The following is a 115343-nucleotide window of genomic DNA, read 5'->3' as shown; positions in this document are numbered from 1 at the left end:
ATAGAAAAAGAAGTCTCATTTTGATTTTGAGTTGTTTGAAAACTATACAATATCAAATTTGAGGCTTTTTTATATACTTTTTTAGTTACTTATTGGGTCAAGTTAAGAATACAATTTTTTAATCATATAATAAATTCGTACAGAATTATTGAAATATTCTCAAAAGTATTAAAAAATATGATATAATTTGAATTAAACACATTAAAATTTACATTAAGTAATAATAAGACATAAACTAATGAAAAAAACCAAAATATTAACAAAAACAAATTTATATCAAATAAATACATAAATTGGGATGGTGAAAGCTTTGGAAAATACATTTAGAAAAGTAATAGAAGTAGATAGAGAAAAGTGCTTGAATTGTCATACTTGTATAACCACTTGTCCTGTAAAGTATTGCAATGATGCAAGTAAAGATTATGTTCAGATAAATTCAGATATGTGTATAGGGTGTGGCAAATGTATCACAGCGTGTACCCATGGTGCAAGAAAATATATAGATGATTTTGATGGCTTTATGAGAGATATAAAGAATGGAGTAAAAGTGGTTGCTATAGCAGCACCAGCAGTAGCAGCTAATTTTCCAGAGAAGTATTTAAACTTAAATGGTTGGTTGAAGAATATGGGAGTGGAAGCTGTATTTGATGTAAGCTTTGGAGCAGAACTTACGGTAAATTCCTACTTGAATTATATAAATAAGAATAATCCTAAAATGGTAATAGCTCAGCCGTGCCCTTCAATAGTGAATTATATAGAAGTATATAAACCTGAGCTTTTAGAATATTTAGCACCTTGTGATAGTCCTATGCTGCACACAATAAAAATGATAAAAGAATATTATTCTACTTATAGAAATCATAAAGTAGCTGTAATTTCCCCTTGTTTAGCAAAGAAAAGAGAATTTGACGAAACAGGGGTAGACTGCTATAACATAACATATAAATCAATTGATAAATATCTAAAAGAAAATAATATAGAATTAAGTAAATATCCTGAAGTTGATTATGATAATCCACCTGCTGAAAGAGCTGTTTTATTTTCTACACCAGGAGGATTAATGAGAACGGTAGAAAGAGAAAATCCTGAAATAGTAAAGCTAACAAGAAAAATAGAAGGTACTCATACTATTTATGAGTATTTAGAAAAGTTACCTGAGATGATAAAACAAGGACATGCTCCTGTACTGCTAGATTGTTTAAATTGTGAAATGGGATGTAATGGAGGGCCGGGAACGCTGAATCACGACAAGTCGCCTGATGAAATAGAAAATAGAATAGAAAAAAGAAATAAACAAATGATTGAGAGATATAAGAAAAAAGGATTATTTTCTAAGTATAGAACAAAGAAAACTCTTGAAAAAGTACTGAATGAATACTGGCGAGAAGGTATTTATGGAAGAGAATATAAGAATTTATCACATAACAATAAAATAAGAAAACCGAGCGATAGAGAGTTAAAAGAAATATATGAATCAATGGGTAAGTATTCTTATAGTGATTTGTATAACTGTTCAGCTTGTGGTTATGGTAATTGCGAACATATGGCTGTAGCTATATTTAATGGATTGAACAAAGCGGAGAATTGTCATTTTTATAAAGAAATATTAGTTACAGAAGAGCATAAGAGAGCAGGAGAAGAGGCTGAAAAAGCTAAAGAAGCATTAGAAGAAGTAAATGTAATTAAGGAAAGAATAGAAGAAAAACATAAGAAAAATTCAGAAGCGGCAATCAATATATCAGCAACAATAAATGAAATGGAGGTAACAAATGAAGAGGTTGCTAAAATGGCAGGTAATTTACTTGAATTATTCCAAGTGCAGAATGAAGAGTTTAAGAAATTAATCGAAGAAATAAAGCAGTCCTCAAAAATAGCAGATAATTTCCAAGAGGTAGCAGCATCAATAGATTCAATAGCAGAACAAACTAATTTACTTGCATTAAATGCAGAAATAGAAGCAGCAAGGGCAGGAGAAGCAGGAAGAGGCTTTGCAGTTGTTGCAAATGAAGTAAAGAAACTTGCTGATAATTCAAAGAAAGAAGTTGAAAAAATAAAACCATATACAGAAGACATAAAAAGAATTTTAACAAAAATAGTAAATGAGGTATTAGAAGCGGATAAGAAATTTGAAGAAACAGCTAAGCTTACTTCACAGGTTACAGTAGCTGCTGAGGAAATATCTGTGGCTACATCAGATTTAAGTATGGAAGTAACTAAATTAGTTTCACAAGAGTAGATTTTAACTGTAGTAACAATAAATCCAAGGTTACCTAGGTAATTTTGGATTTATTGTTATTATAAAGGGAGATAAAAATGAATTATGTTTATATTTTAGAATGTAGTGATAAAACTTATTATACAGGATGGACAAAGGATTTGGAAAAAAGGATAAATGCTCATAATACTGGGAAAGGTGCAAAGTATACTAGAGGAAGACTTCCTGTTAAAGTAATATATTTTGAACAATATATTACTAAAAGTCAAGCTATGAAAAGAGAGTACCAGATAAAAAAGATGAGCAGAAAAGAGAAAGAAAAATTGATAATAAGTAAAACATGAGCAAAAACAATCTTTTGTTCATGTTTTTTTACAAAATAATGTTGAAATGTATAACACAAATTTGATAAAATACTAATCAATATTACTTTTTTCGCGGATATTGTAAGAAAAATGTGTTTTTATAAAATATAAGATACATTTAAATAATTCATGAAAATAACTTAATCAACATAGAGTAAATATAACAGAATATAATTTGGGGCTTAAAGGGGGTAATTAAAATGGTTCAGAGCAGTGTTAAAGTAAATAATAAAACAGGTATTCATGCAATACCAGCCACAATAATTGCAAAAGAAGCTAGAAAATATGAAGCAGATATAAGCATATTTAAAAATACAGATTACTGTAATGCAGTCAGCCCAACTGCTATATTAAGTATGGATTTAATATATGGAGATGAATTGTTAGTAGTTGTGGAAGGTGATGATGAATTACACACAATCAAAGAGATTAAGAGTCTTATTGAGAGTGATTTTGGAGTATAGCAGGAAGTTATTTGTATGAATTTAGGATATTTAATCATAGTTATATCAATGCTTATATGGGGAAGTATGGGTGTATTTGTTAGACATATTGATCAAATGCCTCAGGTAATAGTGTTTTTTAGGGTTTTTATATCTTTTATAGTAATGGGAATAGTAGGACTTATAAAAAAAGAGAAGAAAAGTAATAAAGAATATAAAATGAATAAAAGAGAATATTTATTACTATTATTAAGTGGAGTATTTATTTCACTAAATTGGATGTTCTTTTTTAAAGCTATTAAGATTACAACTATAGCATCAGCTACTTTGAGCTATTATGCTGCACCTATTATTGTCACCGTATTATCTGTTTTCATAATAAAAGAAAAAATAAATTTAAGAACATTAATAGCAGTAGGATTAAGTTTTTCTGGAATTGTCTTTATGACCATTAATGGAGAAGGGACAAGTAATAACTTCAATATACAAGGTGTAATATATGGGTTAATAGCAGCTTTTTTTTATGCCTTAGTTACTATCAGTGTAAAGAAGCTGGAAAAAGTATCATCATATAAAATTATGATGTTTCAAATGGGCGTTTCATCTTTAATATTTTTACCATCACTTAAACAAATGAACAAGTTTGATATTATTTCATTGATATCTATAATTATAATTGGAGTAGTACATACGTGTATGGCATTACGGCTTTATTTTGAAGGAATAAAGAGAGTTAAAGTTCAGTATGTAGGAGTGTTATCATATATTGATCCTTTAAGTGCTGTTGTACTGGCAGTTATATTTTTTAGCGAAGTACCAGGATATACAACAATAATTGGAGGAGCATTAATTTTAATAGCCACATATATAATTTTAAATAATGAGAAAGCATAAATTTTTCCAAGAAAAATTTATGCTTTTGTTTTTTGGGGGTAAGTATGAAAAGTTCACAGAACTGCCACAATAGACTATTATAATTAACTATATATTTTATAAAGATTTTATATTAAATATATAGCTAATTATGAAGTGGAGTATAAATATCATAATAATTATGAAAAAATCTTCAGAGTATATAATGGATAATTTAAATAAAGTAGCGGGAAGAGGTTCTTTAATATTAAGGGAGGTAGTTTTGTATTATGAATACAAAAACCATATTATTTGCAGATGATGAAGCTTTGATGATAAAGCTTGTAGGAGATTTCCTTAAAAGAGAAGGGTATGATATGATTGAGGCACAGGATGGAAAGGAGGCGCTTGAGTTGTTTCATGAAAACAAGGAAAATATCAATTTAGCCATCTTGGATGTTATGATGCCGTTTTGTGATGGGTGGTCAGTTTGTAGAGAAATGAGAAAAACCTCCAATATCCCGATAATTATGCTTACAGCACGAGATGAAGAATCAGACGAATTATTTGGATTTGATTTAGGAGCAGATGAATATATAACAAAACCTTTTAGTCCCAATATATTAGTCGCAAGAGTTAATGCATTACTTAGAAGAGTTGAACAACCTAAAAATTCTGTGCATAGTTTTGAGGATTTGGTTATTGATGAGAGTGCTCATAACGTATCCGTTCAGGGCAAGAGTTTAGAGTTAAGTCCAAAGGAGTATGAACTTTTAATTTATATGGTGGAAAATAACGGTATTGCGTTGAGTAGAGAACAAATTTTAAATGGAGTCTGGGGATATGATTATTTTGGAGATTTAAGAACTGTAGATACTCATATAAAAAGACTTAGAAGCAAATTGGATAATAAAGGGGAATTTATACAAACTGTTCGAGGATTTGGGTATAAATTTGAGGTGTAAATATGAAAAATTCTATAAGAATAAGACTTTTAGCTGCAATGAGCGGTCTCATAATATTTTTTATTTGCTTTTCATGGTTTTTAAATAGTAACTTTCTTCAATCATATTATATACAACAGAAAAAAAATAGCTTAATAGAGAGCAGTAAAATGATTGCTGATCAATATCATGGAAATCCATTAAATATTTCTTTAGAATTGGAGCGATTAGAACGAAATAATGGAATTCATATTGTTATTATTACCAAGGATAAAAATATTAAATATGATTCATTTATATTTAATAATAGATTTGAAAAATGGAATGAGGAACAAAGGAAGATTAAAGGCAGCAAGAATACTATAGAAAAAAGGAATATACCACGTGAAAGTATGCTTTTAGATAATATAATGGGGGATAAGTTTGATAAAGAATTTAGAATAAGTATAGGAAAAGATCCAAGGTTAAGAACGAAATTTTTAAATTTAACAAATGTACTGAGTAATGGAGATATCTTAAAACTTAGTACACCTATAGAAGAAATTTCTCACAGTGTTTTTATTGCTAATAAATTTTTCCTCATCACAGGAATTATAACAATTTTTATAGGTATTATTGTTACAATTCTATTTTCAAAGAAATTTACTAATCCTATTTTAGAATTGAATAAAATTGCTCAAAGTATGTCTAAATTAGATTTTAGTCAAAAATATATAATAAGAACTCAGGATGAAATAGGAGAATTAGGTAAAAGTATTAACTCTCTTTCAGAACAGTTAGATAAATCTATAACTGAACTGCAAGATGCAAATGAAAAATTAAAAGAGGATATACAACGTGAACGAAAGCTGGATGAAATGAGAAAAGAATTTGTTTCTAGTGTTTCTCATGAACTGAAAACGCCAATAGCTTTAATTCAAGGATATGCTGAAGGGTTAAAAGTAAATGTTAATGAAGATGAGGAAAGTAAAAATTTTTATTGTGATGTAATTGTGGAAGAATCTAATAAAATGAATAAGCTAGTTAAAAATTTGCTGAATCTATCTATGATTGAGTCTGGATATTTTAAGTTAGAAAGAAGTGATTTTGATATTTCACTGCTTATTAATCAGATTTTAAATAAATTTACACCAATATTTGAGGAAAAAAAGATTAACCTTCAGGTAGGAAAAGATAAAGAGATGTTTGTAAACGCAGATATACTCATGACTGAGCAGATATTAGTAAATTACATTAATAATGCAATTAATCATGTAAATGATAAAAGAAGTATTAAGGTTAGTGTAAAAGAGGCAGAGGATAAAATTCGTGTATCAGTTTTTAACTCAGGAAAACATATTTCAGAAGAATTCATAGATAAGATTTGGTTAAGTTTTTACAAGATTGATAAAGCAAGGACTAGAGCTTATGGAGGAACTGGTTTAGGACTATCTATAGTTAGAGCCATTCAGCAAGCGCACCATAACAAGTTTGGTGCAGAGAATAAAGCTGATGGAGTAGAATTCTGGTTTGAGTTAGATAAAGCAACAGTCTTATAGTTTCCAGTCGCCAATCCCCACTCGCCAGAGAAGAAAGTTTTACTATGCAAAACTAAAATTAAAAAAAAGCAAAATATAGTTAAATGATATGATCTATATTTTGCTTTTTTCTTTCTGTTGGTGATTAGGTACTGGTGACTAAGATAATTGTATAGGTTACAAAAAAAATGACTAATAATGTAAAAAAAAAGTTACATTGAATTTTTCAGAATGGTGTGATATCGTTATATATGAGAGCGGTCACACAAATTTAAAAAAGAGAGTTAGTCAATATACATAATTATAGTATAAAATTCAACTCACAATAATGTATACGTATTCTATATGTAATAAGTTTTGTATTTACATATAGAATAATAATTATGTAAAATTAGTATAAGAGGTTTTGGCAAAATAATATTAGGGGGATTAAAATGGCTGTAACTATATATGATATAGCAAAGCAATCAGGAGTATCTAGGGCTACAGTATCAAGAGTTATAAATAATTCAGGCTATGTAAAAGAGGAAACTAGAGAAAACGTTTTAAAAGCCATAAAAGAATTAAATTATACTCCTAGTGCTATAGCAAGGAGTTTATCAACAAATAAAACAAATACTATAGGCGTTGTAGTACCAGAGATAAATGACCCTTTTTTTGGAGAAATAATAAAAGGAATAAGTCAAGCGGCAGAAAAATATGATTTGAATATAATACTTTTTGATACGGCAGATAGTCCTGAGAAGGAAATGAAAGCTCTTAAACTGCTTAGACAGCAAAGAATAGAGGGAATAATGATAACACCAACTTCTACTGAACATAAGCTTAATAGTGAATATTTAAACACTCTTCAAAATTTAGGACTTCCTATTGTCTTAATGGATGGACATGTTAAATATGAAAATTTTAGTGGTGTTTTTATTGATCATGTAAAAGGAGCTTATGATGGAACAGAAGCTTTGATAAAATCAGGGCATAGAAAAATTGCCATCATTAATGGAAATATGAATTCCAGACCTGCAAAAGAGAGATTTATGGGGTATAAAGAAGCTTTGAATGACAATAATATTCCTTTGGATGATAGATATATTTTTTATGGAAACTATAATTATGAAACTGCATATGAGATTACAAAAAAAATATTAAAAATGCAGGATAGACCTACTGCTATTTTTGTATGCAGCAACAGGATGAGTTTAGGGTGTATTAAAGCATTTAATGAGGAAAACATCAAAATTCCAGAAAACATGGCTATTGTAGGTTTTGATAAATTAGATGTGATTAATATTCTAGGAATGAATATTAGCTTTGTTAATGGACCTACTGGAGAATTGGGCAAGGTAGGAATGAAAATGCTTGTAGATATCATAAACAATAAAAATATGAGACAAATAAATAGAATAACTTTACTGCCTGAACTTGTTTTGAAAGGATCAGAAAGATAAATAATAAATAAAAGAATATAAAATAGTAGATATCAATTAAAATTTAAATAATTGGAGGTAATAAAGATGGACACAAAAATGTTAGTTAAAAAGGCATTAGAAGCTAAGGAGAAAGCTTATGCACCTTATTCTGGATTTAGAGTTGGAGCTGCTTTAATAGCAGGTAGTGGGAAAGTATATACTGGCTGTAATATAGAATGTTCATCATATTCACCTACTATTTGTGCTGAAAGAACAGCTATATCAAAAGCTGTTTCAGAAGGGGAAAGACAAATTGTTGCTATAGCAATAACAGGGGATTCAGAATGGACTTATCCTTGTGGTGTTTGCAGGCAAGTAATAAGAGAATTTGGTAAAGATGCAAAAGTAATTGTTGTCAAATCAGAAGATGAATTCAAAGAATATACTCTTGAAGAACTACTACCTCACAGCTTTGGACCAGACGATTTAAAATAATATATCAGGTATAAGTTGAAGTTTGGAAAACCCCACACAAATTTTGAGAAGCGTGGGGTTTTCTGTAACAACAGATCTTTAATTTTGATTGGGGAGCAGCTGATGATTTTGTTGGAAGTGTGGAAGAGATATTGAGAGAATACGTTGTAGAATAAAATTGTGTAACAATTTTATTCTAGTAACCAGTACCCAGATATCAGTAACCAGTGAAGGAAGTTTTGCTAAGGCAAAACCTAAATTTAAATAAGGAAAAGAGCAAGAACATAGATGTTTTCTATATTTTTGCTCTTTTTTATGTCTATTTTTATCAATTTAAATTCTTTAATTCTTTTTTCTTTCTGGCTACTGGTTACTGGTCACTGGCTACTGAAAAGTGCTTCGCACTTTTCCTATATTGTAAATAATTTGTTAATAACCGAACTTTTACCTTTTTGATTCGTATATATATATGACGTCAGTTGAAAAATGAAGAGTTATAAATAAATTTATGAGAAAAGTTAAAGTTAGAATTCTAATTTTGCAAATAAAAAATATTTAACAAGGAGAGGAAATATATGAGTAAAATTGCACTAATGTTATTATGTTCTATGGTGGCACCATCGGCTGGAATGGGAAATACAACTGGTAATATCACTAATACTAAGGTAGAAGCTAAAGTAGATAAAGAGGTTAATAAACCATCACATTCAGAAAAAGATAAATTAGCGCCTGTAGAAATTGAAGGCAAAATAGCTAAGGTTACAGAATCAAAAGGTGGAATTATGGCTCTTGTACAAGGTAAAGGAGTAAATAGTGAAGTTAAGCTTCTTATTGATAACAAAACAGAAATAGTAAATGAAAAAGGAGAAAAGTTATCTATAAAAGATTTAAAAGAAGGTATTAAGGTTAAAGGTTATTATGGACCAGCAGTTACATTCAGTTTACCGCCTATGAGTGTTTCTCAAAAGATAGTTGTGATGGAAGAGAAACTAGAAAATATAGAAATTCAAGGTAAAATAGCTGAAATTACAGAATCAAAAGGTGGAATTATGGCCTTTGTACAAGGTAAAGGAGTAAATAGTGAAGTTAACCTTGTTATTGATAATAAAACAGAAATAGTGAATCAAAAAGGAGAAAAGTTATCTATAAAAGATTTAAAAAAGGGTACTGCAGTTAAAGCTTTCTATGGTCCAATTGTAACAGCAAGTTTACCACCTGTAAGTACTGCTCAAAAGATAGTTGTAATGGATAAAAAAGAACTTCTCCCTATCCAAGGAAGTATTTTAGATATAAAAGTTAATGAAGAAAGTCATATGATTCATATAAAATCTAAAAAATCAGATAAAGCAGGCTTAAATGAGATTATACTTAATGTAAACAAGGATACAAAGATAGTAACTGTATCAGGTAAAGAACTATCTATAAATGATCTGAAAGAAGGTACTGAAGTAAGAGCTTATTATGGACCTAAGCTTACAAGAAGTCTACCACCAATTGGCACAGCTGAAAAAGTATTTGTATTTGAGAATAAGACTATAAAGTAAACAGAATTTAAAATTAAATATTTATTGCCATTTTCATAATTTAAAAGAGACTATTTTTATTTTAATAGTCTCTTTTTTACGCATTATTTGATTAGAAATTTTTCAGTAAAAAAGAGTATAAATAATTCTATATAGATACTTGATAAAAATAATCTAAAAAAGTTTTCGACAAATATGAGTTAAGACTAAGAAATTCATGAAGAATTATATAAAATATTTACAATTAGTATTAAAAAACTATAAGATTTTTCTAAAAAAATAGATAAAAAATTTTTTATTGTTAGTTATTTATTAAACTAACTTTGAAAATTTATCCCAATAAGTATGTTAAGGGGCATTTATTTTGTAAAAACTAGCTAAGAGGTTAAAAATACTGGATTATTATGTTAAAATTATCTCAATATACCATTTTTTATAAAAATGTATTATAATTATCTAGTAACTAAAAAATGAAAATTTTCGAAATATTCTGTTTAAAAATTAGTTTGTATTAAAACATATTAGAGTAGGAGGTCTTTAATTTGAAAGAAAATCAATGCTGTTGTGGGTGCAGCCAAAATGATGAAGGATTACAAAAAGTTCAACAGATAATTGAGAAACATATAGATGTTAAAGGTGGATTAATACCTGTATTACATGAGATACAAGAATTATATGGATATCTTCCAGAGAAAGCTCTGCAGTTAGTTTCTAAGGGGTTAAACATATCAATGTCTGAGATTTATGGTGTGGCAACTTTTTATTCATTGTTTACTTTAGAACAAAAAGGAGAGCATATCATAAGAGTTTGTATGGGTACAGCTTGTTATGTTAAGGGATCTCAAAATATTATTGATAAATTAAATTCAGAATTAGGAATTGAAGTTGGAAAGACAACTAAAGATGGTAAATTCACCTTGGAAGCTGCTAGATGTCTTGGAAGTTGTGGACTTGCTCCAGTAATGATGATTGATGATAGAGTTTATGGGAAGGTAACACCAGATGATGTAATAAAAATATTAGAGGAGTATAAATAGAAAGGGGTTGAGATAATGAAAAATCTTACAGTAGAAGATATTGAAAAAATAAGAATTAAATCTTTGGAAAAGGTAAATCAAGGAAAGAATAGAAAAAATACAAGAATTGTTGTTGGAATGGGAACATGCGGGATAGCAGCAGGGGCAGCTCCCATTTATGATGCCATTGAAGAAGAAATTAAAAATTTAGGACTAGAAAATGTTATTTTGGAAAAGACTGGGTGTGTAGGAGCGTGCAGATTGGAACCTATTGTGGAAGTTATAAAATCAGGAGAAGAAAAGGTTACTTATGTTAAAATGACGCCTAACAAATCAAGAAGGATTATGAGAGAGCATATAGTTGACGGAAAGAAGATAGAAGAATTTACAATACATCTTATAGAAAATAGAATCTTGAATGATTTTACAATTATTGATGATTGATTGGAGGGAAAGGTATGGAGTTCTATAATTCACAGGTTCTTATATGCGGAGGAGAAGGATGTAACTTATTAGATTCAAAAAAAATTATTAATTTATTCAAATTGGAATTAAAGCAGTACGGATTAGATAAAGAAGTAGAAATTATAAAAACCACCTGTCTTGGATTTTGCAATCTAGGACCTGTTATGATTGTTTATCCGGAAGGAACTATATATGCAAATATAAAACCATCAGATATTCATGAGATCGTGGAGGAACATTTCTTAAATGGTAGGATTGTAAAGAGACTTTGTTATACATTAAAACCAGGAGATGGAAGAATATCAAATTTAAATGATATAAATATGTTTAAAAAACAGGAAAGAATTGTTTTGAGAAATTGTGGAATTGTTAATCCAGAAGATATTGATGAATATATTGCTATGGATGGTTATAAAGCTCTAGGACAAGTTTTAACTGAGATGTCTTCTCAACAGGTTATTGATGTTATTACAGAATCAGGATTAAGAGGAAGAGGTGGTGGAGGATTTCCAACAGGAAAGAAATGGAATTTTGCAGCAGTACAAAAAAGTGACCAGAAATATATAATTTGTAATGCTGATGAAGGAGATCCAGGTGCATTTATGGATCGTTCCGTTTTAGAAGGAGATCCTCATTCTATTCTTGAAGCTATGACTATTGGAGGATATGCCATAGGAGCAAATAAAGGTTATATATATGTAAGAGCAGAGTATCCTTTAGCAGTTGAAAGGTTAAAAATAGCTATTGATCAAGCAAAGGAATATGGATTGCTAGGAAATAACATCTTAGGCACTGGCTTTAAATTTGATATAGAAATTAGACTTGGAGCAGGAGCTTTTGTTTGTGGAGAAGAAACTGCATTAATTCAATCTATTGAAGGTAAGAGAGGAATGCCTGTAACTAAACCTCCTTTTCCAGCAGTAAGTGGACTATGGGGTAAACCAACAGTAATAAACAACGTTGAAACCTTTGCAAATATATGTCCAATCATATTAAAGGGAGCAAAATGGTTTAGATCAATTGGAACGGAAAAGAGTCCTGGAACTAAGGTTTTTGCATTAGGTGGAAAAATTAGAAATACAGGTCTTGTTGAAATACCAATGGGGACAACACTAAGAGAAGTTATTTTTAACATAGGTGGTGGAATTCCAAACAATAAGCAGTTCAAAGCTGTTCAAACAGGAGGACCATCAGGAGGATGTATTCCTGCCAGATATATTAACATTCCAATTGAATACGATACTCTAATTGAGCTAGGTTCAATGATGGGATCAGGCGGCATGATTGTAATGGATGAGGATAATTGTATGGTTGATGTAGCAAGATTTTTCCTTGATTTTACCAAGGATGAATCCTGTGGAAAATGTACCTCTTGCAGAATAGGAACTAAGAGATTACTTGAAATTCTTGAAAAGATAACAAGAGGAGAAGGTTCTTTGGAGGATGTTGAAAAACTAGAAAAACTAGCAGTACAAGTTAAAAATACTGCTTTATGTGGACTTGGACAGACAGCACCAAATCCAATATTGTCTACCTTAAGATATTTTAAAGATGAATATATTTCTCACGTTGTAGATAATAAATGTCCTGCTAAAGCTTGTAAGCCGCTTGTTAAGTATCATATTAAATCAGAAGTTTGTAAAAGATGTGGTATGTGTGCTAAAAATTGCAGTGTAGGTGCTATATCAAGTAAGGTTGGAGAACCATATAAGATAGATCAAAGTAAATGTATAAAATGTGGTTCATGTATGCAAGTATGCTTGTTTAATGCAATTGTTAAAGAATAATTCTGTTTGAGAGGTGAGAAGTGTGGAAAAAATTAACTTAACTATAGATGGAATACAGGTAGAAGTTGAAAAAGGTAAGAGTGTCTTAGAGGCAGCAAGAAGTATAGGTATTGAAATACCTACTCTATGTTTTTTAAAAGAAATAAATGAAGTTTCAAGCTGTAGAGTTTGTTTAGTAGAAATTGGTCCTAAACTTTTACCATCATGTACAGTTGCAGCAGAAGAAGGCATGATTGTAAAGACAAATACCCCAAAAGTTAGAAGTGCCAGAAAGTCAGTTGTTCAACTGCTTTTGTCAAATCATAAAAGAGAATGTACCACTTGTTCACGAAATGGAAATTGTGAGCTTAGAAAGCTTGCAGAAGATTTAAATATAAGTGAAGTGGAATACGAAGGTGATAGGGTAGAATGTCCTATGGATATATCATCAGTTTCTCTTATAAGAGATCCAGAAAAATGTATTTTATGTGAAAGATGCATAAGTATATGTAAGAATGTGCAGTCTGTAAGTGCTATTAACTTTTCAGGAAGAGGATTTGATATGAAGGTAGCTCCAGCATATGATAAGCCTTTAGGGGAAAGTATATGTGTGAATTGCGGTCAATGTGTTGTTGGGTGTCCAACAGGAGCTTTAGCAGAACGGGAAAATACAGATGAAGTATGGGATGCAATAGCTAACCCTGATAAATATGTAGTAGTTCAAGCAGCTCCAGCTATAAGAGTTGCATTAGGTGAGGAATTTGGACTGCCTATTGGAACAAGAGTAACAGGAAAGATGACAGCAGCGTTAAAAAGGATTGGATTTGATAAAGTGTTTGATACAAACTTTGCAGCTGATCTTACAATAATGGAAGAGGGAACAGAGTTGTTAAAAAGATTAGAAAAAGGAGAAAATCTTCCGCTGATGACCTCTTGCTGTCCAGGGTGGGTTAAATTTGTTGAGCACAATTTTCATGATATGATACCTAACCTGTCAACTTGTAAATCACCACATGAGATGGAAGGTGCCATCATAAAAAGTTATCTGGCTGAAAAAGATGGTATTGATCCATCAAATATAGTTGTTGTGTCAATTATGCCTTGTATTGGAAAGAAATTTGAAGAGACAAGAGAGGAACTATCTTATAATAGAATAAAGGATGTAGATTATGTGCTTACAACAAGAGAGCTTGCAAAAATGATAAAGCAATCATCTATTGATTTTATGAATCTTAAGGATGAAGAATTTGATAATCCCTTTGGAACAGGTACAGGAGCGGGTGCTATTTTTGGAGCAACTGGTGGAGTTGCAGAAGCAGCACTAAGGACTATATTTGAAATTACATCAGGGAAAGAACTTCAAAACATTGAATTTACTACTGTTAGAGGTATTGATGGAATAAAAGAAGTAGCAATAACTATTCCTAATGGGAAGACTATAAATACAGCAGTTATAAGTGGTCTTTCAAATGCTAGAACGGTATTGGAACAACTTAGGAAAGATAATAAAAAATATGACTTTATAGAAGTTATGGCTTGCCCAGGGGGATGTGTAACTGGCGGTGGACAGCCAATAGTAAGTTCTAAGAATAGAGAAAAAATTAATGTGCGTGAAGTTAGAGCTAGAGCTATTTATGAAGAAGACAGAAACCTCCCAATGAGAAAGTCACATGAAAATCCTTATGTGGATAAACTCTATAAGGAGTTTTTAGGAGAACCTAATAGTAATAAAGCACATGAATTACTTCATACTACTTATGTAAAAAGAAAAAATTTTTAACAATCGGTAACTAGTGTATGTTTTTATGAAAAATATACCATATGAAATTACCTTCTGACTATGAATACTTAATGATATAATAAAGTAAAACTTTTACGTAAACTGATAAGGATAATGTGAAATTTTATCCATCCAGTTAATATAATGGAATATAAAATAAAACAGAAAAAATCCGAAAATAAAAATAGTTATATATTTCATAATATTTCAACAGGGGGAAAATATGAGAGCTATAAGTATTGATAATGTAAAAGAAGGTGCAGTTCTGGGGAAATCAATTTATTCTAATGCTGCTCGTTTACTTTTAAGTAAAGGTATTCAATTGGACAAGAAACTGATAGATATATTGAAAAAACATGACATTATATATATATATATCGATGACTGTATATCAGAGGGAATAGAGATGCATGATGTAATTGATGATACTGTTAGACTTAAAGCTATGAGTACAATGAAAAAGATATTTGAAATGTCCATGTATCAAAATAGAGGCAAAGAAAAAGTGGAATGGATTCCTTTTAAAGTGCAAAAAGGAGTAGAGGAAATTATAGAAAATATCTTAGTGAGTATAAATGAAAATGGTAATGTTTTATACAGCATGACTGAACTTATGGGTACAGATATGTATACTTATAAGCACTGTGTGAATGTAGCTATTCTATCAATCCTTACTGCTAAATCTTTAGGTGTCAGAGAAAGTGAAATCAAAAATATAGCTATTGGAGGATTGCTTCATGATATAGGTAAGATACAAATCGCTCCGGATATACTAAATAAAGGTGAGAAATTGACAGAAGAAGAATTAAACATTGTAAAAAAACATCCTGAGCATGGATATGAAATGGTTAAAGAAGATGTATCTTTATCTTATATTACCAAGAATATAATTTATTCTCATCATGAACTTTTAGACGGTAGTGGATATCCAAAGGGATTAAAAGAAGATGAAATATCACCTTATTCAAGAATTATAACAATATGTGATATGTTTGACTGTCTAACTGCTAATAAAGTTAATGCAGATAAAATTCCTATATATAAGGCTTTGGAAACGTTATCGGCAAAATGTTATGATAAAATAGATAGAAATATTTATGATAAATTTAGTGAGAATATAGCTATATATCCAGTAGGAACAGGAGTTTTGCTGGAGGATGGAAGAAAAGGAATAGTGATGGATATTCACAGATCATGTCCATCGAGACCTATAATAAAAATACTTAAGGATGAAAAATGTAATGAGTTTTACGAAATAGATTTAATGAAAAATCTTATTGTATTTATAAAAGATACTATAGATTTGGAAAAGATTAATATTTAAACCAATATCCATGTAAAGCGTGAAGTTAGTTAAAGCTTCACGCTTATTTAGTATTAACATCCTTTTACATATCAGTTTTGACAGTAAACAAAATTAATTCTAAGCTTTTTTATTTTTTCTATATATAGAGGTAGGGTTTAATGAAAGCTGAGAATAGAATTTTGTAGCTTGCATATTATATATTGTGATGGACAAGCAGGTGGTGTTCTAATTTTAGTAATAAAATTATAGAATAAAATAGAAGTTATTTTATCCGATAGCTAATCAGGCTGTTGGATAATTTGAATTAAACTACTATAATTATAAGTTTAAATTACAAGGAGGGTAAAAATGGCGGCTAATGGAGCAATTATACCGTTGTATTTGAATAACGATATGATAAATAATCTTCATACTATAATAATTCGGCAATTTACAGAAGTTAAAGCTACAACTACAAAGAACCAGCAGGCAGTAAAGATTACTACTCCTTTAAGTAATGTTACTTGTGGACAATATGTTCAAGGAAATTTTACAATTGAACTGCTTAATGAGTTTGCAAAACAGAGAGCGGAAATTTCAAAGAAGATAGTAGTTTTATTGGAACTGAGAGATTTATTGGTTCAGAATAATTTGCTAAAGAGTATAAACAACCAAACACAGATAAATAACAATATAAAAGAAAATGATTTTATAGAATTTACATGTAACCTAAAAAAGAATCCTGTGATTCAACATGTAGAAGATATCATAAATACTATGGAAATGGAGATAGCTTTTAATCCTCATATAGGAGATGAGAAAGAAAAAATTGAATATGAGGCTAAAAAAGAGGTTTTAAAATCTTTAAAGGAAAAGCTGGAAGAACATAAAAATTCAAATTGTTTTAGATTTGTTGCAGAAAATATTTGTGGTTCAAACACAAATATTTCAGTTCCGATACAATTACAGTTTATGGAAGATCACGTTGATTATATGAGTAATTCAAGGGTTTCTGTTTTGGGTAAAGTAGTAAATGTTGATAAAAACAATAGAAATACAAATAGAAATGCAAATAGAAATGCAAATAGAAATACAAATAGAAATACAAATAGAAATACTCAAATGTTAAGTGGAAGTTGTTTTGATTATTTAGATGAAGAAGGTCTCATGAACTTTGAAAGTAGATTTATAAAAAATAAATCTTTAGTTAGAAACTACAACAGAAAAATGACGGATGAAAACCCTTCTCTTATAGAAATAATTCCAATAGCAATGTATATTTAAAAAAACTAAGAGCACTAGCCCTTAGTTTTTTAAATAATATCTATTATTCAAAAAGATTTCCTTTATTTAATCTATTTTCAGGATCAAATAAATTCTTTAAATTCTTCATTTCGTGTATGCCATTCTCACCCATCATTTTGTTTAGCATAACTATTTTTAACTTACCAATACCGTGTTCAGCAGAAACTGTTCCACCCATTTTTACAACCTTTTCTGCCCAAGCAGTGTATAATTCTTTTCCTTTATTATATTCATCCATACTGTTTGGAAGTATGTTAACATGAACGTGATTGTTACCTATATGACCAAATATAACAAACTCAAGATTATGTTCTTTTAATGATTTATTATATAAATCCATAACTTCTTCAAGCTTTGAGTCAGGAACTGCCATATCTGTTCCAAGCTTTGTAATATTAGAATCTGTTTTTCGGCGCTGGTCAATAAGAAGATTTACTGCTTCTGGAACTGCATGTCTAAAGACATGAAGCTGTTCTTTTTCCGAGGGATTAGTAGCTACCCAGGTATCCTTTTCATCTCCACCACATTCTTCAATTATTTCTCCAGCTTTCATTATCATATCATCAACGGATTCTTCACTGTCACCATGGTATTCAACATATACTGCTGTATGAAAATGTGAAGGCAAATCTAAAAGCTTATTAAAAGCAGGATTTGTTTTCTTTTCTTCTCTCAACAGATTTAATGCTGTACAGTTAAAAAACTCAACAGCAGCTGGTGAGGAATTTTTTCTAATTTCCTGAACAAACTTTAAAGCTGTTTCTTCAGATGAGAAGAAGGCAGTTAAAGCATATATAAAAGCAGGTTTAATTAAAAGTTTTAATTCTAATTCTGTTATAACTCCAAGAGTTCCCTCTGAGCCAATAAAGAGATCTATTAAATCCATATTTTCCATTGAAAAATATCCAGAAGCATTTTTTACTTTAGGCATATTATATTTTGGTAGAGTACCTTCTAGTATTTCACCAGAACTTGTTTTTATTGAAAAGGAGTTACCAGAAGCTTTTTCCTTTTTTCTTTTTAGTGAAATGGTATCTCCATTTGCTAAAACTACGCGCAAAGCTTCTATGTGGTTTCGTGCAGCACCGTATTTAAAGGAGCAAGCTCCAGAAGCATTGCAGGCAGCTATACCCCCTATGGAAGCACTAGATTCTGTTGGGTCTGGTGAAAAAAAGTAAGAGCCTGATTTTTTTAATAATTCTAAAGCAGAGAGAGATTCTTCTGTCCAATTTTTAGTGTCAAAATCTTTTTTTTCTAAGGCATTTCTCAGTTCGGACAATAAAACTCCTGGCTGAACTTTTATAAAAAATTCTTCAGTTTCATCATCATAACGAAGACCGATTATTTTATTCATTTTATTTAAACTCAATACGTGTCCACCTTGTGGAACTGCACTAGCAGCGATACCAGTACGAGCACCTTGAGTGGTAACTAAAGTTTTATTGTGGCTTAGAACTGATAGAATATCTACAATTTCTTTTTCAGTTTTAGGGAAAGAAATTGATTCAGCATTGCCAACTTTTCGAGATTCATCTCTAAGATAGTCTTGATGTTCTTTTTCAAGTTTTCTTATAAGACTATTTTCCATTTTGTTTATCCCCCTTTTTAAAGTAGTAATTTCTAGAATTTTAAAATAACAACTAATATTTTTGCAAGAAAACAACGAAGATGAAGCAATGTTCAATGTTTTCTTTAAAATTTTAAATGTAAAAAGATGATACTGCCCCAACTTAATATAAAAAATAATATGAAAGATTTTTTATATTGAAACTAAGTATATCGTAAATTTCATGTTTTTAAAAGAGGTATTAGTTTCAAATCAGTAATTTTATTGACAAGCCTTTGTAAAAGAGTATCATATATTTATAAAATAGAAAGGACATTAATTAGTATATTAAAAGGGGAAAAAGAAAATGAAAAGATTATTGAATTTATTTTTAGCTGGAGTAACAGCTATTTTGCCTATCGGGTTGACAATATTTATATTATATTATGTATTTATGATTGTAGACTCCTTTTCAGCTGGTATTGTTGAATTATTTTATGGAAAAACAATAGTTGGAGTTGGATTTTTAACAACTATAATATTTATTTTTGCAGTAGGGTTTATTACTAAACATTATTTGGGACAGAAATTATTAGAACTTATCGAAAAAACAATTTCAAAAATACCTGTAGCCCAAAGTATTTATTCTGCTATTAAAGAAGTTAGTAAGATGATATCAAGCAATGATGGGAAAAAATTCAGTAAGGTTGTATATATAGATTTCCCAAGCAAGGGTATGAAAAGCATAGGATTTGTTACAAACAATGAACTAAAAATATCAAATAAAGAGAAAATAGCTGTTTTTATACCTACAACTCCTAACCCTACAAATGGTTTTTTAGTATATGTGAGTAGAGAAAGTGTAGAGTTTTTAGATATAACAGTAGATGAAGCAATAAAAGCTATAGTTTCTATGGGAACAATTGCACCAGACAGTTTTAAGAATAGTTAAGAAAATCCATACTTAAATGTTATAATATAGGTGTGGAATTCCAAAAATTAAAATTCTACACAGTGAAAATTTACAGCACAGAGTTGAATGTTATCAATTTAAATGTAAAGGAGAATTTTATGGATAATTTAGAAAGATATAAAGCATATAGAGAGTTTGAAAGAATACTTATAGGTACAAAAATAATGAATTATATAAATTCAAGTATAGATAAACAGGTTATCCTAAATTCTGCAAGAATACTAGGAATGCTTGATACTAATGGAAATATAGCACCAAAAGCTGACAGCGAAATGATGTTTTTACTTGATTTTGTAATTCATGAATATAAGGTTAATGGAAAAACTATGGTTCAATTATACAGGGAAAATGTAGGTTCTGAAAATGAAATAGAAGAGGATATACTTAAAGCATTAGATAATTCTTATTTATCTTTATTTAGAGTAGTTAACCTTTCACCTTCAAAGAATTTAGTTTTCTTGAAAGATGTATTCAATAGAGTAAAGAATGTTAGATTAACAGATATAAGCTTTAGTCAAACAGGGGATACAGATACACTGTTATTTACAAGAATACTTCCTTATGAAGATTTAAATATAACATCAGGAATGGCTGCAACCTTTCCAAGTATTGTAGAGGACAGAGTATTAATTGAGTATAAAAGAGTTTGTAAAGAAATGAATTTGGCAGAAGAAATTGATAGTGAATCAGTAAGAATGCTTATATCCTTTTTCCATTTTAATAGAGAAATAGGTACTCCCGTTAAGTATGACTGGTAATTTAAAAAAGAGGTTTAGGAGTTTATAAAGCTATACTCCTAAACTTTTTCTATTTTTATTCTTTTCTGTTAAAATCTTATTTAACTTATCTGGATAATTTGTTATTATGCCATCTACACCATGATCTACAAAAAATTTCATGTAGCTTTCTTCATCAACTGTATATGGATTTAACATTAGGCCAGTCTTCTTTATATTTTTTATTATTTCATCATTATTTACTGCATAAAAATAAGGATGAAGAGCTTCAGCACCTAAACGTTTTGCATATTTTTCTGGTTCGTATAATCCAGCAATATATAAAAGACCTATTTTTATTTCTGGAGAGATTTCTTTACATTTTTCAAGAGCATAATGATTAAAGCTTGATATTATAACTTTATTTTGCATATTGTATTTATAGATTTTTTGTATTACTTTTTCTTCAAGTTCTTCGTACAGAATTATATTGTTTTTTAACTCGATATTTAATTGTATATTTTTGTCCATCAGAAGATCCATTAGCTCATCAAGAGATGGTACTTTAATATTTTTAAAGTCTCCTCTAAACCATGAGCCAGCATCTAACTTTCTAATTTCTTTATAAGTATAGTTTTTAATAAAACCTCTACCAGTGGTTGTTCTATTAACAAGCTCATCATGCATTAATATTAAAACCCCATCTTTAGTCATTTGTACATCTGTTTCAATTCCAGTAGCCCCAAGTTCTAATGCCTTTTCAAAAGCTAACATGGTGTTTTCGGGATAATAGGCACTGGCACCTCTATGAGCATAGTTTACAGTCATGATAATCAACTCCTTACATTATGATATTATATGATTTTTATAAAAATTATAGTAATAATATTAGATATATGTTTTAATACAAAAAAGTAGTAATGATAATTGCTCAAACAGAAACTTAGAAAAATTATAGAAAAATAAGAAATTATTAACACAAATACCGAATAATGAACTATAATATTATTTGGTATTCTTAATATTATATTAGAGGTAAAAATATGAAAAAAATACATGGAGTTATTTATGCAATGTTATCTTCTGCTGCTTTTGGGGTGACGCCAATTTGGACTAAGGATGCTTGTAGTAGAGGAATGAATTCTATAACGGTGTTGTTTTTTAGGCTTTTGATAACAGCGAGTATGTTGTTATCATATTTTTTAATAAAAAAAGTAGATTTTAAAATCAGTAAAAAGCAATTTTTCAATTTGCTTTTTTTAGGGATAGTAGGATATGGAAGTACAACCATTACCCTTTTTTTATCATATACATATATATCTGTTGGAGTAGCTACAACTTTACATTTTGTATATCCAGCAGTGGTTACCATTTTAATGATTTTAATTTATAGGGAAAAAATACATTTGGGTAAAATTTTGTCTATTCTACTTTCGGTGGCAGGAGTATATTGTTTAATATACACTAAAAATATGTATATTAACACAACAGGAGTAATTTTTGCAGTGATTTCTGGAGTTTTTTATTCAATATATATTATTGGAGTTGATAAAGGGGAAATTAAAGAAATGGACGTTTTGGTAAGTACCTTTTATGTAACTCTAATAGCATCAGTCTATGTGTTTATCTTTGGAAAATTTACTGTAGGGATTAAAATAGCAGTTACATATCATACAATTATAGATATTTTATGCATAGCTGTTATTTCAACATTATTTGCTCTTGTAGCTTTTGTAAAAGGAATTAAAATCATAGGTTCTTCTAATGCTTCAATATTAAGTACTTTTGAGCCTATTGTCAGTGTATTGTTAGGAATAGTAATTTTAAATGAAAAAATAACATTTTCAATAGTAATAGGCACTACGTTAATAATTTTTTCTGTGTTACTTCTGACTTTAACAGAAAAATATTATGGTAAAACGCAAATGAACACCTTTTAACTATCCAATTTCAAGTTTCAACTGCTTTTAATAAGATGTTGATTTTCTGAGTTCAAATTTAGTATAGTTTCACCCATAGGTACTAATAATATTAATGAAATAAAACAAATTAAGAGGTGATAATATGAAAAAAACTAATTTGAAAACAGCAAGGTTAGAAAACGGGGCAAGAGAAGCAGACATGGCTGAGCTTTTAAATATATCAGTAAATGAATATATAGATAAGGAAAATGGAGTTATATCATTAAGTAATGGAGAAAAACAAATACTTTCAGAATACTATGGCCAAAATGTTTTTGAAAATACATTTATGTAATATGAAAAATTAACTGTCAGTTTATTATCTAACTTATAAAGATAGTAAAAATAAGCATATAAATTTCAGAAAAGATTTTTAATTGAAATTTATATGCTATTTTTTTTATTTTAAAATTCTTTAACTGCTAAATTCTCATCTTCTTTTGACAAAAGATACCCCCAGATGAAGATTTGAAAATATCCATCTATTAATGGGTATTTATTTTTGTTTTTTGGTAAAAATATTAGATAGCGACAATGGCACTAGGAGTGAATATATGAAAAATAAATGGTTAATTAGAAGAATTATAAGTATGGTATTATGTACTTTTATATTGGGAACAACAGGTTGTGGAAATAAAACTGACAAAGAGCCAATAAGTGATGAGAATGCAATTTCAACAGCTAAAACTCTACAAACTGAAAAGTGGGGTGCTAAGGCTGCTAAAGAGGATAAAAATTTAAGCGTTGAGAAAATGCTTACATATGCTATAGAAAACGAATATTTACGAAAGGCTAAGTATGAAGAAATAATTAAAAAATTTGGAGATAAGAGATCCTTTACAGATATATTAAAGGCAAAGAATGTTAATATTTCTCTTCTGAAAACTACATTTTCAAAATATAAAATACCTATTCCAAAAGATAGGTCAAGAGAATTTTTTAGAACATCGTCTAACATTGAAGAAAGTTTTGAAATATCAATAGGAGAAGAGATTGAGAATATGGCAATGTATAATAGATTCATTATGAAAAAAGGAGTACCACAAGAATTAATTATGATATTTGTAAGATTAAGAGATGCATCAAGAGCTAATCTTCAAGCTTTAGAGATTGGATTGAAGAGAGTGAGATAATAGATAAAGACAGCAATGAAGCTGCCTTTTTTTAGTTATTTATTTTTAAAATTAAATATAGCATATCATGTACTTGTTGAATATAATTTTAAAGAAAGAAAAATTATACAAAAAATAAACATATTTTTCAAAAATCATTGATTTTTAAAAAATATGCTAGTATAATAATTGAGTAAAAAGTTTAGTAATTATAAACTTTGGGTTTAGTATAATGGTATAACAAGAAAGGAGAAGTTATGATTATTGGCGAAAAGATTAAGCAATTAAGGGTGGAAAAGGGATTAACACAGATGGAATTAGCAAGCAGATGTGAATTATCTAAAGGATTTATATCACAAGTAGAAAGAGAGCTTACATCGCCTTCAATAGCGACCTTAATAGATATATTAGAATGTCTAGGTACAAATCTTAAAAATTTTTTCAATGACGTTGAAGACGAAAAAATAGTTTTTACAAAGGAAGAAATGTTTGAAACGGAAGATGAAGAACTTAAATATAAGCTGGAATGGGTAGTGCCAAATGCTCAAAAGAACATGATGGAACCTATTGTATTAACATTGGAATCGGGTGGAAGGTACAAAGAAGATGCGCCGCATGAAGGGCAAGAGTTTGGATTTATTCTATCAGGAAGCATTTATATTGTGTTAGGTAACAAAAGATATAAAGCCAAAAAAGGAGAAAGCTTTTATTATAAAGCCAGAACTAGTCATTACATTGAGAATGCTGGAAAAAATATTGCTAAAGTATTATGGGTAAGTACACCACCTTATTTCTAAAATTAAGTTTTGCGAGGTGAAGGTAAATGGAAGGAAATATTATTAATTTAAAAAATATATGTAAAGAGTATAATAGGTCAAGTGTTTTGAAAAATATAAATCTTTCCATAAGGAAGAATGAATTTTTAACTTTACTAGGTCCCAGTGGATGTGGAAAAACCACTACATTAAGAATTCTGGGAGGTTTTGAAGAACCTACTGAAGGTGATGTTATATTCGAGGATGCAGTTATTAATGAAATTCCAGCATACAAAAGACAAATAAATACTGTTTTTCAGAAGTATGCTTTATTTCCTCATATGAATATATTTGAAAATATAGCTTTTGGATTAAAGATAAAGAAAGTACATAAGAATGAAATAAAATCAAGAGTAGAGAGAATGTTAAAGCTGGTTGATTTAGAAGGTTATGAAAAAAGAACTATTGATTCATTAAGTGGAGGACAACAACAGAGAATAGCTATTGCAAGAGCACTTGTTAATGAACCTAAGGTCTTATTATTAGATGAACCATTAGGTGCATTGGATTTAAAATTAAGAAAAGAAATGCAAATAGAGTTAAAAAGCATGCAGCAGAAACTAGGAATTACATTTATATATGTTACTCATGATCAGGAAGAAGCTTTAACAATGTCAGATACAATAGTGGTTATGGATAAAGGAAAAATTCAACAAATGGGAACCCCACAGGACATATATAATGAACCTAAAAATGCTTTTGTGGCTAAGTTCATAGGAGAGAGTAACATAGTTGATGGTTTAATGAAAGATGATTTTGTTGTGGAATTTTCAAATAAGGAATTTAAGTGTGTAGATAAAGGGTTCCAAAGAAATGAAAAAATAGATGTTGTTGTTAGACCAGAAGATATAAAAATTGTAAGTGCTGAAAAGGGAATGTTACAAGGGGTAGTAGAGTCTCAAATTTTTAAGGGTGTTCATTATGAAATAATTGTAAGAGAAAAAGAAAGACAGTGGATACTTCACAATACCTTAAGTGCTAAGGTTGGAAGCCTGATTGGGATGGACATACATCAACAAGATATTCATATAATGAAAAAGGCATCAGAGGAATTATGAAGAAGTATGCAGCATACCCATATATAGTCTGGAGCATTATATTCATTGTATTTCCACTGATACTTATTGGTATATTTAGTTTAACTAAAGATACTAATGGATTAATGGTTACTCTGGAAAATTTTAAGAGACTTATGGACCCCATATATATTAAGGTATTCCTTCGTTCTATTAACCTTGCTCTAATATCAACGGTAGTATGTTTAATTGTAGGGTATCCTATGGCTATGATTTTAGCTAATATGGAACTTAAGAAAAGAAATATTATGGTATTGTTATTCGTTATACCTATGTGGATGAATTTTTTGCTTAGAACTTACGCATGGATGTCTATATTGGGTAGAAATGGATTTATAAATACAGCCTTAAAATCAATAGGTTTACCGACTCTAAATCTATTATATAATGATGGAGCTGTTATTTTAGGAATGGTTTATAATTTTTTACCATTTATGGTGCTTCCAATTTATACAGTATTAAGCAAAATGGATAAAAGCTTTATTGAAGCGGCAGGAGACTTAGGTGCTGATAGAACTACTACTTTTATAAAGGTTATTTTCCCCTTAAGCATGCCTGGTGTTATGTCTGGAATAACAATGGTTTTTATGCCTGCTGTAAGTACCTTTGTAATATCAAGACTTTTAGGAGGCGGACAATACATGCTCATAGGAAACTTGGTAGAACAGCAGTTTACTGTTGTGAATGATTGGCATTTTGGTTCTGCAGTATCAATATTGTTGATGATTTTAATACTGATTTCTATGGCAGCAATGTCAAAATATGATAAAGAAGAAAGTGGTGGTCATCTATGGTAGAAAAAATACTAAAAAGAATATATGTTTTTCTAATATATGTGTTTTTGTATGCTCCTATTGTAGTTTTGATCATATTTTCATTTAATAATTCAAAATCAAGATCTCAATGGGATGGATTCACATTAAAATGGTATGTAGAATTATTAAGAGATAAACAAATACTTACAGCATTAAATTATACTCTTGCTGTGGCGGTTCTATCCTCAATAATTGCTACTATAATAGGGACTATATCTGCCATTGGTATTTACAAAATGAAAGGATTTAGCAAGAAATTAATTTTGAACATAAATTATTTACCAGTACTGAATCCTGATATAGTGACAGGTATCGCTTTAATGAGTTTATTTATTTTTGTTAATATTCCTTTAGGATTTATAACAATGCTACTTGCACATGTAACCTTTAATATACCTTATGTTATTTTATCGGTGCTACCTAAATTGAGGCAGATGCCGAAAAATATAACTGAAGCAGCTATGGATTTAGGAGCAACACCTGGATATACACTTAGAAAGGTTATCTTACCTGTAATAAAACCTGGAATTATTTCAGGGCTGCTTATATCATTTACTTTATCAATAGATGATTTTGTAATAAGCTTTTTTACCACAGGTACAGGGGTAAGTAATTTATCCATAACAATTTATTCTATGGCTAGAAGGGGAATAAATCCTAAGATTAATGCATTATCTACGTTAATGTTTTCCGTAGTATTAATTTTACTTTTAATTATAAATATAAAAGATATAAAGGGGAGTGAGTTAAAAAATGAAGCAATTTAAAAAAGTAGTATCCTTAATTATGATTGCATCAGTACTAACTATTTTTGGTGCAGGCTGTGGAAAAAAGGAAGAGGCTAAGGTACTTAATGTTTACAACTGGGGCGATTATATAGATGAATCTGTACTAAAAGATTTTGAAAAGGAATCTGGAATTAAAGTTAACTATGAAACTTATGATACTAATGAGAACATGTATACAAAACTAAAAACTGGGGGAGCAAATTATGACATATGTATCCCTTCAGATTATATGATTACAAAAATGATAAATGAAGATATGCTTGAAAAAATAGATTTTAAAAATGTTCCAAACTATAAATATATAGATGATAAATTTAAAAATCTTGCTTTTGATCCTAAAAATGAATATTCTGTACCATATATGTGGGGTACATTTGGAATAATATATAACAGCAAAATGGTTAAAGAACCTGTAGATAGTTGGAATATCCTTTGGAATGAAAAATATAAAGGTGAAATTTTAATGTTCAACAGTTTAAGGGATACTATATCAATTTCTTTAAAACGTTTAGGATATTCTATGAATAGTACCAATCCTGATGAAATTGAAAAAGCTAAACAGGAATTGATAAAACAAAAACCGCTTGTACGTGCTTATGTTGTTGATGAAGTTAAAGATATGATGGTTCAAGAAGAAGCAGCTCTTGCAGTTGTTTGGGCTGGAGATGCAATAAATATGATAAGTCAAAATCCAGATTTAAAATATGTAATTCCTAAAGAAGGAAGCAACATGTGGTTTGATAACATAGTAATACCAAAAGGGAGCAAAAATAAAAAAGAAGCTGAATTATTCATAGATTTCTTAACAAAAGCTGATATTGCAAAGAAAAATGCTGATTACATCGGATATTCAACACCAAATACAGAAACATTTAAAATGTTGGATGAAGAAGTTAAAAATGATAAAACAGCATATCCTGATGATGAGATATTAAAGAAATGTGAAGTATTTGTTGATTTAGGAGATAATATAAAGCTGTATGATAAAGCTTGGACAGAAATAAAAGCAAAATAATTTATAAAAATAAACTAGTCATAATTTGTGGCTAGTTTATTTTTATATTTGTATTATTCTATAGAATTAAGTTTGTTTATAACTATTTCTTCTAATATTTCTAGATTCTTATTAGATTCCTCTAAAGTATTACCTTTTGTATAGATATATACTTTTATTTTAGGTTCAGTACCAGATGGACGAATTGCATACCAGCTTCCGTCTTCTAAATAGAATTTTAAAACATCAGAAGGAGGAATATCTTCATAACCTTCCAAGTAATCTATATATTTAGACATTTTTAGATTTCCTATTTCTTGTGGAAAATCTTTTCTGTAGCTTTTCATCATTCTGTCTATTCTAGCTTTCCCTTCAGCTCCTTCAAGTACTAGTGAAATCTGCTTTTCTTTGTAGTAGCCGTATTTTTCAAAAATTTCATTTAGTACATTTAAAAGAGTCTTACCCTTAGTTTTATAGTAAGCAGCAGCTTCACATAAAAGCATAGCTGAACTTACAGCATCTTTATCTCTAACAAAGGTTCCTGTGTTATAACCAATACTTTCTTCATATCCAAAAATAAATTTATACTCACCAGTTCTTTCAAATTCAGGAACTCTTCCATATATGTTTTTAAAACCAGTAAGAGCTTCAAAGGTTGTAACACCATATTCTTTGGCAATAGCTCTTCCCATATCCCCAGTTACTATTGACTTTACTATAGCTGCATTTCTAGGTAGAGTGCCAATCTCGTGCATACTCTCAACTATATATTTTATAAGAATGGCACCAGTCTGATTTCCATTAAAAGGTATGTACTCTCCATTACAATCTCTTACCTCAATTGCTAATCTGTCACAGTCAGGGTCTGTTGCAAGAAGAAGTTCCGCATTGACTTCTTTACCTAAATTTTCGGCATATTCAAAGGCTCTAGTATCTTCGGGGTTAGGGTATTCAGCAGTTGTGAAGTTAGGATCAGGATTTTCCTGTTCGGGTACAACAATTATATTGGTAAATCCTCTTTCGCTAAGGACTCTTCTTACAGGAATATTCCCAGTTCCGTTAAGAGGGGAGTATACAACTTTTATGTTTTTATCTATATCCTCTCTTATACTTAGACTTTTAACTTTATCTATGTATTCCTTATCCATATCTTTGCCAAGCATAACAAGAAGTTTTTTATCTAGAGCAGTATTTTCATCCATAGTTTTTACATCTTTGAAACTTTTTATTGAATTTATTTTTTCAGTCATAGGGTTAGCAATACTTGAAAGAACCTGAGCACCGTCTTCCCAATAAACTTTGTATCCATTATATTCCTTTGGGTTGTGACTTGCTGTAATTATAATTCCAGCAGCAGTTTTAAAGCTTCTAACTGTATAAGAAAGCTCTGGAGTTGGACGTAAATCTTCAAATAAATAAGCTTTAATTCCGTTGGCTGCAAGAACAAGAGCAGCAGTTTTAGCAAACTCAGTTGAGTAATGTCTGCAATCGTAAGCTATTGCAACACCTCTATCCATATACTCTTTGCCTTTTTCAACAATAAAGTCAGCAATACCTTGAGTAACTTTAGAAACATTGTAAACATTCATTCTGTTTGTACCAGCTCCAAGCTTACCACGAAGACCAGCTGTACCAAATTCTAAATTTTTATAAAATCTATCCTGTATCTCCTTTTCATCATCTTTAATAGTTCTTAATTCTTCTCTTGTTTTTTCATCAAAGAACTCATTATTTAACCATTCTTCGTATACTTTTTTGTAATCCTGCATTTTATTTCACTCCTTTTATAAAATTAAAAAATCCAATACTATTTACTTTAATACCTTAATAGGAACAATAGGTGAATTTATTTCACATATAACTATTATAACAAGTTATGCCAAAAAATGTAATTAAAAAAATAAAATTTTATAAAAAAAGCAGTAAATGAATTACTGCTAGATTAAGAATCTACTAATGCCTAGGATTTTTGCTAATTACCTCTATAGCCCTCATAATACTTTCAACTATGTTTATCATTTCTTGTTTATTTATTTCGTTTAAAACTCTAGTATATATCTCACCTTGTTCAGAAACAACATATTTTGGTTTTATAGAATTAAGTGCATATGCTTTTATATCTAGTGTACACTTTTTGCATTTGCATATGTTGTTATAGCTTTGGAGTGTTCTTGGTAAGAGTTGATCTACTAACTCTTCGGAGTAATTTTTTAAACTATACATATAGTACCTCCTGGTATTAATCTGAACAATATATTGCAATTATTAATATTCATTGCTTAATGATCAATTTATGAAAAAACTCCAACGAAGTTTTAATACAATGAATAGTATTTGTTGCAATGTATATATACAGTATATTATTAAAAAAAGAAAAGTATCATATATAAACAATATATTTATTTATATTAGGAATGTTAATCTATTTCTTTTAATAATCTTAATGCATTTTTATAGAAGATTTTTTCTATTTCATCTTCGGATAAACCATTTTTAGACAGAGAAGTAAATAGTTTATCTATTTCACCTATATTATCTATTTCCAGTTTAGAATTTATTCCGTCGAAATCACTTCCAAGACAGAGTACATCTATCCCTCCTGCATTTTTTATATGATTTATGTGTTTTACCATGTCATCTATTTTACTGTATTCATCCCCACCAAGAAATTCTCCGAAAAAGTTTAATCCAATAATGCCTCCTTTTTCTGATAGCAGCTTTATCATTTTATCTGTTAAATTTCGTGGATTATTTGTTAAAGCTCTAGCATTTGAATGAGATGCAACAAAAGGAGCTTTTGAGTATTTTGCGACATTATAAAAACCTCCGTCAGATAGATGAGATACATCAATAATCATTTTTAGCCTGTTCATTTCTTCTATTAACTCTAAGCCGAAAGGGGTAAGACCTTTCTCCATATGCTCTTTTATACAGTTTGGATATCCTATTTCATTTGGAAAATTCCAAGTAAGAGTTAAAAGCTTAACACCCAATCTGTGAAAAATTCTTAGATTATCCAAACTTCCTTTAAGAGCTGCTCCTTCTTCTATTGTTAAAAAGGCAGAAATTTTATTTTCTGATTTGTTTTTTATAAGTTCATTGTAGTTTCTTGCCAAAGATATATATTTTTTGTTTTTTTCTAGCTCTATATAAAATTTATCTAACATTTTCAAAGTATATTCTAGAGGATTTTGCACTTTGTCCAATTCGGTAAAAAGTGCGAAAAATTGAGCAGTGCAATTTCCTTTCTTTAACTTATTTATGTCAACACAATATTTATTTCGAAAAAGTTCACCATTATCTTGATATATTTTTGATATTGTATCGCAATGAAAATCAATTAAGTCCATAAAAAGCCTCCTATAATCCAGTATAGTTTCCGTCAATCATATTATATTCTTATTTTAAGAAAAATGCGAAGCATTTTTCTGATAGTCTCCAATCCCCAAGTACCAATCCCCAAGGTAAAGAAAAAAGCAATTAAAAACAATTAGATAAACTTAAAAAAGAGACTTAAAGATAAATCATATCTACTTTTAAATCTATTTTGATTTGTATTAATTTTAGTTTTGCATAGTAAAACGCCTTTCTCTGGGGAGTGGTGATTGGTAACTGGGGAATAGAATAAAATTGCTGTGCAATTTTATTCTTTGTTGACATATTTTTGGATTAATATTATAATCATAATAAATTGGAATAAAGATGTTTGAAAGATAGTGAAGAGGAGAGTAAATATAGAGTTGGATTTATAGCGAGCTGACGATAGTGAGAGGTTAGTATGAAGCCTATATTGAAGAACACCTTGGAATCTCTAACCGAAATCAATGTTGTTTGAGAGTAGGCTTAGACGGAACCAGACCGTTAAGAGCTGGAGAGTATTGTTTTTTAGTACTTTTAGAGTGGCCATATTAAATATGGCAAATTGGGTGGTACCACGAATATATAACCTTCGTCCTAATGTTTATTTAGGATAGAAGGTTTTTTTATTTATAATTTTGAACAAAATAAACAATAAAAGAAACAGGAGGACAAAACTTATGGAAAGTATATTAGTAAGAAAACTTTTTAGAGAATCTGATAAGTTTATTGGAAAAGAAGTTAAAATTTCAGGATGGATTAGAACTTTAAGGGCTTCAAATAAATTTGGGTTTATAGAAGTTAATGATGGTAGTTTCTTTAAAAATATTCAAGTTGTTTTTGATGAAAGCTTGGATAATTTTAAGGAAATATCTAAATTTGCTATTAGTTCTAGCATAACTGTAGAAGGTGAATTTATTTTTACTGAAGGTGCAAAACAACCTTTTGAGATTCATGCTAAAAAAATTGTATTAGAAGGAAAATCAGATGCTGACTATCCATTACAAAAGAAAAGACATACTTTTGAATACTTAAGAGAAATAGCTCACTTAAGACCAAGAAGTAATGCTTTTTCAGCAGTATTCAGAGTACGTTCTATAGCGGCATATGCTGTACATAAATTCTTCCAAGATCAAGATTTCGTTTATGCACACACTCCAATAATTACTGGAAGTGATGCTGAAGGTGCGGGAGAAATGTTTAGAGTAACTACTCTAGATATTAATGATGTTCCAAGAGATGAAGAAGGAAATGTAGATACAAAAAAAGATTTCTTTGGAAAAGAAACAAATCTTACAGTAAGTGGTCAATTAGAAGGTGAAATATTTGCTCTTGCATTTAGAAATATTTATACTTTTGGACCAACTTTCAGAGCTGAAAATTCAAATACAGCAAGACATGCATCAGAATTTTGGATGATAGAACCAGAAATGGCTTTTGCAGAATTAAAGGATTATTTAGATAACGCAGAAGCTATGGTTAAATATGTAATTAAATATGTAATGGAACATGCTCCAGAAGAAATGGCGTTCTTCAATAGCTTTATAGATAAAGATTTATTTGATAGATTAAATAATGTTGTTAATTCTGAATTTGGAAGAGTAACATATACAGAAGCTGTAGAAATTCTTCAAAAATCAGGACATAAATTTGATTATCCAGTAGAATGGGGAATAGATCTTCAAACTGAGCATGAAAGATACTTAACTGAAAAAATATTTGGAAAACCTGTATTTGTAACAGATTATCCAAAGGATATAAAAGCATTCTACATGAGAGCAAATGATGACGGAAAAACTGTTGCAGCAGCAGATTTACTTGTTCCAGGAGTAGGAGAACTTATTGGAGGAAGCCAAAGAGAAGAAAGATTGGATGTTCTTGAAAAAAGAATAGAAGAATTAGGACTTAATAAAGAAGATTACTGGTGGTACTTAGAACTTAGAAAATATGGAGAAACTAAGCACTCAGGATACGGTCTTGGATTTGAAAGATTGATCATGTACTTAACAGGAATGAGCAATATTAGAGACGTAATACCATTCCCAAGAACTCCAGGAACAGCAGAATTTTAGAAAAGTGCGAAGCACTTTTCTTTAGTAACCAGGTACCGGTAACCAGTAGCCAGTAGCCAGGCAATGTTGATTTTCTTCCTTATGTCAGAAAATCTTTGGATTTAAAAAAACTTTTCATGCTTTGCGTGGTTCGAAGAACGATAAAATTAACTAAAACTTTTGAAAAAACTTTACACCCTTTCCGGTAAAGAAAGTTCATTTAAAAATTATTTCAAAATAAAGACGTTTAGCCTTACATTAAGTAATATATCTCTTGAGCTATGGCTCTAAGCGCTTACCAGCTCTTTAGTTAGAGTAATAATAAAAGCTAGTGAAAATTTTAGATTAAAATTTTCACTAGCTTTTAAACTTTTAATTTACCAAAAGATTTTCTGACGAAAGGAAGAAAATCCTCCTCCACTGGTTACTAGTTACTGGCTACTGGTTACTAAGAAAAATGTTGTGTCGCAACATTTTTCCATTATAGCTTTTGTCCAAAGTCTTCATTTAAAGTTTTAGCATGAACTATAAAATCTTTATCCGTATTTAAGTTTTTTACTGTAACCTTATTAGTTTCATGGTTTACTGCTTTAAGATGAACAGGAGTATTTCTATAGTAAACACTTATATTGTCTTTTGAATGTATTATTTGCTCAGCTCTTTCAGAATTCATAACGAACCTCCCATAAATATTTAAAGATTTTGCACATTACATTAGTTATTTTTCCACTTAAAAATAAAAGTATGTGAACCAATATATTCAGGAAGAAAATATAATTATATAGAGTATATAAAATCTAGCTATCTTTATTAGTGGCATCTTCAGTATTGGATGGGGCGATAGAAGATGGTTTATTTTTATTATCAGCGTCTTTATTATTTTCATTATGTTCAGAAGAATTATCAGTATTAGTTTCTTTGGTTTTATCTTCAATTTTTAAAGAATTATCAGTAGTAGTTTCCGTGTTTTCAGTTTTAGTTTTTGAAGAGCTATCGATAGGAGTTTCTTTATTTTCAGTTTTATCTTTTGGATAGGTATCACTATCTTTACTATTTTTCAAAGTATTCTCAGAAGATTTTTCTTGATTCGAAGTATCCTTATTTATATTTTCATTGGATGTATTTTTAATGTCTGACTCTTTTGCATTACTATAAGAACTGTTATTATCAGTAGGTATATTATTATTAGATGTATTATTAATATCAGTATGTTTGTTTTTATTATAGGATGAAGTATTTGTTGTATTATTATTTTTATTATTAGAAGAAGAATTTGAATCTATAGTATTATGAACAGGCTCTGTGATTATATATGATTTAGCTGCTTTAGGTTTTTCAATTTTTGATAAATAGCTATCTATAGCTTTTTTACAAGAGGCATAATCTAAGTCTGATTTACTATAGGTTTTGTCATCGAAGATAAAATCATTTAGTATTTTTGCATTTTGATATTTGTCCATTAGTAAAACCCAGCCTTTGATTGATAAAAGTTGTGCATAGCTTAGTTCTGTTAAAGGAATCTGAAGCTGTTCAGGAGTAAAATTTTTAATTTGGTAAACTGTATAGGCGTAATTTAATATTTCAGAGATATCAATATTTGTTTTCACATAAGGAAGTAATTTAGAGGCTACTACAGGATATTTTATTACAGGAGTATCTGTGAGTTTATTTATAATTAGAGAAACAACATGTCTTTGTCTGTGGGTTCTATCATAGCAGCCATTTCCAACATGGCGTATTCTTGAGTAAGCAAGAACTTGTTGTCCGTTAAAATGCTGTAAGCCTGAATTTTTTATTAGATTAGATGGGTCTTCATTTAGTTCTAACATGATTTTATTGGATTCTTTAACTTCTTCTGGTTTTATATCGATATCCAATCCACCAATGGAATTAATTAAATCCTTAAATCCAAAAAAATTGACAATCACATACTTGTCTAACTTTATACTAAGATTATTTTCTATACTCTTTAGTAATAGTTCAGGTCCTCCATAATTGAAAGAATGATTTATTTTTTCTTCACCATATCCAGGGATTTTTACATATGTGTCTCTTAATATTGATGTGACTTTCAGTTTTTTATGAATAGAATCTATGGTTAGTATCATTATGGCATCAGATCTTGATTTTTCATTTAAGCTTCTTGCATCACTGCCTATTAAAAGGATATTTGTTATACCTTCTACTGTTCTTAAATCTGGCATTTCTTCATCAGTATCATTCAAATTTCCTGATTCCAAAATTGTAGATGTTTCAGAAGTTATATGACTATTTTTTTCGAAAGAATATATAAAATAAGATACTGTAGATACAATAGAAAGCAAAATAAATATAATAGTAAATTTCAGTGTTTTTTTATATTTTATCATAATTAAATTCCTCCATAGAATCTTATATAAGTTAGTTATACCTCTTATTTTATGAAAAAGGATTTCAAAATTATTACAATAAACTTATTGAATTTATTATATATTTTATAATTATATCCATATAGATCCGTTATAAACTTAATATATAACCATACAAAATATCTATATAGCTAAATTTGGAGTTGATACATAAAAATATATTTTGTTTTATTAAATTAAATATATTTAAAATATTTAAAATAAACAAAAAATATCTTGACTTTCAAAGTAATTAAGTGTAATATTAATAAAAAATTAAATAAATCGATAAAGTCTTATCAAGAGAGGTGGAGGGACTGGCCCTACGAAACCCGGCAACCTATACATGTGTATAAAGGTGCTAATTCCAGCAGGATTTTCCTGAAAGATAAGAAGAGTTTAGTATGTTAAACACTTCTTAATAGGAGTGTTTTTTATTTTATAAAAATAAGGGGGCAAATAAAATGAAAAAGCAATGGGGCAAAGGAACAATATGTGTTCAAGGAGGTTATGCACCAAATCCAGGAGAACCTAGAGTACTTCCGATAGTTCAAAGTACAACATACAAATATGCAGATCCTGATCATGTAGCAAAATTATTTGATTTGACAGAAGCGGGGCATATGTATTCAAGAATAAGCAATCCCACAATAGCTGCTTATGAAGAAAAAGTAAACACCTTAGATGGTGGAGCAGGTGCTCTTGCGGCATCATCTGGTCAATCAGCTATTACTTTAGCTTTGCTGAATATATGTAAAAGTGGAGATCATATAGTGGCGTCTTCCACAATATATGGAGGTACATTTACATTACTTTCGTCTACTTTGAAAAAATTCGGAATAGAAGTAAGTTTTGTAAATCCTAGTGCTAGTGAAGAAGAAATAATAAAAGAGTTCAAAGATAATACTAAAGTACTTTATGGAGAAACTATAGGAAATCCAGGACTTAATATTTTAGATTTTGATAAGTTCTCAAGAATTGCAAAGAAGATAGGCGTACCTTTAGTTATAGATAATACATTAGCAACACCATGTCTTTGCAGACCATTAGAATTAGGAGCTAACATAGTTGTTTATTCTTCAACCAAATATATAGAAGGTCATGCAAATAGTGTAGGTGGAATTATAGTAGATGGAGGTAATTTTGATTGGGATAATGGAAAATTTAAAGAATTAGTAGAACCAGACCCAACTTATCATGGAATCAGTTATGTTGAAACCTTTGGAAAAGCTGCTTATATAGTAAAAGCTAGAGTACAGCTTTTAAGAGATATGGGACCGTGCTTAAGTCCATTTAATGGATTTTTAACTAATTTAGGATTAGAAACTCTTCATTTAAGAATAGAAAGGCACAGCAGCAATGCTTTAGCACTAGCTAAGTTTTTAGAAAAGCATGAGAATGTTAGTTGGGTTAATTATCCTGGCCTTGAGGGTAATTCAAACTACGAACTTGTTAACAAGTATTTTTCAAAAGGTGCTAGTGGAGTATTAACCTTTGGAATAAAAGGTGGTGCAGAAGCGGGAAATGAATTTATAAGAAATTTAAATTTAGCAGCGTTAGTTGTTCATATAGGAGATGCTAGAACATCTGTGCTTCAACCAGCTACTACAACTCACAGACAGTTAAGTGAGGAAGAGCAAATAGCTTCAGGAGTTTATCCTGATTTAATAAGAGTGTCTGTAGGAATAGAAGATCCAGAAGATATAATAAGCGATTTCGAACAAGCACTTTCAACACTATAATATATAACAATTGCAATAGAAAGGAAAATTATTATGCCTATTATAATACCAAAAGATCTTCCAGCAACAGAAATTCTAGAAAATGAAAATATTTTTGTGATGAATCAGCAAAGAGCTATTCATCAAGATATAAGACCTTTAAAAATTGCTATTGTAAATTTAATGCCTAAAAAAATAGAAACTGAAACTCAACTTTTAAGATTACTTGGAAATATACCAATCCAGGTAGAGGTGGAGCTAATTCATACTAAGACATATGATTCAAAACATGTTCCACAGGATCATTTGTTAAGTTTTTACAAAACCATAGATGATATAAAAGATGAAAAATTTGATGGAATGATAATAACAGGGGCACCAGTTGAAAAAATGGATTTTGAAGAGGTAGGATATTGGGATGAATTAAAGAAAATAATGGATTTTTCACTTACCAATGTGTTTTCAACTCTTCATATATGCTGGGGAGCCCAGGCAGGACTTTACTACCATCATGGTGTGCCTAAATATCTTCTTCCAGAGAAAATGTTTGGGGTTTTTTCTCATAAAGTTATCAAAGATAAGGTTAAGCTTTTAAGAGGATTTGATGATGAGTTTTACGTTCCGCATTCAAGGCATACAGGGGTTAGAAAAGAAGATATTGAGAAGGCTACGGACATTGATATATTAGCAGAGTCTGACGAAGCAGGAGTATATATAGCAGCTTCAAAGGATGGAAGACAAATCTTTGTAACTGGTCATTCGGAATATGATGCCAATACTTTAAAAGCTGAATATGATAGAGATGCAGCCTTAGGAGAGGATATCAAGCTTCCTAAAAATTATTTTAAGGATGATAATCCTGAGAAAGAACCTGTTGTTAGATGGAGAGGACATTCAAATTTATTATTTTCTAATTGGATTAATTATTATGTATATCAAGAAACTCCATATTCTTATGTGGACATAAAATAATATATTTTTACCTTTTAGCATAACAATTGTTTATTGTCAATTGTGAATTTTGTACAATTTTAACTTTTGAAATTCTACACTATATAAGGCTGTTCAAACCTATAATAAACTATGAATTTATGATAAAATAATTCTCAACTAGAAAAGTGCTTTGCACTTTTCTTACATATTATATATTTGTTAGTCATGAGATAAATCATTTTATATTAGGGGGAAAGAACTATGTATATAGGAGTAGATTTAGGTGGAACTAATATAGCAGTTGGAATAGTAGACGAGCTTGGAAGGTTAAAATATACAGACTCAACACCAACTAAAAAAGAAAGAGGAGCAGAATCTGTAATAAATGATATTAAAGATTTAATTTTAAAAGTAATAAAGGATTATGGAATATCAAAAGATGAAATTAAAGCTGTAGGTATAGGTATCCCTGGTTTAGCTGATCAAGTTACTGGAGATGTCATATATTGTGTGAATTTAAAATGGAATAATATACCTTTGAAGAAACCGTTAGAAGAGGCTCTAGGTCTTCCAGTTTATATAGATAATGATGCAACAGTAGCTGGGCTGGCTGAGTATGAAGCTGGGGTTATGAAGGGTGCTAAAAGTGGAATTTTTATAACTTTAGGTACTGGTGTAGGTGGAGGAATTGTTATAGACGGAAAGGTACATACAGGAGCTAATGGTGTAGCTTCAGAAATTGGACATATGATTGTTGGTGAGAATTATTATAACTGTAATTGTGGAAAAAATGGATGCTTAGAAACCTTTGCTTCAGCTACTGCTATTAACAATTATACAAGGAAGTTAATAGAAGAAGGTAATGAAACCATAATAAATGAAAAGATAAATGGCGATTTAGATAAAATAGAAGGACGAGTAATTTTCGAGGCTGCTGCTGAAGGAGATAAGGTAGCTAATATTGTAGTAGATAGACTAGTTAAATATTTAGGAATCGGAATTTTTAATTTGATAAATGTTATTGACCCTGAGATTTTCGTTTTAGGTGGAGGACTTTCAAAGGCAGGAGAATTTTTGCTTGAGAAGGTAAGAGCAGAGGTTATAAACAATAAATATTACAAGGATTTACCAGTAGGGAAAATAGTTTTAGCTGAATTAGGAAATGAAGCTGGAATTATTGGAGCAGCTATGCTAGGTAAACAGCACAATTAAATTAAAAAAAATTCAGTAGAAAATTATTTTTCTACTGGATTTTTTTTATATAATTTTATGAATTATATGTATGAGTTTATTTAGTTTTTAATATTTCTAGTAATTCTTCAATAGAGTTAGCAAAATATGTAGGTTCAGCCTTTTTCAACTCTTCATTAGTACCATATCCATAAGTAACAGCAATTGAATCTAAACCATTTTCTCTTGCTCCTAAAATATCATGTTTTCTGTCACCTATCATGACTATATTTTTTTTCGAGATGTTTGGTATTGTTGATAGAACAAAATTAATAACTTCTCCTTTTGAATCTCTTGTACCGTCAAGATTACTTCCGATTATTTCTGAAAAATATTTAGAAAGATTAAAATGTTCTAATATCTTTTTTGCAAAAACAGTAGGTTTTGCTGTAGCTACTATTAATGTTTTATTTAGTTTTTTCAATTCTTCTAGCAGTTCAGAAATCTTAGGATATACGGCATTTTCAAAAATACCTTGTTTGGTGAAGTATTCTCTGTAATGTTTGATAGCCTCAGCTGCTTTTGGTTTATCGAACAAGTAGAATTCTTGAAATGAATCCAATAATGGAGGGCCGATAAATACTTCCAGTTCATCGAGATTTTCAACAATAATATCATATTTCTCCAAGGCGTATTTAACTGATTTTGTTATACCTAACTTTGAATCAGTTAAAGTTCCATCTAAATCAAATAGAATTACATCATATGTAGACATATAAATCCTCCTTAAGTATTTGTTGCAACTTATATAACAATATAGATTATAACATTCAAATGGAAAAAAAGTATGAAATTGCTGGGAAAAATCAATAAGCAAGCTAGCGTGATAATTTAGCAAAAATATTTGTTTAAAATTTATAATTTTATCAAATGTAAAGGATTGCATTGATAAATTGGCAATTGACAATAAGTTATATTGATAATATAATAAATAACATAAAGAAAATTAAAAAATTAATAATAAACAATAATAAAAAATGATAAATTGTTAATTGAAGCTTAAAACAAATGCTAAATTAATATAAGTGTAATTTATAGCTTTGAATTGTTTATTTATTAAAATTATTAATGGGGAGGATATGTTATGGAAATGAACTATGTTTTAAATTCAATGTGGGTTTTGATTGCTGCAATACTTGTGTTTTTGATGCATGCTGGTTTTGCTATGGTAGAAGTGGGTTTTACTCAAGCTAAAAATGCTGTTAACATTATTATGAAAAACTTTATTACAGTATCTATTGGGGTAATTGGATTTTTCCTTGTAGGATATGGGATTATGTATGGGAAAAATTTTCACAATTTATTTGGAGTAGATGGATTTATGCTTATGCATACTCCAGATACATTTGCTGGAATTTCTTTTGAAGTATTCTTTTTCTTTCAAGCTATTTTTGCAGCTACCTGTGCTACTATTGTTTCAGGAGCTATGGCAGAAAGAACAAAATTTACTTCTTATATAATTTTCTGTATTGTATCTACAACTTTGATTTATCCATTAATTGGTCATTGGATTTGGGGAGGCGGGTTTTTAAGTCAATTAGGATTTAGGGATTTTGCTGGAGGTACTGCCGTTCATGCTGTGGGTGGATTTGCAGCTCTTGTAGGGGCAATGTTAGTAGGACCTAGAGATGGTAAATATAAAAAAGAAAAAGTTAATGCTATTCCAGGACATAATATTCCGTTGGGAGCTTTGGGAGTTTTAATTTTATGGTTTGGTTGGTTTGGTTTCAACCCTGGAAGTACTTTAGATATTACATCTCCACTTACTGCTCATTCTGCTATTACAACTTTATTAGGAGGAGCAGCAGCTACAAGCTCTAGTTTGATTTTTAGTACTTTACGATATAAAAAGCCTGATGCAGGTCTTACTTTAAATGGTGCTTTAGCTGGACTTGTAGGAGTAACAGCAGGAGCTTCAATGATTTCATATGTTGGTGCATTAGTTATTGGAATAATTGCTGGAATCATAATGATTTTATCAGTTGAGTATATAGATACAAAATTGAAGATTGATGATCCAGTAGGAGCCATTTCGGTGCATGGGGTATGCGGAACTTTGGGTACTCTAGCTATTGGGTTATTTGCAACAGATGGAGGATTATTTTACGGTGGAGGATTTAAGCTTTTAGGAACTCAAGCATTAGGAATTTCAATATGTGCAGCAACAGCTATTTCTCTATCTTATATTACTTTTACTATTATTAAAAAGACAATAGGACTTAGAGTTGAACGACATGAAGAAATAGACGGATTGGATACAATTGAACATGGAATATCTGCATATATTGATTTATAAGGGGGATTTTATATGGATAAGATTACGAAAATAGATATAATTGCCAGAAATACGAAGTTTGAGGATTTAAAAGAAGCTTTAAATAAAATTGGTATAACGGGTATGACTGTTACTCAGGTTTTAGGCTGTGGAACACAAAAAGGAGTTACTGAATATTACAGAGGGGTTCCTTATGAAATTAATTTACTTCCAAAAGTAAAAATAGAAATTGTAGTTTGTGAAGTTCCAGTGGAATTAGTAATTGATACAGCTAAAAAAGCACTTAATACAGGACAAGTTGGAGATGGAAAAATCTTTGTTTATGATGTGTCTAATGTAATAAGAATTAGAACTGGAGAGGAAGGAAGAGAAGCTCTTTAATCTAAGACTATTTTATAAATTAGAATCGTAAGAATGTTGATGTGCAACATTCTTACGATTCTATACTGTTTCCACCATTTCCCTTAGCCACATTTAAATGATTCTCAGCTTTTTTTATTAATTCTATTACATTTTCTTCATTTAAGGCGGCGATTCCTGCACTTATTGTTACGGGAGAGTCTAATCCTTTAATTTTGATGGTTTCTATATTTTTTCTAACTTGTTCTGATAAAGTATGGGCAAATTCCAAATTGGTTTTAGGAAATATTGATAAAAATTCATTTCCGGCATATCTTCCCGAAATACCAATTTCTTTGAATTCCTCTTTAAATTTATTACTTACTTCAAGTAAGATTTTATCGGCTATTTCTTGACCATAATTATCATTCATTGATTTAAAATTGTCTATATCAAATATAGCTATGGAAAGTTCCATGTTTCCTTGTAGTGACAGTTCTATTTCTTCTTTTAGTCTTTCAAATATATATTTATAATTATATAATTCGGTTAGTTCATCTATTTTTATCATCTTTTTTAGTCCTGAATTTTTTAGTTTTAATTCTTCTAATAATAAAAATGTTCTAATATTTGCTTTTAATCTTGCCATAAAAACATTTTCATTAAAAGGTTTCATAATATAATCGTCTACTCCAGAGGATAAAATATTTGAAATTACTTTATGATTATCTATAGAAGACATGGTAACTATTAAGCTATATTTATATTTTTTCCTTAATTCCAGTATAACTTGTTCTCCAGATATGTTTGGTAAAATGAAATCTACTAAATATAAAGAATATTCAGTAGTACTATTCAAAAGCTTGTCTGGTTTAGAATAATAATCAACATTAGTAATATTATTCAATTGAAAGATTTTTCGTATTATTTCCAGTTCTAAATGACTATCATCTAAGACAGCTATTTTAATATCTTTTAGTCTTTTGTCTATAGAATCTTTTGTTTTAAATCTATTTATGTCCATAAATAGATTATCCATACAAGTATCTTTCAATAGGTAATCTATTACGCCTAATTCAAACATTTTTTTCTTAGATTCAATACCATCATTTGATGTCAATACGATAACGGGAATACTTTTATATTTACTTTCATTTAGACATTTTATAAAATTTTCTCCATTTTCATCTTTAAATTCTAATGCAGTTATTATTAAATCTATTGAATCATTTTCTAATATTTCAAAAGCTTCTGCAGGACAGTTTGCTGAAGAATATCTAAAGGATTGATCTATAGATGCATTTTTCATAATTCTTTTATAGAAATAATTATTATCGATATGAAGTATTGAAAGCATAGTTTTTCTCCTTTATGGTATATAATAAGTTAACTGTTTTAGTATAATTTTACATCATATTACACGAAATTACAATGAATATAAAAAATATTTGCAATTTTTTAAAAATTAATATTTTCTTTTATTAATAACTCATCAAGGTTATCAATAAGTTGATTTATATGTAAAAGTATATTATTATCACAGCTTGTACAGCTATTTAAAAGAGTCAATACATTTTTATGCATATTAAATGGCACCTTTTTGCAGTTGTTAGTTATTATTTTTAATAGTTTTTTCTCACCAGGATGAGGCATTCCATTTATTGCAAATATAATATCAAAATAGCTTGCTAACAAGGCTGCTGTTCTATGGTTTATACTGATTAAATCCTTTCGCTTAATTGCTTTTTCAATTTGATAATAGTATGCTGACATATTATTTCTTAATACAGGATAATTTTTGGCTATTATATTTTCTTTTAATTTATTAGGATAGGGTACTGTATATCTTTCTTGAAGTTTAGACAATTCACCATTTTTGTCATATATAATCCTTGAATTGATAACATTATGCCAAAAACAAGTTGAATAACCTACCACAGCATCACATCTATCAATTACTCTTTCCAGATAGTCTTTTATCCACTGCATATCTAAATAAATAATATCTATATCTTTTACAGAGTTTCTTAACTTCCATTCATCCCCAGTACCCCAGAATTGATTATCTATTTCTATGCAATCAGAAAATTCTCTAGCTATTTTTTCTCTTTCACTTGGAGGAAGCTCATTATTTATATATACATCTATATCTATATCAGAATTTTCATCTTCTGTTTTAAATGCGACTGATCCGGCTAATGTTATTCCTTCAACTTGTTTAAAATTTTTGAACTTAGATACTATTTCGTGAATAATTTCATTTTCTTTAATCAAACCAACGTCTCCTTTGTTAACGATATTATTGTTTTAATTTTACCAAATTCTATTTACAATTTTATTCAAAGAACTTAAACAATATTATATTACATATATTTGAATAAAACCATAAAAAACCAAGTTGATACAAAATACTGTTTAAAATATTTCTGGCATTTATGTTATAATTATATAAGAATAAATGTTCGATAATTAGTCTAAAATTATAGATAATAAAGGCGAAGCAGGTGAAAAAATTATGAGCTTAAGATTCATTTATGGACGATCTGGAAGTGGAAAGAGCCATTATTGCGTAGAACAGATAAAAAAGAAATTAGAAAGTGGTCAGAAAAATCCATTGCTGTTGATTGTTCCTGAGCAGTATTCCTTTCAGGCTGAGAAAAATGTGGTAGAGAAGATTAATGGAACTGGAATTATAAATGTTGAGGTAACTAGTTTTGAAAGAATGGCATACAAGGTATTCAATGAGGTTGGAGGGGCTACCCGTCAGCACATGGACTCTGCAGGAAAATGTATGCTTATTTTTAATATAATGAATAAAATAAAAGATGAATTTAAGGTTTTTGCTGCTGCTTCAAACCAGCAGGGATTTGTTAATACTGTTTCAGACATAATAACAGAGTTAAAAAGATATGACATAAATCCATTAGAGTTTCAGGCAGTAATGAATAACTTGGAAGATGATGATGTTTTAAAAGATAAAATAGAGGATATAAGTAAAATTTTTATCCAATTTGAAGAGGAACTTCACAAAAACTATATAGACAATGAAGACGACCTTACTATGCTTTATGCAAAAATAGACGAATCACATATGGTGGATGATGCAGAAATATGGATTGATGAGTTTAGTTCCTTTACTCCACAGCAATATAAGATTATTGAAAAGCTTATAAAAAAATCTAAGAAAGTAAATATAACCTTATGTATGGATTATGGAAGAGAATTTGACAGTACAGATGTTTTTGCCCCTGTAAAAAACACGGAGCAAAGGATACTAAGAATTGCAGAAGATAATAATTTTGCTATAGAGAAGGCTGTTGTTTTACAAAATAATAAATTGGACAGATTTGGGGAAAATGAAGAAGTTAGATTTTTGGAAAGCAATTATTTTAAATATCCATATAAGCCTTATACTGAAAAGACAGAAAACATAAAAATAATAAGAGCGCTAAATCCATATTCAGAAGTTGAAAAAATTGCAAGAGAAATAGTTGAAATGGTTAGGGACAAGGGATTAAGATTTAGAGACATAGCTGTAATAACAAGAGATTTGAATTCCTACGAGAAGATAATCAAAACCATATTTTATGAATATGAAATTCCATGCTTTATAGATAAGAAAAAAGAAATCGATGACAATCCTTTAATTGTGCTTATAACTTCAGTTATAGAAATATTCAACAAAAACTGGTCCTATGAATCTGTGTTTAGATATTTAAAGACTGGTCTTATGGGTATTGATAATGAGGACATAGATGTTTTGGAAAACTATGTTATGGCTTATGGAATTAGAGGAAAAAACAAATGGCAGGAGCAGTGGCTTTATGGAAGAGTGGAGCTTATAGATGAGGTAAATATAATAAGAGAAAATGTGGTTTCTCCTTTGATTAAATTCTCTGATAAATTAAAAGGCAAGAAAAGTTCAGAGGAAATATGCACAGCACTTTATGATTTCTTGTGCAATATAAAGGTTAATGAAACCATAGAAAAATGGGTTGAAAGATTTAAAGAAGAGGGAAGGCAAGAACTTGTAAATGAATATAGTCAAATTTGGAATATGGTTATTGAACTTCTTGACCAGATTGTAGAGGTATTTAAGGAAGAAAAGCTTGAGCTTAAGGAATTTGTAAAGCTTATACATATAGGCTTTGGAGAGCATAAAATGGGTCTTATTCCAACTTCGCTTGATGAGGTTTTAGTTTCAAGTGTAGAGAGGGTTAGAAGTCATACTGTAAAGGCACTTTATATTTTAGGGGTAAATGACGGTGTTTTCCCTACAACAGTCAATGAAGAGGGAATACTTACAGATGGTGACAGAGATAAATTGAGAAAGTTAAATATTGAGCTTGCTGAGGATACCAAGTCAAAGACCTTTCAGGAACAGTTTTTGATATATAAAACTTTGACTATGGCAGGAGAATCCTTGAATATTTGCTATCCAATAGCTGACTATGAAGGAAAGGCTATGAGACCTTCTATAATAATATCAAGGTTGAAATCACTTTTTCCTAATATTATAGAAGAAAGTGATGTAATTGAAGAGAAGGATGACGATAAAAGTTTAGAGCTGGTTTCAAGAAAGGTTCCTACCTTTAATAAGCTTGTTTCTGTTTTGAGAAAGGATAACGATGATGTAAAAGAAAGTCCTCTTTGGAGTGATGTGTACAGCTTTTACTGTAGCAAGGATGAAGAAGAAGATAGTGAAGAAGTTAAAAGTGAGAAAAAGAAATGGAGAGATAAGTGTAAGATTATTTTCTCAGCGGCATCCTATGATAATTCCATTAAATTAATAAGCAAAGAAAAAATAAGAAAGCTATATGGAGAAAAACTATATTTCAGTGTTTCAAGGCTTGAAAAGTATGAGCAGTGTCCTTTTGCTTACTATGTACAATATGGACTTAAAGCAAAGGATAGAAGAATTTTTAAACTTAATCCACCGGATTTAGGTACATTTATGCACAATGTGATTGATGAGTTCTCAAAGATTGTGGATAAAAATTCGATAAATTGGTTTGATATAGATGAAAAATGGTGTGTAGATACTGTTAATGATATTGTTGATAAAAGAATAAAAGAGGATGCCAGTTCAATTTTCAACAGCTCTCCAAGATATAGATATTTTACAGAAAGATTAAAAAGGGTTCTCATTAAAACTATTATGGTTATAGTAGAGCATATGAAAAGAAGTGGCTTTCAGCCTATTGGATATGAAGTTGAATTTGGTGACAGAGGAACCTATCCTCCAATAACTATTGAACTTTCAAGTGGAGAGAAGGTTAAGCTAATTGGAAGAATAGACAGAGTAGATAAATTAAATTTGGAGGAAAAAGATTACTACAGAATCGTCGATTATAAATCTGGAAATAAGGAGTTTAAGCTGTCAGATGTTTACTATGGACTTCAAATTCAGCTATTAACTTATTTGGACGCTATTCTTAGTAATAAAGAAATAAATGAAAAAGATCCTGCACTTCCAGGAGGAGTGTTATATTTTAAAATTGATGATCCTATAATAAAGGGAAGCAGAGGTCTATCTGATGAAGAAATAGAAAAGGAAATAATGAAGGCTCTAAAGATGAAGGGACTTCTTCTTGCTGATGTAGATATAATAAAGGAAATGGACAGAAAAATTGAAGGGTCTTCTTTAATAATTCCAGCTAGAATAAATAAAGGAGATACTTTAGGAAAATCTTCAGTAGGAACAGAAGAGCAGTTTAAGAAATTAAGAGAGCATGTTAAAAGTAATTTGGTTAGAACTTGTGAAGAAATGCTTAATGGAGATATACAGGTAAAACCATTTAAAGGTACAAAAACAGATGCTTGCAGCTTCTGTATGTATTCTGCTGTATGTCAATTTGATGACAGCTTTGATGGAAATGGATATAAGGTTATAAATGATAAGAAGGATGAAGAGATTTGGCAGCTTCTTGATAAAGAAGATAAAAAGGAAGAACTGGAAAATGAATATAAGATAAAGTATGAGAAGGAAGATGAAGTAAGTAAGAAGAATGGGGAGGTGAAGTAAGTGGGAGATGTGAAGTGGACTGTAGAACAGCAGGCTGCTATTGATACTCATGGATGTAATTTACTTGTAGCGGCTGCGGCTGGTTCAGGGAAGACAGCGGTACTTGTTGAGAGAATAATAAAAATGATAACACATCCTACAAAGCCTATTGATATAGATAGATTATTAGTTGTAACCTTCACCAATGCAGCGGCATCAGAAATGAAGGAGAGGATAGCGAAGGCTATTAGTGAGGAGCTTAAAAAACATCCAAAATCAAGACAGCTTCAAAGACAGCTTACTCTTTTGAATAAAGCCAGTATTACCACAATGCACTCTTTCTGTCTTGAGGTTATAAGAAACAACTTTCATCATATAGATATAGACCCAAGTTTTAGAATTGGTGATGATACGGAGACTATTCTTATAAAAGGAGAAACTCTTGAGCAGATGTTTGAAGAGGCTTATGAGGATGATAACTGCAGTATTGAGTTTTTAAAGCTTATGGAATGTTACAGCAATAATAAGGATGATATGACTCTTCAAAATTTAGTTCTTGATCTTTACAGATTTGCAATGAGCTCACCTTATCCCCAAAAGCTATTAGACCAAATGGCTGAAGATTTTAATGTGGATGTCAATTATGAATTTGGAGAATCCAAGTGGGCTAAAATTTTAATGGAAGATATAAGAATTGAGCTGGAAGGGCTGCATAAAGCTATGGCGAAAGCTTATAACATTATAAGAAATACTGAAGGTTTGGAGCCTTACGAAGAAAATTTTCTTGATGAAGTTCATATGATTCAGGATTTGATATCAGCTTGCAAAAGCTCTTGGGACAATTTATATGATGAATTTGAAAAAGTTAGTTTTAAAAGATTAAAGGCATGCAAAAAATGTGAGGATAAGGATACTCAGGAGAAGGTTAAAGAGATAAGAAACAAGGCTAAAAAGAGCATTGAGGATCTGAAAAAACAGGCAGTAACCTACGGAAGTCATGAGACAACCCTTGATTTAATAGAACTTTATCCAATTATGAGGGAGCTTTCTAATCTTGTAATAGAATTTATTGATAGATATGCAAAGGCCAAAAGAGAAAGAGCAATTATAGATTTTAATGATTTTGAACATTTTTGTCTTCAGATACTTACGGAAAAAAATGAAAATGGGGAAGTTATTCCAGGGAAGGCTGCTTTAAAGCTTAGAGATAAGTACGAAGAAATACTAGTTGATGAATATCAGGACAGTAATGATGTTCAGGAAGCTATAGTAAATGCTATAGCCCAAAAAGATGAAGTTAATGGACGAAACAATAATGTATTTATGGTTGGGGATGTAAAGCAGAGTATTTATCGCTTTAGGCAGGCAAAACCAGAAATATTTTTAAATAAATATAACTCCTATCCTTTTGAAGAAGGGGAAACAGAGAGAAAAATTACTTTATTTAAGAATTTCAGAAGTAGAAAGGAAATACTAGATGCTGTTAACTTTATATTCAAGCAGATAATGTCTGTAAATGTTGGAGAACTTGAATATGATGAAAAGGAAGCTTTAAATTTAGGGGCAGATTATGTGGAATGTCCTGATGAAAATGCTCTGGTTGGAGGGAAGATTGAGCTTCATATTTTAGAGAAAAATACTGGCTTAAATGAAGAAGAAGATTTGAATTCTCAGGGGGAAGAGGAAGAAGTACCGAGCAATATTCAAATGGAAGCAAGAATGGTAGTACAAAGAATAAATGAGCTTGTAAATCCTAAAAATGGAGAAGTTTTCAAGATATTTGACAATGATATAAAGGAATATCGAAAGGTTGAATATAAGGATATAGTTATACTTCTAAGAAGTACATCTAAATGGGCGCCTGTATTTATGGAGGAGTTAAAAGAAAATGCCATACCAGCTTATGCGGATACAGGAAGTGGATATTTTGAAACATTAGAAATCAAAACAATGCTGTCTTTGCTTCAAATAATTGATAATCCAAGACAAGATATTCCTCTTATTGCTGTACTTCGTTCACCTATTGCTTCTTTTACTCCTGAGGAGCTTATTGATATAAGACTTAAGGATAAGGATACAGAGTTTTTTGATGTTTTTAAAATTATGGCTAAGGAAGAGGAAAAGAGCAAACTTCAAAGAAAATGCGCTGCTTTTTTAGTAAGACTTAATGTTTGGAGAGATAAAGCTATACATATGTCAATAGATGAATTCATATGGTATTTGTATACGGATACTGGTTACTATGGCTATGTAGGAGCTATGGATGGCGGAGTTCAAAGACAGGCAAACCTTAGAATACTGTTTCAAAGGGCTAGGCAGTATGAGCAAACAAGCTATAAAGGCTTATTTAACTTCATAAATTTTATAAATAAGCTGAGGATAAGCAGTGGCGATATGGGAAGTGCCAAGATACTTGGAGAAAATGAAAATGTAGTTAGAATAATGAGTATTCACAAGAGTAAGGGATTAGAATTTCCAGTTGTAATTTTATCAGCCTTAGGCAAAGGCTTCAATATGCAGGATTTGAATCAAAAGGTTCTTTTCCATGGAGAGCTTGGATATGGTCCTGATTTTGTAGATATAAACAAAAGAATTACTTACAATACTGTTTTGAAGCAGGCGCTTAAAAAGAAAATTAAAATGGAAAGTCTGTCAGAAGAAATGAGAATACTATATGTAGCACTAACAAGAGCCAAGGAAAAGCTTATAATGACAGGAGCTGTAAAAGACATTGAAAAGTATGCTCACAAATGGTCCTATGCTATAGATAGCGATGATGAGAAGCTTCCAGAGTACGAAATGTTAAGAGCAAAAAATTATCTGGATTGGATTTGTCCAGTAATAATGAGGCACAAAAATGGAGAGAAACTTAGAGAAGCAGCAGGAATAGAAGAGTATATGGTTAGTAAGCTTATTGGGGATGATGCAAAATGGGATATAAGCTTATATAAAAAAAGTGAAATAGCAACTGGTATAGAAGAAAAAGAAGGTTTAGAAGAAGTAGAAGAAGTAGATAGTATGGAAGAACATAGCAAATATTATGAAGAAATTAAAAGAAGATTAGAATGGAAATATGATTATATAGAAGCCTCAAAGCTTCCAACTCTGTTTACTGTTACAGAGCTTAAAAGAATGAAGGATGCAGAACTTTATGAGGATTATTCTCAGAAAATGTATGCACCTAAGCTTGTTAAAAAGCCTGCTTTTCTAGAAAAAAACAGAAAGCTAACGGGAGCGGAAAAAGGTACTGCTGTCCACGCTGTTATGCAAAAGCTTGATTATAAGGAAGAACTGTCAGAAGAACAAATTAAAACTCAAATGGATGATATGGTAAGAAAAGAGCTTATTACACCTGAACAGAGAGCGTGCGTTGATGTCCGTAAAATAATAAATTTTTTTAATTCAAATATTGGTAAACGAATGTTGAATGCTGAAAAAGTTTATAGAGAAATTCCTTTTCACATACAGTTAAAGGCCACAGAGGTATATAATGAATTGCCAAAGGGAAAATACCATAATGAGTATATTATGCTGCAAGGAATAATAGACTGTTATTTTGAAGAAGAGGACGGAGTTGTACTTGTAGATTATAAAACAGATTACATTAAGGATGGAGAATTGGAAAAGGCAAAAGAAAAGTATAAAGTACAGTTAGAGTATTATAAAAGAGCTATTGAAGAGATAACTGGAAAGAAAGTTAAAGAAAAATATTTGTATTTGTTTTATAATGATATTGAGACAAAGATTTAGGAAAGGAGCTTTACAATGGACATATTAGTTAAGCACATATCAGAATTTGAGGTTAATGATAAAATCGATGGATTTTTTATTATAAAAAGTGCGGAGTGTAGAACAGCGAGCAATAGCAAAAAATATCTTGATTTTACTATAAGCGATAAAACAGGAGATATTAATGCAAAGTACTGGAATTACAACGAAGGAGATGAAGAAAATTATATACCTAATACTCTTATAAAAGTAAGAGGCAGTGTTGCAGTATGGCAGGGCAATATGCAGTTTAAAATAGATAGGATAAGACTTACAAATAAACACGATAAAGTGAATGTAGCTGATTTTGTTCCAGCAGCACCGTATTCGGCAGAGGAAATGTACGAGGAAATGTTAAAGTACATTTTAAAAATTGAAAATGAAGATATACGAAAAATAGTGGAAACTATTATAGATGAAAAAGGTGAAAAAATTATGCACTATCCTGCTGCTAAGAAAAATCACCATGCTGTAAGGTCAGGACTTTTATATCATACAACTACAATGCTTAGAGCAGGAGAAAAGCTAAGTGAAATATATACATTCATAAATACTGATTTGCTTTATGGAGGAATCATACTGCATGATATGGCAAAGATTGATGAAATGGATGCCAGTGAGCTTGGTATTGTAAGTGATTATACAGTAGAAGGACAATTGCTTGGACATATAATTGAAGGAATTAAAAGGATTGAGTCAGCAGCAGAAAAGGTTGGAGCAGATAAGGAAGTTGCAATGCTTTTACAGCATATGATTTTATCTCACCACTACGAAGCTGAATATGGAAGTCCTAAAAAACCTATGATTCCAGAGGCACAGCTTCTTCACTATTTAGACATACTAGATGCAAGTCTGTATGATATGAATAAGGCTCTTGGCGAAACAAAAGAAGGAGAATTTTCAAGCAGTATTTATTCTTTAGATAAGAGAAGAATATATAAAGCTAAAATAAATTCAAACAAAGATAATGAATAAATGATTTAGATAAGAACAATGTAGTGATGCATTGTTCTTTTTATTTCAGAATAAAATTATAAAAACAATATTGTTATTCCAAAAATGTAAAAATGTGTTAAAATAAAAATATGATTTATAAATGTATATAAGTTACAATAAATACTATTCATTGTATTAAAGTTTTATCCAAGATTTTTTCATAAATTGATCATTGAATAATGAGTATTGATAATTGTAATATATATTTCTGTAAATAAAATAACTTTAACTATATGCAATGATATGATTATTTAGTATAATAATTAAATCAAAATAAAGAACATTATGAAAATTAATGTGTAAGGTGAAAATATTGTTCAGAAGTATATAGTAAAATATAATTTATCTCATAATTTGGTTGTACTAAGTTAAAATTGATTAACATAAGCGTAAGGAGGGGATTAACATGAGTGTGAATTGGGAAAAACTCAGAAATGGAACAGATATAAGAGGAGTTGCATTGGAAGGCGTTGAAGGTGAAAAAGTCAATCTAACGGAAGAAGTGGCTAACATATTAGGCGCTTCCTTTGGGACATGGTTGTCAGGAAAAAAGAAAAAGGATATTAATGAACTAAAAGTGTCTATAGGTACTGATTCTAGAATTTCGGCACCAGAACTAAAAAGAGCAGTAATAGGTGGGCTTACTGGTTTAGGCTGCAATGTTTATGATTGTGGTATGGCATCTACTCCAGCTATGTTTATGACTACAGCTTTAGAAGAACACAATTCAGATGGTGCAATTATGATAACTGCAAGTCATCTTCCTTTCAACAGAAATGGATTCAAATTTTTTACAAAGGAAGGTGGAGTTGAAAAAGAAGATATTATAGATATATTATCTATAGCTGAAAAAAATGATTTCACAAAGGTACAGAATAAAGGAGAAGTTAAAGAAATAGATTTTATATCTGTATATGCTGATATTTTGGTAAATAAAATAAGAGAAGGTGTCAATGATCCTGTGGACAAATTAAAACCTCTTAGAGATTTTAAAATAATTGTTGATGCTGGTAATGGTGCTGGAGGATTTTTTTCAGAAAAGGTTTTAAAACCTTTAGGAGCAAATACTGAAGGAAGTCAATTTATTGAGCCTGATGGTAGATTTCCAAACCATATTCCAAATCCAGAAGAAAAAGAAGCCATGGAATCTATTAAAGAAGCTGTTTTAGATAATAAAGCAGATTTAGGTATTATATTTGATACAGATGTAGACCGTGCTGCTGTAGTAGACAGTGAAGGTAATGAAATCAACAGAAATCGTTTGATAGCTTTAATATCAGCTATTGTATTAGAAGTACATCCAAATTCAACTGTTGTTACAGATTCTATTACATCTAACGGATTAAAAGAATTTATTGAAGAAAAGCTTGGTGGAGTTCATCACCGTTTCAAGAGAGGATATAAGAATGTTATAAATGAAGCAATCCGCTTAAATAAAGAAGGTAAGGAAAGCTATCTTGCCATAGAAACATCAGGACATGCAGCTTTAAAAGAAAATTATTTTCTTGATGATGGTGCTTATTTAGTAGCTAAAATTTTAATAAAAATGGCTAAGCTTAAGTTGGAGCAAAACAAATCTTTACATAGTCTTATCAAAGAATTGGGAGAACCTCTTGAAAGCTTTGAGTTTAGAATGAAGATAAAGTGTGAAGACTTCAAAACTTATGGCAACAAAATAATCCAGGACTTAGAAGAATATGTGAAGACAAAAGAGGGATGGAACATAGTACCTGATAATTATGAAGGAATACGTGTTGCAGTAAATAAAGAATCCGGGGATGGCTGGTTCTTATTACGGTTATCTTTACATGACCCAGTAATGCCTTTAAATATAGAATCAGATTCCAATGGTGGAGCAAAGAAAATAGCATCTAATTTATTGGAGTTATTTAATAAATATGAAAAGCTTGGTTTGAATGCAATAAATAAATTTTTAGATTAATATAAAAAAGCATGAAATTTTCAGCTATATGCTGGGTTTCATGCTTTTTTATCAAATTACTTTGCTTTATTTATATTTCTATATTGGGCTGGAGAAATTCCATAAGTCTTTTTAAAAGCAGTATAAAAATAATTACTGTTATTATAACCAACTTTAGTAGATATCTGAATAACTGGTAAATCAGTAGTATTTAATAAGGCTTTAGCTTCATTAAACCTATAGTCAGCTACGTATTTTGAAATTGACTTGCCAGCAGTACTTTTAAAAATTGACCTTAAATAATTAGTAGATATATTAAAGTGATCACTAATTTCTTCTATTGAGAGTGACGGATTAGAAAAATTATTATGAATATATTTTTTAACATCAGTTATTAATATATTTGTTTTATTTAGCTTTTTTTTAGTTAATTTATCAATAACACTTTTATATAGGTTTAATAACCAAACTTTTGTATCTTCAATTGTTTCAAATGCATTCAAATTATGAATAAAATTATTTATATTAGTACAGAAATTTTCATTGTTTATATTGCATAGATTATTAATTAGTTTTTCAGAATTAATAGCCAAATTAGTTATAAATAATATCATATCATCGTAAGAATATTTCAATATTTCATTAAACATTTTATTAAGTTGAGTTTCTACTTTCTCTATTTTACCTAGCTTAATAGCTTCAAAAAGAGCATGTTCCATATTCTCATCATAGTTATATTTGGTATTAATATCATCAAAAATTTTGTGTTTATATAATATGGAGTTTGGACCATATTTGAAAGTATAGTTAATATATTTTTTCGAACTACTATATGATTTGGATATTTTAGAAATAGTTTTAGCAAAATCTCCTATACTGGAAGATAAAGAAATATTTAAATTGTCATATGTGATGGTTTGAATATCTTTAATACTGTTGATTATATTTTCAAATATATGGCTATTTATTTCTTGTTTTATGCTTAAAATTGCAGCTACAGTATTGTCTATAATTATAGTTTCAGTATTATATTTATTTAAAAATATTTCTGTTATTATATTTTTTATTCCAAATCTAATTAAACGTCTATCATTTTTCAGTGAATACTTATTGTAAAAAATTTCAAGTGAATCAATTTTAAAAAGTATAACAATAAGATGTTCCATATCTATATTAATGTCTAATTCATTAAATTTAGTATTATAATCACTGATGTTTTTTGTGTCATTTAGTAGTAAATCTTTTAAGAATCGTTTTCTTATAAAGACTATCTCATCTAATGATAACCTTTTCAAACTGGCGGGCTGAGAGAGTATTTCATTTATTGGAGCATATATTTTATTTGACATAATATATGCAAGTACAATTCCAATAGAAAATAGGATTAAAGATAGAAATATTAATGTATTCATTGATTTTTTTACTTTTCCCAACAAATCTTCATAAGGAATAATATTGATAAATTTTAAATCATTATTTTTGGAAGTTGCATATGTAATAAAATAAGTTTTATTATCTAGAGAAATAGTAAAACTATCTTCTGATTTATGTGAGTTAAGTATGGATTCTATGTAATCTTTATTAGAAATATTGCATAAAAACTTGCCAGGAATAGAATTAAAAATCACTTCTCCTTTTTCATTGATTGCAAATAGAGTATTGTCAATTTCATAGTTCTGTTTAAAATACTTTCCAAGTATATCAGCATTAATATTTAGGATGATTGCTCCATCAGGTAGAGTATTGTTAGAAATTGAAACATTGGATAAAACCACAGAAAGAATATTTTTAGCTGTTACAGTACCTTCAGTAGAGGTAAGTCTAATTTTATTTGCAATAAAATTAGAGCTAAAAGTTTCTTTTTTCTTTATAAGTATATTTCTCATGACATTATCATAATTAGGCTGCAAATTTGCATCTAAAGAAGAATAAAACTTATTATCAGATTTATTAAAAACAAATATAGAATCAATGCTATAAGATAGAGAATGTATATGTCTTATTTTAGCTAGTGCAGACTCTTTAAGTTTTGAAGATGAAGAATACATTAAATTATGAATGTTATCATCAAGGTACAACTCATAAAGATAAGATTTAGCCCAATTCAAATTAAAATTAGTATAATAATCTGCCTGATGTAAAGTTATTGATGAAGAATCATTCCCTTGCTCAACAATCAATCTTTTGTAATTTGTATAAAAAGTTAATGAAGCTATACATAAAATAATAGAAACTATAATCAAATATGAACTTATAAGCTTTGTAAATGTACTATTCAAATTAAATCTTAAAAACAAATCTTTTTTTAATTTCATTTTATCACCCTTTTAAAGTAGTAGAGTAGTTAATAAACTCCATCGATTACAATGGTTAAAAAATAAAGTAATTACAATATATGTATAAGAAAAGCTAAATAGGATTTAAACAATTTATTAATATTCAAACAGTAAAAATATTTAAAAATTAAACAAATAGTAAAAGATAAAAATTGAAAAATTCAGAAAATTTTTATAATATAAATGTGTGGTTGGTTACAAAATATTATATCTTATGGAAGAAAATACATTTATTATTTATTCTATGAAAAAAGAAAAAATCCTTTTTACTGCTACAAGTTAATTATTAACATAAGATTAAAAAATGGTTAAAAATTTTGGTCTTATGTAATTCTTATAAAGTTAATACAAAAAATAAAAAAGGAGGAAATTTAATAAGATCATAGCCAAAGTTATTATAAGTAATAAAAAATGAAAAAAAGGATGAGGGGGATTATTTAATGAAAATTAAAAAAATATTAGGAACAGTTATCATTTCTACTATGTTAGCTTCATCATTTGTAGCGTGTGGAAATAAAAGTACTGCAACTGCTGGTAAAGATGCAGGTGCTGAAAAAAAATCAGAAGAAGTTACTATAGGAGTTGTTTTAAAAACACTTAATAGTGATTATTGGAAATTAGTTCAAGCAGGTGCTCTAGATGAAGCTAAGAAATTAGGTGTAAAAATAGAAGTAATAGGGCCTAATGCTGAAACTGATATTATGGGACAAACTTCTATGATGGAAGATCAAATAACAAAAAATGTATCTGCGCTAGTTATATCACCATCTCAACCAAGTGCAGCAATAACTTCATTTGATAAAGCTGATGAAGAGAAAATACCTGTACTTTTAATAGATACTGATGCTCAATGGGATAAGAAAAAGTCATTTATAGGAACAGGTAATGTTGCTGGTGGAAAAATGGCAGGTAAATATATAGGAGAAAAAATTGAAAAAGGTTCTGAAATTGTTTTTATAAGAGGGGCGCTTGGGGATGTTACACATGATGAACGTGTAAATGGAGCAAAAGAAGAAATAGAAGCAGCAGGATTAAAGCTTATAGAAATTCAGCCTGCAGATAGTGATAGAAATAAAGCTATGACAGTAATGGAAAATCTTCTTCAAATACATTCTAATGTAAAAGCTGTATTCTGTTCAAATGACGAGATGGCTTTAGGAGCAGTTAGAGCTCTTAAACAAGCAAACAAAAAAGACGTTCTAGTTGTTGGATTTGATGGTTCTCCAGATGCATTAAAATCTATTAAAGCAGGAGAACTTACTGCAACAGTTGCACAAAATGCATATAACATGGGTAAATCAGGTGTAGAAGCGGCTGTTAAAGTTGCTAAAGGAGAGAAAATTGATGCTAGAATAGATACTGGAACAAGCTTGATAGATAAGGCAAATGTTAAGAAAGCTCAAGAAGATTTAAATAAGATATTAGGTAAGTAGAATAGAGAAAGTGGGAATATAAGTCACTTTACAAGTAATTAGGATATATATTGCAATTACCAAGAATAGTATTTTTGCAACTTATATATAAATAAAAAACTTGTAAAGTGATTTATTAAATAAAGTAAATATTATGATTACTATTATAAAGGAAGAAAACGGAGGTGGTTTAAATGAAACAACCACTTATTGAGTTAAAGGGTGTTTCTAAGGTATTTCCAGGAGTTAAGGCACTTGATTCTATAGATTTAGAAATACAACCAGGAGAGATTCATGGCTTAATCGGTGAAAATGGAGCTGGAAAATCTACTTTAATAAAAATATTAACTGGTGCATATAAAAATGATGCTGGAAAAATATTTGTAGAAGGAAAGGAAACAGTTATCCAAAGTCCAAAGTATGCTATGGAGTTAGGTATAAATGCTATTTATCAAGAACTTAATATAATGCCGGACTTAAAAGTTGTTGACAATATATTTATGGGTAGAGAAATAAAAACTAACAATAAAAAAGGAATGCTTGATATAAAGACAATGACTGAAAAAGCCAGAATGTTGCTTAAAGAACTTGGACAAAATATAGATCCTAAAATGAATATTGCTGAGCTTGGAATGGGACATCAGCAGATGGTTGAAATAGCTAAATCTCTTTGTATAGATACTAAGTTATTAATTATGGATGAGCCTACTTCAAGCTTAAGTGAAAGAGAAGTAAGGGAACTTATGAAAACTATAAGAGGATTAAAAGAAAAAGGAATAGCTGTTGTTTTCATATCGCATAGACTGCCAGAGATTTTTGAAATTTGTGACAGGGTTACTGTAATGAGAGATGGAAAGAAAATAAAAACTTTAAATATTGAAGAATTAACAGAAGATGAATTAATTAGGTTGATGGTAGGTAGGAGTTTAGAGCAGCAATTTCCTAAAATAAAAACTGAAATTGGAGAAGAAGTATTAAGAGTTGAAAATTTAAAAAGAGAAGGTGTTTTTGAAAATATTAGTTTTAACCTTAGAAGAGGAGAAATATTAGGTATGGCAGGACTTGTTGGAGCAGGTCGTACAGAGGTTGTTAGAGCAATTTTTGGTGCTGACCCAATAGATGATGGTAAGGTTTATATAAAAGGTAAGAAAGCCAAAATAAAATCACCGACAGATGCTATGAATAATGGTATAGCATTTTTAACGGAGGATAGAAAGAGTCAAGGCTTGATACTTGAGAACACTATAGATTTTAATATGTCAATAAGTTGTTATGCTAAATTTAGAAAGAATGGATTATTAAATTTAAAAGAAATAAAAAAATCAGCAGAGGAGAATATTAGAAAGTTAAAAATTAGTCCGCCGAATCCTTCATTTTTAGCTGGTCAGTTAAGTGGAGGAAATCAGCAGAAAGTAGTTATAGGAAAATGGCTTAATACAGATGCAGATATATTTATATTCGATGAACCTACCAGAGGTATAGATGTAGGTGCTAAGGTAGAAGTTTATAATATTATGAATAAGCTGGTTTCACAAGGAGTTGCAGTAATTATGATTTCATCAGAACTGCCAGAAGTAATCGGAATGAGTGACAGAGTAATAGTGATGAGTGAAGGAAAGCTAACCGGTGAAATACCAAGAGACGATTTAAGTCAGGAAAATATTATGAAGGCTGCTACAGCAAGTAATTAAGGAGGGAAGTTATATGCAAAATACTGAAATGAAAAATGAAAGATTTACAGTGGAAAAAAATGAAAAATCATTAAGAGATATAATTAGTAAATTTGGACCTTTATTAGGATTGATACTGCTTTGTGTAATTTTGACAATCGCATCACCTCAATTCTGTACCTTTAAAAATATTATGAATGTTGCTAGACAATCAGCTATTAACAGTTTAATCGCTTCCGGTATGCTTCTTGCAATATTAACAGCAGGAATCGATCTTTCTGTTGGTTCTATGTTAGCATTGTCAACATGTGTTATGGGTGTAGCTTTGAGAGCAGGAGTTAATCCATTCTTGGCTATGATTTTATGTATAGGTTGTGGAGCTTTCTTAGGATTAATTAATGGATTGTTACTTACAAAATTACATCTTCCACATCCATTTATATCAACTTTAGGTATGAAAAATGTAGCTAGAGGACTTGCGCTTATGGTTACAGCAGCATCCCCTATATCAGGATTTCCTAAAGCAGTTCAATTTTTAGGATCTGAATTTTTAGGTCCTGTACCTGTAAGTTTCATATTAGTAATAATGGTATTTATTGGCTATCATATATTTTTAAATAGAACTGCTCAAGGCAGACATATATATGCAGTAGGAAGTAACTCAGAAGCTGCAAGATTATCAGGTGTAAATGTTAATAAAACATTAGTTATAGTTTATACATTATGTGGTACAATGGCAGGTCTTGCTGGTTTGGTATTAGTAGGTAGAGTTAATGCAGCATTTCCACTTGCAGGTCTTGATTTTGACTTGGATGCTATCGCTGCTTGTATTATAGGTGGAGCATCATTCATGGGTGGTGCAGGTACAATTTGGGGAACTTTAATTGGTGCCATGATAATTTCAGTTTTAAGAAATGGTTTGAACCTTTTAGGTGTATCTGCTGACTTACAAACAGTTGCAATAGGTCTTGTTATTATTGGTGCTGTTTATGTAGACGTTTTAAGAAGACGTGCTGAGAAGAAAGTAAAAGTTAAAGCATAAAAAATGGACAGAGAATCAATTTTCTCTGTTCATTTTTGTTTTTTGGCATATGTTCATATTTAAGTTTCTATTCTAAGCATTCAAGGAATTTTTAAAAGTGTACAAGCATATAGTTAGTAATATTCTAAAATATGGAGGAAATTAATTTGAATATGAAAAATTATGATACTTTTATAATTGGACACATTTCATTAGATGAAATTATTTATAAAGGTGAAATGTGTAAAACATATGGAGGTGCAGTTCTTGCATCATCTTATTCGGCAGCAGCAGGAGAAGTTAAAACAGGAATCTTTACAAAAGTTCTAAAAAATGATGTAGAAATAATAAATATTTTTAATATACCTAAAGAGGATATTTACTATGATTATACAGAAAGAAATACTTCAATTAGAAATGAATATTTATCAGATGACAAAGAAAGAAGAATTTGTACCGCACTTAGTATTGCAGATCAATTTAAAATAAATGAATTGCCTGAGGTAAATTCTAAAATTTATCATTTGGCAGGTTTAATAGTGGGAGATTATGAAGAAGAAATGATAAAATATCTTTCAAGGAAAGGGAAAGTGGCAGTAGACGTTCAAGGATTTTTAAGACATGCTGCAAATGGAGAAATGATTTTTAAAGATTGGAAGAATAAAAGAGATTATTTGCCATATATTGATTTTTAAAAAACTGATGCTGCAGAAGCTGAAATTATGACTGGATATGCAGATAGAAAGGAAGCTGCAAAAATTCTGTATGGATGGGGAGCTAAAGAAATAATGATTACTTATAATACAGATGTTCTTATATATAATGGTAAAGAATTTTATACTGCGCCTTTAAAACCTAGAAATTTATCGGGAAGAACTGGAAGAGGGGATACTTGTTTTAGTGCTTATATTACAGAACGACTTAAGAAAGATATAAAAGAAGCTGTGATTTATGCAGCAGCATTAGTATCCTTAAAGATGGAGAAACCAGGTCCATTTAGAGGAACAAGAAGTGATGTGAAAAACTATATAAATCAATTTTACAAATAAATGTAAATGGATATAGATTAACTTTAAGTCTATATCCATTTAATTTTTTACTTAAATTTCTTATTAATTATAAAAATAATATGATATAATGATTAAAGGTAAAAAATGTAATATAATTAATAAAATTCAAATTATAACATAATATATTATAAGTGGAGGAGGATGTTAATGAAAGTTTTATTTGTCGCTTCAGAAGCGTATCCATTCATTAAAACAGGAGGTCTTGGAGATGTAGCTTATGCACTTCCAAAGGCTCTTAGAAAACTAGGAATTGATGTAAGAGTTATAATACCTAAGTATCAGCAAATCAGTAATAGATATACTGAGAGAATGGAAAGAATTAGTGAGTTTACTGTTCCAGTTGGATGGAGAAATCAGTACTGTGGACTTTTAAGGGCAGATGAAGATGGAATACCTTTTTACTTCATAGATAATGAGTATTATTTTAAAAGAGGTACAGCTTATGGAGACTATGATGATGGAGAAAGATTTGCATTTTTTTCAAAGGCTGTATTAGAGGCTATTAGTCATATGGAAGATTTTGTACCAGACATACTTCATTGTAATGACTGGCATAGTGCTATGTGTATTCCATTACTTAATGAACACTTTAGGTGGAGATGGCAATATAATAATATAAGAACTGTTTTCACAATACACAATTTAAAATATCAAGGTGTATTTGGAAAAGAAATTTTATCACAATTATTGAATTTAAGTATGGAATATTACTCAGAAGATAAACTAAAACAATATGATGGAGTTTCATTTATGAAAGGAGGTATTAAATTTGCAGATGCTGTTTCAACAGTTAGTCCTACGTATGCACAAGAGATAAAAACAGAATATTTTGGGGAAGGACTACATGGGTTATTGCAATGTAGAAGTAATGAACTATATGGAATATTGAATGGGCTTGATACAGAAATTAATAACCCACATATAGATCCTAATTTATTTTTTAATTACGGTGAAGATAATTTGGAAAATAAATTCAGAAATAAGGAAGAACTGCAGAAAATGCTGGGATTACCTGTAAATAGAGATATACCAATGATAGCAATGGTTACAAGGCTTGAAGAACAAAAAGGACTAGATTTGGTTCAATGTGTGATTGAAGAAATACTTAGGGAAAATGTACAATTTGTAGTTTTAGGAACAGGCACACAAAAGTATGAAGATATGTTTAAATTTTTCGCATGGAAATATCCACATAAAATGTCATCTAACATATACTTTGATGCATCTCTTGCACAAAAGATATATGCTGGCTCAGATATGTTTTTGATGCCATCGAGATTTGAACCTTGCGGTATAGGACAGCTTATAGCTTTAAGATATGGAAGTATTCCAATTGTGAGGGAAACTGGTGGACTTAATGATACTGTTAATCCGTATAATGAATTTAATGGTTCAGGAAATGGCTTCTCTTTTGCCTGCTTCAATGCCCATGATATGCTTAATACAATAAAAAGAGCTATAGGTTTCTATTGGAATAAATCAATATGGAATACATTAGTTAGACGTGGTATGCAAGAGGACAATAGTTGGCAAAAATCTGCCTATGAATATATCAATATGTATAACAGAATAATGTGGAAGTAATTAATTTAGGAGTGAGGGGCATGAGTTTGAATAGCGAAACTATAAAAAAAGATTTTAGGAGAAAACTTATTCACATGTTTTCAGAGGATATTGAGGGAGCTTCAACACTTCATAAATATTTGGCTTTTGGAAGCTTAATAAAAGAATATTGTGCTGAGAACTGGTTAAAAACAAATAAGCAGTACAGAGAAAATAGTAGAAAGCAAGTTTATTATTTTTCTATGGAATTTTTAATAGGAAAGCTTCTTAGAAGTAACTTATTGAATCTTGGAATAGAGCAAGAGTGTGAAAAAGCACTAAAAGATCTTGGCATAAGTCTCAGTGAATTAGAAGAAGCCGAGATGGATGCAGGACTTGGAAATGGAGGTCTTGGAAGATTAGCAGCTTGCTTTTTAGATTCTATGGCATCCTTAGGAATTCCAGGACATGGATGTGGAATAAGATATAAGTATGGATTATTTGAGCAGAAAATTGTTGATGGATATCAAGTTGAAATTCCTGATAATTGGCTAAGAGAAGGTAATATATGGGAGACTAGGAAGGATGATAAATCCATAATAGTTAAATTTGGTGGAAGAGTAACTCATTATATGGAAAATGGAAGAATGCTTTTTAAACATGAGAATTACGATCAGGTTTTAGCTGTTCCTTATGATACTCCTGTTATCGGATATAATAATAAAACAGTAAATACTTTAAGATTATGGAGTGCTGAAACAGTAGAGAGTGATAAAGAATTAGATTTTTCATTTTTTAAACACGGTAATTATTCAAAAGCTGTAGAATATAAATCCTCTGTAGAATCTATTTCTCAAGTTTTATATCCAGATGATTCTCAGCTGGAAGGAAAAATTTTGAGATTGAAACAGCAGTACTTTTTTGTAAGCGCAGGTATTCAAAGTATAATAAGAAGTTATATTAAGACAAGAAAGCCTATAAATGATTTATATAAATATGTAGCTATTCACGTTAATGATACTCATCCATCACTTGCAGTTGCAGAACTTATGAGAATATTAATTGATGAAAAAGAATTGGAATGGGATGAAGCGTGGAATATAACAACTAAAACTATATCGTATACTAATCATACTATAATGGCAGAGGCACTTGAAAAATGGTCTATAAGCATATTAAAAAATTTATTACCTAGAATTTTTATGATAATAGAGGAAATAAATAGAAGATTTACAGATAAGTTATTTGCAAAGTATCCTAACAATTGGGGAAAAGTAAATAATATGGCTATCATTAATAATGGAGAAATTAGAATGGCTAATCTTGCAATTGTGGGAGGACATTCAATAAATGGAGTTGCAAAGCTTCATACGGAGATATTAAAAGGAAGAGAGCTTTCAGATTTTTATGAATTATATCCAGAAAAATTTAATAATAAGACAAATGGAATAACTCATAGGAGATGGCTTCTTCAAGCTAATCCAAAGCTTGCAAAACTTATTACTGAAACCATAGGTGATAAATGGATTGAGCAACCTACAAATCTTATAGAATTGTTAAAATATTCAAAATACTCTTCTTTTCAAGATGAGGTATATAAGATTAAAAGAAACAATAAAGTTAGGTTTGAAAAACATGTAAAAGATAAGTATGGAATAGTTATTAATCCAGATTCAATTTATGATGTACAGGCAAAAAGACTTCATGCATATAAAAGACAAATCCTTAATTTATTTAATATTATGTATTTGTATAATAACTTGAAAGAAAATCCTAACTTGGATATTGTGCCAAGAACCTTTATTTTTGCGGCAAAGGCTTCTCCAAGTTATTACTTGGCTAAGGAAATAATAAAATTGATAAATACTGTTGGAAATAAAATAAATAACGATAAAACAATAAATGATAAGATAAGAGTTATTTTCCTTGAAAACTACAGAGTGTCGTTAGCTGAAAAAATAATTCCTTGCGCAGATGTTAGTGAACAAATATCAACGGCTTCAAAAGAAGCTTCAGGTACTGGAAATATGAAATTCATGATGAATGGAGCAGTAACTGTTGCAACATTAGATGGTGCAAATATAGAAATAAGAGATGCTGTAGGAGATGAAAATATTGTAACCTTTGGTATGCTTGCAAAAGAAGTTATGAATTATGAAAAAAATGGTGGATATTCTTCAAGAGAATTATATGATAAAGATCCTACAATTCATATAATGGTAAATCAAATAATGAATGGGTATTTTGGAGTTCCAAGTGCTGAATTTAAAAATATATATAATCACTTAATAGAACGTAATGATGAATATTTTATTTTTAAAGATTTTAACTCTTATGTTAAAGCACAAGATAAAATAGATAAATTATATAGAAACAAGACTAAATGGGAGGAAATGTGTATAACAAATATTGCTCATTCAGGAATTTTTTCAAGTGATAATACTATTTTGAAATATGCCAGTGAAATATGGAATGCAAAGCAAGTTAATATAAAGTAGAGAAGTTACTATTATATAGAAAGAGTGTATAACTGATTTATACACTCTTTCTATATAGTAAAGTTAGTCTTCAGTTGAAGTTGCTTCAGCATTTGTTGTTTTAACATTATCTTGAGGGATAAATATAACTCTGTTTTCGGTAATTGATTTAGGGTCTGATATATTATTTCTTTTCATGATAACATCAACAGCTTTATTTGAGTCTATTGAAGGAAGATATTTTGTTGCTATTTGATATAATGTTTCACCCTTAAGTATTGTATGCTCCACACAACCAGTAGTATCTATAGGATTTTCAGGTATAAGTAAATGAACACCTACAGGTAGAATTTCTGAGTTTCTAATATTGTTCATTTCTATGATTGTTTTAATGGCATCATTTTCGCCACACCAAGGCATTAAATTTTCAACTATGCTTGATAATGTATCTCCTGATTGTACTACATATTCTGATTGTTTTTCATAAGTTTTAGTAGATTTATCTTTAGTTTTGCTAGCTTGTGTATCCTGTTTAATATTAGCAGTATTACTTTTTTCTTTAGAAGTACTATTCGTAGCAGGTTTCCCAGAGTTTTCATCCATAGTAATTACATTGTCCTTATCAGGTGTATCTATTAAATTACTTATGCTTCTAGTCATAAAAAATACTCCTAAAAATAAAACAATGCCTGAAGAAATAATTATTAATGATTTTTTGAATTTTGAATTCATGTTTAAAACTCCTCTCTTAATAAGTTTACATCTAAATTATTGACAGCTTTTAACTTTTAATACACCTTATATGAAAAAATAAAAAAAATTTATACATAATTCAGTACATTTTTAGAGAAACTTTTTATATAGTCTAGATATGAGGAGGTAATAATATGGATATGAAAAGACTTCATGAAATCATAACTAACAGGGAAAATGTTAAGATAATGTACGATGGGCATCCAGTATGGATTGAAAGAGTAGATAATGATACTGAAACAGCACAAATTAGAACTTTAGATACGCGAGAAGTAAAGGGAGTATACGTTAAAGAATTAGTAAACACAGAAGATGTGGTTAATATAAAGCATTAAACTTATAGGGGTGGTCTTAATGTTTGTTCATAGAAATATTTATGAAACCGAAATAGGTGACTACTTGTTTAAAGCAAATGATACAAAAGGTTTAGTAGAAGTTTTTGATGAAAATAATCAGATGATTGGATTTATCAGAAGAGCACCTGAAAGCTATGAGCAGTTTCTTGTGATAGCACATAAAATGTATAATGATATGGAAACACGTTGATAAAAGAAAGTACGATAACAGAAACTGGGAGAAGTTGAATAAAAAAATATACGCAAAACAACTAAAGTCTGAAAAGGGAAATATACCTTTTTAGGCTTTAGTTAAGTGCGTTTCTATAAAAATCAATATAGTTTAGAGGTAAAGAAAGCAAGAAATAGAAATAAAAAATTCATAAAACTTTAAAATGGTTAAAATTGTTATTGAAAACGTGAACAATATATAGAAAATTGCAATGAATTTATTGAAAAGTTGCAGAAATCAATATATAATATTAAGTAAAACTGCTTATAGAGAAAATTATGTCGAGTATTAACAGGATAAAACGAGGGGGTAAATATAATGGAAAACAATAGGGGCTTACCTATCAAGCAAGGGCTTTATGATCCCCAATTTGAAAAAGATAATTGTGGAGTAGGATTTGTTGCTAGTGTAAAAGGGGAAAAAACTCATGTGCTTGTAAAAAAAGCTTTGCAGGTATTGGTTAATTTAACACATAGAGGAGCTGTTGGTTCTGATCCTAAGACTGGTGATGGGGCTGGAATCATGCTTCAAGTACCAGATCAATTTTTTAGAATCAGCTGCGATAATTTAGGAATTGAGCTTCCTAAGTTTGGTGAATATGCAGTAGGTATGACATTTTTGCCTAAAGAACCAGGCTTAAGATATCAATGTGAAGGTATATTTGAGAGAATAGTTGAAGAAGAAGGTCAGAAGGTTCTTGTCTGGAGAGATGTACCTACGGATAACAGATGCATAGGTGAGACAGCAAAAGGAACTGAACCTATAATTAGACAAATTTTTGTCCAGAAGTGTAATTGTTCACAAGAGGAATTTGAGAGAAAACTTTATATTATAAGAAAAAGAACAGAGAGTGAAGTAAGAAAATTAGTTGAGAGAAACAGCGAATACTTTTATATATGCAGTCTTTCAAGTAAAACTATAGTATATAAGGGATTGCTTTTAGCAGATCAGATAAGTGGATTTTATCTTGATTTAAATGATGTAAACTTTAAAAGTGCTATTGCACTTGTTCACCAACGTTTTAGTACAAATACTTTCCCTACTTGGGATTTAGCACAGCCATTCAGATATTTAGCTCATAACGGAGAAATAAATACTATAAGAGGAAATAGAAACTGGATGAATGCAAGAGAGGGAGTATTAAAGTCTGAGGCATTTGGTGAGGATATTTCGAAGATATTCCCTGTAATTACTCCTAATGGAAGTGATTCAGCATCTTTGGATAATGTTTTTGAACTTATTTCAATGAGCGGAAGAGATAGTGTGCATGCTATGAAGATGCTTATTCCAGAAGCATGGAAGGGTAACAAATTCATGGCAGAGGATGAGAAAGCTTTCTATGAATATCATGGATCACTTATTGAACCATGGGATGGTCCTGCTGCTGTATTCTTTACGGATGGAGAAAAAATAGGAGCAACTCTTGATAGAAACGGATTGAGACCTGCAAAATACGTTATTACAAAAGGCGGACTTATTGTAATGGCATCAGAGGTGGGTGTTGTTCAATTTAGCCCAGAAGAAATAGTTAAAAAAGGAAGACTAGAGCCTGGTAAGATGCTTCTAGTGGATACTATTGAGAAAAAAATCTTTGAAGATGAAGAAATCAAGAAAGAGCTTTGCTTAAGTAAGCCTTATAAGGAAGTAGTTGAGAAAAATAAACTTACTTTAGATAATTTTGAAGCGGTAGAGGAAAAGGCAGCTATAAATCCAGAAGCTTTAAAGGAGAAACAACAGGCTTTTGGATACTCTATGGAAGATTTAGAGATTATATTAAAGGATATGGCTGAAAATGCTAAAGAACCTATAGGTTCAATGGGGAATGATACTCCTCTTGCAGTTTTATCAAATAAGCCACAGCTTTTATTCTCATATTTTAGACAGCTTTTTGCACAGGTTACAAATCCACCTATAGATCCTATAAGAGAGGGAGTTGTTATGTCTCTTATGAATTATATAGGGTCACAGGAAAATATATTGAATAATGAGCTTTCTAATAGCCCATTTATTGAAATAGAAAGACCTGTTTTATCTGATGAGGAAATGTCAAAAATTAAGAATCTTAAAACTAAGGATTTTAAAGCTACAACAATACCTATAACTTTTAAAGCAGATAATGGAGTTGAAGGATTTAAAGAAGCTTTGAAATTAATATGTGAAAGAGCCTCAAAACGTGTTTCAGAGGGTTATAATATCCTTGTTTTAAGTGATAAGAAGGTAGATGGCTATGAAGCTGCAATACCAAGTCTTCTTGCTGTATCTGCTGTTCATCATTATTTAATAAAGGAAAAGAGCAGAACAAAAGTGTCAATAATTATTGAGACTGGAGAAGCTAGAGAAACAACTCACTTTGCACTTCTTGTAGGTTACGGTGCTAGTGCTATTAATCCATATCTTGCTTATGAAAGCATAGAAAATATGGTTGCAGAAAAGCAAATTCAAAATGTAACTGTTAAAGAAGCTGTGGATAACTATATATATGCTATATGCAAAGGGTTATTAAAAATCCTATCAAAGATGGGAATATGTACAATTCAAAGTTATCATGGTGCACAAATTTTTGAAGCCCTTGGTTTAAATGAAGAATTTATAAATGAATACTTTGAAGGAACTCCATCAAGAATAGGTGGAATTGGATTAGAAGAGGCTGCAAAGGAAGTATTAATTAGACATAATCAAGCTTTTAACAGACTTAGAAAACCAGTGTCAGAGCTTGAAGTTGGAGGATTGTATGCTTGGAGAAAAGATGGGGAATTCCATTTGTTTAATCCTGAAACTATATACAAACTTCAGGTAGCTACAAGAACAAATGATTACAAAGTTTATAGAGAATATGCAGAACTCATAAACAAGCAAGGTAAAAATTTATGTACTATAAGAGGCTTGTTTAATTTTAAAAAGGGAAATTCAATTCCAATAGAAGAAGTAGAGCCTATTTCTGAAATTGTAAAGAGATTCTGTACAGGAGCTATGTCATTAGGCTCAATCAGTAGAGATGCTCATGAAACTATTGCAATAGCTATGAATAGATTGGGTGGAAAGAGTAACTCAGGTGAAGGTGGAGAAGATGAAACAAGATATAGAGTTGACAGCAAAGGAGATAGCAGAAGAAGTGCCATAAAACAGGTAGCTTCAGCTAGATTTGGTGTTACAGCGAATTATCTTGTTAATGCAGATGAGCTTCAAATTAAAGTTGCTCAAGGGGCAAAACCAGGTGAAGGTGGTCATCTTCCAGGTAAAAAGGTTGATGAATATATAGCAAGAATGAGACATTCAACACCAGGTATAGATTTAATTTCACCACCACCACATCATGATATTTACTCAATAGAAGATTTGGCACAGTTAATATATGATTTAAAATCAGTAAATCCAAGCAGTAGAGTAAGTGTAAAGCTTGTATCAGAGGTTGGTGTTGGAACTGTTGCAGCAGGAGTTGCTAAAGCTCATGCTGATGTAATATTAATAAGCGGACATGATGGAGGAACTGGTGCAGCTCCACTATCATCAATAAGAAATGCTGGAGTACCATGGGAAATTGGTCTTTCAGAAACGCATCAGGTTCTTATGTTAAATAATTTAAGAAGCAGAGTTAGAGTTCAAACAGATGGACAAATAAAAACAGGTAAAGATGTAGTTATTGCGGCTTTACTTGGTGCTGAAGAATTTGGTTTTGCAACAACTGCTCTAGTAATCTTAGGATGTACATTGCTTCGTAAATGTCACTGCAATACTTGTGACATGGGTATAGCAACTCAAGATCCAGAGCTTAGAAAATGCTTCAAAGGAAAACCAGAGTATTTAATAAACTTCTTTACTTTCATAGCACAGGAAGTTAGAGAATACATGGCAGAACTTGGATTTAGAACAATGAATGAAATGATAGGAAGAGTAGATAAGATAGAGGGAGAAAAAGCTATAAATCACTTTAAGGCAAAAGGGCTTGATTTATCTAATATTCTATATAGACCGGATATGCCAAAAAGAATAAAACCATACTGTGTGCTTGCACAAGACCATGGAATTGATGAAGCTATGGATCATCACTTAATACAAGTTGCGGCTCCAGCTCTTGAAAGTGGAAAAGAAGTTCGTGGAAGCTTTGAAATTAAAAATACAGATAGAACTGTGGGATCAATGTTAAGTGGTAAAATTGCTAAGAAGTATGGAGAAAAAGGACTTAAAGAAGATACAATTGTATTTGATTTTATAGGTTCTGCTGGTCAAAGCTTCGGTGCCTTTGGAGCAAGAGGACTTACTCTTGTACTTGAAGGAGATGCTAATGACTATGTTGGTAAAGGCTTATCAGGAGCAAAAGTAATTGTTAAAACTCCAAAGGAAAGCTGCTTTAAGGCTGAAGAAAACTTTATAGCAGGTAATACAATTCTTTATGGTGCAACTTCTGGGCAGCTTTATGTTAATGGAATGGTTGGAGAACGTTTTGCTGTAAGAAATAGTGGAGCGGAAGCTATTGTTGAAGGTGTTGGAGATCACTGCTGTGAATATATGACTGGTGGAGTTGTAGTGGTTATAGGAAACACTGGAAGAAACTTTGGTGCAGGTATGAGCGGTGGTGTAGCATATGTTCTGGATGAAGACTGCAGCTTTGAAGGCAAATGTACTGAAACAATGCTTGAAATAGAAAATATAAGCAGTAAAAATGATGAAGAAGCTGTATACAAACTTGTAGAAAATCACTATAAATATACAGATAGTGCAAAAGCTAAGGATATTTTAGATAATTGGGATGTTTATAAGGGTAAATTTAAGAAAATTATCCCAACTGCATATAAAGCTATCTTAGAAAAGAAGAATAAAAATGGGAAGGTATCTTAAAGAGTAGGGGGTGCAGATATGGGAAAATTAACTGGATTTAAAGAATTTGAAAGAAAGAATTACAATAAACGCTCAGTTAAAGAGAGAATAAAGGACTATAAAGAAGTATATATACCTTTAAATGAAGAAGAAATAAAAGAGCAGGCAGCAAGATGCATGGACTGTGGAACACCCTTTTGTAACTGGGGGTGCCCTCTAGGGAATATTGCACCAGATTGGAATGACATGGTTTATAAGAATCAATGGGAAAAGGCATATAAAAGATTGACCCTTACAAATAATTTTCCAGAATTTACAGGAAGAGTTTGTCCAGCACTTTGCGAGGCTGGATGTACTCTTGGAATAAACAGAAAAGCAGTTTCAGTAAGAGAAATTGAGCTTACTATTATAGAAAGAGCTTTTAAAGAAAATTGGGTAAAAGCTAATACGCCTAAGGTAAGAACAGGTAAAAAGGCTGCAGTTGTAGGTTCAGGTCCTGCTGGACTTGCAGCAGCTGCAGAGCTTAATGCAGCTGGACATGAAGTTACAGTTTTTGAAAAGAGTGAAAAAATAGGTGGACTTTTAAGATATGGTATACCTGATTTCAAACTTGAAAAGTATGTAATTGACAGACGTATTAATGTTATGGAAGAAGAAGGAATAACTTTCAAGACAGGCATTGAAGTTGGAGCAGATGTTAAGGCAAAAGAGCTTCTTGATAAATTTGATGCAGTAATTTTAACAGGAGGTTCAAGTGTTCCAAGAGATATGAAAGCAGAAGGAAGAGAACTTAAAGGAGTTCACTTTGCAATGGAATATTTATCTCAACAAAACAAGAAAGTTTCTAATGAGAAATTTGATGAAGAAGAGATAAATGCAAAAGGCAAAAATGTAGTAGTTATAGGTGGAGGAGACACAGGTTCTGACTGTGTTGGTACTGCTGTAAGACAGGGTGCTAAGCAAGTATACCAAATTGAAATAATGCCAAAGCCTTCAGAAGAAAGAGATGAAACTATGCCTTGGCCAACTTACCCTAAGATATTGAAAACTACAACTTCTCATGAAGAAGGCTGTGAAAGAGATTGGAATGTATTAACGAAAGCCTTTGTAGGAGAAGATGGAAAGCTTAAAAAGCTGCTTTGTTCAAAAGTAGAGTGGACTGAAGATAAAGATGGAAGAATGAATATGGTAGAAGTTCCAAACAGCGAATTTGAAATAGAAGCAGATTTAGTTCTTTTAGCTATGGGATTCTTGCATCCAACTCAGGAAGGAATGCTTGAAGAACTTGGATTAAAATTTGATGCAAGAGGAAATGTTTCTACAGATGAAACTGGAATGACAAGTGTAGAAGGAGTTTTCTCAGCAGGAGATATGAGAACAGGTCAATCTCTTGTTGTTAAATGTATCCATGATGGAAGAACTGTTGCTAAGAGTGTGGATGAATATTTGATGGGGGACTCGTTTTTAAGAGGATAATAGAATAAAGTATGATATAAGTTTTAATAATAAAGCCTAAAGATAGATAATTTCTGTCTTTAGGCTTTATTTGTTTTAATAAGTTATTTTTGTAATTATTGGAGAGTTGATATTAGTTGGATAATAGATGCAATATTTATCATATATAAAGCATATATTTTAATAAAGTTGTTTATTAGATAAATAAATTTGCTAATTTTGAACTTTTTTAATATGTAAAAAACATATTGGGTATTGGAGGAGTTACTAGATTACAAAATTCACCTATGTATTGGTGAAATTTTTGTATATTTAAAATTAATGATAAAGGAGGAGAACTAAAAATTAAATTCTATAATGAAAGGGGACAATGAAGTATATCACTTATATGGGCACTTGGGGTATATGGAGTCAATAGTGCAACCGACCTTTCTTTAACAGAACAATAGTTTTATTAAAGAAAGGAGAGAAGTATGAGAAAATTAAAGCTTTCCAGAATTGCATTGTTTTTAGTGTTTACTATGGTATTTTTAGTTAGCACAGGGGGGATGAATACTAGAGTTTATGCTGCTGATAATGATGCGGTTATAGAACAGGACGTTGAGAGTGTAAATGCAATAGAAGAAGAAACAATAAAAAATGAAGATGAAGCTGTAGTAGGAGAAGATAAAGAAGCTCCACAAGGAGAAAAAGAGGAAACTTCAGTAGAGGATGACAAAGAAATATCGACAGAACAAAAAGAAGAAGCTGTAGTAAAAGAAGGTGAAGAAACTCAACTAGAAGAAAAAGAGAAGGATATAGTAGAAGAAGATAAAGAAGCTCCACAAGGAGAAAAAGAGGAAACTTCAGTAGAAGATGATAAAGAAATACCGACAGGACAAAAAGAAGAAGCTATAGTAGAAGATGGTAAAGGAACTCAATTAGAAGAAAAAGAGGAGGATATAGTAGAAGAAGATAAAGAAGCTTCATTAGAAGAAAAAGAAACACTACCAGTATTAAAGGGAGAAGAGTCTACAAATTCACCTAAATTAGAAGTAAGTGAAAATGAGCTAGAACAACCTGAAAAACAAAGTGATGAACAATTACTTGAGTCAAAATCTATACTACCGAAATATTATATAAGATTCAAGGAAGACAATTTATCTTTAGAACAGGGAAATAAATTAAAGTTAGAGGTGGAATCAAACTGGTGGGGAGCTATAGAATGGTCATCAAGTAACACAGATGTGGTGAGTGTAAAAAGAAACTGGAAAAATCATAAAGAGGCAGAAGTAACAGCAGTAGGTGTAGGAGAGGCAACTATTACAGTAACGACTATATCTATTCCACAAAAAACAGCGACATGTACGGTTACTGTTAAATCTACATCAGTAAAAGGAATAAGCTTAAATAAGAAACAATTAAATTTAAAGATAGGAGATACTGAAACATTAGATGCAGCAATAGAACCTGAAAATGCAAGTAATAAACAGGTAATATGGTCGTCAGAACCGAAAGGTCAAGATGTAATGGACGTAGATCAAAATGGCAGGGTAACAGCAAAAAATGAGGGAACAGCAACTGTAGTTGTTACTACTAGAGATGGAGGATATAAATCAGAATGTGAAGTTAAAGTAGAACGAAGGCCAGTAGAAGGAGTAAAAATAAAACAAGGAAATGAAATAACATTAGAACCAAAAGAGAGTAAACAGTTAATAGCGAAAATAACACCAAATAATGCCACAAATAAAAACGTAACATGGTCATCAGATAAACCAGATATAGCAGAAGTATTACAGAATGGTACAGTTACTGCAGGTAATCCAGGAATTGCTATAATAACGGTAACTACAGAGGATGGGAAGTATGAAGATTCATGCAAAGTAACTGTAGATCCTGGTGTTTTTGGGGCAGTTACTCCTATAGTAGAAAAAGTGGATTATGATTATGAAGCAGAAGAATATACAGCTTATTGGGGATATAATAATACCTATTGTTGGGAAGATGGAGTTCCACTAGATAAGGGAGAAGATAATTGGAAAAGTACTTTGAATGGAACAATAGAAAACATGACGGATAATACAGTACCAATAGGAGAGGATAGTGTACAAAAACATACTTTTAAAAAAGGAGAAAACCATAATCAATTTCAAACAAAGTTTACAGGAGAGTCAGTAACATGGAGAATTATTCACAATAATGGATGTTGCGATTCTCAAGATATAAGTGCAACAGCTTATGCCAAGGATGCACCTGTAGTAGTAACAGGAGTAGACAAAATTCCAGATGTAACTGTCAATTCTATAGATATCATATCATCAAGTTTACCAGTAAGTGTTAGGGTAACATTTAATAATAGAGAGCCTGCAGAAGTTAATGTTGAATGGAATAATGGCGAACAATTGCCAGATGATGGTTCTGGTTTACAAGTGTATAAATTTACTGGAAGTATAAGTAATTTACCATATGAGGCAACAAATCCAGGGAATTTAAAGGCAAGTGTAAATGTAATTGTACAGAAAAAAAGTGTAGTTGATGTAGAAGAGTTTGGTGATATAACTGTGCCATATGGCACAAAGCAAGAGGAAATAGTGTTACCAAAAGAAGCTACAATTAGTTTAAGTGATAACTCTAATATGAAAGTTCCTATCAAAGAATGGACTTCAACTCCTGTTTATGAATGTAATAAGCCAGGAGATTATAATTTTCAAGGGGAGTTGGATTTAACTACTCTAGAATATACAGAAGAGTCTAATGTTAAAGTAAATGTAAGGGTTAGCACTCCACCAGTAAGAATAAAAGGCAGTACAGAAGGACGTGGTACAGTAGATGTACAAGGCGCCATAGGAGGAGCAACTTTAAAATTATATAATACCGTTGGAGAGGTTAAAAGTAATAAATTAGATGAAAGTAAAACAGAATATCAATTTACAGAAGTACCAATTACTAATGGTTACTATGTGACTCAAATAGTAAATGAAATTGAAAGTGAGCCATCAAATTCAGTAAATGTAACGTTTGGTAAATTTGATATTCTTAATAAGGTTACTGATAATCGTGATGGAACTTATACAGCGGTTTGGGGATACACAAATAACAATACAGAAAAAATTATAGTTGCAGAAGGAGAGAGTATATTTAGTTCTGGTGCAGATACTATAATTGAAGGAAATAAAAACCCAATTAATGTATTTGAAGTAGGAACCCATGACAGCGCATTTACAACAAAATTTTATAGAGATGATTTAATTTGGACTCTCACATGTCCGGATGGAGAAAAGAAATCTTTAATTGCAGAAGCAGGTCCAGAAGCGGAAATATCCAAAGTAGGTATAATTAAAGATATTAATGTTGAATATGGAACAAAATTAAATGATATCGAATTTCCTTCAACAGTAAAGTGTGCTTTAATAATTGGAAATGTCCCTAATAATGAAGGAATAGATGTTGAAGTAAATTGGGAGTATGATAAAACTTCATATGATGGAAACAAATCTGGAAAATATGAATTTAAAGGCGAATTAGTACTTCCAAAAGGAGTGACAAATACGGATAAATTGCAAGCAGAAGTAAATGTAATAGTAGACTCAAAACCATATACTCCACCATACATTCCACCTACACCTTCAAATCCAGATAAAACTCCACCAGTAATAACATTAGAACAAGGAACAGAAATAGTAGAATTAGAAATTGGTGGCGGAAAATATGATGTTAAAAGTAATGTAACAGCATCGGATATTAAAGATGGGGATATTACAAATTCAATTAAAGTAACTGGAACGGTAGATACAAGTAAAGTTGGAGAATACACTCTAAAATATAATGTAAAAGATAAAGCCGGTAACGCAGCAGAGGAAGTTACAAGAACAGTAAAAGTAGTTAACTTAGTTAAAGGTGTAAATGTTATAAAAGATGTATTTGTACCATACGGAACATCAAAAGATAAAATTGCATTACCAGAAAAGATTCAAATAACATTAAGTGATGGTTCAAAATCAGAAGTTCCAGTTATATGGAATGAAGGGAAACCACTATATAATCCTAATGTATCAACAGAATATATATTTACAGGTGTAATAGATTCATCAAAATTACAATATGTAAAAGCAACTAGCTTAAAGGCAGAGGCAAAGGTTATCGTAGAAAAAAGAAAAGTAATTAGTGTAGCTGAGTTAAAAAATATAAATGTATCATATGGAATGGAACAAAAGGATATTGGATTGCCGAAAATAGTTGGAATTAAGTTAAGTGATGATTCAAATAAAATAGTTTCAGTTCCAGTAATATGGGATAAATCGATTCCTCAATATGATGGCAAAATAGCAAAAAAATATGCATTTGAGGGAACTTTAGATTTATCAGTATTAAAATATGTGGAAGAAACAAAATTAAAAGCAAAAGTAAATGTAATAGTAGCACCGTATGAAGCAAATGGAACATCGCATAAGTCGCATAAGTCACATAGCTCATCTAATACTTCAGATACTGCTAAGCCAGTAATTACATTAATAGGAGATTCAAAAGTAATTTTAGCGTTTGGAACAGATTATAAAGATGCAGGAGCAACTGCAGAAGACAATAAAGATGGAGATATAACAAATAAAATTAAAATTGGTGGGGATAAAGTCGATACAAATAAAGCAGGAACATACGTAATAACCTATAATGTAAGTGATTCAGAAGGAAACAAAGCCAATGAAGTAAGAAGAACTGTGGTAGTAGAAGAGGAAGTAATAATTCCAGTAGAGCCAGAAATTCCAGAAGGTACTCCGGATAAGAAAAAACCTGTTATTACCTTAAATGGAGATACAGAGATAACTCTTAATTTAGGAGATAAATATGAAGAATTAGGAGCAGTAGCGGTAGATGATGTTGATGGAGATATTACAGACAAGATTGAAATAAGGGTTAATGGAAAAGATGAAAAAGTAAATACAGATAAAGAAGGAACTTATGTTATAACTTATAACGTAAGTGATAACGCTGGAAATAAAGCTGATGAAATATTAAGAACAGTAGTAGTTAAATCTGCAGAAGAGGGAGAGAAGGATATAGTAGTTCCTAGTGATAATGTTCCAGAAGGAACACCTAATGGTGCTGTAAAGGAAACAGCTGAAGTCGAAGTTAAAGGTAAAGAAGAACTACCTGCGCTACCTAAAACAGGTGGACAGAGTCCGCTTATAAATTATATTACAGGAGCCTTTATGGTATTAATAGGCTTGAAAATTAGAAAAAATACTAAAGAGGATGATAACGAATAAGGTTTAGTATGAATTCGAGGGAGCTTACTCCTTCGAATTTTTTGTTTTTAATATATATGAAATATTTTATGTTTATAAAACATATATTTAAACGAGGTTTTTTATTGGATAGATGGAATTGATATATTTTGTATTTGATTAACGAAAGGGGAAGGGTATGAAGAAAAAAATTGCTATTGGGTTAATTGTTTTGGGGATTTTTGTTATGGCGTATCCGAAGATAAGAGATGGGTATAGTGCATATAAGGAAAAGAAAGTTCTGAAAGAATATGAACAAAGCTTAAGAAATATAGGGGAAATGGAAAAGGAAATTGGTAATGATAAATCCACGGAAAATAATTATAAAAGTGAAGAAAATAAAAAAATACGAAAAATATATGAGAATGCTGCTATTTTGAAGATAGATAAAATAAATTTATATATGCCGATTTTAGAGGGAGAAACTAAAGAAAATCTTAGAACTACTGTCTGTCATATGAAAAATACAGGAAAGCTTGGTAAAGTAGGTAATTACGCTATTGCAGGTCATAGATGCTACAGCTATGGAAAACATTTCAATAGACTGGATGAGGTTGAGGTAGGAGATAATATTATAATTTTTTCACAAGATAAGGAATATAAGTATAAAGTATTTAATAAATTTATAGTAAAGCCAGAGGAAGTAGAGGTTTTGAATGGAAATGGAAAAGACAAAATGATTACCTTAATAACATGTACTCCTATTAGAGTGGCTACACATAGATTGATTATACAGGGAAAGCTTGAGAAGGTAGTCAAGAGAGTTGAGAATTGAGAGGTGAAAGTTGAAAGTTGAAAGTTGAAAATTATTGAAAAATCAGTAACACTTTTTAGTGAACTTCATATACTGTAAATGTAGGCAAGATTAAATTGAAAACAATACATAAGAGGTATATGGAAGTTTACTTATGATTTAAAGTTGTTGATGATTTGTTAAAGAATATATTTTAAATATAACATTAACAATAAAATAATCATAAGGGAAACTGTGATATATGTTCTGTATTTGGGTACCTGGGACATATGGAGTTAGTGGTGCAACCGTCCCTACTAGTAAAACTAGTAGAAGGCGGTTTTTTATTTTACATAAAAAAGATGAAATTTAAGAAATAGGAGGAAAGAGTGAATGAAAGTAGTTAAAAGAATATTAAAGTGGGCAGGAAATATAATATTTATTCTGCTTATCTTATGTGTTATTGGAACGTTTTTTTCAATAATACAGGCAAAAAGGCATCCAGGAAAAATTCCTTCACTTTTTGGATATAAAGGGTTAACGGTACTTACTGGTAGTATGAAGCCGCAAATACAGCCAGGTGATGTAGTAATAGCTAAAGACATAAAACCAGAAGAAATAAAAGAAGGCGACATAATAACCTATAGATTAAATGCAAGTACATTGGTAACTCATAGAGTTGTTGAAGTAATAAATAAAGATGGGCAGATACAGTTTAAGACAAAGGGAGATGCCAATAATGTTGAGGATGCTAAATTAGTTACTACGCAGCAGCTTATAGGAAAGAATGTATATTTCATATCTAAAGGGGGAAATATTGCTCAGTTTATTAGAACACCTAAGGGGTTTATAGTGATTATTTTAATCCCAGTAGCAGTTTTAATTGGAAGTGAGCTAGTGAAAACTGTAAAAAAAGAAAAAGAGGAGAGGAAAAAAGATAGTGAAAGTTTAGAAGAATAATTTGGAACTGTTGAGAATTGAAAGTGGAAAGTTAAGAATACTTTGCTATTGCAAAGTTCTAATAAAAATTAATACATTTTATAAACTTAAAAGTAAGGGAGGTGAAAGTTTATAAAAACATAGTTATTTAATATGTAACAGAATTAAAAGGTTGTGTTTTAAGATAAAGCATAGCCAATGAAAAAGACAAGAAGCTTTTTAAAAGACGACTTGTCAAAAAAATATTCAATTTGTATTTATTATTATATTATAAAAAAGTAAATAAAAGGGGGATTTATATAATGAAAAAAACTATATTAGGTTTATTATTAGCAGGAGTATTGGCATTTGGAGTAAGTATGGGAACTACAGCGTATTATGCAAATAGTTTTACAAGTGAAGAAAATAAGGTTCACTCATTAAAATGGGATGTTAGTAATGATGGATGGAATACGAAGGCATATTTTTCAATTGGTGATATATACCCTAGTGAAAATTCATTTAGTAGTGCAGAGGGTAGTATAACAAGAAAAAATGAGATAGCATCTAATTATAAATTTACTATAACGCCTGATGTCGTTAATCTAATTGATGACAATTCTCCAATAAAATTATATTTTGTATATAATGGTGAACGTAAGGAACTAAAGAAGAGTGAGCTAGTAGAGGGTAAATGGGATGTTGAATATGTAGAAAATGATAAGATAGATGGAACTGAAGACCTAGATAAATTTCATTTTGAAGTAGATTGGAAGAGTACAAGTGATACTGGTAGTGATAATGCATATGCAAACAAAGATATGAAAATTAAAGTTGAGTTTAAGGCAGTTCAAAATCATGATTAAAAAAAGCCAAGTTAAAAATTTATAAAACCTAATTTTATAAAAAGTCAATAAATTTAAATACTATATATGGTGAATTCAATTATGAATGCACCATATATGTATATAAATAGATTAATTAAATATATGTTTAAGATATAGTTACATTTAAAGATTTTATTTAGTAGAAGGAGGTGAAACCTTGCGAAGAGAGATACGAAAAAAGAATGAAAAAAAGAAAAGAAAGAATTTAACCTTAAAAAGTTTATCTATTTTAACTTCTGGGTTGATGATCACCTCTGCATTTATGGTTAATAATAAGTGTTATTCTTATTATGCAAATAGTTTTAGTGCTACGGGGACGGTGTCAGTGGCTGAGGCTAGAGACTTTATTTATGATTTTCAGGTATGTTACAAAGAAGATGAGGAAGATGTTTACGACCAATATGGTAATTATTTAGGCATTGAATATAATTATCCAAAATGGTTTATAAAATTTAAGATTGGAAGTTTAATAAAAGATGGTGCTGTATTAAATTTTAAAGTTGTTCAAGATCAATATGGTTATATAGAACCAATAAAAAATGTGATTTTAAGAAAAGATGGTAAACAATTTTGTATAGAATTGAATGGAAAATATTATAGAGCAGATGATGATGGATATTTTAAAGCGCCTATACATGTCAGTTCTAAAAAGGAAATAGTGAAAGAACATAAAGTGGATAAATGCTATACAAATTCAATACCAAATCAGTATAAATATTTCATAGTTGATAAGTGGTTAAAAAAAACATGCTATGTAGCTCCTCATATGAATGGAGAGTATTATGTGGAAGAACATAATATATATTGGCATAGAAAACCGTTTCAAGATTGGAATTATAAGGAAGAAGCATATACTAGATATAAATGTTGTCCGGAGACTTTTAAGGTAGAACTAGATTATTTAAATGGATTTGTTCATTATGAGGGTTATGGAACAATAGATAAAGATACAGTTAGGAGAAATACATTAGGGGTTATAAGTAAATATAAACCTAATCCATATGAGTGGGAATTTCAAAAGCTAGAATTAAGATCAAGAAATATTATGATGTTTAGTATTGCAAAGTTTAGTAGTGAAAATTTTGATGACTCTAAAACTCATTTAATGAAGAATACCGAAACGATTAAAGAATTTGAGCCTATAGAAGAAGAATTCATTGAGAAATTTGATGGTACTCTTGAGCCAGAACAAATAGAAGCAATAAATGAAATTGCACAAGGATATATCGATTATGTAGCAGACTTGAAAAATAAGAAAAAGAGCTTAAATGATCAGGTTAAGGGTTTAAGTAGCCAAAAGAAAGAATTGCAAGAGCAGTTATTATTAGTAAATAAAGAAAAATTAAATGAGAATGAAGCAGAACAAAATAGTGTTAAAGCTATTAACTTAGACGATAAGTCAAAAGCTATATTAGAAGAAGTAGAGTTAAATAATAATGCATCAGAAGAACATAATATTTTTGAACTTACTGAAGAACAAGTTAGTTCAATTGATTCAGTAGCTAAGGGATATTTAAAATATGTATCTGGATTGCAAGCTGACATTGAAGATTTAACCAATAAAGCAAATAAGTTAAATAGTGAAATAAAAAAGATTAAAGCAGATATTGAAGCAATTAAAGCAAATGTTGGAGAAGAAGAAGTTATTCAACCTGTAGAAGGGGAAGAGGTTGGAGAAAAATTCAATGGTACTCTTAATGAGGAGAAAATAAAATCAATAAATGAAATTGCAAAAGGATATACTGATTACGCAGAAACATTAGAAAAATCAAAGATTAATTTAAATGAAAAAACAGATGTAGCTAATGAAGAAAGAGAAGAATTGAAGAGTAAATTAGCTGAATTAAAAGGTGAAAAGGTTGATAAGACAGAAATAACTGCTGAAAGTGGTGGAAGTTCAATAGAAATACCAAATAAAATTGAACTTACTGATGATCAAATAAATAAAATAAATGAAGTTGTAAAAGGATATGTTGAGTATGTATCTGAATTAGAAAGTGAAGTTGGTGATTTAAGCAAGAAATTAGAAGAAGTAAATAGTGAAATAAAAGCTATTAAAGAAGAAATAGAAAAATTAAGTAACAAAGAGCAAAATCAAGCAGAGGAACAAACACCTCAGCAACCAGAAGGACAGCAACCAGCAGAACAGCCAGGAGATGCGGAAGTTCAACCACCGGAAGATTCAGTAAATCAAGAAGAAAAAATAGAAGAACCAAGTTCAGATGTTAATGAAAAAGAAGAAATTAAAACCGAAGAGCCAAGTTCAGATGTTAATGAAAAAGAAGAAATTAAAACCGAAGAGCCAAGTTCAGATGTTAATGAAAAAGAAGAAATTAAAACCGAAGAGCCAAGTTCAGACGTTAATGAAAAAGAAGAAATTAAGACCGAAGAGCCAGGTTCAGATGTTAATGAAAAAGAAGAAATTAAGACCGAAGAGCCAAGTTCAGATGTTAATGAAAAAGAAGAGATTAAGACCGAAGAGCCAGGTTCAGACGTTAATGAAAAAGAAGAAATTAAGACCGAAGAGCCAAGTTCAGATGTTAATGAAAAAGAAGAAATTAAAACCGAAGAGCCAAGTTCAGACGTTAATGAAAAAGAAGAAATTAAGACCGAAGAGCCAAGTTCAGATGTTAATGAAAAAGAAGAAATTAAAACCGAAGAGCCAAGTTCAGACGTTAATGAAAAAGAAGAAATTAAGATCGAAGAGCCAAGTTCAGACGTTAATGAAAAAGAAGAAGTTAAGACCGAAGAGCCAAATTCAGATGTTAATGAAAAAGAAGAAATCAAAACCGAAGATTCAGGTTCAGATGTTAAAAAAGAAGATATAGCTAACTCAGAAGAACAAAGTCATGAAGAAGAGTCAGAACAGAAATTATCACAAGAAAGTAATTCTGCTAATGATACAGCAGTTAATGATAATGTTACTGATGTTAATAAACCTAGAATAAAAGAGTAAAAATCCTTTGATAATGGATACAGCCTCCTGTTAAAGGAGGCTTTTAAGTAATATTAGGAGAAAGAAGGTGAGAATGTGGTTAAGATTACAAAAAGCTTTTTTAGAAAAGTTGTTGTAGTGGTAATGGGTATATTTATTTTTTCAAGTTTAGTTGCTAAACCTGTAAAAGCTGCTCCAACCTTTTCTATAAGCAAGCAAAATGGTGAAGCGATTTTTACTTTAGATGATGCAGGTATAGCTCCAGGAACTGGTATTTCAAAAGAATTTTATATATTTAATGATTATAGCTATTCAAATAAGCTTGAAAAGATATCACTAAACAGTTTTAAGTTAAATTATAGTGGAGAAAGTATTTCAGCAAATGATGATAGGTATAAAGATTTTGTAAAATATGTAAATGTTAATATAATCCAAAATCAAGATAGTCAACAAAATAGACAAATATTTAATGGCAGTTTGGATACATTACTTAAACAAAGTATATTACTTGATGGAAGTGATACAATTTTAATAAATCCAGATAAACAGATTAAAATGGGTATAATAATATCAATGGACAAAGAAGCAGGAAATAGTGTTCAAGGTTTAGGATGTAATTTTGATTTGAGTTTTGTATGCAGCTATGAAACAGGAGGATCAGGGCATCACAGTAGTAGCAGTAGAAACAGAAGTAGTTCTAACAAAATTACAAATGAAAAACCAAAAATCACATTACTAGGTGCCAAAACAGTAAACATTAAAGTAGGTGAATCATATTCAGATGCAGGAGCTGAAGCATACGATAAGGAAGATGGAAATATAACAGATAAAATTGTGGTTAAGGGAAATGTTGATACGAATACTGCTGGAAAATATATAATAACTTACAATGTAAAAGATTCAGCAGGAAATAAAGCAGATGAAGTTACAAGGACTGTAGTAGTAGAAGAGGAAATAATAGTTCCGGAAGAGCCAGAAATTCCAGAAGGTAATCCAGATAAGAAAAGACCTGTAATTACATTAAATGGTGATTCAAAAATTGTTGTTAAATTTGGAGAGAAATATGAAGAATTAGGAGCAACAGCTGTAGATGATGTTGATGGAGATATCACAGATAAAATTGAAATAAAAGTGAATGGTAAGGATGATGAGGTAAATACAAATATTCCGGGAAACTATATTATTACCTATAATGTAAGTGATTCAGCAGGAAATAAAGCATATGAGGTAACAAGAATTGTTGTAGTAAAAGAAATAGAAAAAGCTTCTGATGGTGAAATAACAGTTCCAGAAGATAAAGTACCTGAAGGAACTCCAGTGCTTCCTAAAACAGGGGAAGAGAATCCTTTTATATATTATCTATCAGGAATTGGCATGGTATTATCAGGAGTGCTAATTAGAAAAAAAGATATAAAATTTGATAATGAATAAAATCTAATTCAAATCCGAAGGAGTGCATTCCTTCGGATTTTTAAAATGTATCTAGGCAAAATGAAATTAAATTTTCATTTTAATTTTTGTGTAAAATAAGCACAAATAGATAGTATGCTGCATATAATGTAGTATAGGAGGGGTACAGAATATGTACAAATCCAAACCTCCTAAAAGAATATGTTATTGGTGGGAGCTTTTCACCGATAAAGGCAAACCTATCGAAAGGTAGGGACGCAAAGCTACAGGGCCTTCCAGTTGATGGCAGCCAGCTACCGAAAGAAGAGTTTTTTGTATGCAAAAAAACTGAATATCGGAAAATTTATTGGTGTAAAACTTTTCAGCGATAATAGCAAACCTATCGAAAGGTAGGGACGCAAAGCTATAGGGCCTTCCAATTTGATGGCAGCCAGCTACCGAAAGGAGAGTTTTATATGTTAAACAAAATAAAAAAAATGTTAGCAGCAATGCTAGTTTCGGTTATATTACCTGCCAATATAGTACTGGCTCAGGAAATACAAAATAGTATATTTGATAATTCAAATTTGAATAAAGGAATAATAAGTGTAGGTTATTCAAGTAGCAATAATAATAAAGTTAAATTAATGATAGAAAAAGATACAGTTAGATATTTTTATGATATAAAAGATAATAATCAGGAAAGGTTCCCTCTTCAATTAGGAAGCGGAAAATATAATATAAAGGTTTTAGAAAATAAAGATGGGGATAAATATAAAGTTGTAAAAGGACAAGATGTAGATGTTAAGATAGATAATGAAAAGCAGGTTTATTTAAATTCTATTCAAATAATAAATTGGAATGAAGACATGGATGCAATTAAAAAAGCTAAAGAATTAACAAAAGGAAAAAATACTTCAATGGAAAAAGTACAAGCTATTTATGAATTTGTAGTAAAGAATGTAAAGTATGATTATGATAAGATAAACCACATTCAATCAGATTATGTTCCAGACATCAATGATACATTCAAAAATTTAAAAGGTATCTGCTATGACTACTCAGCTCTCTTTGCAGCAATGACAAGAAGTATTGGAATACCAACAAAACTTGTTAAAGGATACAGAAGTGACATTGATACCTACCACGCATGGAATGAAGTATATCTTGAAGATTCAAACACTTGGATTACTATAGATACAACTTATGATGCTTATCTATATAACAATAATGAAAAATATTCAATGATACAGAAAAATGATGAATATAGGAAAGATAAAGAATATTAGAATAAAATTGTGAAGCGATTTTATCCTAATCCCATATAGATTTTATTTAAAATTCAACAAAGTTATATACTTGCCTTACAATTAATGGTAAAATTTATATGGGGGTGTAATTAATGGAAAACATATTGGATAGAGATTTAATATTGCCATCTTACTGCAGTATTAAAGGCAGTAATAGATATGAAGACATATATGCAAAATTAGCAAGACAGAGCTTGGAGCATTATTTTAAAAAAGGCGTATATCTAAGAATTCCCTTAGTTCACGAGAAAATGTTAAAAGAACGAGAAGGAGTTTTGGTTTTAATAAAAAAGCATGGAGAAGTAAGAGGATGCAAGGGTACTGTGCATCCAGCAACTGATTGTATTGCTAGAGAAATAATTAAAAATGTAGTAGAAGCTGGACGTGGTAATAATAAATTTAGTAAAGTTAGAAAAGAAGAGTTAGCTGAATTAGAGTATTCAATATATATCATTCATGATGTAAAGACAGCTAAAAAAGAAGAATTAAACCCTAAAAGATATGGAATTTTTGTAAAAGCTGGTTCAAAAAGTTCTTGTTTACTTCCAAATGTATATGGAGTTGAGACTGCTGAAAGACAGCTTGAAAGAGCATTGAAAAAGGCAGGCATTAGCGAAGATGAGGAATATACCATAGAGAAGTTTGAAGTTATTAAAAGAGGATATAGAGGCTAAATGAAAATGGAACAAAATAAGTATATGGAATATTTAAGTTCATTAAAAGCTGATGAATTAAAAACTGATATACAGGATTTGATCAGATTGTTTCCGGAAGTAAGAGAATATTATGATTTAAGAATAAACCCTAAACTGGAAAAAGAACTGCTAAATAAATATAAACATATTATAAAAGAGGAATTTTTCCCAGGAAAAGCAGATGTTAAAATGAGATATTCTGTAGTAAGTGAGGCTATAATTGAATTTCAAAGAAAAGCAACAATATCCTATAATGTAGCTGAATTAATGCTCTATTATGTAGATATTGCTTTGAAATTTACAAAATCCTATGGAGATATTGGAGAGAGATTTTATATAAGTGTTGAAGGAGTTTTTGATAAGGCATTAAATTATATTTTCAAAAATGAGCTGGAAGATTTATTTTATAAAAAAGCAAAGGAACTGGTTTTAAGAAGTAAAGGAATTGGATGGGGTTTTGAAGATAATATGAAAGAAATCTTATATAAATATTTTTAAAATATAAATTTGACGTTTAGAGCTAATAAGAATTAGCTCTATTTTTATGCTTGGACTTAGCGATGGATGAAAGCTTGTACTGCTAATTAGTTGATAAAATTTGATTAACGGTGTAGTAATTAAAGAAAAATATCGAAGTCAAATAGAAAAATAGGGAATTGGATAAATATATTTAATCCAAATGGAGAATAATAAAGTATAAGGAAAATCAATACATATTTAACAGAGGGAGAGATTTATCATGGAAAATAAGCAAACTATAGAAGTTAAAAATGAGTTTGGAAAGAAAGTTGAGTTGGAAATAGTCGACGCATTAAAAATCGGAAATGATAAATATGTTATAGTATCACAAAAAGGTTCAGACGAGGCTAATGCATATAGAGAAGTAAATAGAAATGGTGAGGTAGAATATGCGTCAATAGGTGAAGGATCAGAATTTAAAAGAGTTTTGGAAGCATACAATTCTATACACAACCAGTAGAATGATTAATTACCTATAAGCCCTATGTATTTATAAGTTAAATACATAAGAAACCATAAATATAGATCAAAACTATATTTATGGTTTCTTATATTTTAAGCTTCTTGTTCTTCGTTTTGGTTCAAACTAATTTCTGCATCCATAAAAGACTTTCCATAAAGTGTTAGTGTATATTTTTTTTCAGAGTTACTAAGCAGGGTGTCCATACTTTCTATTAAGCGGCATTTCTCCAAATCTTTTATAGAAGCTCGTACAATTTTATGGTATTTTTTAATAAATTTTGAGCAGAGTGTATCTGTATCACAGCATTTATCAGGATAGAGCTGATACATAATTTTTTTCACATAAGGTTTGTGACTCTTTTTTAACTTATCAAACATAGTAACACCTTCCTATCATCATATTGTTTGTATATAACATAAATATGAAATTAGATGTAAAACTATTCATAAAAGTATTATTTAAATACATTATATTGCAGAGTATTTGGGAATATGGTTAATTGGCTGTTGGATAAAATATAAATTTAAGGATATCCTAAAAAGTGAGAATATGTTTTAAATTTCATAGATTATTTTGGAGGTGTTTTTGTTGAAGGATCGTGCTCAGGTTAAAAATGACAATAAAAAAAACTATAATAAAAAGCATAATAAAAGTCAGGGACAGTTTGCTAAAAATCAAATAGTTCAAACTATAGAGCAGAATAAATATAATGAAAGTGGAATAGAATCAAAAAATAAATATGATTTTAAATAAAATAGGGCAGGTAATCCTGTCTTATTTTATTTATATGTAGTTAGAAGAGAGTATTAGTAATAGATACTATTATGATATAAAATTTTGAAAAATAAAAAAATTTCAAAAAACTTTGTTAAATGGTTGACAATATATTTTAAGGGTGTTATACTACAGATATAGAAAGAGAAACAAAAAATATAACAGAAGAAAAACATTAATATGATAAATAAAGGAAAATCATTGAAATAGATGGGGAGGTTATATGTATGAGAGAAATAATGGTTAAAGAAGTGTTAGGAACTGATATTAAACCAGAGGATGCTATAATATTAAAGGAAATGGTTGAGAGTTATTTAGATGATAATATTACATTAGATTTCATAGATTTACAAAATGTTTCATGTGCTTTTCTATCAAACCTATTAATGGAAATGATGTATAAAAGAGGTAGAAAACATGTTATTGAACATTTGAAAGTTAAAAATTTAACCAATGAAAAGGCTTTTAACAGAATTCTTTTAGGAACATCTTATTGTTAGAGGAAGATAATGATGTTAATTAACTAATTACTAATAATAGTACTGACAACTAGAGTCAAACAATATTACAATTATGGTAATTATATAAATCCTAAATGATTGCTAACAATAATAAAATAAATCCCAAGTTTAATACTCTCTGTAGAACTTTTCTATGGAGAGTATTCTATTTTGATGGTAGGAATTTTAAAATAATTACAATATTTAGTTTAGGTACTATTTTATATTTGATATAGATATGAGATAATATATACAATTCTAATATAAAAAGAAGGTGTATATTATCATGAAAAATGAATTGTTACAGGCTATATTTAACAGCATTTCAGATGGTATTCTTGTTTTAAATAATAAATTAAATATAACAGATCTTAATAAAATGGCTTTTAGAATACTTGGATTGGAGAGAGAGGCATTAATTGAAACTAATATAAAAGATATTTTTGATAATTATAAATTAGTTGACAAGTGTTTTATTAACAATGAAGTCTATAAAAGAGAAGACTGTACATTTACTGTAAATGGAAATAAAATTCGTTGTGTTACAAATTTAGTTCCTATAGTAAAAGATAATAAGATTACAGGTATTGTTATAACTTTTAGAGATACAAAGCATATCCATAAAGTTGTAAATAATGTTGTCGGATATAGTGCGGCATATACCTTTAAAAATATAATAACAAAAAATCAGTATATGAAGAAAAATATACAATATGCTAAAAAAGCTGCAAATACGGATTGTAACATTCTATTAGAGGGTTCTAGTGGAACAGGTAAAGAAGTTTTTGCTCAAGCAATCCATAATTACAGTAATAGAGCAAAAGGACCTTTTGTTGCTGTTAATTGTGCTGCTATTCCAAGAGAATTGTTTGAAAGTGAACTTTTTGGTTATGAAAAAGGTGCTTTTACAGGAGCAAATAAGGGAGGATATCCTGGGAAATTTGAACTGGCAGAGGGAGGAACTATATTTTTAGACGAAATAGGAGAGCTTCCTCTTGATATACAGTCAAAGCTATTAAGGGTTTTAGATAATCATAAAATTATAAGAGTTGGATCTACTTATGAAAAAAAGATAAATGTAAGAGTAATATCAGCAACCAATAAAAATCTATTGGAAGAAGTGGATAAGAAAAATTTTAGGTATGATCTTTACTATAGGCTAAATGTTATAGGTATACGATTAATGGATCTTGAAGATAGAAAAGAAGATATAGAAGCTTTAATAAAGCATTTTATGAAAAAGTTAAATGAAAATAATTTGGAAGGCAGTAAAGCTATAGATAGCAGTGCCATAGCAAGGTTAAAAGAGTATAAATGGGAAGGTAATATAAGAGAACTTAGAAATATTATAGAAAAAGCATATTACCTCTGTGATAGTGATATAATCACTGAAAAATATTTACTTAACCTGATAAAAGGAAAAGAAAAGTTGGAAAAGAGTTTTTCAGAAGAGAACATAAGTAAATTAGATTTAATGGTAGAAGATATACAACCACTTAAAGTAGTGGAAGAGCAAAATATTAAAAAAGCATTAATAGCTTGCCATGGTAATGCTGAAGAGGCTGCTAAAGTTTTAGGTATAAGCAGGGCGACAATTTACAGAAAGATTAGTAAATATAAGATAAAAATAGAACATGATTAGTATAAAATGAATGACTTATAAAACAGGCTTTTGCCCTAAAAAATAGTTAGGGAAGAAGAAAATGTTTTAAATATTACGAATTTTTTTAAAATTTAACAATATATCACTAATTAAGGTTATTTAGAAAATTTTATAAAAAAATGTTGACAATCTTTTAAATGATATATATAATTGTGAGTAAGAATTTCGGTAATTTAACAAGATAAAGTGACGACGGAGAGAAAAATACTTTGTTTTTAACTGCAGAGAGCCAATGTATGCTGGAAGTTGGCGTTAAAATAGGTATATAATGATCACTCCAGAGCTGCCAAATTGAAAGAAATTATTTTTGAGTAGATGAGGACGGTTGCCACCGATACATGGCTATGGTTATGTAATTTACCAAGTGAAAATTATTTGGATTTTACGTCGACTTGAATAATGAGGCATTTTAATAAAATGTAAATTAGGGTGGTACCACGATAGATAAACTCTCGTCCCTATGAAGTATATTAAGTATACGTTCATAGAGGCGAGAGTTTTTTATTTATATCAATATTCTTAGATATTTTGAATTACTGAAAATCATTTATAGAAATTAAAACTAAAGGGGGCTAATTGAGACGTAATTTTTGTAACAATCAATAGTAAAATATTCTTAAAAATGTAGTTATATAGAATTAAAAATATTTCAAAGAGGGGGTTTAACATATGAAAAGAGATAATTTTGGATCAAGATTAGGTATTTTAGCAGCAGCAGCAGGATCTGCGATAGGTCTAGGAAATATATGGAAATTTCCGTACATTACAGGACAAAATGGGGGAGCAGCATTTATTTTAGTTTATTTAGCATGTATTGTGTTAGTAGGTCTTCCTGTAATGTTAACTGAATTTGCACTTGGAAGAAAAACTCATAAGAATGCGGTGGGCGCATTTAAAGAATTAGAACCAAATAAACCGTGGTATTTATCAGGAGTTGTATCTGTTTCAACAGCATTTATCATACTTTCTTTCTATGCTATGATAGCAGGTTGGGTATTTTCATATTTAGTAAGGTCAGCTTCAGGTCAGTTGATGAATGTTGCACCAGATAAATTAGGAGATTATTTTGGTGGGGTAATTTCTGGTGGAACTGAACCAATAGTATGGACTTTTGTTGTACTTGCATTGACAGCTTCTATTGTAATTTTAGGAGTTAAAACTGGTATAGAAAAATGCAGTAAGATATTGATGCCAGTATTGTTATTAATCTTAGTTGGACTAATGATTAGATCTGTAACTTTAGACGGAGCTTCAAAAGGATTAGAATTCTTATTTAAACCTGATTTTTCAAAGTTAACTAAAGAGGGTGTTTTAGAAGCACTTGGACATTCTTTCTATTCTTTAAGTTTAGGTATGGCAATAATAATGACTTATGGTAGTTATATAGATAAAAAAGAAAATCTTCTTAAGTTAGCAGTTCAAGTAACTATAGCAGATACACTAATTGCTTTAATGGCAGGAGTAGTTATTTTCCCAGCAGTTTTTGCATATGGGCTTAAACCTGATCAAGGACCAGGATTAATATTCGTTACTCTTCCAGCTGTATTTAAAGCTATGCCATTTGGAGCTTTTTTTGAAACTCTATTTTTCTTATTAATTGGAATTGCTGCTTTAACGTCAACTATATCTTTGATGGAAGTAGTTGTAGCCTTTGTTACAGAGCAGTTTAACATGGGTAGAAAAAAAGCTACAGTTTTAATAGCTTTAGCATTATTTGCACTATCAATACCAAGTACATTATCTTTTGGTCCATGGGCTGAAGTTAAAATATTAGGAAAGAATTTCTTTGACCTATTTGATTTCTTTACAGCAAATATATCCTTACCATTAGGTGGAGTATTGGTATGTGTTTTTGCATCAGGGGTTTGGGGTATAAAGAATGCTATTAAAGAAATTGAAAGTGATGGATTATATTCTTTCTCATGGGGTGGCATATATAGTTTTGCTGTTAAATTCCTTGCACCACTAGCAATTATGATTATCTTTGTACACTCTACAGGTTTAATAGAATACTTCAAAACTGAGAATGGTAGTTTAGCAACAACTAATGTAGTATTAGCAGGGGGAGTATTACTTATTGTTCTTACATTATGGGGTTTAAAATTGAGAAGAACAAGTGACGAAGAATAAACATAAATATATATTAGGGCAGATATAGGGGCGTTATTCATTTAGAATATAGAATAAGAGTTGAGTTGCAATTTAGATTATATTTTGTAACTTAACTCTTTTTTTATGTAAAATATTTTTAAAATTATTACCAATAATGTATTTAATTTTTCTACCTTATTATATATATGTAATGTTAAAATATATTTGTATTGCAATTATCAATATTCACTACTCAATGATCAATTGAGTAGTGTGAAAGATACTTTGCTTATGCAAAATTTTAATAAAAGTTAATTTTAAAACTTAGTTATATATAGTACAGATGAGTGAGAGGGTGAATTTATGAGGATATTACATACTTCTGATTGGCATCTTGGTAAGAACTTGGAAGGTGCCAGCAGAATGGATGAGCAAGAGAAATTTATAAAGGATTTTGTAGAGATAGTAGAAGAGAAAAATGTAGATATGGTAATAATATCTGGAGATATATATGATAATAGCAATCCACCAGCAAGAGCAGAGAGAATGTTTTATGGTGCCTTAAAAGAAATCTGTAATAATGGAAAAAGGCTTGTATTAGTTATAGCCGGAAATCATGATAATCCAGAGAGACTTGCTGCTGCAAGTCCATTGGCCTATGAGCAGGGGGTAATTCTCTTAGGCAGACCTAAAAGTAGTTCTGAAATAGGAAAATGTGGAGAATACCAAATAGTAGATGCGGGAGAAGGATTTGTTGAAATAGATATAAAAGGAGAGAAAGCAGTAATAATAACTTTGCCTTATCCTAGTGAAAAGAGGTTGAATGAGGTTTTGTCCAACAGTATTGAGGAGGAAGACAGGCAAAAAAGTTATTCTGCACGAGTTGAAGAGTTGTTTTCATTACTTTCAGAAAAATATAGAGAAGACACTATTAATTTAGCTGTATCGCATTTGTTTATTTTAGGAGGAGAAGAATCTGATTCGGAAAGGCAAATACAGCTTGGAGGAAGTCTTGCTGTAGGGGTAGGAGTTATTCCAGAAAAAGCTCAGTATGTTGCACTTGGACATTTGCATAAGCCACAAGAGATAAAAGGAAAAACTAAGTGTGTTTATTCAGGTTCTCCACTTCAATACAGCAAAAGTGAAGTTGGATATACAAAGTGCTGCTATGTTGTTGATGTTAAGGCAGGGGAAAAAGCGGTTGTAGATAAGGTTTATTTAAAAAATTACAAGCCCATAGAAGTTTGGAGATGTGAGTCTGTAGAAGAAGCTATAAAAAAATGTGAAGAAAATTGTGAAAAAGAAATGTGGGTATATTTAGAGATAAAAACAGATAAGTATATAACTCAAGAAGATATAAAAACAATGAAATTCTTAAAGAAAGATATTCTTGAAATAAGACCTATAATCAAGGGTGAAGATGAAGAAAATGAAGAGTTTTATAATATAAAGGAAAAAAGTATGGGAGAGCTTTTTAAAGAGTTTTATGCAAAGCAAAGAATGGTAGAACCAAGTGATGAAATTATGGAGTTGTTTTTAAGTATTGCTGGAGAGGAAGAAGGTGAAGAATATGAAGCCTAAGATGCTTAAAATAGTTGGGTTAAATTCTTTTGAAGAAGAGCAAAAAATTGATTTTGAAAGGCTTGCAGAGAAGGGGCTGTTTGGAATTTTTGGGCCAACAGGAAGTGGTAAATCTACAATTTTAGATGCAATAACTATAGCTTTATATGGAAAGATTACAAGAACCAATAAGGGATATATAAATACTATAACTAAAAATTTGAATGTAAGCTATGAATTTGAAATTGGTGTAGGAGGAGAAAGAAAAACTTATATTGCAGAGAGAAATATGAGAATAGACAAAAATGGCTCCTATAAAACTAGGTATGCACGACTTATTGAAAATAACCAGATAGAAAACAAGATACTTGCAGAAGGACCAAAGGATGTTCAAAAGGAAATTGAAAAAATTATAGGGCTTACTTCAGAGGATTTTACTCGTTCAGTAGTACTTCCACAAGGAAAATTCAGTGAATTTTTAAAGCTTACAGGAAAAGATAAAAGGGATATGCTGGAGAGAATTTTTGCTCTTGAAAAGTACGGAAAAAATTTAAGTGATAAGATAAAGAAAGTTAGAAATGAAAAAATAAAGGAAGAAAATATATTAAGCGGTGAACTGAAAAAGTATGAAGGTTTAACAGAAGATATATTTAAAGAAAGAAAGCTTCAACTTAAAAATCTTATAGAAGAGGAAGAACATTTAACGGAAGAAAAGAAGAAAATAAACAGAGATTATGATAAATACAAGGGGATATATGAACTTCAAAATGAGCTTAAAGAGTATAAAGAACTTCAAAAAAGTTTAGATGACAGAAGTGGAGAGATTTTATCAAAAAAAGAAAGTGTTGATAAAGCTAAAAAGGCGTTAAATGTAAAACCTTTTATTGATAGCATAAAGGAAACAGAGAAGCAAATTAAAGATAATGAAGCAGAATTAAAGAGCTTAGAGATTAAACTAAAAAATATAGATGAAGAATTAGAAGTTGTAGAGAAAAACTATAATGAGATTTTAGAAAGAAAAGAAAAAAAAATACCTGAACTTATTAAAAAAGAAGCTAATCTTCAGCAGGCAATAGAAATAAATAAAAAGATAGCAAGATTAAAATTAGAAAGAGAAGAATTGCGTAAAGATTATAATAAAATTAAAGGTGAAATGAATGCATTAGAGAAAAAATTAAACTTAATACTTTCAAATAGAGAAGAGAAGCTTAAAAATATAGAAGAAATAGATAATAGGTTGAATGAAATAAGTATTGAGCCTGAGTATAGAGAAAAAGTACAGTATACCTTTGACAAAGAGAAAGAATATAAACAAGTATTGCAGAAAAAAGAAGAATTAGATTTAAAAATTAAGAATAAAGACAAAAATATTATTAATGTAGAAAAAGAATATAAAGATATTGTAGAGAAGCAGAATAAACAGAATGGTTTAGTTATAGAAATGGAAAATAGAAATAAAGAAATAGAAAAAGAAAATCCAGTAGATAATTCCGCTCTCTTAGAAAAATCAGAAAAAGTAAGCCGCTGCAGAGAAATGTTAGAGAAGGCTATAAAAAATGACAATAAGAAAAAGGAATTAGAAGAAAAATTAAAAGAGCTTTATAAACATAAAAATCCTATAGAAGAAAATTTAAAGCTTATGAAAGAAAATTTAGTAAGAAGACAAGAAGAATTAGCTGCCACAGATAAAGAAATAGATCATATAAATAAGAAAAATTTAGCTAGTATTTTAGCAGATGATTTAGAGGAAGGAAAACCATGTCCTGTTTGTGGTTCTACTCACCATACTATTTCGGTAGAAAAGATAGACAGAAAATTACTATTAGAAAAGCAGGAAGAAAAAACTCATCTTGAAGTGCTGCTTAAAAATGCCAATGAGAGTATTAATAATTTTTCTATTAAGCTTATAGCTTATGAAAAAGAAGAAGAATATATAAAAAATGAATTAAGTGGAATAGAAAAAGAGTTAAAAGATGTTGAGTTATTAAAATTTAAGGAAGAAAAGGAAAAAGAAGAGAGAGAGTTTGTAGAGCTGAAAAATAAAATAGAAAAGTATAATAAGGAAAAAGAAGAAATAAACAATAAAATAAAGAGCGAAAAAGAAAATAAGATAAAGCTGGATATGATGGAAGCAAAGATTGGTGAAGTTCTGAAAAATGAGAAAAATTCTTTGGAAGAGATTAAAAAGGATTTATCAAAAGAAAATGAAATGTTAGATAAGTGTTCTGAAAAATATTTATCGCTAAAGAAAGAACTGAATTTAGAAGATATAGGTTTGAGAATTGAAGAGATAAAGAAAGCTGAAAAGGAAAGTAGAGTTATTCAGAATAATCAAAGACAGTTAAGAAGTCTAATTGAAAAAATGGACAAAGATAAGGAAGAATTAAATGCAAGACTTAAGGAATTAGACATTGAACTTTCTAAGATATTACAGAGTGGAAAAGAAAAAGCAAGTGTTATTAAAAGTGAAGAGGAGGAACTTCAAAAGCTTACTTCCGGTAAAGATCCGCAAGAATATATTGAAGTGGTTAGAAAAGAAATTAAAGGAATTAATGAAGCTAGTGACAGACTTAAAATAGTACTGGAGAAAGACAAAAAGCAAAGGCAAGAAATATGGGATGCAAAAGTAAGCTTGGAGCAGAGTAAAATAATACTAAGCAGCTTATATAAAGAGCAAGAAGAAAAATTGAAAGCTACTTTAAAGGAAAATAATTTTAGTGATGAAAATGAAATAATAAAAGTTCTACTAAACGAAGAAGAGATAAAAAGAATAGAAGATGAAATTAACAAATATGAGGATGAGTTAAAGAACATAAAAAATAATATATCTAGAATAGAGAAAAAGCTAAATGGAGAGTTTATTGAAGAAGAAAAATGGGAAGAAATTAAAAAATATAGAATTGATAATGAAAAATTATTAAATATAAAAATAAAAGAGATAGCAGCTATTCAAAAGACTATAGAGGACATGGAAAAAGATATGGAAGATTTAAAGGAACTTAGGAAGAAGGAAAAAGAATTAAATCATAAGTTAAGTCTTCTAAATGATTTAGGAAAGCTGATTGAAGGAAATAAATTTGTAGAGTTTGCGGCAATGAATCAACTTAAGTACATTGCAAGAGAGGCATCCAGAAGATTAAAAAATATAACCAGAGACAGATATGCACTTGAAATTGACAGCGAAGGCAACTTTACCATAAGAGATGATTATAACGGTGGTGAAATAAGGGATACTAGCACTCTTTCAGGAGGGGAAACATTTTTAACATCTCTTGCACTAGCTTTAGCACTATCTTCTCAAGTTCAGTTGAAAGGCAGCGCACCATTGGAATTTTTCTTCCTTGATGAGGGATTTGGTACTCTTGATACAGAACTTTTAGAGATTGTTATGAATTCTCTTGAAAAACTCCACAGTTCAAGACTATCAGTAGGAATAATAAGCCACGTGGAAGAACTTAAAAATAGAGTTCCTGTTAAACTTGTAGTAACACCTGCTAAACAGGGAGAAGGGGGAAGTAAGGTCATATTGGAATACAGCTAAAAATTTGTATGGTTATTTTTGGCTATAAGTAATAAAAAATAAATGAAAAAAGTAAAATAAGCCTAATAATAGTTTAACTATTTTAGGTTTGTTTTTGTTGAAAAAGATTACTTAGGGGTACATGATAACTTGGTATAAATAGTCTTCATTTGAATTTTGGTGAAAAATAGAAAATGTTGACTAAAAATGAAAATTAATATATCCTATATTATAGGATGTATCTTACAAAAAAATGAAATCGGGCACATCTATTGAAAGATAGAGTCGCAAAGCTATGGGTCTAAAGAATAGGTTATTCTATGATCGCCAAGCTGCACTAATTATTAACTTATAGTGTTAGTAAAGGTGCAGCTTTTGTAATCTTTAAGTAGAAAGAATAGGGGGAAGGTTATGATTAAAAGATTTAAAAGTGCAAAAATAGTGACAAATATTGTAGCAATAATAGTTTTAGCAATGATAGTAGGTTCTTTGATAGTAGGTATTGGATTATCAAACATGAAGGAAATTAAAAACAATATGTCAATTATGTATAAGGATAGATTAGTTCCTATTACGGATGCAACTTCAATAAGAGCAGATTTTTTAAATATAAGAGTTCTTATTACTGCAGCTTACAACAAATATGATAGTAGCTATGATACACAGATAAAGAAGTATGATGAAATAATAGCTAAAAGATTAGCAAGTTACACATCAAGTAAAATGGATGAATTTGAAGTGAAAGAAATAGAAAAGTTCAAAAGTAACTATGCTGAATATATGAATATATGGAATAAAGTTAATAATGAATTAGCGAAAAGGCAACCTATAGATAGGGAACAATATGAGAATTTTAGAAGTTTGGGAATAGAAATAGAAAATTCTCTAAAAGAATTAAAAGATTATGATCTGAAAGTAGCGCAAGAATTAAATATACAAGCAGAGAAACTGTATAATAAAAGTGTAAAAATATTTATAATTATTTTTGGAGTAGGTGCAATTGTATTAGTATTTATTTCATATTGTATAATTAAAGCTGTAAGAAGTGAAACTAAAGAAATGACAGAAATATTAGATACAATTTCTAAAGGGGATTTTGCTGTCAATATAGATTTAGATAGTAACAATGAATTTGGTATGATGAAAAAATCTCTAAATAATACAGTAACTAACATTTCTAAGCTTTTGCATATGGTTAAAGAAAAATCTGAAAATATGGATGAAGCTTCTGATAGTTTGTCTGATATATCTGAAGAAATGGCATCTTCATCTGAAAATGTTACAAATGCTATACAAGATGTAGCACAAGGAACAGGATGTCAGGCAGAAGATTTGGTTGAAATTACTAATATATTGAATGGCTTTAGTGAAGAATTGGGAATTGTTGCAAAAGTGATAGAAGGTGTAGATTCAAAAAGTCAGGAAATTCAGAGTATAGCGGATGGCAGTAATAATGATATGCAAGATTTAATAAATTCTATGAAGCAATCATCAGAATCGTTTAATTCTTTTGTTTCTAAAATTTTGAATTTTGGACAAAATATAAATAGAATAGATGAAATAACAAATGTTATAAACAGTATTGCTGATCAAACAAATTTATTGGCATTAAATGCAGCTATTGAAGCAGCACGAGCTGGTGAAGCTGGAAAAGGATTTGCTGTAGTTGCTGATGAGATTAGAAAACTTGCAGAACAGTCTAAAACATCTTCACTGGATATAAATTCATTGATTAATAATATATCAAATGATACAAACATAATTATAAGTACTACTGAAGTAATGAATAATGAGCTGGTTAATCAAGATACAATTGTAAAGAATGCAATAGGCTCATTTAGTAATATAATTAAAGCTCTAGAAGATATAGGACCTAAAATTGAACAAGCTAATAGTTTGTTTACAGATATAGGTAGTAACAACAAGATTATTTTAGAAAAAATAGAAAGTACTTCTGCAATTGCAGAAGAGGTTTCAGCTTCTGCGGAAGAAATAGCAGCATCCTCTGAAGAAATGAATGCTTCTACTGAAGAAGTAGCTTCTACAGCTCAAGGATTAAGGAAAATCACAAAAGAAATGACAGAATTAGTAGATGTCTTTAAATTGTAAATTATAATAAAAGCTATTCTAACATTAAATTTATAGTGTTTAGAATAGCTCCTTATTTGATTTATCTAAATCTTATATAGGTAGGAAAAATTTTTGATTTATTTAGTATCCTAATTCTTTGCCCACAATTATAACATGAATTCTTCCTTTTTGTCCTTGTTTTCTTATTAAAACATAATCATTACAAATTCTTTCAGGACTATTACAATCTACGCAATAACCTAGAGTTGCACAAGGTGTTTTCTTATTTAATCTTTTAGTATTTGCAGGAGCAGCCAAGCGTCTATTTCTTTCAATGGCTTCATCTACATTCTTTACTATTTTATTAGTTCCAATAATAACTATTACCTTATCAGGACCATAAATCATAGCAGCTACTCTATTACCATTTCCATCTACATTATAAAGTTCACCATCCTCAGTTACTGCATTGCTGCTTGTGAAATATGCATCAGCAAAAAAGCTTTTTCTGTAAATCTCTTTAATATCTTCTTTGCTTAAATCAGGATTATATCTATCTAGAAAATTATATTTTCCACTGCGAAGCATATCTATAACTCCTGTTTCAAAAAGAGTCATAGATCCCCCTACTGATATTGTATCGCCTTCATTTATAAGCTCGTGAATTTTATTAAGTAAAGAGTCCTCATCTTTCACATAATAAGCTTGCATATTATTTTTTTCTAGATTTTCAATTGTTCTTTCAACTTTCTTTTCAATAATCCATTCCATATTTTTATCCATGAAATAAACCTCCTTAAAATATACGTATAAAATAATTTTTTTCATAAAGCATTTTTATGTTAGTTTTATGAACCTGTTGTTACTGTTAATAATGTAATTTTATTTTATATATTTGCATATAAGATAATTATAAACTAAATATTATTATGAAGTAAGTATGCACTTTTTATTTTATTATTTATGAAATAATTAGTGTTGAGATCAATTCCAAAATATAATAAAAAATATGTAAGCGTTTTAAAGAGATTGATAATATTGGTATTGGGTGGTATAATAGACATACTCTTGTTAGTCCTTGATAACATTTGTTTATGGGAAATTATTGGAAGGATTATATGAAGAATTTGAGCACAACAGGAAAAGTTTAAAATATTGTTTCAAAATAATATAGAATGGGATTTAGAGCATGGAAACCTATGTTCTGAATCATGTTAAAACATTTGCTAAGGGGATAACCTCTTAGTTTTTTTAGTGAAGTTATTAGAGGGTACCTAAAAATTTATTGTTATAAATTTCATATATTTCTTTAGTGAAATGTGGGAGGAATAGAAATGAACAGAGTTTTAAATGTTGGACTTGATGTTGGTTCAACAACAGTAAAAATGGTTGTTTTAGACAATAATAATAATATTCTTTATAAGAAGTATATAAGACATTTTTCGGATATCAAAAACACAGTTGTTTCCATGTTGGAAGAGGCAAAATCTATATTCAAGAGAAATTTATTAACGATAATGATTACAGGTTCTGGAGGATTTAATATTTCCCAAAAGCTGCAGGTACCCTTTATCCAAGAGGTTATTGCTTGTACTAATGCTATTGAAAAGGTAATTCCTAACACTGATGCTGCAATTGAGCTTGGTGGTGAAGATGCTAAGATTACTTATTTAGGAGAATCTGTTGAACAAAGAATGAATGGAACTTGTGCTGGTGGTACTGGTGCTTTTATTGATCAAATGGCGGCATTACTTCAGACTGATGCTTCAGGGTTAAATGAACTGGCAAAGGATTATAAGAATATCTATCCTATTGCATCTAGATGCGGTGTATTTGCCAAAACTGATATTCAGCCTTTATTAAATGAAGGAGCTGCAAAAGAGGATATTGCTGCATCTGTTTTCCAAGCAGTTGTAAATCAAACTATTAGTGGACTGGCACAGGGAAGACCTATTAGTGGTAATGTAGCATTCTTAGGTGGACCATTACATTTTATGTCCGAGCTTAGAAAAAGATTTATTGAAACTCTTAAACTTAAAGACAATAATATAATCTTCCCAGAAGATTCGCAATACTTTGTAGCAATAGGAGCTGCCTTGTCCTCAAAAAATGAAGAACCTTTTTCTTTTGAATGTTTATATGAAAGGGTTCCAGGTATTTATAAAATGAATAATAGTGAGAGTGAAAAGTTACAGCCTTTATTTGCAAATGATGAAGAGTATAAAGAATTTAAGAAAAGACATTCAAAACATAAAGTAAAAAGAGCGGATTTAGAAAGCTATGAAGGAAATGCTTATTTAGGTATAGATGCAGGATCTACTACAACAAAAGTTGCACTAATAGATGAAGAAGGAAGTTTATTATATTCTCACTATGGAAGCAATATGGGAAGCCCATTGGAGTCTACTATTAAAGTGTTAGGAGATTTATATGGAAAGTTAAATGAGAATACAAAAATTATGAATTCTGCTGTTACAGGTTATGGAGAACATCTTATAAAATCTGCACTTAAAGTAGATATTGGAGAAATTGAAACTGTAGCCCACTATAAAGCAGCTGATTTCTTCTTGAAGGGTGTTGATTTTGTTTTAGATATAGGTGGACAGGACATGAAAAGCTTGAAGATTAACAATGGAGTTATTGAGTCCATTATGTTAAATGAAGCTTGTTCATCAGGCTGCGGTTCTTTTATAGAAACCTTTGGAAATTCATTAAATATGAAGGTTAAGGATTTCGCCATAGAAGCAGTAAAGTCAAAGAATCCTGTAGATTTGGGAACACGCTGTACTGTATTTATGAATTCTAAAGTAAAGCAAGCACAGAAAGAAGGAGCAGAGGTAAGTGATATTTCTGCTGGAATTTCAATATCAGTTATAAAAAATGCTTTATTTAAGGTAATAAGATTGAGGAATACAGAGGAATTAGGTACAAAGGTTGTTGTTCAAGGTGGAACCTTCTATAATGACGCAGTACTTAGAGCTTTAGAGAAAATCATTGACAGAGAGGTTGTACGTCCAGATATTGCAGGAATAATGGGAGCTTTCGGCTCAGCTTTAATTGCAAAAGAACGTTATAAAGCTGGATATAAAACAAGTCTTTTGACAGGTGAGGATCTAAAAGAATTTAAAATAGATACATCCATGAAACGTTGTGAATTTTGTGGAAACAACTGTTTAATAACTATTAAACAATTTTCTGATGGGCGTGAATTTGTTTCAGGAAATAGATGTGAAAGAGGAGCAGGAATAGAAAAGGTAGAAAATGATATTCCAAACTTGTATGAATATAAATATAAGAGAGTATTTAATTACAAGTCACTATCTAAAAATGAAGCTAAAAGAGGAACTGTTGGGTTACCAAGAGTGCTTAATATGTACGAGGATTATCCTTTCTGGTTTACATTTTTTACTGAGTTAGGGTATAGGGTTGAGATTTCAAGCCGCTCATCAAAAAGGATTTACGAACTGGGAATGGAGACTATACCTTCAGAATCTGTTTGCTATCCTGGAAAACTTGTGCATGGACATATTGTTGATTTAGTAAATAGAGGAATCAAGAAAATATTTTATCCATGTATACCATATAATAGGCAGGAGGATAAGCAGGCAAATAATCATTATAACTGTCCAATAGTTACTTCTTATCCAGAAACAATTAAGGCTAATATGGATATTTTAAGAGACAATAATATTATTTTTTATTATCCATTTTTACCTATTGATGATCCTAAGAGAATGGTTAAACGATTGAGTGAAGAATTAGCAGCAGAAGGAATAACAAAACAAGAGATAATAGCAGCTGTTAGTAAAGCTTATGAAGAATTAGACAGATATAAGGAGGATGTAAGAAGAAAAGGAGAAGAAGCCATTAAATATATAAATGAAAATAATATTAAAGGCATTGTTCTTGCAGGCAGACCTTATCATATTGACCCTGAAATAAACCACGGTGTACCTGAAATGATTAAATCCTTTGGATTTGCAGTTTTATGTGAGGATTCCATAGGGCATTTAGGAAAGATAGAAAGACCTCTTCGTGTTGTCGACCAGTGGGTATATCACTCAAGAATGTATGCAGCAGCTTCTTACGCTGCACAACAAAAGAACTTGGAATTGATTCAACTTAACTCCTTTGGATGTGGCTTAGATGCTGTAACAACAGACCAGGTAAAAGAGATTTTAGAGAACTATGGAAAGATATATACTGCACTTAAGATAGATGAAATTAATAACTTAGGGGCTGCAAGAATTCGTCTGCGTTCATTGATTGCTGCTATTGAAGAGAGAGCTAAGAGAAACTTGGAACCTAAGAAATTATATGAAAATCCTGAGAGAATATTGTTTACAGAGGAAATGAAGAAAAAGCATACAATCTTAGCACCGCAAATGTCTCCAATACATTTCCGGTTTTTAAAACCTGGGTTTGAAAAAGCGGGTTATAACATTGAGATTCTACCGTCAGTAGACAAGGCAGCTATTGATGAAGGGTTAAGATATGTAAACAACGATGCTTGCTATCCATCTATTATAGTCATAGGTCAGATAATGGAGGCTCTAAAATCAGGCAAATATGATTTGAACAATACTTCTGTTATGATATCACAAACAGGGGGAGGATGCAGAGCTACCAACTATATTGCTTTCATCAGAAAAGCATTAAAGGATGCAGGTATGGAGTATGTACCAGTTATTTCTTTAAATGCAGCTGGACTTGAGAAGAATCCAGGATTTAAGATAACACTTCCAATGATAGATAACTTGATTATGGGAGTTGTTTATGGTGATCTTCTAATGAGGCTGCTGTTTAGAGTGAGGCCATATGAGAAAATTCCAGGTTCGGCAAATATGATGTATGAAGAATGGGTAGACAAGTGTATGAAGTCATTGAGAAATGGTAGCAGAAGAGAGTTTAAACAAAATATATATAAAATAGTTAGGGATTTTGACAATCTACAGATATATGAGGATTTAGTGAAGCCAAAAGTAGGAGTTGTAGGTGAAATTTTAGTTAAGTTCCATCCTACTGCCAATAATAATATTGTAGAATTACTGGAAGCAGAAGGAGCAGAGGCTGTAGTACCAGATTTGATTGACTTCTTTTTATACTCTGCTTATGATAGTGTAGTTCAATATAAAGAATTATCAGGAAGTTTTTGGAGTATGTTTTCAGGAAATATTTCAATAAAGGCTATTGAATATTACAGAAAACATATGAAAAAAGCATTGCAAGAAAGCAAGAGATTTGAAGCTCCAAAATCAATACAAGAGATAGCTCATGGTGCAAAAAGATTTCTATCTCTTGGGAACCAGACAGGAGAGGGATGGTTCCTAACAGGAGAGATGATTGAGCTTATTGAAAGTGGAGTAAATAACATAGTTTGCCTTCAGCCTTTTGCGTGTCTTCCAAATCATATAACAGGAAAAGGAATGATAAAAGAGCTTAGAAGAGCGTATCCATTATCTAATATTGCACCTATAGATTATGACCCAGGATCTAGTGAGGTTAATCAGCTCAATCGTATAAAATTAATGCTTTCTGTAGCTTTTAAGAATTTAAATAAGGATTTAGTAGTATAAGTTAATATAAAAAAAGGACTCCGAATTAATTAAGGTAAAATGGTACCTATAGATTGGACTCAAAAGAACCTTTTGAATTTAGATATAAATTGTTTGAGCCAGAAGAAGGAAAATAAGAATGTTGCCATGCAACATTCTTTTATTTTGAGCTTGCTATTTTAGTATATGAATTTAACGTTAGTACATAGTATATCATATAAATCAATGTATATTCTCATAATAAAATTATTAAGTTGTTTATTTGATATATAATGTTATATTATGTTGTATAATTTGAGTACTTTACAAACAGTAATACGTAAATTAGAAAAGTGGTTATGAGTATTTAAAAATTGAGTTTTATGTTGGCTATCTTGTAATAATGAGTAGCTAATATGATTTTCTATATCTGAATTTATTTTATTGTTTTTATAAGTTTTATAGGAATAGTGAGTATTTAATTGGATTTCAGGTTTTTCTACAATAATTTTTTCAAGATTTGTTTTAGTAGAGATAGTTCCTGCTAAAGCTATTCCACATATCAAAATATTTAATATAACTAAGACGGATATTAATTTTTTCATATTTAATTTCTCCATTTGTTATTTAAATTAAGTTTCTTTTTACAATAAAATTATAATGAATATATGCATTATGAGCCATTGATTTGTCTTACAATTTAAATTTAAACCTTACATTTTTGTAAGGTTTGTAACAGTGCATTGTTTTATAGGCAGTTACTACATCACCTTAAGTCAAGAATCTTCTTTATGAATATAGATGTTTATATTATTTTCAGATAGAGGGAAAAATAAATCATATACTTATAAATATTTTAAAAGTAAAGGATGAGACTTATGACTACGCCTGGATATTTGAATTTGTTGTCAAATGGTGAATTGGAAAATAGAGTTAAAATTTTAAAACAAATGTTGCAAAATTGTGTACTTTGCCCTCATCAATGTGGTGTAAATAGACTTGTTGGAGAAAGAGGCTATTGTAAGACACTAGAGAATGCTGTTGTATCTGCAGCCCATATAGTACCTCAAATAATAGAAGCTATATTCATAGGAGCTGAGAAGGGACTTAATATACCAATAGTATATAATTCAAATGGATATGATCTAACAGATACTTTAAGATTACTAGAGGGAATAGTTGATATTTATATGCCTGATATAAAGTTTTATGATGATGATATTGCAGAAAAATACTTAGGAGTAAAAAACTATTATACAATAGCAAAAGCCGCTGTAAAAGAGATGTATAGGCAGGTAGGTAATTTAAAAACTGATGATAGGAATATAGCTTATAAAGGACTGCTTATTAGACATTTAGTGATGCCAGAGAATTTAGCAGGAACAGAAAAAATAATGAATTTTATAGCAGAGGAAATATCTAAAGATACCTATGTAAATATTATGGCACAGTATTATCCTGCATATAAAGCACATGAATTTAATAAATTGAGTAGAAGAATAGATAAAAAGGAATATGAAATAGCAGTAAATTCAGCAAAAACAGCGGGATTGACAAGATGCAAAAGTAGTATTTAGTATGTGAAAATAATTTACTAAATAATAAGCAACATATACATATTTAAAATTATAGTGTTAAAAATATGTATATGGAAATGAAGTTTACAAGATTTATAATTTATGGCTTAGTAGGATGGTGTGTGGAAATTTTCTGGACTGGTCTAGGTTCCTTAATAAAAGGTGATGTAATTCTACGTGGATGGACGTGTATATGGATGCTTCCTATATACGGAATGATGATTTTTTTAGAACCTATCCATAACAGAATAAGAAAATGGCCGGTAGTTTTAAGAGGAGGTGTGTATACCTTATTAATATTTGCAGTAGAATTTCTTACCGGTACATTATTAAGAGCTGTTATAGGCGTATGTCCGTGGGATTATTCAAGAAGTCCATACTCAATTTTAGGAGTAATAAGATTAGATTATGCTCCATATTGGTTTACTGGTGGATTATTATTTGAGAGGCTTCACGATGTATTTGTAGAGATTAGTGCCTTGAGAAGATTTTTTAGAACATGATATAAGAATGTTGCGATGCAACATTCTTATATTCCCCAGTCGCCAATCACCAATCCCCAGAGTAAAGAAAAAAGATAAAAACAATTAAATAAAATACAAAAACTAGACTTAAAGATAGAGCATTTCTATTTTAAGCCTAGTTTACTTTATTCTAATTTTAGTTTTGCATTAGCAAAACGTCATTGTCTGGGGACTGGGGATTGGCGACTGGTTACTAGAATAAAATTGTTACACAATTTTATTCTTAAGAGTAGATGTCGGAGAATTCAATTAGTATTTTTTCTACATTAATTTGTGATGTAAAACTATTTGCAATTTCAGTGTTGTATTCTTGAGCAATAAGTTTAACTGGTAATTCTATGATAAATTTAGTTCCCTTTCCGTATTCGCTGTCTAAAGAAATTTTACCATCATGCATTTCAACTAAAGATTTTACAAGGGATAAGCCTATACCACTTCCTTCATGATTTCGGTTTAGAAGAGGAGAAGCTTGTCTGAATCTTTCGAAAATTATTTCTTGTTTTTCTTTAGGTATACCTATGCCTGTATCCTTTACAGAAATTATAATACTTTCTTTTTTATCATAAATAGTAACTTCTATTTTGTCTTGTGGTTTTGTAAATTTAATTGCATTTGAAATAAGATTTAAGATTATTCTTTCTATTTTCTCGGGATCAAAAGCCATAATTTTTTCTTCTATATCAGTATCAAATATAATTGTTCTAGATTTACTTTCAACATATTCAACAGTAGATAAAGTTACATTTTCAATAACTTCCACGATATTATTAGTTTTCAAATTCAATTTTATGAATCCAGAATCAATTTTTGTAATGTCAATTAAGTTATTGACTAATTTCAGTAGTCTATAGCAATTTTGTTTCATAATATTTATATAGTTATTTACTTTTGGGGTAATTTCAAGATTGGAGTGATGGTTTTGGCAATATAAAGCTAATAGTTGAGTTGTAGAGAAAATTATATTTAAGGGAGTTTTTAATTCATGAGATACATTTGAAAAAAATTCAGTCTTTAGTCTATCATATTCAATTGTTTCTTCTAGTAATCGTTTGTTTTCTCTTATTAAGTTATTAAAGCTTTGAGAAAGAACACCTATTTCATCCTTGCTCTTTATGTCACATTGAACTAATAAATCTCCATTTCCAGCAACTTCCATACAATTTTTTAATTTATTGATAGGGTTAACTATTGTATTTGCAAATAATATAGCTAAAATTGTACTTATTAACAAAGTTAAAAGTCCAACTAGTATAGTTGTATATAAAAGTGATTTGGATGAAGATTGTAAATCATCATAATTAGCAGTTGTAACAATATACCAAGTATATGGTTCGTAGTATCTATAAGCTGCTAATTTATGAACTCCACTAAATGTATAATTAATTATTCCATTTTTATTTTTTGTTATTTTTTTACAAAAATCAAGTTCTGTTGCATTTTCGCCTTTAAGATTTGGATGAAGGAGAACATCACCTTTAGAATTAATTATATATACATAACCTGTTTCTCCGATTTTGATATCAAGTAAAGTTTTTTCTAAAAAATTATTTAATTCAGCATATCCTAGTGCTATGGCGCCTATAATTGTACCATTTTTATCTAATAGGGGTTTATATCCTGTTATATACCAATCTTCTTCTACTGGAGTTCTTCCGTAAAATGGTTTATTGTTGGTTATACTTTTATATACAGGAGAACTGCTGGGTATATAAGTGCCAGTAGCTCTTTTACCATTTTTCATAACATTAGTAGAAATTCTTATAAGTTTTTCATCCTTTAATAAGAATATTGAAGCTACTGCATCTGTTGATGTTTTTATATCATCAATAAGAGTAGTACTCAATGATAAATTAGTATTTCCTGCATATAAACAGGGTAATCTAAAATTTCCTATTTGAATTTTGTAGGAATTATCTATTTTTAATTTACCACAATTATCTAATAATTTTTCAGCAAAATGTAAATCACTCCATACTTTCTTAGAAAGTAAGTCGTTTCTAACACTAATGGTGGTATTAATTAAGTCTGTTATTCGTCTACTTTTTTCAGTTACTTCATTAAAAACTACTTTTCTTGAGTTTTGGATTGTTATAACTCCTAAAATGCTTACTGAAAATACAATTAATAATAAATAACTAATTATCATTTTTCGTTTAATTGTCATACATTTTAACCTCTTCTCCTAAGCTTATCTTTTGAATGTTTTACTTTATATACCATAAAATATATAATTCTACATTTTCCTTTATAATCCTTTTAAATCAACAAATTTCCAAAAAAATATTGAGAAATATAGTAGAATTTTTCGATTTCAGTCAGCTAGCATTGTTGTGCTGTGTATAAGAGAAGAAAAAGAACCTGAAAAACTAGCGAAATAAAGTTTTTTAGGTTCTTTTTTATTGTATAGGAATTTACAACTTTTAAATGGAAAAATATATGTTTTTGTTCTTAGTCTTCTCCTAAAACTTCTTTCTTTAATTTAAGACCTGTTGGAGTAATAGCACAGCCGCCCAAAGCTGTTTCACGAAGCTCACAAGGAAGTTGTTTTCCAACTTTATACATAGCCCAAACCATCTCATCGAAAGGAATTTTACTTTTAATGCCGCTAATAACCATATCTGCTGTAGTAAGTGCACTTACAGTTCCAGAGGCATTTCTTTTAGCACATGGAACTTCAACTAAACCAGCTACGGGATCACAAACTAATCCCAAAATATTTTTTATTACTATTGCTGCTGCATTAAGAGCTTGTTCTACTGTTCCACCCATCATTTCAACTATAGCAGCTGAAGCCATAGCAGCAGCAGAACCACATTCAGCTTGACATCCTCCTTCTGCACCAGCTACTGTAGCATTTTTGGCTATTATCATTCCTATTCCAGAAGCAGTAAATAAAGCTTTTACTAATTCATTTTCTGATTTATTTAATTTTTCACCAGCAGATATAATTGCAGCTGGCATAATACCACAGGAACCGGCAGTTGGGCAAGCTACAATTTTCCCCATTGCTGCATTAACTTCTGAACATGAGATAGCTCTTGCCATAGCTTTAACCATAAATTTTCCTGTTAATGTATTATCATTTTCAGCATAGTTATTTAATTTAAGGGCGTCTCCACCTATTAATCCACTTACGGATTTAACTTCATGTTCAAGGGCATAATTTGCAGAATTCTGCATAACATAAAGACTTTTTCGCATTCTTTCAAATACTTGTTCTTCATTTAATCCAGAATTTTCTGCTTCGGCTTTTAATGTATATTCCCATAGTGTACAATTTTGTTCTCTACAAGCTTCCAAAAGCTCTAATCCAGTATTAGCAAACATTTATTAGGCATCTCCTTCCACCATTGGATTAATAACCTTCATATCATATATTTCAGATATTGATTTTATTTTTTCTATAATGTCTTCAGATATTACGTTGTCGGTTTCAAGAGCCATGGTTGCAGTTGAGCCTTTGCTTGTTCTGTAAACTTTCATTGAACCGATATTAATACCTTCAGCATAAAGTAGTGTAGTTATTTTTGATATAACACCAGGTGTATCTTTATGATCTGTTATTAAAGTAGTATAATCTCCTCTAAATTCAACAGAATGTCCATCTAAATCAAATATAATTATATTTCCACCACCAATAGAAGAGCCTACTATATTAGTGATTTTTCCATCTTTTTTTGTTATAACAAACTTAACTGTATTAGGATGAACATCACCTAAATCTGTTTCTGTAAATGTAAATTCTACACATTTTTCTTTGGCAATACAGAAGGAATTTCTTAAATTCTCATCCCATGGGTTCATTCCTAAAATTCCTGCAACTAAGGCCTTATCAGTTCCGTGACCTTTGTAGGTTTGGGCAAATGATCCGTGTAATAAAAATTCTACTTTTTTAATATTGTTACCAGCAACAATGGCAGCTACTTTAGCAAGTCTTGCAGCACCAGCAGTGTGAGAACTGGATGGACCTATCATTATAGGACCAATTATATCAAACACACTAAAATTACTCATAAATCTTTCTCCTTTAATTTTAGGTTTATTATATAAACAATTCATACAGTACATTATTTGTAAATATATAAGAAAAATTTAGAAAGTTTTTGAATTGATTATTATAGTTAAATTTCATACTACATTTTTATTATAATTTATATTTAAAATTTGTCACTATTTTTTGAAAGAAAACTGCTAAATTTATTCAGAAATGCAAGAAAATTTTCGTTATACATACGAGTGTTTGTGAGGAAAAAACGTAATGAGAGGGTTTTCATGATGAAAAACTTCAATTTAAATATAGAAATGAGTAGGAACTTGCAACAATTTCGATTATGGTATTTATTGGCAAAAGAAAATTTTAATATTAACAATAAATCTCTTAACTATTTTATAGAGAAATGATAATATAGGAAACGTAGAATATATTATTGACCTAAGAAAAAGGAGAAGGTGTATGAGTAACTTACTTAAAGTTTTTTTACTTTCAGCAGTTCCGTTATTTGAGCAAAGATTGGCAATTCCTATGGGAATTATTCGATATGATATGAATCCATCTTTAGTATTTTTAATCAGTTTTTTAGGGAGCATGCTTCCAGTACCTTTTATACTTTTATTATTTAATAAAATTTTTTCGTGGATGAAAAAGTATAAATTCTTTAGCAAAATAAATGAGTTTATAGAAAAGAAAATAAATAAGAATTCGGCACACATGGAGAAATATAAGGAAATAGGTTTAATTACCTTTATTGCCATACCTCTTCCTACAACAGGAGTATGGACAGGAAGTGCAGTTGCTGCATTTTTAAATTTAGATTTTAAAAAATCAGTTTTCTGTGCTACTGTAGGTGCAATAATTTCAGCTGCATTGATTACTATAGCATCTATGTTTTTCCCAGCTCTTATTCCGTAACAGTATAAATAAGAAGGAGGAGGTGACATAATTGATTGAATTATTGAAGAATCTTATCAATAATGCAGGCTATATTTTATTCATTGCGTTTATTATTACCCAATCAAGAAGTTTTAAAAAAATCATTCAGAAAGATAGATTTGGAAGGGGCGAGTTGATTGTCTTATCAATTATTTTTGGATGTTTTGGCATATTAGGTACTTATATTGGTACAGAGATTAATGGAGCTATAGCAAATACAAGGATGATTGGTGTTATGGCAGGAGGAATACTTTGTGGTCCTTTTGTAGGTTCTGTTGCAGGTGTCATAGCTGGTGTTCATAGATTTATTATAGGATTTGGAGGAATAACCACTCTTCCATGCTCTATAGTAACGATTATTTCAGGAATTGTATCTGGTATATTATATAGGAAGTCTAATAATAAGAATAAATGGATATATGGACTTTTAGGGGGGGTGTTAATGCAGAGCTTGGAAATGCTATTAATACTTATTATGGCGAAACCTTTTCCAACAGCAGTTAAAATAGTTAAGAATATATATATACCTATGGGATTTACAAATGCAATGGGCATATCAATACTAATATTATTAATTCAAAATATTTTTGAAGAAAAGGAACAAATAGCAGCGAAACAAGCACAAATAGCTCTTGAAATAGCAAATAAGACGTTACCTTATTTCAGAGATATAAGTAATGATTCGTTTGGAAAAATATGTGAAATTATAAAAGAGTCTATAAATGCTGATGCTGTATCCATAACAGACAGAAAATATGTACTTGCTCATGTAGGACTTGGTTCTGAGCATCATGTTGAAGGGGAAAAAATACTTACAGGTTCAACAGAAAAGGTTATAAAAAATGGTGATATTTTAGAATTGACAAATGCAGATGAAATTAATTGTCCACATGAAAAATGTCCACTAAAGTCAGCTATTATTACTCCCTTAAAAGATGGAGAAGAAATAATTGGTTCATTAAAAATATATTATGGAAATGAAGAAGCTATTTCCTTTAGAAATAGAAATTTAGCAGTAGGACTTTCACAGATAATATCAACTCAATTAGAAATAAGTAAATTAGGTAAGTTAAAAGAAATGGCTAATAAAGCTGAAATTAAAGCACTTCAAGCTCAAATTAATCCGCACTTTTTATTCAATACATTAAATACAATAAATTCTTTTGTGAGAATAAATCCTAATAAAGCTAGGGAATTAATTATAAACTTATCCACATATTTAAGATATAATTTAGAAA

86 protein-coding genes, 6 riboswitches and 2 other annotated features (1 of these 94 only partly in view) are annotated in these 115343 nt (G+C 30.1%); of the genes, 68 read left to right on the top strand and 18 right to left on the bottom strand.

Translation table 11 applies throughout. The features are described 5' to 3' along the window. The first annotated feature begins 310 nt into the window (after window positions 1-310). The 15 genes from OIO11_RS17145 to OIO11_RS05295 all read left to right on the top strand — a co-directional run bounded on the left by OIO11_RS17145 (window position 311) and on the right by OIO11_RS05295 (window position 17335). The gene (locus OIO11_RS17145) at window positions 311-2236 is read left to right on the top strand and encodes a [Fe-Fe] hydrogenase large subunit C-terminal domain-containing protein (RefSeq protein ID WP_326497924.1); all 1926 of its coding nucleotides are present in this window, start codon (window positions 311-313) and stop codon (window positions 2234-2236) included. Between the two features lie 77 nt (window positions 2237-2313). Beyond that, complete coding sequence (locus tag OIO11_RS05360; protein WP_268070389.1) at window positions 2314-2559, top strand: GIY-YIG nuclease family protein; 246 nt, start codon at window positions 2314-2316, stop codon at window positions 2557-2559. Between the two features lie 221 nt (window positions 2560-2780). Further along, on the top strand, window positions 2781-3044 hold the full coding sequence (locus OIO11_RS05355) for an HPr family phosphocarrier protein (protein ID WP_268070387.1): 264 nt from the start codon (window positions 2781-2783) through the stop codon (window positions 3042-3044). 15 nt (window positions 3045-3059) lie between these two features. Next, the gene (locus tag OIO11_RS05350) at window positions 3060-3917 is read left to right on the top strand and encodes a DMT family transporter (protein ID WP_268070386.1); all 858 of its coding nucleotides are present in this window, start codon (window positions 3060-3062) and stop codon (window positions 3915-3917) included. A 248-nt stretch (window positions 3918-4165) separates the two neighbouring features. Beyond that, complete coding sequence (locus OIO11_RS05345; RefSeq protein WP_268070385.1) at window positions 4166-4840, top strand: response regulator transcription factor; 675 nt, start codon at window positions 4166-4168, stop codon at window positions 4838-4840. 2 nt (window positions 4841-4842) lie between these two features. Continuing rightward, window positions 4843-6357 carry a sensor histidine kinase gene (locus tag OIO11_RS05340; protein ID WP_268070384.1) on the top strand — a complete coding sequence of 505 codons (1515 nt, stop codon included), beginning with the start codon at window positions 4843-4845 and terminating at the stop codon, window positions 6355-6357. A gap of 413 nt (window positions 6358-6770) precedes the next feature. Continuing rightward, a complete protein-coding gene (locus OIO11_RS05335) occupies window positions 6771-7781 on the top strand; it encodes a LacI family DNA-binding transcriptional regulator (protein WP_268070383.1) in 1011 nt (336 codons plus the stop codon). A 66-nt stretch (window positions 7782-7847) separates the two neighbouring features. Beyond that, window positions 7848-8237 carry a cytidine deaminase gene (locus tag OIO11_RS05330; protein WP_268070382.1) on the top strand — a complete coding sequence of 130 codons (390 nt, stop codon included), beginning with the start codon at window positions 7848-7850 and terminating at the stop codon, window positions 8235-8237. A gap of 554 nt (window positions 8238-8791) precedes the next feature. After that, window positions 8792-9760: a hypothetical protein gene (locus tag OIO11_RS05325; RefSeq protein WP_268070381.1), complete on the top strand. Its 969-nt coding sequence runs from the start codon at window positions 8792-8794 to the stop codon at window positions 9758-9760. A 521-nt stretch (window positions 9761-10281) separates the two neighbouring features. After that, the gene (gene nuoE / locus OIO11_RS05320; protein ID WP_268070380.1) at window positions 10282-10776 is read left to right on the top strand and encodes an NADH-quinone oxidoreductase subunit NuoE; all 495 of its coding nucleotides are present in this window, start codon (window positions 10282-10284) and stop codon (window positions 10774-10776) included. A gap of 15 nt (window positions 10777-10791) precedes the next feature. Continuing rightward, entirely contained in the window at window positions 10792-11199 is a 408-nt protein-coding gene (locus tag OIO11_RS05315) for a (2Fe-2S) ferredoxin domain-containing protein (protein WP_268070378.1), read from the top strand. Between the two features lie 14 nt (window positions 11200-11213). Continuing rightward, window positions 11214-13007, top strand: coding sequence for an NADH-quinone oxidoreductase subunit NuoF (locus OIO11_RS05310; protein WP_268070377.1), 1794 nt, complete (start codon window positions 11214-11216; stop codon window positions 13005-13007). A 22-nt stretch (window positions 13008-13029) separates the two neighbouring features. Further along, entirely contained in the window at window positions 13030-14766 is a 1737-nt protein-coding gene (locus OIO11_RS05305) for an NADH-dependent [FeFe] hydrogenase, group A6 (protein WP_268070376.1), read from the top strand. Window positions 14767-14989: 223 nt separating this feature from the next. After that, window positions 14990-16090 (top strand): HD-GYP domain-containing protein, encoded by a 1101-nt coding sequence (locus tag OIO11_RS05300; protein WP_268070375.1) that lies wholly within the window; start codon window positions 14990-14992, stop codon window positions 16088-16090. A gap of 330 nt (window positions 16091-16420) precedes the next feature. Beyond that, complete coding sequence (locus tag OIO11_RS05295; protein ID WP_268070374.1) at window positions 16421-17335, top strand: DUF6414 family protein; 915 nt, start codon at window positions 16421-16423, stop codon at window positions 17333-17335. Window positions 17336-17378: 43 nt separating this feature from the next. On the opposite strand, the gene OIO11_RS05290 is transcribed toward OIO11_RS05295, so the two are convergent. Next, window positions 17379-18944: an FAD-binding oxidoreductase gene (locus tag OIO11_RS05290; RefSeq protein WP_268070373.1), complete on the bottom strand. Its 1566-nt coding sequence runs from the start codon at window positions 18942-18944 to the stop codon at window positions 17379-17381. Between the two features lie 325 nt (window positions 18945-19269). On the opposite strand from OIO11_RS05290, the gene OIO11_RS05285 reads away from it, so the two are divergent. Next, window positions 19270-19854: a DUF502 domain-containing protein gene (locus tag OIO11_RS05285; protein WP_268070372.1), complete on the top strand. Its 585-nt coding sequence runs from the start codon at window positions 19270-19272 to the stop codon at window positions 19852-19854. Between the two features lie 119 nt (window positions 19855-19973). After that, a complete protein-coding gene (locus OIO11_RS05280) occupies window positions 19974-20633 on the top strand; it encodes a hypothetical protein (RefSeq protein WP_268070371.1) in 660 nt (219 codons plus the stop codon). A gap of 30 nt (window positions 20634-20663) precedes the next feature. Here OIO11_RS05280 and OIO11_RS05275 read toward each other — a convergent pair whose 3' ends face one another. After that, window positions 20664-21419: a glycerophosphodiester phosphodiesterase gene (locus OIO11_RS05275; protein WP_326497923.1), complete on the bottom strand. Its 756-nt coding sequence runs from the start codon at window positions 21417-21419 to the stop codon at window positions 20664-20666. A 215-nt stretch (window positions 21420-21634) separates the two neighbouring features. Here OIO11_RS05275 and OIO11_RS05270 point away from each other — a divergent pair, with 215 nt between their 5' ends. The 8 genes from OIO11_RS05270 (at window position 21635) to OIO11_RS05235 (ending at window position 28173) form a co-directional block, all read left to right on the top strand. Further along, window positions 21635-22531 carry a DMT family transporter gene (locus tag OIO11_RS05270; RefSeq protein WP_268070370.1) on the top strand — a complete coding sequence of 299 codons (897 nt, stop codon included), beginning with the start codon at window positions 21635-21637 and terminating at the stop codon, window positions 22529-22531. 124 nt (window positions 22532-22655) lie between these two features. Continuing rightward, window positions 22656-22847: a helix-turn-helix domain-containing protein gene (locus OIO11_RS05265; protein WP_268070369.1), complete on the top strand. Its 192-nt coding sequence runs from the start codon at window positions 22656-22658 to the stop codon at window positions 22845-22847. Between the two features lie 259 nt (window positions 22848-23106). Beyond that, complete coding sequence (locus OIO11_RS05260; protein ID WP_268070368.1) at window positions 23107-23685, top strand: hypothetical protein; 579 nt, start codon at window positions 23107-23109, stop codon at window positions 23683-23685. 236 nt (window positions 23686-23921) lie between these two features. Then, window positions 23922-24461 carry a helix-turn-helix domain-containing protein gene (locus OIO11_RS05255; RefSeq protein WP_268070367.1) on the top strand — a complete coding sequence of 180 codons (540 nt, stop codon included), beginning with the start codon at window positions 23922-23924 and terminating at the stop codon, window positions 24459-24461. Between the two features lie 26 nt (window positions 24462-24487). Further along, a complete protein-coding gene (gene potA, locus OIO11_RS05250; protein WP_268070366.1) occupies window positions 24488-25537 on the top strand; it encodes a spermidine/putrescine ABC transporter ATP-binding protein in 1050 nt (349 codons plus the stop codon). Then, complete coding sequence (locus OIO11_RS05245; RefSeq protein WP_268070365.1) at window positions 25534-26352, top strand: ABC transporter permease; 819 nt, start codon at window positions 25534-25536, stop codon at window positions 26350-26352. Before potA ends, OIO11_RS05245 begins: the two co-directional genes overlap by 4 nt. Beyond that, window positions 26346-27137, top strand: coding sequence for an ABC transporter permease (locus OIO11_RS05240; RefSeq protein WP_268070364.1), 792 nt, complete (start codon window positions 26346-26348; stop codon window positions 27135-27137). Before OIO11_RS05245 ends, OIO11_RS05240 begins: the two co-directional genes overlap by 7 nt. Continuing rightward, on the top strand, window positions 27124-28173 hold the full coding sequence (locus OIO11_RS05235; RefSeq protein WP_268070363.1) for an ABC transporter substrate-binding protein: 1050 nt from the start codon (window positions 27124-27126) through the stop codon (window positions 28171-28173). The genes OIO11_RS05240 and OIO11_RS05235 overlap by 14 nt, the downstream gene beginning before the upstream one ends. Window positions 28174-28226: 53 nt before the next feature. On the opposite strand, the gene OIO11_RS05230 is transcribed toward OIO11_RS05235, so the two are convergent. From OIO11_RS05230 to OIO11_RS05220, 3 genes are all read right to left on the bottom strand, one after another. Next, a complete protein-coding gene (locus tag OIO11_RS05230) occupies window positions 28227-29921 on the bottom strand; it encodes a phospho-sugar mutase (protein WP_268070362.1) in 1695 nt (564 codons plus the stop codon). 184 nt (window positions 29922-30105) lie between these two features. After that, on the bottom strand, window positions 30106-30375 hold the full coding sequence (locus tag OIO11_RS05225) for a late competence development ComFB family protein (protein WP_268070361.1): 270 nt from the start codon (window positions 30373-30375) through the stop codon (window positions 30106-30108). A 194-nt stretch (window positions 30376-30569) separates the two neighbouring features. After that, the gene (locus tag OIO11_RS05220; protein ID WP_268070360.1) at window positions 30570-31502 is read right to left on the bottom strand and encodes a dipeptidase; all 933 of its coding nucleotides are present in this window, start codon (window positions 31500-31502) and stop codon (window positions 30570-30572) included. 357 nt (window positions 31503-31859) lie between these two features. Next, window positions 31860-32112, top strand: a binding site (T-box leader). Window positions 32113-32189: 77 nt separating this feature from the next. Between OIO11_RS05220 and asnS the strand changes: the two genes are divergently transcribed. Further along, on the top strand, window positions 32190-33581 hold the full coding sequence (gene asnS / locus OIO11_RS05215; RefSeq protein ID WP_268070359.1) for an asparagine--tRNA ligase: 1392 nt from the start codon (window positions 32190-32192) through the stop codon (window positions 33579-33581). Window positions 33582-34041: 460 nt separating this feature from the next. Here asnS and OIO11_RS05210 read toward each other — a convergent pair whose 3' ends face one another. Together OIO11_RS05210 and OIO11_RS05205 are read right to left on the bottom strand one after the other, a co-directional pair. Further along, the gene (locus tag OIO11_RS05210) at window positions 34042-34233 is read right to left on the bottom strand and encodes an H-type small acid-soluble spore protein (RefSeq protein WP_268070358.1); all 192 of its coding nucleotides are present in this window, start codon (window positions 34231-34233) and stop codon (window positions 34042-34044) included. 124 nt (window positions 34234-34357) lie between these two features. Continuing rightward, window positions 34358-35929 carry an LCP family protein gene (locus OIO11_RS05205; RefSeq protein ID WP_268070357.1) on the bottom strand — a complete coding sequence of 524 codons (1572 nt, stop codon included), beginning with the start codon at window positions 35927-35929 and terminating at the stop codon, window positions 34358-34360. A gap of 311 nt (window positions 35930-36240) precedes the next feature. Next, a riboswitch (SAM riboswitch) is annotated at window positions 36241-36342 on the top strand. A 69-nt stretch (window positions 36343-36411) separates the two neighbouring features. On the opposite strand from OIO11_RS05205, the gene OIO11_RS05200 reads away from it, so the two are divergent. The 3 genes from OIO11_RS05200 (at window position 36412) to OIO11_RS05190 (ending at window position 39813) form a co-directional block, all read left to right on the top strand. After that, entirely contained in the window at window positions 36412-37689 is a 1278-nt protein-coding gene (locus OIO11_RS05200) for an O-acetylhomoserine aminocarboxypropyltransferase/cysteine synthase family protein (protein WP_268070356.1), read from the top strand. A gap of 33 nt (window positions 37690-37722) precedes the next feature. Continuing rightward, complete coding sequence (gene metA, locus OIO11_RS05195) at window positions 37723-38640, top strand: homoserine O-acetyltransferase MetA (protein ID WP_268070355.1); 918 nt, start codon at window positions 37723-37725, stop codon at window positions 38638-38640. A 222-nt stretch (window positions 38641-38862) separates the two neighbouring features. Further along, a complete protein-coding gene (locus OIO11_RS05190) occupies window positions 38863-39813 on the top strand; it encodes an ROK family protein (protein ID WP_268070354.1) in 951 nt (316 codons plus the stop codon). 76 nt (window positions 39814-39889) lie between these two features. On the opposite strand, the gene OIO11_RS05185 is transcribed toward OIO11_RS05190, so the two are convergent. Continuing rightward, a complete protein-coding gene (locus OIO11_RS05185) occupies window positions 39890-40546 on the bottom strand; it encodes an HAD family hydrolase (RefSeq protein ID WP_268070353.1) in 657 nt (218 codons plus the stop codon). Window positions 40547-40915: 369 nt separating this feature from the next. Here OIO11_RS05185 and OIO11_RS05180 point away from each other — a divergent pair, with 369 nt between their 5' ends. After that, a complete protein-coding gene (locus tag OIO11_RS05180) occupies window positions 40916-42127 on the top strand; it encodes an ammonium transporter (RefSeq protein WP_268070352.1) in 1212 nt (403 codons plus the stop codon). Window positions 42128-42139: 12 nt separating this feature from the next. Further along, entirely contained in the window at window positions 42140-42487 is a 348-nt protein-coding gene (locus OIO11_RS05175; RefSeq protein ID WP_326497922.1) for a P-II family nitrogen regulator, read from the top strand. 52 nt (window positions 42488-42539) lie between these two features. On the opposite strand, the gene OIO11_RS05170 is transcribed toward OIO11_RS05175, so the two are convergent. Beyond that, window positions 42540-43802, bottom strand: a complete 1263-nt coding sequence (locus OIO11_RS05170; protein ID WP_268070351.1) for a GGDEF domain-containing response regulator — start codon at window positions 43800-43802, stop codon at window positions 42540-42542. Window positions 43803-43903: 101 nt separating this feature from the next. Continuing rightward, entirely contained in the window at window positions 43904-44719 is an 816-nt protein-coding gene (locus OIO11_RS05165) for a DUF4037 domain-containing protein (protein WP_268070350.1), read from the bottom strand. Window positions 44720-44960: 241 nt separating this feature from the next. Between OIO11_RS05165 and addB the strand changes: the two genes are divergently transcribed. The 4 genes from addB (at window position 44961) to OIO11_RS05145 (ending at window position 55155) form a co-directional block, all read left to right on the top strand. Further along, entirely contained in the window at window positions 44961-48470 is a 3510-nt protein-coding gene (gene addB, locus OIO11_RS05160; protein WP_268070349.1) for a helicase-exonuclease AddAB subunit AddB, read from the top strand. After that, entirely contained in the window at window positions 48471-52199 is a 3729-nt protein-coding gene (gene addA / locus OIO11_RS05155) for a helicase-exonuclease AddAB subunit AddA (protein ID WP_268070348.1), read from the top strand. 15 nt (window positions 52200-52214) lie between these two features. Then, the gene (locus OIO11_RS05150; protein ID WP_268070347.1) at window positions 52215-53192 is read left to right on the top strand and encodes a 3'-5' exoribonuclease YhaM family protein; all 978 of its coding nucleotides are present in this window, start codon (window positions 52215-52217) and stop codon (window positions 53190-53192) included. Window positions 53193-53619: 427 nt separating this feature from the next. Beyond that, the gene (locus tag OIO11_RS05145; protein WP_268070346.1) at window positions 53620-55155 is read left to right on the top strand and encodes a phosphomannomutase/phosphoglucomutase; all 1536 of its coding nucleotides are present in this window, start codon (window positions 53620-53622) and stop codon (window positions 55153-55155) included. A 56-nt stretch (window positions 55156-55211) separates the two neighbouring features. Here OIO11_RS05145 and OIO11_RS05140 read toward each other — a convergent pair whose 3' ends face one another. Further along, window positions 55212-57449, bottom strand: a complete 2238-nt coding sequence (locus tag OIO11_RS05140) for a helix-turn-helix transcriptional regulator (protein ID WP_268070345.1) — start codon at window positions 57447-57449, stop codon at window positions 55212-55214. 461 nt (window positions 57450-57910) lie between these two features. Between OIO11_RS05140 and OIO11_RS05135 the strand changes: the two genes are divergently transcribed. From OIO11_RS05135 to OIO11_RS05105, 7 genes are all read left to right on the top strand, one after another. Next, complete coding sequence (locus OIO11_RS05135; protein ID WP_268070344.1) at window positions 57911-58903, top strand: sugar ABC transporter substrate-binding protein; 993 nt, start codon at window positions 57911-57913, stop codon at window positions 58901-58903. A 173-nt stretch (window positions 58904-59076) separates the two neighbouring features. Continuing rightward, window positions 59077-60573, top strand: coding sequence for a sugar ABC transporter ATP-binding protein (locus OIO11_RS05130; protein WP_268070343.1), 1497 nt, complete (start codon window positions 59077-59079; stop codon window positions 60571-60573). A gap of 13 nt (window positions 60574-60586) precedes the next feature. After that, window positions 60587-61594, top strand: coding sequence for an ABC transporter permease (locus OIO11_RS05125; protein ID WP_268070342.1), 1008 nt, complete (start codon window positions 60587-60589; stop codon window positions 61592-61594). A gap of 146 nt (window positions 61595-61740) precedes the next feature. Then, window positions 61741-62268, top strand: coding sequence for a hypothetical protein (locus OIO11_RS05120; protein ID WP_268070341.1), 528 nt, complete (start codon window positions 61741-61743; stop codon window positions 62266-62268). Window positions 62269-62295: 27 nt separating this feature from the next. Continuing rightward, window positions 62296-62622: a hypothetical protein gene (locus tag OIO11_RS05115; protein WP_268070339.1), complete on the top strand. Its 327-nt coding sequence runs from the start codon at window positions 62296-62298 to the stop codon at window positions 62620-62622. 168 nt (window positions 62623-62790) lie between these two features. Then, on the top strand, window positions 62791-64227 hold the full coding sequence (gene glgA / locus OIO11_RS05110; RefSeq protein WP_268070338.1) for a glycogen synthase GlgA: 1437 nt from the start codon (window positions 62791-62793) through the stop codon (window positions 64225-64227). 20 nt (window positions 64228-64247) lie between these two features. Continuing rightward, on the top strand, window positions 64248-66683 hold the full coding sequence (locus OIO11_RS05105; protein WP_268070337.1) for a glycogen/starch/alpha-glucan phosphorylase: 2436 nt from the start codon (window positions 64248-64250) through the stop codon (window positions 66681-66683). A gap of 63 nt (window positions 66684-66746) precedes the next feature. Here OIO11_RS05105 and OIO11_RS05100 read toward each other — a convergent pair whose 3' ends face one another. Then, window positions 66747-67394, bottom strand: coding sequence for a LysM peptidoglycan-binding domain-containing protein (locus OIO11_RS05100; protein WP_268070336.1), 648 nt, complete (start codon window positions 67392-67394; stop codon window positions 66747-66749). Window positions 67395-67549: 155 nt separating this feature from the next. On the opposite strand from OIO11_RS05100, the gene OIO11_RS05095 reads away from it, so the two are divergent. From OIO11_RS05095 to OIO11_RS05030, 14 genes are all read left to right on the top strand, one after another. Continuing rightward, window positions 67550-67750 (top strand): H-type small acid-soluble spore protein, encoded by a 201-nt coding sequence (locus OIO11_RS05095; protein ID WP_268070334.1) that lies wholly within the window; start codon window positions 67550-67552, stop codon window positions 67748-67750. Between the two features lie 19 nt (window positions 67751-67769). Next, window positions 67770-67961 (top strand): hypothetical protein, encoded by a 192-nt coding sequence (locus OIO11_RS05090; protein WP_268070332.1) that lies wholly within the window; start codon window positions 67770-67772, stop codon window positions 67959-67961. A 339-nt stretch (window positions 67962-68300) separates the two neighbouring features. After that, on the top strand, window positions 68301-72818 hold the full coding sequence (gene gltB, locus OIO11_RS05085) for a glutamate synthase large subunit (RefSeq protein ID WP_268070330.1): 4518 nt from the start codon (window positions 68301-68303) through the stop codon (window positions 72816-72818). Window positions 72819-72836: 18 nt separating this feature from the next. Then, window positions 72837-74273, top strand: a complete 1437-nt coding sequence (locus OIO11_RS05080) for a glutamate synthase subunit beta (protein ID WP_268070328.1) — start codon at window positions 72837-72839, stop codon at window positions 74271-74273. Between the two features lie 333 nt (window positions 74274-74606). Further along, window positions 74607-74690: riboswitch (cyclic di-GMP riboswitch) on the top strand. Window positions 74691-74725: 35 nt separating this feature from the next. Then, entirely contained in the window at window positions 74726-79495 is a 4770-nt protein-coding gene (locus tag OIO11_RS05075) for an immunoglobulin-like domain-containing protein (protein ID WP_268070326.1), read from the top strand. Window positions 79496-79652: 157 nt separating this feature from the next. Next, the gene (locus tag OIO11_RS05070; RefSeq protein ID WP_268070324.1) at window positions 79653-80288 is read left to right on the top strand and encodes a class D sortase; all 636 of its coding nucleotides are present in this window, start codon (window positions 79653-79655) and stop codon (window positions 80286-80288) included. A 197-nt stretch (window positions 80289-80485) separates the two neighbouring features. Further along, window positions 80486-80569: riboswitch (cyclic di-GMP riboswitch) on the top strand. 70 nt (window positions 80570-80639) lie between these two features. Next, a complete protein-coding gene (locus OIO11_RS05065) occupies window positions 80640-81206 on the top strand; it encodes a signal peptidase I (protein ID WP_268070322.1) in 567 nt (188 codons plus the stop codon). Between the two features lie 281 nt (window positions 81207-81487). Next, complete coding sequence (locus OIO11_RS05060; protein ID WP_268070321.1) at window positions 81488-82030, top strand: hypothetical protein; 543 nt, start codon at window positions 81488-81490, stop codon at window positions 82028-82030. A gap of 178 nt (window positions 82031-82208) precedes the next feature. Then, window positions 82209-85007: a hypothetical protein gene (locus tag OIO11_RS05055; protein WP_268070320.1), complete on the top strand. Its 2799-nt coding sequence runs from the start codon at window positions 82209-82211 to the stop codon at window positions 85005-85007. Between the two features lie 75 nt (window positions 85008-85082). Next, entirely contained in the window at window positions 85083-86417 is a 1335-nt protein-coding gene (locus tag OIO11_RS05050; RefSeq protein WP_268070318.1) for an immunoglobulin-like domain-containing protein, read from the top strand. Between the two features lie 201 nt (window positions 86418-86618). Beyond that, window positions 86619-86697: riboswitch (cyclic di-GMP riboswitch) on the top strand. Between the two features lie 61 nt (window positions 86698-86758). Next, a riboswitch (cyclic di-GMP riboswitch) is annotated at window positions 86759-86838 on the top strand. A 13-nt stretch (window positions 86839-86851) separates the two neighbouring features. Further along, window positions 86852-87664: a transglutaminase-like domain-containing protein gene (locus OIO11_RS05045; protein ID WP_268070316.1), complete on the top strand. Its 813-nt coding sequence runs from the start codon at window positions 86852-86854 to the stop codon at window positions 87662-87664. 113 nt (window positions 87665-87777) lie between these two features. Then, entirely contained in the window at window positions 87778-88359 is a 582-nt protein-coding gene (locus OIO11_RS05040) for an AMMECR1 domain-containing protein (protein WP_268070314.1), read from the top strand. A gap of 6 nt (window positions 88360-88365) precedes the next feature. Then, window positions 88366-88878: a DUF6155 family protein gene (locus tag OIO11_RS05035; RefSeq protein WP_268070312.1), complete on the top strand. Its 513-nt coding sequence runs from the start codon at window positions 88366-88368 to the stop codon at window positions 88876-88878. Between the two features lie 241 nt (window positions 88879-89119). Further along, window positions 89120-89359 (top strand): DUF1292 domain-containing protein, encoded by a 240-nt coding sequence (locus OIO11_RS05030; protein WP_268070310.1) that lies wholly within the window; start codon window positions 89120-89122, stop codon window positions 89357-89359. Window positions 89360-89454: 95 nt separating this feature from the next. Here OIO11_RS05030 and OIO11_RS05025 read toward each other — a convergent pair whose 3' ends face one another. After that, entirely contained in the window at window positions 89455-89739 is a 285-nt protein-coding gene (locus OIO11_RS05025; RefSeq protein WP_268070308.1) for a hypothetical protein, read from the bottom strand. 211 nt (window positions 89740-89950) lie between these two features. Here OIO11_RS05025 and OIO11_RS05020 point away from each other — a divergent pair, with 211 nt between their 5' ends. The 7 genes from OIO11_RS05020 to OIO11_RS04990 all read left to right on the top strand — a co-directional run bounded on the left by OIO11_RS05020 (window position 89951) and on the right by OIO11_RS04990 (window position 101579). Continuing rightward, entirely contained in the window at window positions 89951-90115 is a 165-nt protein-coding gene (locus OIO11_RS05020) for a hypothetical protein (RefSeq protein ID WP_268070306.1), read from the top strand. 248 nt (window positions 90116-90363) lie between these two features. Continuing rightward, the gene (locus tag OIO11_RS05015; protein ID WP_268070304.1) at window positions 90364-90636 is read left to right on the top strand and encodes an STAS-like domain-containing protein; all 273 of its coding nucleotides are present in this window, start codon (window positions 90364-90366) and stop codon (window positions 90634-90636) included. Window positions 90637-90922: 286 nt separating this feature from the next. Next, window positions 90923-92278 (top strand): sigma-54 interaction domain-containing protein, encoded by a 1356-nt coding sequence (locus OIO11_RS05010; RefSeq protein WP_268070303.1) that lies wholly within the window; start codon window positions 90923-90925, stop codon window positions 92276-92278. Between the two features lie 201 nt (window positions 92279-92479). After that, window positions 92480-92762: a binding site (T-box leader), on the top strand. Window positions 92763-92968: 206 nt separating this feature from the next. Beyond that, window positions 92969-94429, top strand: coding sequence for a sodium-dependent transporter (locus tag OIO11_RS05005; protein ID WP_268070302.1), 1461 nt, complete (start codon window positions 92969-92971; stop codon window positions 94427-94429). A 324-nt stretch (window positions 94430-94753) separates the two neighbouring features. After that, the gene (locus tag OIO11_RS05000) at window positions 94754-95971 is read left to right on the top strand and encodes an exonuclease SbcCD subunit D (protein ID WP_268070300.1); all 1218 of its coding nucleotides are present in this window, start codon (window positions 94754-94756) and stop codon (window positions 95969-95971) included. Then, window positions 95961-99491: an AAA family ATPase gene (locus tag OIO11_RS04995; protein ID WP_268070298.1), complete on the top strand. Its 3531-nt coding sequence runs from the start codon at window positions 95961-95963 to the stop codon at window positions 99489-99491. The genes OIO11_RS05000 and OIO11_RS04995 overlap by 11 nt, the downstream gene beginning before the upstream one ends. Before the next feature lie 231 nt (window positions 99492-99722). Continuing rightward, a riboswitch (cyclic di-GMP riboswitch) is annotated at window positions 99723-99810 on the top strand. Window positions 99811-99881: 71 nt separating this feature from the next. Then, window positions 99882-101579, top strand: coding sequence for a methyl-accepting chemotaxis protein (locus OIO11_RS04990; RefSeq protein ID WP_268070297.1), 1698 nt, complete (start codon window positions 99882-99884; stop codon window positions 101577-101579). 102 nt (window positions 101580-101681) lie between these two features. Here the strand turns inward: OIO11_RS04990 and OIO11_RS04985 are convergent, their stop codons facing one another. After that, a complete protein-coding gene (locus tag OIO11_RS04985; protein ID WP_268070296.1) occupies window positions 101682-102323 on the bottom strand; it encodes a lactate utilization protein in 642 nt (213 codons plus the stop codon). 551 nt (window positions 102324-102874) lie between these two features. Between OIO11_RS04985 and OIO11_RS04980 the strand changes: the two genes are divergently transcribed. Next, complete coding sequence (locus tag OIO11_RS04980) at window positions 102875-107116, top strand: 2-hydroxyacyl-CoA dehydratase (RefSeq protein WP_268070295.1); 4242 nt, start codon at window positions 102875-102877, stop codon at window positions 107114-107116. Window positions 107117-107370: 254 nt separating this feature from the next. Here the strand turns inward: OIO11_RS04980 and OIO11_RS04975 are convergent, their stop codons facing one another. Further along, complete coding sequence (locus OIO11_RS04975; RefSeq protein ID WP_268070293.1) at window positions 107371-107679, bottom strand: hypothetical protein; 309 nt, start codon at window positions 107677-107679, stop codon at window positions 107371-107373. Between the two features lie 273 nt (window positions 107680-107952). Here OIO11_RS04975 and OIO11_RS04970 point away from each other — a divergent pair, with 273 nt between their 5' ends. Together OIO11_RS04970 and OIO11_RS04965 are read left to right on the top strand one after the other, a co-directional pair. Next, window positions 107953-108651, top strand: a complete 699-nt coding sequence (locus OIO11_RS04970; RefSeq protein WP_268070291.1) for a radical SAM protein — start codon at window positions 107953-107955, stop codon at window positions 108649-108651. A gap of 71 nt (window positions 108652-108722) precedes the next feature. Then, window positions 108723-109154 (top strand): putative ABC transporter permease, encoded by a 432-nt coding sequence (locus OIO11_RS04965; RefSeq protein ID WP_326497921.1) that lies wholly within the window; start codon window positions 108723-108725, stop codon window positions 109152-109154. A gap of 244 nt (window positions 109155-109398) precedes the next feature. Here the strand turns inward: OIO11_RS04965 and OIO11_RS04960 are convergent, their stop codons facing one another. The 3 genes from OIO11_RS04960 to sdaAB all read right to left on the bottom strand — a co-directional run bounded on the left by OIO11_RS04960 (window position 109399) and on the right by sdaAB (window position 113189). Then, window positions 109399-111339, bottom strand: a complete 1941-nt coding sequence (locus OIO11_RS04960; protein WP_268070289.1) for a Cache 3/Cache 2 fusion domain-containing protein — start codon at window positions 111337-111339, stop codon at window positions 109399-109401. Between the two features lie 284 nt (window positions 111340-111623). Continuing rightward, the gene (sdaAA, locus tag OIO11_RS04955) at window positions 111624-112502 is read right to left on the bottom strand and encodes an L-serine ammonia-lyase, iron-sulfur-dependent, subunit alpha (RefSeq protein ID WP_268070287.1); all 879 of its coding nucleotides are present in this window, start codon (window positions 112500-112502) and stop codon (window positions 111624-111626) included. Window positions 112503-112505: 3 nt separating this feature from the next. Further along, complete coding sequence (sdaAB, locus tag OIO11_RS04950) at window positions 112506-113189, bottom strand: L-serine ammonia-lyase, iron-sulfur-dependent subunit beta (RefSeq protein WP_268070285.1); 684 nt, start codon at window positions 113187-113189, stop codon at window positions 112506-112508. Between the two features lie 439 nt (window positions 113190-113628). Here sdaAB and OIO11_RS04945 point away from each other — a divergent pair, with 439 nt between their 5' ends. Both OIO11_RS04945 and OIO11_RS04940 read left to right on the top strand, forming a co-directional pair. After that, entirely contained in the window at window positions 113629-114084 is a 456-nt protein-coding gene (locus tag OIO11_RS04945) for a COG2426 family protein (RefSeq protein WP_268070284.1), read from the top strand. A gap of 31 nt (window positions 114085-114115) precedes the next feature. Next, on the top strand, window positions 114116-115343 hold the 5' portion of the coding sequence (locus OIO11_RS04940; RefSeq protein ID WP_268070283.1) for a sensor histidine kinase. It continues 446 nt past the right edge of the window; 1228 of the gene's 1674 nt are visible here — the first part of the coding sequence; its start codon is at window positions 114116-114118; its stop codon lies off the right edge, out of view.

The organism is Clostridium sp. ZS2-4 (assembly GCF_026719745.1).
Classification (GTDB): domain Bacteria; phylum Bacillota; class Clostridia; order Clostridiales; family Clostridiaceae; genus Clostridium_H.
The sequence above is the reverse complement of the archived record's forward strand: the minus strand, read 5'-3'. Positions and strand labels throughout refer to the sequence as shown.

Excerpts from the sequence above, each read along its gene's own strand:
- OIO11_RS05360 (WP_268070389.1), top strand. The coding sequence starts at position 2,314 with ATGAATTATGTTTATATTTTAGAATGTAGTGATAAAACTTATTATACA.
- OIO11_RS05355 (WP_268070387.1), top strand. The coding sequence starts at position 2,781 with ATGGTTCAGAGCAGTGTTAAAGTAAATAATAAAACAGGTATTCATGCA.
- OIO11_RS05350 (WP_268070386.1), top strand. The coding sequence starts at position 3,060 with ATGAATTTAGGATATTTAATCATAGTTATATCAATGCTTATATGGGGA.
- OIO11_RS05345 (WP_268070385.1), top strand. The coding sequence starts at position 4,166 with ATGAATACAAAAACCATATTATTTGCAGATGATGAAGCTTTGATGATA.
- OIO11_RS05340 (WP_268070384.1), top strand. The coding sequence starts at position 4,843 with ATGAAAAATTCTATAAGAATAAGACTTTTAGCTGCAATGAGCGGTCTC.
- OIO11_RS05335 (WP_268070383.1), top strand. The coding sequence starts at position 6,771 with ATGGCTGTAACTATATATGATATAGCAAAGCAATCAGGAGTATCTAGG.
- OIO11_RS05330 (WP_268070382.1), top strand. The coding sequence starts at position 7,848 with ATGGACACAAAAATGTTAGTTAAAAAGGCATTAGAAGCTAAGGAGAAA.
- OIO11_RS05325 (WP_268070381.1), top strand. The coding sequence starts at position 8,792 with ATGAGTAAAATTGCACTAATGTTATTATGTTCTATGGTGGCACCATCG.
- OIO11_RS05315 (WP_268070378.1), top strand. The coding sequence starts at position 10,792 with ATGAAAAATCTTACAGTAGAAGATATTGAAAAAATAAGAATTAAATCT.
- OIO11_RS05310 (WP_268070377.1), top strand. The coding sequence starts at position 11,214 with ATGGAGTTCTATAATTCACAGGTTCTTATATGCGGAGGAGAAGGATGT.
- OIO11_RS05300 (WP_268070375.1), top strand. The coding sequence starts at position 14,990 with ATGAGAGCTATAAGTATTGATAATGTAAAAGAAGGTGCAGTTCTGGGG.
- OIO11_RS05295 (WP_268070374.1), top strand. The coding sequence starts at position 16,421 with ATGGCGGCTAATGGAGCAATTATACCGTTGTATTTGAATAACGATATG.
- OIO11_RS05290 (WP_268070373.1), bottom strand. The coding sequence starts at position 18,944 with ATGGAAAATAGTCTTATAAGAAAACTTGAAAAAGAACATCAAGACTAT.
- OIO11_RS05285 (WP_268070372.1), top strand. The coding sequence starts at position 19,270 with ATGAAAAGATTATTGAATTTATTTTTAGCTGGAGTAACAGCTATTTTG.
- OIO11_RS05280 (WP_268070371.1), top strand. The coding sequence starts at position 19,974 with ATGGATAATTTAGAAAGATATAAAGCATATAGAGAGTTTGAAAGAATA.
- OIO11_RS05275 (WP_326497923.1), bottom strand. The coding sequence starts at position 21,419 with ATGACTGTAAACTATGCTCATAGAGGTGCCAGTGCCTATTATCCCGAA.
- OIO11_RS05270 (WP_268070370.1), top strand. The coding sequence starts at position 21,635 with ATGAAAAAAATACATGGAGTTATTTATGCAATGTTATCTTCTGCTGCT.
- OIO11_RS05265 (WP_268070369.1), top strand. The coding sequence starts at position 22,656 with ATGAAAAAAACTAATTTGAAAACAGCAAGGTTAGAAAACGGGGCAAGA.
- OIO11_RS05260 (WP_268070368.1), top strand. The coding sequence starts at position 23,107 with ATGAAAAATAAATGGTTAATTAGAAGAATTATAAGTATGGTATTATGT.
- OIO11_RS05255 (WP_268070367.1), top strand. The coding sequence starts at position 23,922 with ATGATTATTGGCGAAAAGATTAAGCAATTAAGGGTGGAAAAGGGATTA.
- potA (WP_268070366.1), top strand. The coding sequence starts at position 24,488 with ATGGAAGGAAATATTATTAATTTAAAAAATATATGTAAAGAGTATAAT.
- OIO11_RS05245 (WP_268070365.1), top strand. The coding sequence starts at position 25,534 with ATGAAGAAGTATGCAGCATACCCATATATAGTCTGGAGCATTATATTC.
- OIO11_RS05240 (WP_268070364.1), top strand. The coding sequence starts at position 26,346 with ATGGTAGAAAAAATACTAAAAAGAATATATGTTTTTCTAATATATGTG.
- OIO11_RS05235 (WP_268070363.1), top strand. The coding sequence starts at position 27,124 with ATGAAGCAATTTAAAAAAGTAGTATCCTTAATTATGATTGCATCAGTA.
- OIO11_RS05230 (WP_268070362.1), bottom strand. The coding sequence starts at position 29,921 with ATGCAGGATTACAAAAAAGTATACGAAGAATGGTTAAATAATGAGTTC.
- OIO11_RS05225 (WP_268070361.1), bottom strand. The coding sequence starts at position 30,375 with ATGTATAGTTTAAAAAATTACTCCGAAGAGTTAGTAGATCAACTCTTA.
- OIO11_RS05220 (WP_268070360.1), bottom strand. The coding sequence starts at position 31,502 with ATGGACTTAATTGATTTTCATTGCGATACAATATCAAAAATATATCAA.
- asnS (WP_268070359.1), top strand. The coding sequence starts at position 32,190 with ATGGAAAGTATATTAGTAAGAAAACTTTTTAGAGAATCTGATAAGTTT.
- OIO11_RS05210 (WP_268070358.1), bottom strand. The coding sequence starts at position 34,233 with ATGAATTCTGAAAGAGCTGAGCAAATAATACATTCAAAAGACAATATA.
- OIO11_RS05205 (WP_268070357.1), bottom strand. The coding sequence starts at position 35,929 with ATGATAAAATATAAAAAAACACTGAAATTTACTATTATATTTATTTTG.
- OIO11_RS05200 (WP_268070356.1), top strand. The coding sequence starts at position 36,412 with ATGAAAAAGCAATGGGGCAAAGGAACAATATGTGTTCAAGGAGGTTAT.
- metA (WP_268070355.1), top strand. The coding sequence starts at position 37,723 with ATGCCTATTATAATACCAAAAGATCTTCCAGCAACAGAAATTCTAGAA.
- OIO11_RS05190 (WP_268070354.1), top strand. The coding sequence starts at position 38,863 with ATGTATATAGGAGTAGATTTAGGTGGAACTAATATAGCAGTTGGAATA.
- OIO11_RS05185 (WP_268070353.1), bottom strand. The coding sequence starts at position 40,546 with ATGTCTACATATGATGTAATTCTATTTGATTTAGATGGAACTTTAACT.
- OIO11_RS05180 (WP_268070352.1), top strand. The coding sequence starts at position 40,916 with ATGGAAATGAACTATGTTTTAAATTCAATGTGGGTTTTGATTGCTGCA.
- OIO11_RS05175 (WP_326497922.1), top strand. The coding sequence starts at position 42,140 with ATGGATAAGATTACGAAAATAGATATAATTGCCAGAAATACGAAGTTT.
- OIO11_RS05170 (WP_268070351.1), bottom strand. The coding sequence starts at position 43,802 with ATGCTTTCAATACTTCATATCGATAATAATTATTTCTATAAAAGAATT.
- addB (WP_268070349.1), top strand. The coding sequence starts at position 44,961 with ATGAGCTTAAGATTCATTTATGGACGATCTGGAAGTGGAAAGAGCCAT.
- OIO11_RS05150 (WP_268070347.1), top strand. The coding sequence starts at position 52,215 with ATGGACATATTAGTTAAGCACATATCAGAATTTGAGGTTAATGATAAA.
- OIO11_RS05145 (WP_268070346.1), top strand. The coding sequence starts at position 53,620 with ATGAGTGTGAATTGGGAAAAACTCAGAAATGGAACAGATATAAGAGGA.
- OIO11_RS05140 (WP_268070345.1), bottom strand. The coding sequence starts at position 57,449 with ATGAAATTAAAAAAAGATTTGTTTTTAAGATTTAATTTGAATAGTACA.
- OIO11_RS05135 (WP_268070344.1), top strand. The coding sequence starts at position 57,911 with ATGAAAATTAAAAAAATATTAGGAACAGTTATCATTTCTACTATGTTA.
- OIO11_RS05130 (WP_268070343.1), top strand. The coding sequence starts at position 59,077 with ATGAAACAACCACTTATTGAGTTAAAGGGTGTTTCTAAGGTATTTCCA.
- OIO11_RS05125 (WP_268070342.1), top strand. The coding sequence starts at position 60,587 with ATGCAAAATACTGAAATGAAAAATGAAAGATTTACAGTGGAAAAAAAT.
- OIO11_RS05115 (WP_268070339.1), top strand. The coding sequence starts at position 62,296 with ATGACTGGATATGCAGATAGAAAGGAAGCTGCAAAAATTCTGTATGGA.
- glgA (WP_268070338.1), top strand. The coding sequence starts at position 62,791 with ATGAAAGTTTTATTTGTCGCTTCAGAAGCGTATCCATTCATTAAAACA.
- OIO11_RS05105 (WP_268070337.1), top strand. The coding sequence starts at position 64,248 with ATGAGTTTGAATAGCGAAACTATAAAAAAAGATTTTAGGAGAAAACTT.
- OIO11_RS05100 (WP_268070336.1), bottom strand. The coding sequence starts at position 67,394 with ATGAATTCAAAATTCAAAAAATCATTAATAATTATTTCTTCAGGCATT.
- OIO11_RS05095 (WP_268070334.1), top strand. The coding sequence starts at position 67,550 with ATGGATATGAAAAGACTTCATGAAATCATAACTAACAGGGAAAATGTT.
- OIO11_RS05090 (WP_268070332.1), top strand. The coding sequence starts at position 67,770 with ATGTTTGTTCATAGAAATATTTATGAAACCGAAATAGGTGACTACTTG.
- gltB (WP_268070330.1), top strand. The coding sequence starts at position 68,301 with ATGGAAAACAATAGGGGCTTACCTATCAAGCAAGGGCTTTATGATCCC.
- OIO11_RS05080 (WP_268070328.1), top strand. The coding sequence starts at position 72,837 with ATGGGAAAATTAACTGGATTTAAAGAATTTGAAAGAAAGAATTACAAT.
- OIO11_RS05075 (WP_268070326.1), top strand. The coding sequence starts at position 74,726 with ATGAGAAAATTAAAGCTTTCCAGAATTGCATTGTTTTTAGTGTTTACT.
- OIO11_RS05070 (WP_268070324.1), top strand. The coding sequence starts at position 79,653 with ATGAAGAAAAAAATTGCTATTGGGTTAATTGTTTTGGGGATTTTTGTT.
- OIO11_RS05065 (WP_268070322.1), top strand. The coding sequence starts at position 80,640 with ATGAAAGTAGTTAAAAGAATATTAAAGTGGGCAGGAAATATAATATTT.
- OIO11_RS05060 (WP_268070321.1), top strand. The coding sequence starts at position 81,488 with ATGAAAAAAACTATATTAGGTTTATTATTAGCAGGAGTATTGGCATTT.
- OIO11_RS05045 (WP_268070316.1), top strand. The coding sequence starts at position 86,852 with ATGTTAAACAAAATAAAAAAAATGTTAGCAGCAATGCTAGTTTCGGTT.
- OIO11_RS05040 (WP_268070314.1), top strand. The coding sequence starts at position 87,778 with ATGGAAAACATATTGGATAGAGATTTAATATTGCCATCTTACTGCAGT.
- OIO11_RS05035 (WP_268070312.1), top strand. The coding sequence starts at position 88,366 with ATGGAACAAAATAAGTATATGGAATATTTAAGTTCATTAAAAGCTGAT.
- OIO11_RS05030 (WP_268070310.1), top strand. The coding sequence starts at position 89,120 with ATGGAAAATAAGCAAACTATAGAAGTTAAAAATGAGTTTGGAAAGAAA.
- OIO11_RS05025 (WP_268070308.1), bottom strand. The coding sequence starts at position 89,739 with ATGTTTGATAAGTTAAAAAAGAGTCACAAACCTTATGTGAAAAAAATT.
- OIO11_RS05015 (WP_268070304.1), top strand. The coding sequence starts at position 90,364 with ATGAGAGAAATAATGGTTAAAGAAGTGTTAGGAACTGATATTAAACCA.
- OIO11_RS05010 (WP_268070303.1), top strand. The coding sequence starts at position 90,923 with ATGAAAAATGAATTGTTACAGGCTATATTTAACAGCATTTCAGATGGT.
- OIO11_RS05005 (WP_268070302.1), top strand. The coding sequence starts at position 92,969 with ATGAAAAGAGATAATTTTGGATCAAGATTAGGTATTTTAGCAGCAGCA.
- OIO11_RS05000 (WP_268070300.1), top strand. The coding sequence starts at position 94,754 with ATGAGGATATTACATACTTCTGATTGGCATCTTGGTAAGAACTTGGAA.
- OIO11_RS04995 (WP_268070298.1), top strand. The coding sequence starts at position 95,961 with ATGAAGCCTAAGATGCTTAAAATAGTTGGGTTAAATTCTTTTGAAGAA.
- OIO11_RS04990 (WP_268070297.1), top strand. The coding sequence starts at position 99,882 with ATGATTAAAAGATTTAAAAGTGCAAAAATAGTGACAAATATTGTAGCA.
- OIO11_RS04985 (WP_268070296.1), bottom strand. The coding sequence starts at position 102,323 with ATGGATAAAAATATGGAATGGATTATTGAAAAGAAAGTTGAAAGAACA.
- OIO11_RS04980 (WP_268070295.1), top strand. The coding sequence starts at position 102,875 with ATGAACAGAGTTTTAAATGTTGGACTTGATGTTGGTTCAACAACAGTA.
- OIO11_RS04975 (WP_268070293.1), bottom strand. The coding sequence starts at position 107,679 with ATGAAAAAATTAATATCCGTCTTAGTTATATTAAATATTTTGATATGT.
- OIO11_RS04970 (WP_268070291.1), top strand. The coding sequence starts at position 107,953 with ATGACTACGCCTGGATATTTGAATTTGTTGTCAAATGGTGAATTGGAA.
- OIO11_RS04965 (WP_326497921.1), top strand. The coding sequence starts at position 108,723 with ATGGAAATGAAGTTTACAAGATTTATAATTTATGGCTTAGTAGGATGG.
- OIO11_RS04960 (WP_268070289.1), bottom strand. The coding sequence starts at position 111,339 with ATGACAATTAAACGAAAAATGATAATTAGTTATTTATTATTAATTGTA.
- sdaAA (WP_268070287.1), bottom strand. The coding sequence starts at position 112,502 with ATGTTTGCTAATACTGGATTAGAGCTTTTGGAAGCTTGTAGAGAACAA.
- sdaAB (WP_268070285.1), bottom strand. The coding sequence starts at position 113,189 with ATGAGTAATTTTAGTGTGTTTGATATAATTGGTCCTATAATGATAGGT.
- OIO11_RS04945 (WP_268070284.1), top strand. The coding sequence starts at position 113,629 with ATGAGTAACTTACTTAAAGTTTTTTTACTTTCAGCAGTTCCGTTATTT.